The 81,392-nt window shown below is 39.0% G+C and carries 76 protein-coding genes and 2 tRNA genes; 51 read left to right on the top strand and 27 right to left on the bottom strand.

Annotated features, from left to right (window positions below; translation table 11 throughout):
* Positions 1–20 precede the first annotated feature (20 nt).
* Positions 21–97, top strand: a tRNA-Asp gene (locus PVK63_RS19000).
* 36 nt (positions 98–133) lie between these two features.
* Positions 134–210: transfer RNA gene (locus PVK63_RS18995), tRNA-Trp, on the top strand.
* Positions 211–344: 134 nt separating this feature from the next.
* Here PVK63_RS18995 and PVK63_RS18990 read toward each other — a convergent pair.
* Genes PVK63_RS18990 through PVK63_RS18975 form a run of 4 tightly spaced genes read right to left on the bottom strand, consistent with a single transcriptional unit; the run spans position 345 to position 3,099 of the window.
* The gene (locus PVK63_RS18990) at positions 345–752 is read right to left on the bottom strand and encodes a type IV pilus modification PilV family protein (protein WP_130088089.1); all 408 of its coding nucleotides are present in this window, start codon (positions 750–752) and stop codon (positions 345–347) included.
* A complete protein-coding gene (locus PVK63_RS18985) occupies positions 742–1,986 on the bottom strand; it encodes a hypothetical protein (protein WP_130088088.1) in 1,245 nt (414 codons plus the stop codon). The genes PVK63_RS18990 and PVK63_RS18985 overlap by 11 nt, the downstream gene beginning before the upstream one ends.
* Positions 1,986–2,606, bottom strand: coding sequence for a PilW family protein (locus PVK63_RS18980; protein WP_130088087.1), 621 nt, complete (start codon positions 2,604–2,606; stop codon positions 1,986–1,988). Before PVK63_RS18980 ends, PVK63_RS18985 begins: the two co-directional genes overlap by 1 nt.
* Positions 2,584–3,099 (bottom strand): GspH/FimT family pseudopilin, encoded by a 516-nt coding sequence (locus tag PVK63_RS18975; RefSeq protein ID WP_130088086.1) that lies wholly within the window; start codon positions 3,097–3,099, stop codon positions 2,584–2,586. The genes PVK63_RS18980 and PVK63_RS18975 overlap by 23 nt, the downstream gene beginning before the upstream one ends.
* Positions 3,100–3,196: 97 nt before the next feature.
* Here PVK63_RS18975 and PVK63_RS18970 point away from each other — a divergent pair, with 97 nt between their 5' ends.
* On the top strand, positions 3,197–3,634 hold the full coding sequence (locus PVK63_RS18970) for a type IV pilin protein (RefSeq protein WP_130088085.1): 438 nt from the start codon (positions 3,197–3,199) through the stop codon (positions 3,632–3,634).
* Between the two features lie 43 nt (positions 3,635–3,677).
* On the opposite strand, the gene chrA is transcribed toward PVK63_RS18970, so the two are convergent.
* Complete coding sequence (gene chrA, locus PVK63_RS18965) at positions 3,678–4,829, bottom strand: chromate efflux transporter (protein WP_130088084.1); 1,152 nt, start codon at positions 4,827–4,829, stop codon at positions 3,678–3,680.
* 49 nt (positions 4,830–4,878) lie between these two features.
* Between chrA and PVK63_RS18960 the strand changes: the two genes are divergently transcribed.
* On the top strand, positions 4,879–5,871 hold the full coding sequence (locus tag PVK63_RS18960) for a LysR family transcriptional regulator (RefSeq protein ID WP_130088083.1): 993 nt from the start codon (positions 4,879–4,881) through the stop codon (positions 5,869–5,871).
* A gap of 25 nt (positions 5,872–5,896) precedes the next feature.
* On the opposite strand, the gene PVK63_RS18955 is transcribed toward PVK63_RS18960, so the two are convergent.
* The 4 genes from PVK63_RS18955 to PVK63_RS18940 form a co-directional block, all read right to left on the bottom strand.
* Positions 5,897–6,085, bottom strand: coding sequence for a YqaE/Pmp3 family membrane protein (locus tag PVK63_RS18955; protein WP_005417846.1), 189 nt, complete (start codon positions 6,083–6,085; stop codon positions 5,897–5,899).
* Positions 6,086–6,197: 112 nt separating this feature from the next.
* A complete protein-coding gene (dapD, locus tag PVK63_RS18950; protein ID WP_130047290.1) occupies positions 6,198–7,229 on the bottom strand; it encodes a 2,3,4,5-tetrahydropyridine-2,6-dicarboxylate N-succinyltransferase in 1,032 nt (343 codons plus the stop codon).
* 219 nt (positions 7,230–7,448) lie between these two features.
* Entirely contained in the window at positions 7,449–7,739 is a 291-nt protein-coding gene (locus PVK63_RS18945) for a YebG family protein (protein WP_130088082.1), read from the bottom strand.
* A gap of 85 nt (positions 7,740–7,824) precedes the next feature.
* The gene (locus tag PVK63_RS18940; RefSeq protein ID WP_130088081.1) at positions 7,825–8,703 is read right to left on the bottom strand and encodes a LysR substrate-binding domain-containing protein; all 879 of its coding nucleotides are present in this window, start codon (positions 8,701–8,703) and stop codon (positions 7,825–7,827) included.
* Between the two features lie 133 nt (positions 8,704–8,836).
* Between PVK63_RS18940 and PVK63_RS18935 the strand changes: the two genes are divergently transcribed.
* The 5 genes from PVK63_RS18935 to PVK63_RS18915 all read left to right on the top strand — a co-directional run bounded on the left by PVK63_RS18935 (position 8,837) and on the right by PVK63_RS18915 (position 19,837).
* Positions 8,837–9,826: a TDT family transporter gene (locus tag PVK63_RS18935; protein WP_130088080.1), complete on the top strand. Its 990-nt coding sequence runs from the start codon at positions 8,837–8,839 to the stop codon at positions 9,824–9,826.
* 81 nt (positions 9,827–9,907) lie between these two features.
* The gene (gene recC, locus PVK63_RS18930; RefSeq protein ID WP_130088079.1) at positions 9,908–13,342 is read left to right on the top strand and encodes an exodeoxyribonuclease V subunit gamma; all 3,435 of its coding nucleotides are present in this window, start codon (positions 9,908–9,910) and stop codon (positions 13,340–13,342) included.
* 299 nt (positions 13,343–13,641) lie between these two features.
* Positions 13,642–17,268, top strand: coding sequence for an exodeoxyribonuclease V subunit beta (gene recB, locus PVK63_RS18925; protein ID WP_130088078.1), 3,627 nt, complete (start codon positions 13,642–13,644; stop codon positions 17,266–17,268).
* The gene (gene recD / locus PVK63_RS18920) at positions 17,261–19,279 is read left to right on the top strand and encodes an exodeoxyribonuclease V subunit alpha (protein ID WP_130088077.1); all 2,019 of its coding nucleotides are present in this window, start codon (positions 17,261–17,263) and stop codon (positions 19,277–19,279) included. The genes recB and recD overlap by 8 nt, the downstream gene beginning before the upstream one ends.
* 225 nt (positions 19,280–19,504) lie before the next feature.
* Positions 19,505–19,837 (top strand): DMT family transporter, encoded by a 333-nt coding sequence (locus tag PVK63_RS18915; RefSeq protein WP_207215688.1) that lies wholly within the window; start codon positions 19,505–19,507, stop codon positions 19,835–19,837.
* Positions 19,838–19,902: 65 nt separating this feature from the next.
* Here the strand turns inward: PVK63_RS18915 and argA are convergent, their stop codons facing one another.
* Positions 19,903–21,243: an amino-acid N-acetyltransferase gene (gene argA, locus PVK63_RS18910; protein WP_130088075.1), complete on the bottom strand. Its 1,341-nt coding sequence runs from the start codon at positions 21,241–21,243 to the stop codon at positions 19,903–19,905.
* Positions 21,244–21,397: 154 nt separating this feature from the next.
* On the opposite strand from argA, the gene PVK63_RS18905 reads away from it, so the two are divergent.
* The 3 genes from PVK63_RS18905 (at position 21,398) to tcdA (ending at position 23,969) form a co-directional block, all read left to right on the top strand.
* The gene (locus PVK63_RS18905) at positions 21,398–21,781 is read left to right on the top strand and encodes a DUF2850 domain-containing protein (RefSeq protein ID WP_130088074.1); all 384 of its coding nucleotides are present in this window, start codon (positions 21,398–21,400) and stop codon (positions 21,779–21,781) included.
* A 184-nt stretch (positions 21,782–21,965) separates the two neighbouring features.
* Complete coding sequence (gene mltA / locus PVK63_RS18900; RefSeq protein WP_130088073.1) at positions 21,966–23,066, top strand: murein transglycosylase A; 1,101 nt, start codon at positions 21,966–21,968, stop codon at positions 23,064–23,066.
* A gap of 93 nt (positions 23,067–23,159) precedes the next feature.
* On the top strand, positions 23,160–23,969 hold the full coding sequence (tcdA, locus tag PVK63_RS18895; RefSeq protein ID WP_130088072.1) for a tRNA cyclic N6-threonylcarbamoyladenosine(37) synthase TcdA: 810 nt from the start codon (positions 23,160–23,162) through the stop codon (positions 23,967–23,969).
* 96 nt (positions 23,970–24,065) lie between these two features.
* On the opposite strand, the gene csdE is transcribed toward tcdA, so the two are convergent.
* Both csdE and csdA read right to left on the bottom strand, forming a co-directional pair.
* Positions 24,066–24,500 carry a cysteine desulfurase sulfur acceptor subunit CsdE gene (csdE, locus tag PVK63_RS18890; RefSeq protein ID WP_130088071.1) on the bottom strand — a complete coding sequence of 145 codons (435 nt, stop codon included), beginning with the start codon at positions 24,498–24,500 and terminating at the stop codon, positions 24,066–24,068.
* Positions 24,501–24,524: 24 nt separating this feature from the next.
* Positions 24,525–25,742 (bottom strand): cysteine desulfurase CsdA, encoded by a 1,218-nt coding sequence (csdA, locus tag PVK63_RS18885; RefSeq protein ID WP_165371237.1) that lies wholly within the window; start codon positions 25,740–25,742, stop codon positions 24,525–24,527.
* A 369-nt stretch (positions 25,743–26,111) separates the two neighbouring features.
* Between csdA and PVK63_RS18880 the strand changes: the two genes are divergently transcribed.
* Genes PVK63_RS18880 through rlmM form a run of 3 tightly spaced genes read left to right on the top strand, consistent with a single transcriptional unit; the run spans position 26,112 to position 28,487 of the window.
* Complete coding sequence (locus PVK63_RS18880; RefSeq protein ID WP_130046295.1) at positions 26,112–27,020, top strand: transcriptional regulator GcvA; 909 nt, start codon at positions 26,112–26,114, stop codon at positions 27,018–27,020.
* The gene (locus tag PVK63_RS18875; RefSeq protein WP_130088091.1) at positions 27,013–27,399 is read left to right on the top strand and encodes a DUF423 domain-containing protein; all 387 of its coding nucleotides are present in this window, start codon (positions 27,013–27,015) and stop codon (positions 27,397–27,399) included. The genes PVK63_RS18880 and PVK63_RS18875 overlap by 8 nt, the downstream gene beginning before the upstream one ends.
* Complete coding sequence (gene rlmM / locus PVK63_RS18870) at positions 27,396–28,487, top strand: 23S rRNA (cytidine(2498)-2'-O)-methyltransferase RlmM (protein ID WP_130046294.1); 1,092 nt, start codon at positions 27,396–27,398, stop codon at positions 28,485–28,487. Before PVK63_RS18875 ends, rlmM begins: the two co-directional genes overlap by 4 nt.
* Before the next feature lie 230 nt (positions 28,488–28,717).
* On the opposite strand, the gene xni is transcribed toward rlmM, so the two are convergent.
* The 5 genes from xni to queF all read right to left on the bottom strand — a co-directional run bounded on the left by xni (position 28,718) and on the right by queF (position 35,986).
* Positions 28,718–29,497 (bottom strand): flap endonuclease Xni, encoded by a 780-nt coding sequence (gene xni / locus PVK63_RS18865; protein WP_130088069.1) that lies wholly within the window; start codon positions 29,495–29,497, stop codon positions 28,718–28,720.
* 93 nt (positions 29,498–29,590) lie between these two features.
* On the bottom strand, positions 29,591–30,949 hold the full coding sequence (gene ppnN, locus PVK63_RS18860) for a nucleotide 5'-monophosphate nucleosidase PpnN (protein ID WP_130047275.1): 1,359 nt from the start codon (positions 30,947–30,949) through the stop codon (positions 29,591–29,593).
* Between the two features lie 136 nt (positions 30,950–31,085).
* Positions 31,086–32,648, bottom strand: a complete 1,563-nt coding sequence (locus tag PVK63_RS18855; RefSeq protein WP_130088068.1) for a GGDEF domain-containing protein — start codon at positions 32,646–32,648, stop codon at positions 31,086–31,088.
* A gap of 176 nt (positions 32,649–32,824) precedes the next feature.
* A complete protein-coding gene (locus tag PVK63_RS18850) occupies positions 32,825–35,044 on the bottom strand; it encodes a tetratricopeptide repeat protein (RefSeq protein WP_130088067.1) in 2,220 nt (739 codons plus the stop codon).
* Positions 35,045–35,140: 96 nt separating this feature from the next.
* The gene (gene queF, locus PVK63_RS18845; RefSeq protein ID WP_130088066.1) at positions 35,141–35,986 is read right to left on the bottom strand and encodes an NADPH-dependent 7-cyano-7-deazaguanine reductase QueF; all 846 of its coding nucleotides are present in this window, start codon (positions 35,984–35,986) and stop codon (positions 35,141–35,143) included.
* A gap of 107 nt (positions 35,987–36,093) precedes the next feature.
* Between queF and syd the strand changes: the two genes are divergently transcribed.
* Both syd and PVK63_RS18835 read left to right on the top strand, forming a co-directional pair.
* On the top strand, positions 36,094–36,642 hold the full coding sequence (gene syd, locus PVK63_RS18840) for a SecY-interacting protein (RefSeq protein ID WP_130046288.1): 549 nt from the start codon (positions 36,094–36,096) through the stop codon (positions 36,640–36,642).
* Between the two features lie 52 nt (positions 36,643–36,694).
* The gene (locus tag PVK63_RS18835; protein WP_130046287.1) at positions 36,695–37,468 is read left to right on the top strand and encodes a Zn-ribbon-containing protein; all 774 of its coding nucleotides are present in this window, start codon (positions 36,695–36,697) and stop codon (positions 37,466–37,468) included.
* A gap of 60 nt (positions 37,469–37,528) precedes the next feature.
* On the opposite strand, the gene PVK63_RS18830 is transcribed toward PVK63_RS18835, so the two are convergent.
* Together PVK63_RS18830 and PVK63_RS18825 are read right to left on the bottom strand one after the other, a co-directional pair.
* A complete protein-coding gene (locus PVK63_RS18830) occupies positions 37,529–37,978 on the bottom strand; it encodes a YaiI/YqxD family protein (RefSeq protein ID WP_130046410.1) in 450 nt (149 codons plus the stop codon).
* Positions 37,978–38,247 (bottom strand): hypothetical protein, encoded by a 270-nt coding sequence (locus PVK63_RS18825; protein WP_130088065.1) that lies wholly within the window; start codon positions 38,245–38,247, stop codon positions 37,978–37,980. Before PVK63_RS18825 ends, PVK63_RS18830 begins: the two co-directional genes overlap by 1 nt.
* A 937-nt stretch (positions 38,248–39,184) precedes the next feature.
* Here PVK63_RS18825 and PVK63_RS18820 point away from each other — a divergent pair.
* The 7 genes from PVK63_RS18820 (at position 39,185) to PVK63_RS18790 (ending at position 46,300) form a co-directional block, all read left to right on the top strand.
* On the top strand, positions 39,185–40,555 hold the full coding sequence (locus PVK63_RS18820) for a PTS sugar transporter subunit IIC (protein ID WP_130088064.1): 1,371 nt from the start codon (positions 39,185–39,187) through the stop codon (positions 40,553–40,555).
* Between the two features lie 32 nt (positions 40,556–40,587).
* Positions 40,588–40,893 (top strand): PTS sugar transporter subunit IIB, encoded by a 306-nt coding sequence (locus tag PVK63_RS18815; RefSeq protein WP_130047270.1) that lies wholly within the window; start codon positions 40,588–40,590, stop codon positions 40,891–40,893.
* 86 nt (positions 40,894–40,979) lie between these two features.
* A complete protein-coding gene (locus PVK63_RS18810; RefSeq protein WP_130088063.1) occupies positions 40,980–42,389 on the top strand; it encodes a glycoside hydrolase family 1 protein in 1,410 nt (469 codons plus the stop codon).
* 26 nt (positions 42,390–42,415) lie between these two features.
* Positions 42,416–43,351, top strand: a complete 936-nt coding sequence (locus tag PVK63_RS18805) for an ROK family protein (RefSeq protein ID WP_130088062.1) — start codon at positions 42,416–42,418, stop codon at positions 43,349–43,351.
* Between the two features lie 11 nt (positions 43,352–43,362).
* Entirely contained in the window at positions 43,363–43,686 is a 324-nt protein-coding gene (locus PVK63_RS18800; RefSeq protein WP_130047267.1) for a PTS lactose/cellobiose transporter subunit IIA, read from the top strand.
* A 69-nt stretch (positions 43,687–43,755) separates the two neighbouring features.
* Entirely contained in the window at positions 43,756–44,763 is a 1,008-nt protein-coding gene (locus PVK63_RS18795; protein WP_130088061.1) for a LacI family DNA-binding transcriptional regulator, read from the top strand.
* 256 nt (positions 44,764–45,019) lie between these two features.
* Complete coding sequence (locus PVK63_RS18790; protein WP_130088060.1) at positions 45,020–46,300, top strand: carbohydrate porin; 1,281 nt, start codon at positions 45,020–45,022, stop codon at positions 46,298–46,300.
* A 69-nt stretch (positions 46,301–46,369) separates the two neighbouring features.
* Here PVK63_RS18790 and PVK63_RS18785 read toward each other — a convergent pair whose 3' ends face one another.
* Positions 46,370–46,678, bottom strand: a complete 309-nt coding sequence (locus PVK63_RS18785; RefSeq protein WP_130046412.1) for a DUF3301 domain-containing protein — start codon at positions 46,676–46,678, stop codon at positions 46,370–46,372.
* Positions 46,679–46,681: 3 nt separating this feature from the next.
* Positions 46,682–47,719, bottom strand: coding sequence for a DUF3549 family protein (locus PVK63_RS18780; protein ID WP_130088059.1), 1,038 nt, complete (start codon positions 47,717–47,719; stop codon positions 46,682–46,684).
* Between the two features lie 102 nt (positions 47,720–47,821).
* On the opposite strand from PVK63_RS18780, the gene PVK63_RS18775 reads away from it, so the two are divergent.
* The gene (locus PVK63_RS18775; RefSeq protein ID WP_130046414.1) at positions 47,822–48,136 is read left to right on the top strand and encodes a YqcC family protein; all 315 of its coding nucleotides are present in this window, start codon (positions 47,822–47,824) and stop codon (positions 48,134–48,136) included.
* 1 nt (position 48,137) lies between these two features.
* Complete coding sequence (gene truC / locus PVK63_RS18770; RefSeq protein WP_130088058.1) at positions 48,138–48,935, top strand: tRNA pseudouridine(65) synthase TruC; 798 nt, start codon at positions 48,138–48,140, stop codon at positions 48,933–48,935.
* A 249-nt stretch (positions 48,936–49,184) separates the two neighbouring features.
* Here the strand turns inward: truC and suhB are convergent, their stop codons facing one another.
* A complete protein-coding gene (suhB, locus tag PVK63_RS18765; protein ID WP_130047261.1) occupies positions 49,185–49,988 on the bottom strand; it encodes an inositol-1-monophosphatase in 804 nt (267 codons plus the stop codon).
* A 209-nt stretch (positions 49,989–50,197) separates the two neighbouring features.
* Here suhB and trmJ point away from each other — a divergent pair, with 209 nt between their 5' ends.
* The 21 genes from trmJ (at position 50,198) to PVK63_RS18660 (ending at position 69,445) form a co-directional block, all read left to right on the top strand.
* Positions 50,198–50,935, top strand: a complete 738-nt coding sequence (trmJ, locus tag PVK63_RS18760) for a tRNA (cytosine(32)/uridine(32)-2'-O)-methyltransferase TrmJ (RefSeq protein ID WP_130046417.1) — start codon at positions 50,198–50,200, stop codon at positions 50,933–50,935.
* A 95-nt stretch (positions 50,936–51,030) separates the two neighbouring features.
* Entirely contained in the window at positions 51,031–51,537 is a 507-nt protein-coding gene (gene iscR, locus PVK63_RS18755; RefSeq protein ID WP_130047260.1) for a Fe-S cluster assembly transcriptional regulator IscR, read from the top strand.
* Between the two features lie 31 nt (positions 51,538–51,568).
* Entirely contained in the window at positions 51,569–52,783 is a 1,215-nt protein-coding gene (locus tag PVK63_RS18750) for an IscS subfamily cysteine desulfurase (RefSeq protein WP_130046419.1), read from the top strand.
* Between the two features lie 32 nt (positions 52,784–52,815).
* Positions 52,816–53,193: a Fe-S cluster assembly scaffold IscU gene (gene iscU, locus PVK63_RS18745; protein WP_045101377.1), complete on the top strand. Its 378-nt coding sequence runs from the start codon at positions 52,816–52,818 to the stop codon at positions 53,191–53,193.
* 128 nt (positions 53,194–53,321) lie between these two features.
* Positions 53,322–53,645: an iron-sulfur cluster assembly protein IscA gene (gene iscA / locus PVK63_RS18740; RefSeq protein WP_130046420.1), complete on the top strand. Its 324-nt coding sequence runs from the start codon at positions 53,322–53,324 to the stop codon at positions 53,643–53,645.
* A 15-nt stretch (positions 53,646–53,660) separates the two neighbouring features.
* Positions 53,661–54,176, top strand: coding sequence for a co-chaperone HscB (gene hscB, locus PVK63_RS18735; protein WP_130088057.1), 516 nt, complete (start codon positions 53,661–53,663; stop codon positions 54,174–54,176).
* A gap of 39 nt (positions 54,177–54,215) precedes the next feature.
* The gene (gene hscA / locus PVK63_RS18730; protein ID WP_130088056.1) at positions 54,216–56,066 is read left to right on the top strand and encodes a Fe-S protein assembly chaperone HscA; all 1,851 of its coding nucleotides are present in this window, start codon (positions 54,216–54,218) and stop codon (positions 56,064–56,066) included.
* A 2-nt stretch (positions 56,067–56,068) separates the two neighbouring features.
* Positions 56,069–56,407 carry an ISC system 2Fe-2S type ferredoxin gene (gene fdx / locus PVK63_RS18725; protein WP_130046423.1) on the top strand — a complete coding sequence of 113 codons (339 nt, stop codon included), beginning with the start codon at positions 56,069–56,071 and terminating at the stop codon, positions 56,405–56,407.
* Positions 56,408–56,515: 108 nt separating this feature from the next.
* On the top strand, positions 56,516–56,716 hold the full coding sequence (gene iscX / locus PVK63_RS18720; protein WP_130088090.1) for a Fe-S cluster assembly protein IscX: 201 nt from the start codon (positions 56,516–56,518) through the stop codon (positions 56,714–56,716).
* A 412-nt stretch (positions 56,717–57,128) separates the two neighbouring features.
* Positions 57,129–58,415, top strand: a complete 1,287-nt coding sequence (pepB, locus tag PVK63_RS18715; RefSeq protein ID WP_130088055.1) for an aminopeptidase PepB — start codon at positions 57,129–57,131, stop codon at positions 58,413–58,415.
* A 126-nt stretch (positions 58,416–58,541) separates the two neighbouring features.
* A complete protein-coding gene (ndk, locus tag PVK63_RS18710) occupies positions 58,542–58,976 on the top strand; it encodes a nucleoside-diphosphate kinase (RefSeq protein ID WP_130044648.1) in 435 nt (144 codons plus the stop codon).
* A 224-nt stretch (positions 58,977–59,200) separates the two neighbouring features.
* Positions 59,201–60,319, top strand: a complete 1,119-nt coding sequence (locus tag PVK63_RS18705) for a bifunctional tRNA (adenosine(37)-C2)-methyltransferase TrmG/ribosomal RNA large subunit methyltransferase RlmN (protein WP_060993652.1) — start codon at positions 59,201–59,203, stop codon at positions 60,317–60,319.
* Positions 60,320–60,349: 30 nt separating this feature from the next.
* On the top strand, positions 60,350–61,111 hold the full coding sequence (gene pilW / locus PVK63_RS18700; protein WP_130047256.1) for a type IV pilus biogenesis/stability protein PilW: 762 nt from the start codon (positions 60,350–60,352) through the stop codon (positions 61,109–61,111).
* On the top strand, positions 61,101–62,036 hold the full coding sequence (gene rodZ, locus PVK63_RS18695) for a cytoskeleton protein RodZ (protein ID WP_130088054.1): 936 nt from the start codon (positions 61,101–61,103) through the stop codon (positions 62,034–62,036). The genes pilW and rodZ overlap by 11 nt, the downstream gene beginning before the upstream one ends.
* 12 nt (positions 62,037–62,048) lie before the next feature.
* Positions 62,049–63,167 (top strand): flavodoxin-dependent (E)-4-hydroxy-3-methylbut-2-enyl-diphosphate synthase, encoded by a 1,119-nt coding sequence (ispG, locus tag PVK63_RS18690; RefSeq protein WP_130044651.1) that lies wholly within the window; start codon positions 62,049–62,051, stop codon positions 63,165–63,167.
* Positions 63,168–63,205: 38 nt separating this feature from the next.
* Complete coding sequence (gene hisS, locus PVK63_RS18685) at positions 63,206–64,474, top strand: histidine--tRNA ligase (RefSeq protein WP_130044652.1); 1,269 nt, start codon at positions 63,206–63,208, stop codon at positions 64,472–64,474.
* A gap of 11 nt (positions 64,475–64,485) precedes the next feature.
* Complete coding sequence (locus tag PVK63_RS18680; RefSeq protein WP_130047253.1) at positions 64,486–65,097, top strand: YfgM family protein; 612 nt, start codon at positions 64,486–64,488, stop codon at positions 65,095–65,097.
* A gap of 10 nt (positions 65,098–65,107) precedes the next feature.
* A complete protein-coding gene (bamB, locus tag PVK63_RS18675; protein ID WP_130047252.1) occupies positions 65,108–66,265 on the top strand; it encodes an outer membrane protein assembly factor BamB in 1,158 nt (385 codons plus the stop codon).
* Between the two features lie 181 nt (positions 66,266–66,446).
* A complete protein-coding gene (gene der / locus PVK63_RS18670; protein ID WP_130047251.1) occupies positions 66,447–67,949 on the top strand; it encodes a ribosome biogenesis GTPase Der in 1,503 nt (500 codons plus the stop codon).
* A 77-nt stretch (positions 67,950–68,026) separates the two neighbouring features.
* Positions 68,027–68,905 (top strand): alanyl-tRNA editing protein, encoded by an 879-nt coding sequence (locus PVK63_RS18665; protein ID WP_130088053.1) that lies wholly within the window; start codon positions 68,027–68,029, stop codon positions 68,903–68,905.
* A 306-nt stretch (positions 68,906–69,211) separates the two neighbouring features.
* Entirely contained in the window at positions 69,212–69,445 is a 234-nt protein-coding gene (locus PVK63_RS18660) for a zinc ribbon domain-containing protein (RefSeq protein WP_130088052.1), read from the top strand.
* 12 nt (positions 69,446–69,457) lie between these two features.
* Here the strand turns inward: PVK63_RS18660 and xseA are convergent, their stop codons facing one another.
* Positions 69,458–70,792: an exodeoxyribonuclease VII large subunit gene (gene xseA / locus PVK63_RS18655; RefSeq protein ID WP_130088051.1), complete on the bottom strand. Its 1,335-nt coding sequence runs from the start codon at positions 70,790–70,792 to the stop codon at positions 69,458–69,460.
* A 209-nt stretch (positions 70,793–71,001) separates the two neighbouring features.
* Here xseA and guaB point away from each other — a divergent pair, with 209 nt between their 5' ends.
* The 3 genes from guaB to PVK63_RS18640 all read left to right on the top strand — a co-directional run bounded on the left by guaB (position 71,002) and on the right by PVK63_RS18640 (position 76,071).
* Entirely contained in the window at positions 71,002–72,465 is a 1,464-nt protein-coding gene (gene guaB / locus PVK63_RS18650) for an IMP dehydrogenase (protein WP_130047247.1), read from the top strand.
* Positions 72,466–72,681: 216 nt separating this feature from the next.
* Positions 72,682–74,235, top strand: a complete 1,554-nt coding sequence (gene guaA, locus PVK63_RS18645; protein WP_130047246.1) for a glutamine-hydrolyzing GMP synthase — start codon at positions 72,682–72,684, stop codon at positions 74,233–74,235.
* A gap of 276 nt (positions 74,236–74,511) precedes the next feature.
* On the top strand, positions 74,512–76,071 hold the full coding sequence (locus tag PVK63_RS18640; RefSeq protein ID WP_130088050.1) for an AbgT family transporter: 1,560 nt from the start codon (positions 74,512–74,514) through the stop codon (positions 76,069–76,071).
* A gap of 80 nt (positions 76,072–76,151) precedes the next feature.
* Here the strand turns inward: PVK63_RS18640 and PVK63_RS18635 are convergent, their stop codons facing one another.
* Genes PVK63_RS18635 through PVK63_RS18625 form a run of 3 tightly spaced genes read right to left on the bottom strand, consistent with a single transcriptional unit; the run spans position 76,152 to position 78,524 of the window.
* Entirely contained in the window at positions 76,152–76,787 is a 636-nt protein-coding gene (locus PVK63_RS18635) for a helix-turn-helix transcriptional regulator (protein WP_130044662.1), read from the bottom strand.
* A gap of 56 nt (positions 76,788–76,843) precedes the next feature.
* Positions 76,844–78,121 (bottom strand): L-cysteine desulfidase family protein, encoded by a 1,278-nt coding sequence (locus PVK63_RS18630; protein WP_130088049.1) that lies wholly within the window; start codon positions 78,119–78,121, stop codon positions 76,844–76,846.
* A gap of 22 nt (positions 78,122–78,143) precedes the next feature.
* Positions 78,144–78,524, bottom strand: a complete 381-nt coding sequence (locus tag PVK63_RS18625; RefSeq protein ID WP_130088048.1) for a Rid family detoxifying hydrolase — start codon at positions 78,522–78,524, stop codon at positions 78,144–78,146.
* A 292-nt stretch (positions 78,525–78,816) separates the two neighbouring features.
* Here PVK63_RS18625 and PVK63_RS18620 point away from each other — a divergent pair, with 292 nt between their 5' ends.
* The gene (locus PVK63_RS18620) at positions 78,817–80,121 is read left to right on the top strand and encodes an amino acid permease (protein ID WP_130047243.1); all 1,305 of its coding nucleotides are present in this window, start codon (positions 78,817–78,819) and stop codon (positions 80,119–80,121) included.
* Between the two features lie 96 nt (positions 80,122–80,217).
* On the opposite strand, the gene fghA is transcribed toward PVK63_RS18620, so the two are convergent.
* Positions 80,218–81,060 (bottom strand): S-formylglutathione hydrolase, encoded by an 843-nt coding sequence (gene fghA, locus PVK63_RS18615; RefSeq protein ID WP_130088047.1) that lies wholly within the window; start codon positions 81,058–81,060, stop codon positions 80,218–80,220.
* Between the last annotated feature and the right edge of the window lie 332 nt (positions 81,061–81,392).

The raw sequence follows: 81,392 nt of genomic DNA, 5'->3' as shown, positions 1-81,392 counted from the left end.
TTATGCTGAATAGACACTGCGGAGTGGTAGTTCAGTTGGTTAGAATACCGGCCTGTCACGCCGGGGGTCGCGGGTTCGAGTCCCGTCCACTCCGCCACTTATTTAGACAGAGTTAAGTCTTTAAAATAACTACAGGGGTGTAGCTCCAACTGGCAGAGCAGCGGATTCCAAATCCGCGTGTTGGGAGTTCGAATCTCTCCACCCCTGCCATATTAAAGAAGGCTCATATCGAAAGATATGAGCCTTTTTGCTATTTGTAGTTTAAGAAAAGAGTAGCGGATTCCCCCGCCATAAGAACGCGCGTGTTGGGAGTTCAAATGTCGAATTACTCTTATGTTTAATTATTAATCAAATTCATTGTATTTAGATATGATGGTTTCTAAGGTTACGAACTCTTTATTTCCATGTCTTGTGTCCCAAGCGCTAGATATTGTGATGTGCTTTGCTGAGGCTGAAATTATGTTATCCACATTCCAAGCTAACGTATATGTAACACCATTGGTTGTGATTTCGTCTGACGATGTATTAATTGAATTATAAGTAATAGTTCCACCAGCGCCAGAGGTTGAGCGACTACGAAACTTTTCTAATTGAGTTTCTGCGTTATAGAGAGCCTCAATGCTTCTTGTTGCGTATTCAGATTTTAGTTCGATAAAGGTTTGTAATTTTAATAACCCTAAAGCACCAATACCAATGATGGTAAATGAAATCATGATTTCAAGAAGACTAAATCCTTTTTGTTTAGAGATCATTCCAAGACCCTTTTTGCCAAATGAAATTATTATATTCTTCTTTACGGGCTGCCCTTTTATATTTAAATACGATAGATCCTCTAAGTAATGTCGAGGAGTTTGGAGTATCTAGAATTAATCCACCCGTTGGAACAAAGGCTCCAGCTTGAAAGTGAGAAACTGTCTTTTTATCATCGCTTGTTAGAGTGTTGGCACTAACCATACCATCCCAATTGGTCGTTAAGTCTAGACCTAGTGCATGGTGATATAGGTGATAGACTGATCCATAAAAATTTACAGCACTGAAAATCCCAAGAACGCCATCTTCAACCACAAGATTTCGAGGTGTTTTTGGTAATGATGTTAGTGAATGTCCATCACCGAGGTCACAATTGCCGATTACCCATACTTTATCGCTGCTAGCAAACGCATTAGCAATTAGATCGTCACAATTTACTTTGCTACCACTAATGACGGTATATTCATTTTTTATTTCTGCTAATTTGGAGCGAGGTTTTTGAAAAAACGCCTCAAATGGGTCATAGTGAGTTTCTTGTATATAATCAGAAAGAAAGTTACTGGAGGTCGTTGGATCATCTGTTTTAGATGATATATTAATATTTGATTTTGTGGACGCATGGCATGTTCCTTTATATCCATCGTATGGGCCATTATCCTCAGGGTTTAGCGTTTTTAATCCAGAACCTGAGAATCGATAATCGATGTATCCAGTATATTTAATCGCAACACATTTATCTTTATCATCAATTTTATCACCTGTAACGTCTGGATAGACATTTAAGGACCCATCTATTATTAGATTACCTCTAGCTTGTATTGCGCCATCCCCATAAGTAATTTTAGGTATAATACTTTTTTTAATTAGCTCTTTATTATGTTGCTCATAGGTTAGTTGATAAGTCATCACTGAGCTTGCTGAAGATACAGCTTTGGCATAAAGGCTCTCAATCGGAGAGTTGATACCGCAGCCGGATTTTAAATTATCATATTCTGTTGAGCTGTTATTTTTTGATAGAAGAGATGGTTCAGTTTTAGTCTCACTAATAAAAGTAAATAAGCATTCGATAGCTCCCTCAGCTTTCCAGTGACCTTGTTTTGCTAAAACTTCATTTTGCGATCTTTTGATTTGATAAAAAGTACTTTTATAAGTGCCTAAAGATAAAATTAAAGCAGCTAGGATAAGCAGTGAAGTCATTATTAGAACAACGGCACCTTTTTCACTATTTATCTTCATTATTGCCAATTCCTTTGTTTTGCACTGAAACTCAAACTTTTTGTCATTGTTGGTATATTCACTAAATTTGCATCAAGTCGAATATCTATAATGGATGACATAGCAGCGCTCGTGACTAGTGGGGTGCTAACTATTGAAAAAGCAGTTACATGTATATTTCTTGAGTCAAAAAGTGAATTGCAATCACCAATTTCAGATACTTCTTTTCGATTATTTATAAGCGTTTTTTCTTCGCAAATTTTTAATTTCTTATCTACTGGAGAGTACTTATATACGATGTTTTGATATGTTTTTTGTGCGCCAGACATTTTTCGATGATATGCAAAACCAACACTGTCTGAGGTTATCTCTATAACATTTACGGCTCCCGATAATTTAATCGATTGTCCATCAGAACCATCGTAGCCAGCTCTTTGGATATCTTCTTTTATTATTTGCATCGTGCTAGTTAAATTTTGTATTAGTAGGAGTTCTAGCCCCCGTTCTTTTGCTACACGTTGACCATTAATAAAAATAGAGCCGACAAGGCTGATAGCAATAACTCCGATAAAGGAGGCAATAAGAAGTTCAATCAGAGAGGCGCCTTGCTGTTTATATTTATGAACAGGAGTTATAGCCATAAAGAGTTCCACTTATATTGTCGTAGCATATTTTAATTCTGCCTGGTGGATTAGACAGAAGAACCTTTAATTCTTTTGTTGTGTCAGCATTTGGATGGAAGCTAAATGAACCTGGAGCTGGTCGTCCTCGTATTCCTTCAAATTTTGTTTTTTGATGTGTATATGTATGTTTTAAGGTTATGCCTTTGAAGTTACTACCATCTAAATAAGCAATCATATTTCCAGAAAGAGCTGATGAATCTCTTAATGTTAAATTCCATGAACCAGCCTTACTTTCTTCTGTTTTAGGAAATGAAATATGAACCCATAAATCTTTATTTTTTAGTACAGCTTCTGATTTAGCTTGAATTAAAAACCCATTGAGTTCTGTTGCTAAACGTTCCATTTTGACACTATTATTTATGGTATTGAAGTTTGGGGCTGAAACAGATAATAGGATTGCTAAAACGGAAACCGTAATTAAAAGCTCTAGTAAGGTAAACCCGCGATTCATCTCTCAATTTCCTTTGTAACTTATTGATAGAGCAGCAATAATGCTTGCGAAAATTATATCAAGTATTAAAAATATAAAGATGCTATATAGAGGATAAATGGAAATGATTCTAATAAATAAATGTAATTATAAACGTAATCATACAAGAGGTATGACATTGGTCGAATTAATGGTTGTAATTGCAGTTATAGGTATTTTGTCTGCCATTGCTTATCCTACATATACACATCATATTTTAAAAACGAATAGAATTGCAGTATTGGCGGACATCGCAAAGATTCAATTAGAAATCGAGGAGAAGTATATAAATAGTTATTCTAGTATTGCATCATCAATAGTCAGCGGGGGAACGTGTTCTTTTTGTAGTACGCAATTAGATAAGTATACGTTAAGTTTCGAGGATTTGACCGCTACGACCTACACAATTAAAGCTGTACCAAAAAATGAACAACGAAATGATACCTGTGCCAGCAATACCTATAATGAAATTACGCTTAATCAGTTTAATGTGGCAAGCCCTAATGAATGTTGGTAAATAAAGGTGAGTATTTATAATAACCCACCTTTTTATTCATTAATCACCCAACAAAAGGCAGTAGAGCACCAGCAGCAATAAAGAAGCTAACCAATCCAATAATAGGAAGTTTCAATACCTTTAACAATGCAAAACCAATGATAACTAAAGCCATATCTAAACCAGAATTTACAGCACTGGTAAAGACAGGATCATATAAAGCAGAGATCAGTAAACCTACTACGGCAGCATTAATCCCAACAATTGCCCCAGAAAGAGCTGGTTTTTTAGCAAGCACTTGCCAGTGGTTAAATACCCCAAGAACCAATAAGAAGCCAGGTAAGAAAATAGCAACAGTTGCTACTAAAGCACCAATAACTGGTTGCTCACTCCATAGCTCGTAACCTAAGAAAGTAGCAAAGGTAAACATAGGGCCAGGAACAGCCTGAGCTGCAGCGTAACCAGTTAAAAAGCTGTCAGTACTGACTTGGTCGCCAACAATATTTTGTAGTAATGGTAGTACAACATGACCGCCACCAAATACTAAACTACCGGCTTGGAAAAAATCTGAAAATAAACCAAGTAGTGGTGAATGGCTGATAACTGCTGGTAATACAAAAAAGCATAAAGCAAAAATAATGAGAGGGAGCCAATTGATGCCTTTTGAGTCTTGTTCAATTTGCTCTTTATCATCTGATTTTAGGTAAAAGCGTCCAATCAGTGCTGCAATCAATAACGCGATTAATTGAGTGGTGATGGATGGCGCAACAAGTAATAATGTTGCTGTCATTATACAAAGTAGGATCGTGAGTTTATCTTTACAGAAGCTTTTATACATCCCCATAATAGCATCAGCTACGACGACGACAGCGAGTAGTTTTAAGCCATGAATAACGCCTTCAAAAACAGCATTACCAAAAAATGAGTGACTGATATTCGCAAGTAATACCATGATAAGAATAGACGGTAATGTAAAGCTAATTGAAGCTAATAAAGCACCTAAAAGACCTTTGCGGTGATAGCCTAACGCGAAACCTACTTGGCTTGAGCCCGGACCTGGTAAAAATTGACTTAATGCGATTAATTGAGCGTATTCTTCTTCACTAATCCATCCACGCTTTTGAACAAATTCATTTCGAAAATAACCAATGTGAGCAGCTGGCCCACCAAAGCTTACCCAACCTAATAAAAAAAATCGTTTAAATATTTCAAACATAATCTACTCAGCTTTTGATGTGTGATCCAATTTTGGATATTCAATTTTGATGAGTTCAAGATTACGAGTTACTATAAAATTATTCAAATCGATTATATTGCTATTAACTATGAATGAAATTAATTGGAAGGCGGTGGACTTAAATTTATTAGTCGCTTTTAGTACTTTAATGGAAACCAAAAGCGTTTCACTAGCTGCAAATAAATTGTTTGTGGGTCAATCAGCGATGAGTCATAGCCTTGCTCGTTTACGTGAACTATTAAATGATCCTTTGTTCGAAAGGCAAGGGCATCAAATGATCCCTACAGCAAAAGCGATTCAATTATATCCTTTAGTTAATAAAGTATTACAAACGATCTCTGGTGATATTTTAAAGGTGGATACGTTTGAAGCGAGTGAGTTTTCCGGCACTTTTAAAATAGGTATGACGGATTACGCAGAGCTTCTTTTTGCCGCTGATATTTTTGATGCCATTCATCGATTAGCACCAAATGCACAACTTTGTTTTACTACGGTAGATAAAGCTAACTATCAAGATCGTTTTGATTCAGAACCATTAGATCTGGTTATCGGAAGTATGAAACCTGAGTTGAAAGAATTTCAATATCAAACGTTATACACAGAAAAACACGTATGTATGTGGGATGGACAGCGGCACCCGTTTAGCACGCCAATCAGTCTTGATGATTATATTTCTTTGCCTCACGCATTAGTCAGCCCTGATGGAGCATTAAAAACAGGGGTAGATAAAGAGTTAAAAGCGTTAGGCGTGAATCGTGCTGTTAGCGTGGCATCTAAACATTTTTTAACCATCAGACATTTAATGAAAAAAAGAGATTTAATTTGTGTGGTGCCTGAGTTGATGGCTCAATTAGCTCTTTTCTCTGAAAAATTAGTGCATTCAGAGCCTCCAATTAATGTGGGGGAGTTTGATATTCAATTGATTTGGCAAACAAGAAATAAAGAAAACAAACGCTATCAATGGCTCAAAGAATTACTTATTCAAACCATTGAAAAAAGCGTGATTACTTATAGGACTTAAATTCTGTGCTTTTGGGATTTAATTGTTATCGCCCAAAAGCGTCTTTAATTTTTTCATCGGTTTTATATTGGCTTAGCGCATAAACCGACCAAATAGCAGCAGGGATCCAACCGATTAAAGTTATTTGTAAGATAAGACAAATGATGCCGCTAAATGGACGACCTATCGTGAAAAACTGTAACCAAGGCAGTAATAAAGCAAGTAATAGTCTCATTGAGTTTCCTATATAAATAAAAAATGGCCAGCAACTATTTAGTTACTGGCCATAATACTATCTTGGTCTTTATGAATAGAGCATGAATATACTCAGGCCATTAGACTAAAAATTAGTTATTGCTGTGCAATTCGCTATTTAGTTCAACCGCAGATTTATTCGTTAAACATTCGATTTGACCAGTGATAGAGTTGCGACGGAATAGAAGGTCTGTTTTACCAGCAAGATCACGAGCTTTCGCAATTTCAACTTCTTTGCCTTGATTATCTAGCATGCTTACTTTTGTGCCAGCAGTAACATATAGGCCTGATTCAATCGTACAACGATCACCCATTGGGAAACCAAGACCGGCATTAGCACCAAGTAGACAGTTCTCACCAATAGAGATAACCATCTTACCGCCACCAGAAAGTGTACCCATGATAGAAGCACCACCGCCGATATCTGAACCATTGCCAACAACAACACCCGCAGAAATACGGCCTTCAACCATGCTAACACCCGTAGTACCAGCGTTAAAGTTGATGAAACCTTCGTGCATAACTGTTGTGCCTTCACCTACATGAGCACCTAGGCGAACACGTGAAGTATCAGCAATACGAACACCAGTAGGAACCACGTAATCCACCATTTTAGGGAATTTATCAACGCAATCTACAGTTAGTGTTTCACCAGCTAGGCGAGCTTCGATTTGACGATCAGCAAGTTCAGGTAAATCGATTGGACCTTGGTTAGTCCATGCGATGTTATGTAGAAGACCAAAGATACCATCAAGTACAGTACCGTGTGGTTTAACTAAACGGTTAGAGATAAGTTGAAGTTTTAAGAAACCTTCAGCAACTGATTGAGGTTGCTCATCAGTCGCTAGCACAACAAGAACAAGAGGTTGTTTAGATTGAACTGCTTTTTCTGCAAATGCTGCGTTTGCAATATCGCCGTTTGCGGCAAATGCATTAGCAAGTTCAGTACAAACTTCAGAAGAAATTTCGATAGCTTGGTTGCCTTCAGCATAACCACTTGCTTGAGCAATAGAGTTAACTAGTGCTTCAGAAGGGTTTAATACTGGGTGTGGGAAAAATGCTTCAATGATTTTATTGTCGCGGTTTTTTGTTGCGGTACCAAAGGCAAGAGCAAAATGAGCCATGTAATGATTCTCCATTTCCATATAATTATGAGTATTTAAAAATAAATCTTACTTCACATCATAAAGAGAGTTGCTGTGATATAGAAGGGCGAAAGTAAGAAATATTTACGATGCAGGGAGAAAAAGTGTAAGAAAAGGGGATTAATCGTTAGGGAGTTGAAAATAAAATAGCAGCTCATTAAGCTGCTATTTATATTTTAAAATGTGTTTTTTGTAGAATTAAGCCGCGTCAGACTCTTCGTCTTTTACTGCTTCAATCTTTGCTTTTTTAGGTGCTGGTTTACGTTTAGCACCAAGAGCAACTAACAGATCTTCTTTATGTTTTGCTAGGTATAAAGACATCTCTTCTTGCTTCGCTTCATCTTCAATCAATTCACTTTCACCAAGAAAAGTAAAAAGTTCATCTGCGATATCAAGCATCTTGTCATAAGCATCGGCTTCCGATTTAGAGGTAAAAGTCATCTTCTCTTCTCCGTTGCGCTCAACTACATATTTGACGATAACAGCCATGGTCGTCTCTCCTATTTAATTAACTGGTGTTTTATACAGTAAGCAGGCTTATGTGTCCACTTAGAGAAACGAAAGTTAGATAGAGTTAACTTTCCTCACAATAAGCGAGGAATTGTTGTAATAAGGGTGTTTGATATTTTTCTTTATGAAGTAGTAACCAGTATTGGCGAGTTAATCGTTTTTCATAAGAAATTTTAACTAGGCGTCCATCATTAATGGCATTTTGTGCTGCGAGTTGAGAAATACATGCTAATCCCATGTTTTCAGAACAACAATTAATGATAGCCTCAGTTGTATGAAGTTGTAATGATTCATGCCAATCATTTAAATTAGCGGCGATATGATTAATAAAATATTCACGGCTACCTGAACCTTCTTCTCGTAGTAACCAAGTTGAATGCTCTAAATCGTTCAAAGTCACTTTATTCTTAGTTGCCAAAGGATGAGAAGGGGCGCACACTATATACATATCGTCAGATTGCCACTCAATCATATTTAGTTTGGGATGATGCGCTTTACCCTCTACCAAACCGATATCAAGCTGAAACTCTAGCAGTCGATTAATAATTTGTGCAGTATTTGAAATAAACAGTTGCTGAATATCGCAAGGGTGTTGCTGCTGAAATTGACTGAGTAATACCGGCGCAATGTGATTACCAATGGTGTCACTAGCGCCAATGTTTAATGAACCCGTCAACTGACTATCTGCCGTAAATTGGTGCTCGATAGCCTCTGCTCGTTCTAGTAATTCGTCTGCTAAAGGAAGAAGTTGGCGGCCTTCACTATTTAACACTAATCGATTATTTACACGATCAAAAACTTTGTAACCAAGGTTTTTTTCAAGCTCAGAAAGCGAAAGGCTCACAGCAGGCTTGGTGATAAAAAGTCGCTCTGCTGCTTTAGTCATTGTTTTTTCTTGAGCAATAGCGGTAAATACATTGAGCTGTTTTAGTGAAATTCTCATGACAGGAAGTCCTAATAAATAAACCTTAAGTCGTTTAGTTAATATTAACGTAACCTTAAGTTTATTCAAATTTTATTAATGCTTAGCAAGAAGTAAAATAGCTTCATCGTTAAATAGTAAAGAGAACAATGTCATGCTTAATTACACAAAACAAAAAGTAGCAGGTGCTCCAACGCCAATGGCAGGGTTAGCTCTTGGGATTGCAAGTCTAGGTTGGTGCTGGGAAAATGCATTGCCGCTCAATGGCTATGCGCAATGGATCTCAGCAGCAATCGCTTCAGTATTATTACTGGTATTAGCGATTAAATTTTTATTACACCCAACGGTATTATGGAGCGAACTTGCTCATCCTGTTGTAGGTAGTGTTGCTCCAACTTTTGCTATGGGCACAATGGTGGTATCTAGTAGCATTGGTCATTTTTATCCAGCGGCTGGGGATGCGTTATGGCTTGCTGCAATCGCACTTCATATTATTTTCTTAGTCTCTTTTATTTATCATCGAGCAAAAGATTTTGAATTGCATCATATGGTGCCTAGTTGGTTTGTTCCACCAGTAGGTTTAGTGGTTGCTGATGTTTCTTTTTCAGGTAATCAAGCATTAGCACCTGTCGCACATTGGGTTCTTATGTTTGGTTTGGTTATCTATGCAATCATGCTACCAATTATGATTTATCGTTTGATTTTTAGTCATGAAGTACCGGATGCAGCAAAACCAACCATCGCAATCATGGCGGCACCAGCAAGTTTATCGTTAGCAGGTTATTTAACGGTGACAGCTTCACCATCACCTGTGATTATTGCACTTCTATTTGGTATTGCTGTGTTAATGACAAGCGTAATTTACATGGCTTTCTTTAAATTAATGAGATTACCATTTAGCCCAGGTTATGCTGCATTTACCTTCCCTATGGTGATTGGTGCAACGGCATTATTTAAAACCGCGAACTGGATGCTATCTCAAGGTGTTGCTACTAATTATGTATATCAAGTAAGAACATTGGCGGTAGTTGAGTTAGTGGTTGCTACTTGTGTCGTGAGTTATGTCGCTGCACATTATTTAGCGCATTATCGTCCAATTACTCGTATGGCAAATCGTTTAGTAAGTCCTAAACATGCACACTAATTAATACGCTTTTTTTCTCTTAAAACACATCCAGTTACGTTAAGCTATAGAGACTTTCATTTCTTTATAAGCGAGCTGGGTGTGTTTACTGTTTATCATTCAAATCAACTTGATGTTCTTAAATCACTTGTCGTTGAATTAATTCGTCTTAACCCTCTAGATAACCCATTTGAGCATGAGCAAATCCTCGTTCAAAGTCCGGGCATGTCACAATGGCTTAAAATCGAACTCGCAAAAGAGTTAGGTATTGCCGCTAACCTTACTTTTCCTCTTCCTGCTACTTTTATTTGGGATCTGTTTACTCAGGTTCTTGATGATGTGCCAAAGCGCAGTGCTTTCCATAAAGAAGCGATGACTTGGAAGATAGTGACATTATTACCTGAGTTATTAAAACAAGATGAATTTGCACCTCTACAGCGCTATTTAGAAAATGATGAAAGCCAACTTAAGTGCTACCAATTAGCTGCAAAAATTGCCGATATCTTTGACCAATATTTAGTATTTCGCCCAGAGTGGATCCAAAAGTGGGAAGCGGGTGAAGAGGTCGTAGATCTCGAAGGTGAACACCCTTGGCAACCTATTTTATGGCGAGCGTTATATGATCAAACCTTAGCGCTTGGTCATTCGCCTTATCATCGTGCCAATATGTTTGAACACTTTATTGAAACGCTAGATAACTATTTGCAAACGGGCACCTTGCCAAAAGGGATGCCTAAGCGTTTGTTTGTGGTGGGCATTACTTCACTTCCTCCTCGTTATTTAGATGCGCTTGCGGCGTTAGGTCAGCATATTGATGTGCATTTAATGTTTACCAATCCTTGCCGTTATTACTGGGGAGAAATTCGAGACAGAAAATACCTTGCTCGTTTAGAAGCCCGTAATCGCCTGCAAGTTAAATGGCTAGATGATCATAGTGAGCATATTGGTGATACAGAACAGCTAAAAGGTTCTATTGAGGCTAATTTTGAAGATGAATTACATACTTCTGAAGTGGGGAATTCCTTGCTTGCCTCATGGGGGAAATTAGGCCGAGATAATTTGTGCTTACTCTCTGAGATGGAAGCACAAGAGATTGATGCCTTTGTTGATGTTGGTAACGACAATCTTTTGCACTCTATTCAATCGGATATTTTAAATCTTGAAGAGCGCAGTCGTGATGATGTGCTTGATAACAGTCAGCATAAACAGCCAATCAGTTCTGATGATCGTTCGATTCTTTTGCATTCGTGCCATAGTCCAATGCGAGAGGTTGAGGTTTTACATGATCAGTTATTGGCTATGTTTGCTAATGACCCAGACTTAAAGCCGCGCGATATTATCGTGATGGTAGCAGACATCAATGTTTACAGTGCGGCGATTCAAGCGGTCTTCGGTAATGCGGCTTTTGATCGTTATATTCCTTTTGCGATTTCAGACCAAAGTGCTGAGCAAGAAAACCCAGTGTTATTGGCTTTTATGAGCTTGATGGCGCTGCCTGAAAACCGTTGTGGTCTTTCTGAATTGCTCACATTATTGGAAGTGCCTGCGGTAATGTCTCGTTTTAAATTCAATGCCGAGCAATTTGACATTGTGAAACGCTGGGCTGAAGAAACCGGTATTCGCTGGGGATTAGATAACAGCACATCTGCACAGTTTGATCTTCCTGAACACAATCAAAACTCTTGGTTATTTGGTATTCAACGCATGTTGCTTGGTTATGCGATGGAGCAAGGTGCTGGGCTATTCGAAGGCATGGCGAGTTACGAACAAGTGCAGGGCATGAATGCGGAAATTGCCGGTAACTTAGCGCAGTTTATTGATCAGCTTTTGACTTATCAGATCATCCTAGGCCAACCGCATACCATTACGACATGGCGAACCACCATCAATCAATTAATGGATGATTTTTTAGATGTTGAATTAGAAGGTGAATTGGTCGTTAAAAGCATTCGTGATCAACTGCAAAAACTGGAAGAAAATCTAGAAGATGCGGGTTTTGATGCGCCAATCTCAGCGCCAATTATTAATAATTACCTAAAAAATAATTTATCTGGCGGTAAAGCGAGTCAACGATTCTTAGCCGGACAAGTTAACTTTTGTACCTTAATGCCAATGCGTTCTATTCCATTTGATGTGGTGTGTTTGCTTGGGATGACGGATGGGTCTTACCCGCGAACCATGCCTGTTGAAGGTTTCGATTTAATGCAAAAACGCATGAAACCGGGTGACCGTTCACGTCGAGATGATGATAGATATCTGTTCTTAGAAGCGCTGCAATCGGCAAATAAAGCGTTTTATTTAAGTTATATTGGGCGTTCAATTCGCGATAACACAGAAAAAGCACCGTCAGTATTAGTCAGTGAGTTACTTGAATATTGCCAGCAAGGTTATTGCCTAGAGGGAGATAATGAGTTAAATCCTGAAGCATCCGCAAAACGCTTGGTTAAGCAATTAACCATAGAACACCCTCTGGTTCCTTATAGCCAACACAGTTTTATTGGTGATAACACAAGCTATGCAAGCGAGTGGTTACCCACAGCTAAATTAGAAGGAGCCGCGGCACCTGAATTTCAGACTGCGCCATTAGTATATGCACCAGAAACAAAAGAGCTAGAGCTTACTGAACTGCAACGTTTTTGGCGTTTACCTGTCGCTTATTTCTTTAATCGTGGCTTAAAAGTCTTTTTTGAAACGGTAGAGAGTCGAGTTGAAGATGATGAGCCATTTACCATCGATGGTCGTACTGGCTATGGTATGAAATCGGATCTACTGGAGGACTTATTGGCCTATGATGATCCTAACCATATATCTCAACTCTCTCGTGATTTTTATCAGCAGCAAAAAGCCCAAGGTAAATTACCGATTGGTAGCTTTGGCGAGATAGCCGCCGACAAAGAAGTGAACACCGTTAAAGATTTGGTTACTCATATTCAACCATTAACGAGCTCACCATTAGACGATCAAGAAGTGCGTTTACGCTTTAGTTTCCCTCATGGTGAAATGGAACTGCAAGGTTGGTTAAAACAGCGTTATCAGGCAGGAATGCTGCGTTATCGTGGCGGTAAAATTCGTTCACATGAAGTTTTAGCAACTTGGATTGATCACCTGTGTCTGTGTGCTATGGGCCAGCAGCAATTTACTCACCTATTTGGTACAGATGCGATTTATCATTTTGAAGCTATTGAGAAAGAAAAAGCGTACCAAGAATTAGAGACTATATTAAGCCTTTATATTTCGGGTAACTGTGCACCATTGCCTTATTTACCAAAAGCGGCATTAGCAGGGCTCGAAGCGCATTTTGATAAAAAAGGTGTGTGGAGTGATGACGAAGAAACGCATCAAAAAGCCCTGAAAAAAATGGCAGATGAATACAATGGAACGTCTTATGGTGGGCGGCTTTTTGCTGGTGAAAGTAGCAATGATTATGTCATGCGTATGTGGCCAGAATGGAATGATGATTTTGGTCAGGCTATTTTTGATAATGCTCAAAAGGTATTACGCAATGCATTGTTGCATAGCGAGAAAGAAAAGTTATAAAGGGTAACGGTGGGTCATCAGTAGAAAGTAGGGTGGCCGCCAGTAAATCATTTTTAGTGTAGGGCGTTCGCTGTACGGCCACAGGTCAGAGGTTGACCGAATCCTGATTACAAATGCACATTTAATGAGCTCTTTGTAAGTGGCGCTGAGTGTAACAAAGCATAAAAAGTGAACCGTGAGAAAGATCTCACATTGATAGCTTTATTAATTTTATTATCGTTGTTCCCAATGAATTACGATATGGATCACACAGATATCTTGTAAAAACAGGATGTTGATGTTTAAAACGGTGATGTTCGATGACGACAATCGCAGCTCCAAATCAATTGAATGCAATGACGTTTCCTTTGCATGGGACACGTTTAATTGAAGCTTCAGCCGGTACTGGTAAAACATTTACCATTGCCAGCTTGTATTTACGTTTATTGCTGGGACATGGCGAGGAAAATAGCCGTCATAGTGAAGAATTAACCGTAGATAGAATATTGGTAGTAACTTTTACAGAAGCGGCAACGGCTGAGTTGAGAGAGCGTATCCGAGCAAAAATACATGATGCTCGTTTAGCGTTTGCTCGTGCTGTTCATAATAATGATTATAAGAGCGGTGATCCGGTTATTGATCCACTGTTGGCTTCTATTGGTGACCATAAATCAGCTGCGCAGATCCTTTTGAATGCCGAACGCAGCATGGATGAAGCCTCTATCTTCACCATTCATGGTTTTTGTCAACGTATGCTAACTCAAAATGCCTTTGAATCGGGTGCGCAGTTTGAGAGTGAATTTGTTACTGACCAAGCCAAATTAATGCATCAAGTGGCTGCAGATTTTTGGCGTCGCAGTTTTTATCATCTGCCAAAAATGGTGGCTGAAAGTGTTTATGGTTGTTGGTCAAGTCCATCTGCTTTATTGGGTGATATGGGCAATAGTCTTACCGGTGTCCCAAAGCATTTAACCGTAGAGCCGTTAGAGAGTTCATTAGAAGAATTTTGCCAGCAAGGCATTGCTCGTATTGATGAATTAAAAAAACAGTGGTCAGCACATTGTGCAGATTTTGAAGCCTTGATCTCAGGTTCGGGTGTAGATAAACGCAGCTACACCAAAAAGAATTTACCTAATTGGTTAGAGCAAGTGTCATCGTGGGCCAATAATCCAACCACCTCATTGCAAGTACACGATAAGCTAGAAAAGTTTTCTCAAGAATTATTAATTGAAAAAACCAAAAAGGGCGAAGCCCCAGAACACTCGGTATTTAAACTCATTGATGACTTTCTGGCTCAGCCATTAGAGATCAAACAGCCACTACTATCATTGGCGATTCATCAATGTCGTAAAACTTTACAGCAAGCCAAAGAGCAAAAAAATTGGTTATCGTTTGATGATTTGCTTACTCAATTATCTCAAGCGACAGAAAATCAAGATAACGCCTTATTGCTAGAAAAAATCCGCGCGCAATATCCAGTCGCTTTGATCGATGAATTCCAAGATACCGATCCGCTGCAATATTCGATTTTTAGTACGCTTTACCAAGATCAGCCACAGTGTGGTTTATTCATGATTGGTGATCCAAAACAAGCGATTTATGCTTTCCGTGGTGCGGATATTTTTACCTATATTCAAGCGCGCCGCCAAGTTGCAGATCATTACACCTTGGATACTAACTGGCGCTCAACTGCAGATATGGTGTCGTCAGTGAACCGTATCTTTGAACATGGCAAACAGCCTTTTTTGTACGATGACGATATTCCATTTTATCCGGTTAAATATAACCCTGTTAATGCCGAGCAAAAATCATGGGCGTTAGAGAATCAAACTCAGCCCGCGATGACTTTTTGGTTGCAAGAGAGTAAAGATGGTAATCCGGTAAATAAAACCAGTTATCAGCGTGTTATGGCAGAATCAACTGCGGCACAAATTCAAACTATTTTGACTGGTGCGCAGCAAGGCTCAGCGTATTTACAAAACGGAGAGAAAAAACAAGCGATCAAAGCGGGTGATATTGCGGTTCTAGTTCGTACTGGTAAAGAAGGTAAATTAGTTCGTGAAGCTTTATCAAAACAAGGTATCGCCAGTGTCTATTTATCTAACCGTGATAGCGTATTTTCTTCTCCATTAGCTAAAGATGTATTGCGTTTATTGCAAGCGGCCATGACGCCGACAGATGCGCGAGCAGTGCGTTCAGCATTAGCATCGTCATTATTTGCTTATACTGCCGATCAATTGCATCAATTTAATGTCGATGAAATGCAGTGGGAGCAAGCAGTTAATGAGTTTCGCGCCTATCGTAAGCATTGGTTACAGCGCGGTATCATGCCGATGTTGCATCAAATCATTACCCAACAAGGTATTTCAGAGCGTTTATTAGCTGAAAATGGCGGTGAGCGTCAACTGACTGATTTATTGCATATTGGCGAATTACTGCAACAAACCAGTCAAACTTTAGACAGTGATTATGGTTTATTACGTTGGTTGTCTGAGTCTATTTCAGAACCTAATGGTGATTCAGAAGAGCAGACGGTACGTTTAGAATCAGAGCGTAACTTGGTGCAAATTGTCACGATCCATAAATCGAAAGGATTGGAATATGACTTAGTCTTTTTGCCTTTTATTTGCTCATATCGTGCGATAGACAAAAAAGGTGAAGTCAGTTTTTATGATGAAGCCAACCGTTACTCGGTATTGGATTTATTAAAAGAAGACGATTCTGTCGAGAAGGCAGAGAAAGAGCGTTTAGCTGAAGATTTACGTTTGATTTATGTAGCACTAACTCGTGCGGTTTATGCTTGTTATATCGGCATCGCGCCTATCACCAAAGGCATCTCGAAAAAGCCACCAACGGGTGTGCATCTATCGGGTTTAGGTTATCTAATCCAGCAAGCCGATGAATGTAATGTTGAAGAACTACAAGCGTGTCTTGAAAAGTTGATTGCAGGCAATTCGCCTATGGTGATCCAATCACCTCAAACCATCACCGATGAGTTGTATCAAGAGGTTCAAGATGATCACATTGAGCTGCATGCTAATAAATTAATTGAGCCTGTGAAAAGTAATTGGTGGATGACCAGTTATTCTGGATTGGTAAAGCAAGGCAATCACCATAATGATGCTTCATTAGAGCTCATTAATTTAGATATCGATTCAGCAGAAGATAAAGACGATAAAGAGTTGGATTTAGAGCCTGAACGCACCATATTTACTTTCCCTCGTGGAGCGAGAGCGGGTACGTTTTTACACTCATTGTTTGAAGAGGTTGAATTTACTCAACCAATTAACAGTGAAGAAAATACGCAAATCATCATTAAGCTACTAGAGAAAGAAAATTACGATGCAGAATGGTTAGAAGTCGTTCAAAACATGATGCAACGAGTGTTAGATTGTCCACTCGATGGTGAGAACTTACGTTTAGCAAGCAAAGGTCCAACTCAACGTTTAGTCGAAATGGAGTTTTTACTTCCTATTAAATTACTGAACTCAAGTTTAGTAAATAAAACCATAGCGAAGCATGATGAAGTGTCTGCGAGAGCGGGGGAATTGGGTTTCTCTACCGTTAGTGGCATGCTCAAAGGCTTTATCGATTTAGTGTTTGAACATGAAGGTAAATATTACGTTCTCGATTGGAAATCTAATCATTTGGGAGATGCCCCTGAGTGTTACGGTGGAGAAGCCTTAGTTGAGGCAATGCGAGATCATCGTTATGACTTCCAATACCAGTTATATGCTTTAGCGCTTCATCGATTCTTAAAAAGCCGTATTTCTGATTATGATTACGATACCCACTTTGGTGGTGCGTATTATATTTTCTTGCGTGGTGTTGAAGATACACATGAAGGACATGATGCAAATTCTAATGGGGTATTTTATTCAAAACCGAGCAAAGCTTTGTTAGAAGAGTTAGAGAAATTGGTAGATGGAGAAACAGTCGATGCTTAAGCAATTACAACACTTAATGGATCATGGCGTACTTCGCCCATTGGATCTTCAATTTGCTAAATTTATCGCTCAACAAGAAAAAAATAGCGATAAAAATCTCATCATGCTGTTGTCTGCGATTACAAGTCATGAGTTAGGAAAAGGTCACGTCTGTATTGATTTTGAACAGATAGAACAGGGCGATCTTTTTACTCTCCCAGCAAAGTATCGTGATGCGTTATTAGAATTAGTTCCAGAAAAAAGCCTCTGGATTTCGGAGTTAACCACTGCTTCTACAGTATCAAATGGTACAGAAGCCAAGCCTTTAGCTTTTGATGGTACTCGCTTGTATTTACAACGCTACTGGGCATTTGAGCAACGTGTGTCTAACCGTATTACTAAAGCGGCGCAAAGTGTGGCGGTAAACCTTCAGTTATCGAATACATTGGATGAGTTGTTTGCTCGTCAGTATCATTTTTTATTTTCAGCATTAAAAAAATTAGAGAATAACAATCAAGTTTCTCGCCAACAATTAGTGTGCGATATGCTTGATGTTGTTCAATCAGATGATCTTGATTGGCAGGCGATTGATGCGGTGTTATTAGTCGCGACCAAATCTTCAGAACTCGAAACGTTAGATCAATTAATTCCAAATAGCCACTGTGTTAATTGGCAAAAAGTAGCAGCAGCTGTGGCGTTAACTCGTCGATTTTCTGTTATTTCTGGTGGTCCAGGTACGGGTAAAACAACCACAGTAACCAAGCTTTTGGCCTCCTTAGTTACGCAAGCTCAGCAGGATAATAAAAACATAGCGATTAAACTGGTTGCGCCAACCGGTAAAGCCGCAGCGCGTTTGACTGAGTCCATTGGTCAGGCGGTACAATCCATTGGTTTAGCACCAGAAGTGAAAGAAGCGATCCCGACTGATGCGAGTACACTGCATCGACTGCTTGGCTATATTCCCAATCAAGTGGATTTTCGTCATAACAAATCCAATCCGTTACATCTTGATGTATTGGTGGTGGATGAAGCGTCTATGGTCGATTTGCCTATGATGGCTCGATTGCTCGATGCGGTACCTGAACACGCACGTGTTATTTTATTGGGCGATAAAGATCAACTAGCTTCGGTTGAAGCGGGAGCGGTGTTAGGTGATATTTGTCAGTTTACCAAAATGGGTTACAGCCAGAATCAAGCGCAGCAATTATCTCAACTAACTGGCTTTAATCTACCGGCACAATCACATAATAATACCGTTGCAGATAGCTTATGTATGCTGCAAAAGAGTTACCGTTTTGATGCGCGTTCAGGTATTGGGCAACTTGCCAAAGCTATTAATGAAGGCAGTAAATTTAAAGTAGAAGCAGTATGGGCTAAAGGGTTCTCAGATATTCGTTTTCATGATTTAAGTAATGATAGCTACAACGCAATGATCACCATGATGGTGAATGGTTACCGCAGTTATTTAGGTCATATTCACGCAGGTGATAAAGCAGAAGTTGCATTAAAAGCCTTTAACCAAATTCAATTATTGTGTGCAATGCGAGAAGGGGATTTTGGTGTGGTTGGATTAAATCAACGTATTGAAAAAGCGTTGAAAAAGTCTGATTTAATCCCTCATGGTGATGAAATTTGGTATTCGGGTCGCCCTGTTATGGTAACGCAAAATGATTATGGTGTTGGTTTGTATAATGGCGATATTGGTATTGCTATGCCAGATCCTGTTGATCAGCGTTTACGTGTTTATTTTGAGATGCCAGATGGTTCGATTCGTGGTGTATTACCAAGCCAGTTACCTGAGCATGAAACCGTTTATGCCATGACGATCCATAAATCTCAAGGCTCTGAATTTGAACATACAGTATTGGCGCTACCCGCAGAGTTTAGCCCAATCTTAACGCGTGAGTTAATTTATACAGGTGTGACTCGAGCAAAGAAAAAGCTCGATTTATTTGCTACAGAAAAAGTGGTGGCACGAGGGGTAATGATTAAAACTCAGAGAAATAGTGGCTTAACGTCATTGATGAGTTAAGCAAATGACAGTGGTTGATAACGTAAATATCAACCGCTGTATTATTTCATATACGTAATAATGATTTTCTTCTTTAGCTCTAGTAAAGAATAAATAAATGCTTATAATTACGCCAATAAAATTCGGAAGGAATGTCGGATATTCTATTTTTACCAACCATATTAATTAGATGATTAGTGGTTGGAACTAGAGTTTTACTGCTATATGTTTAAATTGCTTGTTTCAATGCCGCCTGCTATGGCGCTTATTATTGCTATTATTTCAGAAGTGATAGCTACCTCTTATATTCCTAAAACAGAACAATTTACCAAATTAACGCCAAGCTTAATTGTTGGTGTTGGTTATACTATTGCATTCTTTTTGCTTTCAATTACTGTCAAAAGTATGCCTGTTGGAATTGTTTACGCGATATGGAGTGGCGCTGGGATTGTCTTAGTTGCGGGTATCGGATATTTCGCTTATGGGCAAAAACTGGATTTACCAGCAATAGCAGGAATAGCTCTTATTCTATCTGGTGTACTCGTTGTTAATTTATTTTCTAACACTGCTGGTCACTAGAGTTTAAGCTTACTCGTTTTATAATAAAGGCCGTAACGGAATCACTCCATTGCGGCCTTTGTTTATTATTGAGTCTTTAATACTAAAATTTTCGATTTACGCTGAAAGTTGTACAGTTTCTGCTTTGTCATTGGTAAGTGTGACACATCTACCTCAATAAAACCTTGTTCTCTAAACCAATGGAGACTGCGAGTAGTAAGAACAAAGAGCTGCGACAATTTGAACTGTTTTGCTTTAGTGCGTAAACGGTTAAGTAAGGTTACACCACGGTCACCATCTCTATAATCAGGATGAACAGCAACACAGCCCATTTCTGCCATTCCTTCTTCAGGGAAAGGATATAAAGCGGCACATGCTATGACCAACCCATCTTTTTCAATAATCGTAAATTGTGCAATTTCTTGCTCTAACTGTTCACGAGATCGGCGAACTAAAATACCTTCTTCTTCTAATGGACGAATTAAGTCTAATATGCCACCAATGTCATCAATTTCAGCATCCCGAACTTGCTCAGAGCTTGCCATTACCACTTGAGTACCAATACCATCAAAAGAAAATAACTCTTGAATTAACGCCCCATCTTCTTTGTAGCTAATTAAATGACTACGAGGAACCCCAGCTTTACATGCAGAAATCGCCCCTTTTAAAAAGCGCATTGTGCCCGTGAGTTTTCCATTTTCTGGTGTTAATTCTTTTTCAAGACGTTGAAGGATCTCTTCAGCTTCACTTGGAAATAACTCCGCTAAAATTTGTCCTTTTTCATTGAGAACCCCTTGTTCTGAACAGAAACCAATGAGCTTGTCGGCATTTAAACGGATAGCTAACTGAGTGGCGACATCTTCTGATAAAAGATTAAAACATTCGCCGGTGACAGAACTCGCAACCGGGCCAAGTAGAACAATAGATTGTTGGTCTAACATTCGATTGATCCCTTGGGTATCGATTCGACGAACACGGCCACTGTGGCAATAATCAATACCATCATCAACACCTAGAGGCTGAGCAATAACAAAATTGCCGCTGATAACGTTAATTTGTGCTCCTGCCATTGGCGTATTATTTAAGCTCATTGAGAGGCGAGCGGTAATGTCGAGCTGTAATTGTCCTGCTATCTGCTTTACAAGCTCTAGCGTTTGCTCATCGGTAATGCGTATTCCTTTATGGAAAGGGGCGTGATGTTCTGTTTGCTTTAGTAATGAACGCATTTGTGGGCGAGTGCCATAGACGATGACAATTCGTAACCCTAATGAGTTAAGGAGGGCGATATCATTAACTATATTCGCAAAATTAGGATCGGCAATGGCTTCCCCACCAAGCATGATGACAATGGTTTTTCCTCTATGAGCATTGACATAGGGAGCTGACTGGCGGAAGCCTTTTACTAAAGCAGTACTACGAAATTTCACTATACATCATCCATGAGTGATTTTTTATGTTGATATAATGACTAATTATTTTGTTATCTACAAGCGTTTAGTACAAGGTCACATAAGTTTCGCTTAATATTTTTCAGATTTGCCGATATGCTTATTACATACGTTGTTTTTATTAGGCCACATCATGAGTCAAGCTCAAGAAAAAGAGTTAAAGAAAAGAAAAATTCGGCTATTAGTGTTAATTAGTTTTGTTGCTATTGGATTAGTTGCTTCAGTTATTGCTGGTATGTACAAATCGGGTGCTTTTGCTCAAATGCCAGCATCTCAATTATATGGTAAGTGGGTTGAGCAGGGGGTTCCAAGCTACGCTCAAGACAGTTTTACTATTAGTGCTGGTGGTGTTTATACCCATGGTCGTTTAATCAATACTAAATTTGACTTTGATGGAAGTGAGTTAAGCTATACCCATGGTGAAATGACTTATGTGTATCAAGTTGAAGATGATGACGGCGCTCAATTACTTCGTATTAAACCTACGCATTATAAATCGACTTTCCGTAAATTATGATTCTGTAAGTTCAAGGTGATGTTATTCGTCACCTTGAATTTCTTCTTTCATCTGCACTTTCCTTCTATATCGTGTCAAGTTTTGTCAAAATTATCCTTTTCTTACATTTATTGCAGTGTAAGCAATTGCTCTCTCCTTATTTGTTTGTCATTCTTCTCGCATTATTTATCAATAAGGTTTTATTGTGTTTCGTAAATTATCTTTTGTGTGTGTTCTTCTGGCTTTAGCGGGTTGTGCTGATCGTCCTACTGAACGAGCTCAGCAATATTTAGATGGTGGATTCAGTAGTAATTTAAATGAAGTAAGTGAAATTCATTCTGATAAGCCTTCTGATTTTAGTACCTTTAAAAAACAAAGTGCAGAGGTAATTAAGCGCTCAGAGTCAATGTCATTACGTTATGAAGAGTTGTACGTACAATTACAAAAGTGGATTGATGAAAGCTCAAATCCTGCTGAACTTTCAGCTTATGGTATTCAATTTGCTCAAATGGGCGGTGGTGACAAAAAAGGTAATGTGATGTTCACTGGTTATTTTTCACCTGTGATTGAAATGCGTCATACGCCAAACGAAACGTTTAAATATCCTGTTTATGATAAACCTGATTGTGGTTCTGATTGTCCAACCCGCGCCGAAATTAATGCAGGTGCATTATCTGGTTTAGGTTTAGAGCTTGGTTATTCTGACAATATGATTGACCCGTTTATTATGGAAGTTCAAGGCAGTGGTTTTATTCATTTTGGTGATGATGACAAACTAGAGTATTTTGCCTACGGTGGTAAAAATAACCATCCGTACGTAAGTATTGGTAAAGTATTGATTGAACGTGGCGAAGTTGAACGCAAAGATATGTCGCTAAAAGCAATTAAAGAGTGGGTTGCTAAGAATGATGAAGCTACCGTTCGTGAATTGTTAGAAACCAATCCATCTTATGTGTTCTTTTCACCACGAGATGCGCACCATGTTCTAGGAACCGCAGGTATTCCTTTACTTGCTGGCGCTGCTGTTGCTGCTGATCGTACTTTATTGCCTATGGGAACCCCAATACTTGCTGAGGTACCTCAATTAGATAAAGACGGCAAGTGGACGGGTAAACATGTGCTTAAAGTATTATTGTCGTTAGATACTGGTGGTGCAGTTAAAGAAAACCATTTGGACCAATATTACGGCATGGGAACAGAAGCTGGCATCGCTGCTGGTCACTTTAAGCATTTTGGCCGCGTGTGGAAGTTAGGTTTAAAAGATTCTGAAACTGAAAATCCATGGGAAATGCCTAAAGCAAAATAATGTGTTAGTCACTTGTATTGCTTAACACTTGATCTTCTAAAAAAGAGTGCGTATAAATCGTGCTCTTTTTTTGTTTTTGAGTAAGGTAACCCCATGCGCGAATTAACCACTCCTGCTTCTGAAAGTTATGACCAACGTTTTGGTGGCACTCGCCGTTTGTATGGTAATAGTGAAGTAGAAATCATGCGTGCAGCTCATGTATGTGTCGTTGGTATTGGTGGTGTGGGCTCTTGGGCTGTAGAGGCGCTAGTGCGTACTGGCCTGGGTGAAATTACGTTAATCGATATGGATGACGTATGTGTTACTAATATTAACCGTCAAATCCATGCGATGACGGGTACGATTGGCCAAAGTAAAATTGAAGTCATGGCGGAGCGCATTAAATTAATTAACCCTGAGTGTAAGATTAATTTAATCGATGATTTTATTACCCCTGAAAATCTATCTGAATATATTTCTAAAGACTTTGATTACGTGCTTGATGCTATCGACAGTATGAAGCCTAAAGCGGCATTACTGGCGTATTGTAAGAGTAATAAGATTAAAGTCATTACGACTGGTGGTGCGGGTGGTCAAACAGATCCGACTCAAATTCAAATCACAGACTTAACTAAGACGATTCAAGATCCATTAGCTAAGAAGCTACGTGATACGCTGCGTCGTCACCATAATTTTACTAAGAACCCTAAACGTAAATTTGGTATTGATTGTGTGTACTCAACTGAGCATTTGAAATACCCACAAACGGATGGCTCGGTATGTGCGACTAAAGCAACTGCTGAAGGACCTAAGCGTATGGATTGTGCGAGTGGTTTTGGTGCAGCTACGGTGGTAACTGCGACCTTTGGTTTTGTTGCGGTGTCGAGAATTGTAGAGAAGTTGATTGAGAAGCACGGTAAATAGGAACTAGGTTTCAGGACGGTCGCAAGCTCCCTCAAGGTTTCAGGTATAAGCGCTATTATTCCAATGACCTCCCTGAATCCTTCAAGCGAAGCGGCCTTAGGCCTGCTCTATTAGTTCATTTATCGTTTCAATGATCGCCTTAAGTCCATTACCACGTGATGGGCTTAAATGTTCAATTAACCCTAATTGAGCAAAATACCCATCCATATCAAACGCCTTAATCTCTTCTGCGGTTTTATTATTAACCGCCGCCATTACTAATGCGATAAGCCCACGAACAATTCTTGCATCAGAATCAGCACAGAAGAAATAAACGCCATCAATGACTTGATGTTGTAACCATACTTTACTTTCACAACCAGAGATCGTTACGTTTTCCTGTTGTAGCTCTTCAGGCATTTTAGGCAGTTTTTTACCTAATTGAATTACGTTACGGTAACGGTCTTCCCAACCTTTAGCGTTACTCATTAAATCAAGTACTGTTGAGTGAGTAATGTCAAAACCAAAAGGCGATGATGGGAATGTAGACATAAATAAAATACCTTAAATTTGAGCTTATAGCATATCTGCGGCTTTATTTAGCGCGTCGATAAAGCGTTGAACATCTTGTTTTGTATTATACAAGGCAAATGAAACGCGTACAGTACCCGTTAACCCTAATGCATCTAACATAGGATGAGCGCAGTGATTACCAGAGCGAACGGCAATGCCTTGTTGATCAAGTAGAGTCGCTATATCTTGGTGGTGGACGCCATCAATAACAAAAGAAAATAGACTCGCGTTATCTTGTAAACCGATGAAGCGTAAGTCCTCAATATCTTTTATTCCATCGATCGCCATCTGGCGAAGTTCATTAATATGAGCATTAAGATCATCATGAGCGAATTGCTTAATCCAGTTAATTGCTGTAGCAAAAGCAATCGCACCAGCAACGTTTGGTGTACCAGCTTCAAATTTCCCTGGGAGCTCTGCAAACGTAGTTTTTTCAAATGAGACTTTCTCAACCATTTTACCGCCCCCGTGCCATACAGGCATAGATTCCAGTAAATGCTGTTTGCCATAGAGAGCACCAATGCCAGCTGGAGCAAATAATTTATGGCCAGAGAAGACATAAAAATCGGCATCCATTGCTTGAACATCAATATCATGATGAACAATTCCTTGAGCGCCATCAATAACCACAATAGCACCTACTAAATGTGCAGCTGTAATAATGTCATCAATTGGATTTAATGTACCCGTTACGTTAGTTACTTGAGCCACAGCAACAATTTTGGTGCGTTTGCTTACCAATGACTCAAATGCATCCATATCTAATGTGCAATCTGGCTTCATGGGGATTTTTATGACTTTGGCACCGGTTTGCTCAGCAACGATTTGCCAAGGAACAATATTGGCGTGATGTTCTAATTCGCTAACTAAAATTTCATCATCAACTTGCAGCGTGCTGCGAGCGTAAGTTTGAGCGATTAAATTAATGGCTTCTGTTGCCCCTCGGGTCCAAATTATTTCTTTACTGCTTTTTGCATTAATGAAGTGTTGAATGGTTTCTCTTGCTTGCTCAAATTGAAGCGTCGCAGAGGCAGTTAGGCTATGGCTACCACGATGCACATTGGCATTACTTTTTTGATAATAATCTTGGATTGCACTTAATACAGCTAATGGTTTTTGTGTGGTTGCCGCACTATCAAAATACGCAATAGGTTGCTCATTTATTTCTTGTAATAGAGCTGGGAATTGAGAGCGAACAAGTTCAACATTAAATGCAGTCATAAGGATTTTCTTCATTGGAGTTAGCAAACAGAGGAATGATGCGGATTTCTGCCTCGTAAGTCAAAATTACAGACAAAAAAAAGCACCGTATTAAACGGTGCTAATATTTTCTTAACCAAAAGGTCAAAAATACAGGAAATAATTGGGTATTGTTTACAAATACTTTGGAACCAATACTCGGGCTCTAATCGTCGAGCCAATATGCAAACACAACATGCAGTTTAGAGGCATGAAAAAAATACTCAGGGAGGAATATATGTCTTTGCTCTAAACTACGGGGCTAATAGTAGGTTTTATCTGGTAGTTCGGCAATGGACAATTTATAATACGAGGCATTAAAAAAACTAATGGTTCAGAATGTGAGTTTTTATGTCTCGAAGATTACCACCTTTAAATTCTTTACGTGTGTTTGAAGCGGCAGCTAGACACTTAAGCTTTACTCGTGCAGCGGAAGAATTGTTTGTTACTCAAGCGGCAGTTAGCCACCAAATCAAAGCGTTAGAAGAATTTCTTGGCTTAAAGTTATTCCGCCGTCGTAATCGTTCTTTGCTTCTTACTGAAGAAGGTCAAAGTTACTTTCTAGATATTAAAGAAATATTTTCTTCGTTATCAGAAGCAACAGATAAAGTATTGGAAAGAAGTGCCAAAGGCGCATTAACCATTAGTTTGCCACCAAGTTTTGCTATTCAATGGTTAGTACCAAGATTATCGGATTTTAATAATCAAGAACCAGATATTGATGTGCGCATTAAAGCGGTTGATATGGATGAGGGATCATTAACAGAAGATGTTGATGTTGCTATCTATTATGGACGTGGAAATTGGCCGGGTCTTCGTGTGGAACTCTTGTATCAAGAGCAGCTTTTACCACTGTGTTCACCTCAAGTGCTACTGAACGAAAAGCCATTAGCGACCATTGATGATTTACGATTCCATACATTATTACACGATACTTCTCGTAAAGACTGGAAGCTGTTTGTAAAGCAATTCGAATTAGCCGGAATGAATGTAAATCAAGGTCCTATTTTTAGTCATTCAACGATGGTGTTACAAGCTGCTGCACATGGTCAAGGTATTGCGTTAGGTAATAACGTACTGGCTCAACCTGAACTGGATGCAGGTCGCTTAGTCGCTCCATTTGAAGAAGTGCTAATCAGCAAAAATGCATTTTATTTAGTATGCAGTGAAAAGCAGGCAGATACAGGCCGAATTGCTACTTTTAGAGAGTGGATTTTAAGTAAAGCTCGTAGTGAGCAGGAAATTGTCGATGATGAATAGTCGTCAATGTTTACTTCTTTCTAGTCTTAGTGGAGCGCTAGCCGTTGGCTTAGGCGCTTTTGGTGCTCATGGTTTAAAGTCAGTTTTATCACCTTATCTTCTTGATGTGTATGAAACTGCAGTGCAATATCAGATGTGGCATACCCTTGCGTTGTTTGGATGTGGAATTTTGTTGAGAAATTCATTTTCAAAAGGGGTATCATACGCCGCCTTGCTATTTACCATTGGAATGCTATTTTTCAGTGGAAGTTTATATGCGTTAGTATTCACTGGAATAAAATGGTTTGGTCCAATTACTCCATTAGGTGGATTCTGTTTTATTATCGGTTGGTTAACGCTGGCTGTTTCAACTTATCGTTTGACTGAGGTTTCAAAGTGAAACAAGTAATGTTCTATTGTCGCTCTGGTTTTGAAAAAGAGTGTGCAGGTGAGATCCAAGATAAAGCCACTCAACTAGAAGTGTTTGGTTTTCCTCGCCTAAAAAATAATACAGGCTATGTGCTATTTGAATGCTACCAGGAAGGCGATGCAGACCGTTTAATTCGTGAGATTAAATTTAATGAGCTAATCTTTGCTCGTCAAATGTTTGCGGTTGCTACAGAAGTAAGCGATCTACCAAAAGATGATCGTATTTCTCCAATTCTTGAAGCGTTAGTTGATGTTGAAGGAATGCCTTGTTGTGGTGATATTCGTATTGAAACACCTGATACGAATGAAGCAAAAGAGCTATTGAAGTTCTGCCGTAAATTTACGGTTCCAATGCGCCAAGCTTTACGTGGCAAAGAGATGCTTACAGCACGAGATTCAAATCGAATCCCTGTATTGCATGTTTGCTTTATTGCTCCTGGTCACTGCTACATTGGTTATTCTTATACTAATAATAACTCTCAGTTCTTTATGGGTATTCCGCGTCTTAAATTCCCTGCTGATGCACCAAGCCGTTCTACATTGAAACTGGAAGAAGCGTTCCACGTATTTATTCCACGTGATGAGTGGGATACTCGTTTGGCTTCTGGTATGTGGGGCGTAGATTTAGGCGCGTGTCCTGGTGGTTGGACTTACCAACTGGTTAAGCGTTCTATGTTTGTTCATGCTATTGATAACGGCATGATGGCTCAAAGCCTAATGGATACAGGCCAAGTGAAACACCACATGGTTGATGGTTTTAAATTTGAGCCACAAAGAAAGAACGTAACATGGCTAATTTGTGACATGGTTGAGAAACCAGCTCGTGTTGCGCACCTTATGGGTGAATGGCTAATTAAAGGTTGGGCGAAAGAAGCGCTATTTAACCTTAAATTACCAATGAAAGGTCGTTACGATGAGGTTCTTCAAGATATTGAAAACCTAAAAGATTTCTTGAAGAAAAACGGTTTCCAATACAAGCTTCAAGCTAAGCATTTGTATCATGACCGTGAAGAAATCACAGTTCATATCCAAGCGATTTCAAATATTTCTCCACATTAATATTTCGTTATACAAATATTGATGTAATCCAAATTATTGAGAAATAAAAAACGCCCGCTGATGTTGATCATCAGCGGGCGTTTTTATTTAAGATTAACTGAGTATATAGAAGTTAATATGCTTTTCCTCAAAAGAAGGATGGCTATATTTGGTGTTGATAGCTCAGCGATGACAAACAGCTTTTTTGTTCCAAAGCACATTAGCTTCTATAGATTGTGAGAGCTATAATTCTAGTCCCTAATCCCTTTCTCATATCGTATATCTTGCAAATTAAACCCAAGTTCAATATCCGTTCTTAATCCCGCAACCTGACGACATAAAATAGCGGTTTCATAATGCTCATCAAATTTCTTACGGTATTTTTTAGGAAGATCTTCAGACTCGTTTGCGGCCTCAATTGTTGGGAATTGAGTTAGAATTTCTAACGCTGCTTTTGGGCCAACTCCCGGAATACCTGTGATTTTACTGGAACTGATCCCAGCTAACCCCCAGTAATCAGCCAATTGTTCAGGCTTTAAACCAAACTCTTTTTCTACAAAAGGAGCATCTAACCAGCGATGTTGGAAATAATCTCGAATACGTAAAGTAGGAGAGAGCAACTGACAGTAGCCTTTATCGGTAGAAATGATCGTAACTTGTTCATTATGCGCAGCAACTTTATTGGCTAGGGTGGCAACCAAATCATCGGCTTCATCACCGTCAGATAACAGCGAATCAATCCCTAATTTCCACCAGGCTTCTTGAATTTCATCCATGCCTTTTTGTAATGCTTCAGGCATGGGTTTTCTATCTTCTTTATATTTAGGGAGGATCTCTGCACGCCAGCCTCGATCTTGGAGATGATGATCAAACACAGCAATGATATGAGTGGGTTCTGTTTCTTTTAAGATGCGGTTGATAGTGCGAGTAGTGGTGGTAATAACCGCTTGAATGTCATCTTGATTCGGTTGAGCGGAATGAACGCGACGAATGAGGTTTAATGCGTCAATAATAACCAGATGAATTGCCATAACGTATTCATTCCTATATATAAAAAAAGAAAAAGCCTACGCAATGTGCATAGGCTTATTATTGTACGTTAGTGAAGGTGAAATATTCCAGCCCTAATCAACAACGATTTTATAGCAAGGTTCATATTTAGAACCAGGTAGCTTCATTCGGCCCTGTTTTACAAAGTCTTGCAGTAGACGATCCATCTTTTTCATTAAGTCAGGATCACCGTGAAGTTTAAACACACCGTGCTTTTCTATTTCAGCAATACCTTCTGCTTTTACATTTCCAGAGACAATACCAGAGAACGCTTGGCGGAGATTGGCAGTAAGACTTTCAGTCGGTTGGTTTAGATGCAAATCAAGACCAGCCATTGCTTCATGAGTTGGTTCAAAAGGTAATTGGAATTCAGGCTCAATTTTCAGTGCCCAGTTGAAGCTGTAGGAATCATCCGTTGCTTTACGGTACTCTTTTACTTTCTTGATACCATGATTAATAATAATTGCCGCTTTCTCTGGATCACCAACAACGATCTCATAATATTGAGTCGCTTCTTCACCTAAAGTATCACGGATAAAGGTGTCAATAGAGCGGAAATAATCTTCGCTCTCTTTTGGACCAGTAAGAACGATAGGCATCGGTTGCTGACGGTTTGCTGGGTTCATCATGATCCCTAAGATATAAAGCAACTCTTCAGCTGTTCCCGGACCACCAGGAAAAATAACAATACCATGAGCCATACGTACAAACGCTTCTAAACGTTTTTCGATATCAGGCATGATAATAAGTTCATTGACTATTGGGTTTGGTGGCTCAGCGGCAATAATCGAAGGTTCTGTTAATCCAACAAAGCGGCTATCAGAATAACGTTGCTTAGCATGACCAATTGCAGCGCCTTTCATTGGGCCTTCCATTGCACCAGGGCCACAGCCAGTACAAATATTTAATTCTCGTAAACCAAGTTCATGGCCCACTTCACGAGTGTATTGATATTCGACAGGATTAATTGAATGTCCACCCCAACATACCACTAAGTTAGGCTCAATACCGGTATGTAGCGCTTTTGCATTACGTAAAATACTGAATACTAAGTTGGTTAGGTGAGTGGCTTTAGTGAGATTTAATCGATTGTGATCCGCAATTTGCATGTTCACATACACCATGTCGCGTAACACAGAAAATAAGTGCTCTTGAATGCCTTTGATTATAGTCCCATCAACGAATGCGTGTTCTGGTGGGTTATTTAGCTCAAGTTTAATTCCGCGATCTCGACGTGTAACAGAGACATCAAATGACTTATATTTATCTAATAATTCTTTTGAGCTGTCAGTATGACTGCCTGAGTTTAATACCGCTAACGTACAGTTCCGATACATACGATAAAGTTCACTAGAAGCGGTTTTTTTTAATTGGTCAACTTCTAATTGTGATAGCAAATCCATGCTACCTGCAGGACTAATATGAGTAATCATATTGCGCCTCCCTAGCTGTTTTTATTATTGTTTAGTTATTAAACTTACACAGCAATGGAAGGATTAGCGAGGAAAATAAAATAAAAATGAGAGGTTTTTGAAAGTATTACACTAAAAATAACAAGAATTTGGCTAATTACAAATAAATGAATTGCTCTTTTCCTTTTGATTTTTGCTTATAAAGAGCATCAATGGTTCGTTTAATTACTTTTTCAGGAATATCACTGTTGGTAAACTCAGAGGAGCATACTGACACCGTGACTTGAACGTGGTCATTTTTAAATTTAAATGGCAATTTTGAAATGGCTAATTGAATCGCCTTAAGCTTCTTCTCTCGTTCTTCTTTATTGGTTTCGGTAAATAAAATTAAGAATTCTTCACCGCTAAATCGAGCAACAAAATCGGTATCTGTTACTTGATTTTCGATGGTTTTTGCAATAATAGTAAGTGCTTTATCGCCTGCTAAATGGCCAAAACGTTCATTGATGCGTTTAAATTGGTCGATATCGATCATTGTTAAAACAAGAGAATGTTGATGACGGACCCAACGTTTATATTCTAGATCTAAACGTTCATGCATTGCTGCACGGTTATATACTTTAGTTAGGGGGTCTCTAAATACACGTTGCTGTTGATCACTTAACTGGCGACGGTACTCAAGAGTTTCTTCATATAAATTATTGAGTTTTTTTGTTGTATATTCATGACGTTCAAGCAGTGCTGCCTCACGCTCTTGCATTGCGCTATTTCGTTCTGCTAAGTCATTCATTTCATTAAGTAACATTGCCATCTTAGCTTTGTGTTCTTGTTCACTTGCTTTCTTATCTAATAGGTTTTCAGCTTGTTTAATTAGAAGTGAGTACTCTTCATTAAGTAAAGAACGCTGCTCTAAGTAAGATTGGCCTTGGCTTTGATTTTGTTCGCTCGTTTTGATGATTTGTGCGACTTGAGTATTCATTTCACCAACGAATACCTGTGATGCTTTACGCTCGTTGTTTGTACCCTCAAGAACCAATTGCAGTGTTTGTAGTGCTAAATCAATCAGTGAGACGGCATCGGTACCGGTAAGAAGTTTACTGCGGATTTCTAATAATTTAGTACCAGAGGTATTATTAAAATCCAGTTCAGAAATAAGATGTTGTAACTCATTACTTAATTGTTCTTGGGTATCACTATCAATCACTTCATTATTATTAATTTCAGAAGAGAGTTTCCCAACAGAAATAAATTTAATCGCTCGCTCATAAAGTTCAACTAATCGGACAATACGTTGAATGTGCTTACTACCATCGTGAGAAGGGTACTGTAAAAGAGAGCGAAGATCGCGTTTAAGCCCTGCAGGCAGTCCAACTACTCGTTGTAGTGTTTCGCCACAATAAGAGATATGGTCTTCCATTACCGAGTGCTCTTTTTGAACATTCATCTTGTAGCGATTAATGAGTCTTTCGAAGGTAGCGATTTGAATAGTTAAATCTGATGTATTTTCAACTTGTTCTATACGAGTTGCTAGATCAACGATTTCTTTATCTAGCTCACTGTCATGATGTTTGCAGGCAGCACAGAAACGTAAAATAATACGTTTTAGAAGCAGTATTTCGCGGCGTGATTTCAGCGTAGTATCACGGTGTGATAGACGTGTTTGATTCAGCTGCTGTTTTAACTGATTTAATTCTGAGGCAACAATGGAAACTTCAATCATAATAACCTAGGGGATAACTCAATATTTATGTAATGTGTCAAAGTATTGATATTGTCAATAAAGCGATAATAACAAATTTATAATTAGCAAGCTAAAAAAAGTATAACATTTTCTTATCTTTTAAACATTTACGTCTGTTTATTGTTAAATCTGTGAGGTGTTATCCAGATTTATCTTTAATGTATTGAAGTCGTTACTTTTATTAGACCTTGATTAATGGCTTGTTCACAAGCTAATTGTATGTTGTTACTAGCAAAGCTAGCAGCTGGCGCATTATCTATTGCTCGGTAATGTACCCAATGGCAGTTGCTTTCTTTCGTACTCATTTTACAAGCTGTATTGGTTGCCATTAATAGGATATCAATAAGTTCACGGTCATTGATGGCGGTGTACGCTCTTGGTAAGAAAGGGTACTCAACCATACCTATGTTAACTGTTTTATCTGTCATTACTTTAGAATCAAAACGATTAATCCACTCTTGAATGGTTTCAGCCATTTCTTGAGAGTTTGATGTTGAATCAGATTTATGTTCAATATAAAGAAAACTAGCGTCAGAAAAATGATAGATACGGCTTGGCAAACTTACGACAGTCGACAAGTAATCTCCGAATTCCTTTTCAATCGATAAACCTTCTTGATACCCATGAGTAAAATATAAATTTTGTAGCATTGGTATATGAAATAAGGTAAATCGAAGTCTATCGCTTAGTGGTTCATTAATCAGTTCACCTAAATGCCATTGCTCTATGTTTGAGCTACTTTGTTGTAATGATGATGGCAGTCTTTCCGTTAATAAGCGGAAGTTTCGTAAACCACTTCTTGGGTGGGTATAGTATTTATTTAATAGAAGATGCAAACGCTTCTTCAAGAAACGATTAACTTGCTGTTTTCTAAAAGCGTAGATCGAAATAACGGTTAATAAAACGAGTAAAAAACCTGCAATCTTTTGTATTTTACGGGTTTGCAAATTATTCTCTTTTAATTTTAGCTCTAATCCTTGGTAATGCAGTGATTGCTCAATGATGCTTTTTTGTTGTCTAAATACGTCTTCATTTATTTCATTTTGAACCGCCTGAATAGAAGAGTTCAGTGTTTCGAATTCACGTTGCGCCTTCAATGCTAATTGGTATTTCCCCATTTTTTCATAGGTTTTGGAGAGCAATTTTTGAGACTGCAGTTTTAATAAAATATTGTTGTCTTTTTGGCTGTATTTGATGGCGCTATGAATTTGCTCAATTGCCATCTCTGTTTTATTTTGGACAAGATATAACTTCGCTTGTAATAGTGCAGCGTTTGCTTTTTCTTTGGGCAAATTTACATATTCATTAAGATTATTTGCTTGTTTTAAGTAATGCTCACTGAGTGCGTAGTTGTATAATAGAAAGTAAGTATTGGCGATATCTAAACGTAATGAGATTAATTTATTTACGTTATTTTTCTCTTTCTCTTGGTCAAGTGCATTGAAGTATTGAACTAAGGCTAAGTTAAATCGCCCTTGCTTTAAATGTATTTTCGCGATCAATATTAAAACATTGGAAAGCTGTTTACTGTTGTTATAACGTCCATAAAATTCAGCCGATTGTGAGGCGTGTTCTAACGCTTTATCAAGTACCTTTCTCTCAAAGAATAATTGACCAAGTAAATAGTTAGTGGTTGCTAACTGACCACTTCTGTCGGCCTCAATGGATTGCCAATAAGCACTTAATAGTTCAGTTAGAGCTTGATCAAATTGTTTGTTTTTTAAAAAATATTTCCCATAAGAAATATGATAAAAAATCATACTGCTTGGGTCTTTAAGCGCAATACCGTGAGACATAGCTTGCTTGTAATATTGCTGTGCTTTGCTGTTATTTCCTTGCATCGATTCAACTTCTGCATGGATTAATGCCAGTGCAAAGTAAAGCTTTTGGTGAATCGCTATTTGCTTATCGTGTTGAGTTAACTCTTGTGCGATATCTTCTAAAATCGCATTTGTTTCATCAACATCTTGAGTTAAGTTCCACCATAAACCTGCATAAATAAGTTTTGACTCAAGATAACCTGATTTTAAATTGAATTCTTTCGCTAACGAAATAGCTTGTTTGATCGCTTTAATTGACTTTCTATTGCGGTCAAGGCGTTTATTAGCAAGTGCTTTAATTTGAAATGCTTCTACGGTACTAATGGGAGTTCTAATGGTTCGTTCAGAATCATTATTAATGTGAATTCTATTTGGATCTTGTCCTGGGGATATTTGACGTTGCTCTAGGTATTGCTCAGCAATTGTTCGCGATTGCTCTGGGTTCGTATCTAGCAATTGATACGCGTCATTCAATATAGGCGCAGAGAAAAATTTAGCCCAAGATGAAAGCGGGAAAAAAAGAAAAATAACAAGAAGGCATTGGCGCAGAGACATGTAAATATTCCATTAAAAAGCAACCGTTACATACTAGCGATGTAGCGGAATTTGTCTACTAAGAATAGACTTAGTAGACAAAATTGAATGCTTTTTTTATTGACGAGCTAAACGGAGGTTGTGCTCTGGTTTTTCTAAATGCGAACTACGGAATGGGTTAATATCCAAACCGCCACGACGAGTATAACGGGCAAATACCGTTAACGAATTTGGCTTACAGAATTTCATTATATCAGTATAGATACGCTCAACACATTGTTCATGGAACTCGTTATGCTGACGGAACGAAATCAAATAACGAAGCAGTTTTTCACGGTCTATTTTATTTCCGGTATAACTGATCTCAACACTGCCCCAATCCGGTTGATTGGTGATTAAACAGTTAGACTTCAATAAATGACTATGCAGTGTTTCTTCTACAACGTCATCAGATGTACTTGATTCTAAATATTCAGCATCAAATTCATAGTTATCAATAACGATATCTTGGTTATCTATACATTCACCAGTCATATCAACAATAGGCTGTTGAGAGTAAGCTTGAACGGGATGGATCTCAACCGTTACCTCACCGCCGGCACAGGCACTTAAGTCTTTAATTAAGGTGCTTGTAACGTCATCCCATGATGCAAATTTAGTTTGATTAAAGCTATTTAAATACAGCTTAAACGACTTTGACTCAACAAGGTTAGGGCTGGTCGCGGGCAGAGTGACATCACCAACCGCTACTTGAGGTAAACCGTTTTGGTTTAGCCAAGATAGTTCATAAAGCGTCCATACGTCACAACCCTGAAATGGCAGCTCATTACCTAAATCAAGATCATCTCGGTTTAAACTACGAGGAACGGCTTGCAATAATTCAGGTTCATAGTTGTGTTTGTATTCGGTTTTTTGGCCAAGAGTCAGAGATTTTAGCTCATCAGCGTTGGTGTATTTAGTCATATTGAAAATGCCAAAAGTAGATTAGAATAAGAATAACGGAGTAAATCATCATTATTCATTTAATATCGCTTAGTTTACTTTAATTTTTACATTATTAGGAGAATCGAATGCCACTTTCGGTAGAGCAAGCGCTTGCTAACTTTAGTCAACGTTATGTCGAAGCATGGAAATCAAAACATAATAGCCTTCCGATGAACGAAGAATTAGTGGGATTAGCTTCTCCTTGTATTGATGAAACTCGTGATTTAGAAGTGTCATGGCAACCTGTTAATCGTGATGAAAGTATTCGCTTAGTTAATATCGAACAAGGTATTGAGCTTGATCTACATGATGATTTTCATGCCTTTTATGGTGCCCAATTCAGTGCTGATATGATGGCTAAATTTGGTGATATAAATATTGAATTACTTCAAGTATGGAGTGATGAAGATTTAGAGCGCTTACAAGGAAATATGCTAGGTCACCTTGTGATGCAACGCCGATTAAAATTAGTCCCAACATTATTTATTGCCGTCACCGATGATGAAATGGAAGTGATCTCTATTTGCAATCAAACGGGTGAGATTATTCTAGATACGGTAGGAACGAAAAAGAGAACCGTATTGGCAGCAACGATGGTTGAGTTTTTAGAAAAACTAGAACCTGTCGTTGAGTAAACTGATTTAAGCAAATCGATAAAACCCCCAAGATGTTAGGAAAGAAGCGTTAATGTTTGTAACTGAATTAGATTTTGAAGTCTATTGCGATACCTCTATGGCGGCAGTAGAAAAGGCCATCAATTATTGTTTAGATTGTCTGCGTTATAATGGACAAGTGATTGGTCGTGAGTTGCCCGTTGTTATGAAAGGAACAAACTTTGTTGCTCGAGTGGTTTGCCCTGAAGAAGATTCACTCCATCCTGATAATCATAGTCCACAAGTAAAACTGGCATTTAAACAATTAAGTGAATTTGGGTTGCTGCAACCTAAAGTTAAGATTGTTGGTCAAGATATGAATTCTGATCCGAGTGATGAGAGTGAAAAAGTAAGTTGGCAAATTCTTTATACCAGCCATTTACATACTTGTTCTCCGATCCGTCATGGTGAGACATTTCAGCCAATCCCTCTTTACCGTTTACCTGCTGTTGCTAATGGCGATCAAAAACAGTTTATTAAATGGCAGGAAGATTGGAGTGCTTGTGATCAATTGCAAATGAATGGGTCTGTTGTTGAGCATCCGTCTTTACATGAAATTAGTTCAAGTAAAAGTCATTTATTTAAGCGTGGTTGGGATCTATGTCGTCGTATGGCTGTGGTTAGTGGCATCCCAACTTACTTATATATTTATCGTGTTGCTGGTGAAAGCAAAGAAAAAGAGCAAGCGCGTAAATGTCCAGTATGTGATGGTGATTGGGCGTTAGCAGAGCCTATCCATGAAGTCTTTGATTTTAAATGCGATGAATGTCGATTGGTTAGTAATCTGTCTTGGGATTTTAAAGACTGATTATATAGATAAACTAATGGGAGCTCACAATGAGCTCCCATTTTTTATTTTAATAGCGATTTATTTTTTAAATTTAGCAAGAATGCGATCTAGTTGATTGGCAAATTCACGTCGGTCGGTTTGCGATAGAGCAGCAGGACCACCTGTTTGAATGCCACTGGCACGCATGGTCTCCATAAAGTCACGAATGTTCAATCGTGCTTTAATAGTTGCTTCTGTATAAAGCTCACCACGAGGGTTTAATACTTGCACTTTCTTAGCGATTAACTCTGCTGCCAGGGGAATATCACCACTGATCACTAAGTCACCTGCTTCCGAGCGTCTTACAATTTCATCATCAGCCACATCAAAACCCGATTCAACTTGGATTGATTTAATATTTAAAGCAGTTGGTACAGGGATGTAATGGTTAGCAACAAAAGTCAGTTGAATACCAGTACGTGTAGCGGCGCGACAAAGTACTTCTTTGACGACTTTTGGACATGCATCAGCATCTACCCAAATTTGCATTATTTATTCTCCAGAGCGGCTAAACGTTGTGATAACTCTTTTACTTGAAGTTCAAGTTGAGCAATACGTTCATCTGCTGTTAATGGGGTGTCTTTGACTTCAATCTTAGGAATGCTTGAAGTGGATTTAAAAGATTTAACTGCAGCAATAATGGCTGGCATTGGTACTTGAGTAGTCAATCGTGAGCGAACAAGAGCCGTTGTCGGCTTTTTTCCTTCATCAGTTAAATCTTGCAATATCTTTTGCAGTTCATCCGTTACGTTTTTCATTGTGACGTCCTATATTTCATCTGAGTCCATAATAACTAAAGATGTACACTTCTACTATAAGAATAAATACGTGATCTAGATCTCTCTATTTAAATAGTGGATCTTAAAGGTGAATAGAAAAATGGGAATGAGAGTGTGCGAGATCTCTCACTTAAAGGATGAGAAATATCGTTTTCTTTATCGTAAATATGTCCTTTTATTTATTTAAGCTTATGTTTTTATAGATAATTGATATTTTCTTTGCATATTGTAATGAGAAACAGATAAAAAAAGTGCTGCTAGACCATTGTTCAAAAAAGTCAAAAGCGTAATCTTATTGGTGTCGGAAGGATGCTGACACGGAACAGGAACTCGCCAAGGATTTGGTATGCTTTAGGATAAGGCACTCGGTTACTTAGGATGAGTAATCGGCATGGAAAGCAAAATTGGACATTGAATGGATTCAATAGTAGCTAGGATAGTTACTACTAAGGAAAGACAATGGATACCTCTAGGATAGAGGAAGGATAAACATCAGGATGATGTAAAGGACACCGCTAGGATAGCGATGAAAGGATAAGCTGACGGATTTCAGCATACTATCAAGGATTTGATACACGGAGCACCATAAGTAGCCGGACTGCTGCGAGTAGAGTTATGACCCCATTAGACGAGAGTTTAATGGGGTTTTTCTTTTTTACCTCAACTATCTAAGTTTCCATCCCAAATACGAAGAATTATCGGATTCTCTATTCGTTAGATTTGTATTATTTCAAGCAAGCCCTTTCGTATAAAAAAACATCAAATCATCGAGATCACATTTTTAACCTGTAAATTATTAATATTCGTGAGTTGAATCATATTTGCTCAAATATGCAATGTAACCGGTTACTGAAACCGGTTACATTGCTTTCAGTTTATGATTTCGCATGTTTAAAATTCAATTCAGGGGTGAAAAATGAGTACGCAAGCGGCAACGATGCAAAGCACAATAATGGAGAAGGTAAATAAAATCCTTCCTAAGCTTTTAAAGGTAGTTAACTCAAAACCAATTGTAGCTATTAAAGAAGGCTTCATGTTAACCATGCCATTGACCATCATTGGTTCAGTATTTTTATTACTGGCTTTTGTTCCTATTGATGGGTATGACCAATTTATGGCAGGTATTTTTGGTGCAGAATGGTCAACACCATTATTTCAAGTAGTAGGTGCAACGTTTGATATTTTGGCATTAATTGGTGCTTTTGGTATTGCGTATACTTACGTAAAGTACGAAGGACACAATGGCGTAAATGCGGGGGTGTTAGCCATTGTTTCTCTTCTTATAGTAATGAACGCTTTTGTTGTAGCACCTGATGGTGTTACGCATATAGGCGGTGTGATACCAAAAGCCTTCCTTGGCGGTAAGGGGATGATTGCAGCTATCGTAATTGGTCTAGTTGTTGGCATGATTTATTCAATGGCCTTTAATCGTAATTGGGTCATCAAGTTACCTGACAGTGTGCCTGAAGGGGTTTCTAATGCCTTTAAATCGCTTATTCCGGGTTTCATCATTATTACACTTGCTTTCTTAACCTATATTTTCTTTGAAGTTGTATTTGAAAGAACCTTTATTGAAACTATCTACCATATTATTCAAACGCCGCTACAAAGTATGTCTGATTCTTTCTTTGGGGCTGTCGGCATTGCTCTACTTATTTCTCTGCTTTGGTGGTGTGGTGTCCATGGTCCAGTCATTGTTATGGGTATTATGGGACCAATCGTTACTGCCAATGCACTTCATAACCAATCGATAGTAAATGCTGGTGAAGTGCTGATTGCTGGTGAGAATGGAAAGATAGTAACAAACCAATTTGTTGACCAATTTATTACCGTTGGTGGTTCAGGTTTAACGTTTGGCTTAGTGTGCTGTATGGTGCTATTTGCCCGTTCTATTCAGTTTAAACAACTTGGTCGCCTTTCTTTTATCCCAGGTATTTTCAATATCAATGAACCTGTAATTTTTGCTACACCAATTATCTTTAACCCAATCATGTTTATCCCATTTGTAACCGCTCCAGTTCTATCTGCAATTATGGTTTATACCTCAATTAATATGGGATTTGTTGGACCATTCACAGCCGTTCAAGTGCCATGGACAACACCAATAGTATTGAGTGGATTTATTGTAGGAGGTTGGAGTGCCGCAGTACTACAGATTGCAGTTTTCTGTATGACACTATGCGTTTACTTCCCATTCTTTAAGTATTTAGACAAATTAACGGCGCAAGAAGAAGCAAAATCAGCAGCGCCAGAAACAGAATCTGTAACAACGACAGCAACAGCTTAATTGAAATTTATTAGATTATTATCGAGGTTATTATGAAAAAGATTTTACTACTATGCGCAGCGGGCATGTCTACATCAATGGTTGTAAAAAAAATGCGTGAATCAGCAGCTCAACAAGGACTAGATATTCATATCGAAGCACATGGCGTTGAAACGATTCAAGACTATTTAGCAGAATACGATTTGTTTTTATTAGGACCGCAAATTCGTTTCAAAAAAGATGAACTTCAAAAACTGGCTGATGAAGTTAATAAGAAAGTTGAAGTCATCGATATGATGGATTACGGCATGATGAAGGGAGATAAAATCCTTAAAGATGCATTGGTGCTTTTAGGTTAATCACATTCTAGGCCTGGGTTAACTTAGGCCAAAACAAACATCAGTTGGCTACTGATTTATTAGCAGCAGTAAAGTAGGGATTCGAGATGAAATTTGCAAATGATTTTTTATTAGGCGCAGCGACCGCTTCTTACCAAATAGAAGGCGCATGGGATCAAGATGGAAAAGGCCCAACAAACTGGGATGAGTTTACTAAAATTCCAGGAAAAACGTTCGAAGGTACTAATGGTGATGTCGCTATTGACCACTATAATCGCTATAAAGAAGACATCGCATTAATGGCTGAAATGGGATTGGAATCTTATCGTTTTTCAATCTCTTGGGCTCGTATTTTCCCAAATGGCACGGGTGAAATTAACCAAAAAGGCATCGATTTTTACAATAATGTCATTGATGAATGTTTGAAATATGGCATTGTTCCTTTTGTTACTTTATATCACTGGGATTTACCTCTTACGTTAGAAAAAGAAGGTTCATGGTTAAATAAAGCCACCTGCGATGCGTATGTTGAATTTGCAAAGTTATGTTTTAACGAATTCGGTGACCGTGTTAAGCATTTCATTACCTTTAATGAAACCGTAGTGTTCTGTGCACTAGGCTATATGGCTGGCGCACATCCACCGGGGATCCAAAATGATCCTAAGAAGTACTTCCAGGCGACACACAATGTATTTTATGCGCATGCTAAAGCGGTTATTGAATATAAAAAATTAAATCAATTTGGTGAAATTGGTTTGAGTCATGTATTTAGCCCAGCGTTTGGAGTGGATGATTCAGAGGCGAGTCATTTTGCTGCAATGCATGCCAATCAATTTAGTATGAACTGGTTCTATGATCCTATTCTGCTTGGTAAATACCCTGAATACGTAGTTAAACAACTACAAGAAGAAGGCAACTTACCTGATTGGACAGATGAAGAGCTACAAACTATTTTTGAAGCGGCGCCTTTGAATGACTTTATGGGGCTGAATTACTATCAACCACAACGTGTTGAAAAAATTGAAGGTAGTGTGGCGTCTCGAACGATTACTCGTGAAAACTCAACGGGTTCACCGGGTAATCCAAGCTACGATAATGTGTACCGCACTGTAAAAATGGACGATAAAAAATACACAAAATGGGATTGGGAAATTTCACCAGAAGGTTTTGTTGCTGGGCTTGAAATGATCAAAGAGCACTATGGTCAGATCAAACTGTACATTACGGAAAATGGTTTGGGAGATGAAGACCCGATTATTGATGGTGAAGTGTGTGATATCCCACGTATCAACTTCATAAAAGATCATTTAGGCGCAGTAAAAGAAGCCGTTCGTCGAGGTGTTCATATAAAAGGGTATTACGCTTGGTCTGCGATTGACTTATTGAGCTGGTTAAATGGCTATAAAAAACAATATGGTTTTATTTATGTCGATCATCAAAATGGATTAGAGCGAAAGAAAAAAGCGTCGTTCCATTGGTTTAAAGACGTTATCGCTACCCGTGGTGAAAACATTTAACGAAAATAAAGGGAGAGGCTCGTATTATGGCAACGTATATTTCATTTGATATTGGTGGTACAGACATAAAGTTTGGCGTGTTAAATGAGCAAGGACAAGTTCTTGAGCAAGGTAAGGTAACCACTGAAACTTGCGGAGAAAAAATCATTGCCACTCTTGTCGATATAAAAGATCAGTGGTCAAAAAAGTATACGTTTGATGGTGCGGCTTTCTCTCTTCCTGGATTTGTTGATGTCAATACAGGGTATTTAAAAACGGGTGGAGCAATTGATGATTTCTACGGTTTTCAGTTTAAAAATGAATTAACTAAGAGATTATCATTACCAGTTGAACTAGAGAATGATGTTAACTGCGTGGCATTGGCTGAAAAATGGCGTGGTAAAGCGAAGAATGTTGAGAATTTTATCTGTATTACGATAGGCACAGGAATTGGTGGCGCTATTTATATCAATAATCAAATGGTTCGAGGTCATGGCTTTATGGCCGGAGAATTTGGTTATATGTTTACGAAAAATGTATTTGATATTGAAGATAAAGCAACAGCAAGTATGAGTTTTACTGCCTCAGTCAGAGAGGGGCTAAGACGTCGTTATTCTAATTTAAAAAACATTAATAGTATTGATAATATATCAGGAAAGGATGTTTTTGATCTCGCATCAACAGGTGATAAAGTTGCAATAAGAGTAATTGATGACTTTTATAATAATATTGCTATCGGTTTATATAATCTTACGTTTATTTTAAATCCAGAGAAAATAATTATTGGCGGAGCAATTAGTAGTCGAGAAGATTTAATCTTTAATATTGAAGATAAATTTAATCAAATAATTAAAAGCCAAGGTTCAATTAATGATTTTAATGTTAAAGAGTTAGTTTCGATTGAAAAAAGTACTTTCAATAATGACAGTGGTTTAATCGGTGCAGTATATCACTTTTTAATAATGCAAAATAAATTTAAATAGGAATAGATACTATGTTAGTTGGTGAAGAGTTAGAAACCACAGTAATGGAACTTATTATTAATGCGGGTGAATCTAAGTCATGCGCAATGGAAGCATTACGAGCGGCTAAAACCGGTGAGTGGGATAAAGTTGATGATCTTTTAAAGCAGTCGGCAGAGGCATCAAAAAGAGCACATGACGTACAAACACAACTTATCGGTATGGATGAGGGAGAAGGAAAAGTACCGGTTAATTTAATTATGGTGCATGCCCAAGACCACATTATGACCTCAATGCTTGCCAAAGAGATGATTCAAGAGTTAATTGAGATCCATCGCGCATTGCAGAATAAATAATAACGTGTATTTAGCGTAATAACTTAGCTATTATTACGCTAATTTCAAATACCTATTTTTGAGGGAACAATGGCAACAATCAATGACGTATGTAAGCTTGCTGGTGTTTCTAAAGCAACCGTTTCTCGAGTAATGAATGGGAAAGGGCCAGTAAAAGAAGAAACAAAAAAACTGATTTTTGATGCAATGGAAACATTGAACTATAAACCGAGTCTAGTGGCTCAAGCATTGGCAACAAATAGTTCGAATAGTATTGGTCTTATTGTGTCGTTCTTTGATGGTTATTATTTTGGTATTTTACTCAAAGAAGCGACAAGAATTGCAGAAGAATCGGGAAAGCAATTAATCGTCACTGATGGTCATAACCAACTTGAAACTGAAATTGAAGCCATTAATTCATTAGTCGCAAGAAAATGCGATGCTATTTTAATTTATAGTCGTACTATGACGGCTGATGATTATTGCGAAATTCAGAAAAAATTGCCTATCCCACTTGTTGTTATTAATCGAACGCTACCTGATGGGTTAGGGCATGCAGTGGCTTTTGACCAATATGATGCAAGCCAAATGGCTATTGAGCATCTTGTTGAATCAGGGCATAAAAATATTGCAATTATCACTCTTAATATGGGTTCAAGTACCGGTCAAATTCGTTTGAAAGGTGCGAAAGAAACGCTCGAAAAGTATGGTATTGCTTACGATGATAACTTAACTATTATAAAAGATGGTAAGTTAGAAGATGGGTATCAAGCGTGTAAAGAGTTACTTAAGCGCTCGCAAGATATTACTGCTATTTTTTGTTTTAATGATCATTTAGCTTTAGGGGCAATTAAAGCATTAAAAGAGTTAAATATTCGTGTTCCTGAGGATATTTCAATTGTTGGAATAGATAATGATGAGATCTCTGCATTTTTATCTCCTGCATTAACAACGATTAATATTCCAATTCAAAAAATCACACAGTTAGCAATGGATAAAGCATTAAGATTAATTTCTGATAAAGAAGTAAAAGCAACCACTGAGATCTTAAAAGGTAATTTAATCATTCGTGAGTCTACAAAAAATATAATTAAATAATTTATCATTTTTAAAAGCATCAATAATTTGATGCTTTTAATTTTATCCATTGAAAATAAACTCATTTAAAACCTAAAAATAAAATATATATAAATATAAAACGTGCGTGATCAGCTTAATATTTAATGCTTATAAGTATTGAATGAGTGCAATATAAAGGTCAATAATTTAATTAGTTCATGAGTAAGTCGTAAATATAATTCGATAATATTCGTGAGTAATTTAATTTGCTGTTTTACTATTTTAAGGAATTATAATGAAATTATTACCTGTTGCTCTGGCTGTTACGGCGACTCTATCTTCATTTTCTATTTTTGCGGAAACAGATCCACTGGATAATATCCAATTAGATGATCAACAACCACTCGTTATTTCTCCTCAAACTGATATTCCTGATGGGATTGTTTTTTCTGGATATGCTCGTTATGGCTTTCATTTTTCAGATGATGTTGAAAAGTATGTATCTGCCGATGGCCAATTGATTGGTAATGCTGCTGGTCGTTTAGGTAATGAAGGCAATGGCGGTGAGTTTCAGTTTGCGAAAGGATTCGTCTCTAATAATGGCACTATTTGGGATGTTGTTGTCATGTTAGAGCATTGGGGTGATGAGGTTGGTTTGAAGAAATTCTATGCGGGGGCGACGAATGTCTTTGAATCTCAACCTAATGCCTATATTTGGGCTGGTCGAGATTTCCATAACCGACCACAAACGGGCTTGAACGATTATTTCTGGATGATGAATGATTCTCAAGGTGCAGGTATTAAAAACCTTGAATTTGGTAATGTGAAATTTGATATGGCTGCGGTAGCACAAGTCGTTGATGGTGGTGGCACTGGTGACAGTGGTAATTATGCAATTACATCTAAATTACATGGAATTAATTTAACGGATGCATTAGATCTTTCTTTCTATGCTAACTATGGTTTTTCCTCTAAAAATACTGAAAAAAATCGAGAAGATGATACAACCTGTAAAGGTGTAGATAGAAATGGCACTTGTTATGTAGATGATATTGACTCGTACCAACTGGCGCTTGAGTTAAACCATAGTGTTGGAATGATGAGTAATAAGTTTGTGACTCGCTATGGTAATAACGCTGATAACAATATTTTTAATAAAACAGAAGACTTATCGACGTTGTTAGTGCAGTTAGAAGGTAAGTTAGTAATGAGCAATCAAACTAATATTGAATATCTAGTTGGTTATCAATCATTAGAAGATAAAAATGCGAGTCAAGATGACCGAGCTAACTACAGTGCCATTGTGCGTCCTACTTATGCATGGAACAATATTCATTCTACATGGTTAGAGGCAGGTTATTCATTGGTTGATTTTGATAACCAAAGCGGACAAAACGATGCTTGGAAAGTGACGTTATCTCAAAATATTAGTTTCGATATGGACTCTGGTGCACGCCCAATGCTGAGATTTTATGCAACGGTTGGAGATTCGAACACCGAAGTGGATTTAACTCGTGGAGAAACGGGTAAACAAGATACCTTTGCTGTTGGTGCTATGTGGGAAGCGTGGTGGTAAGAATACCGATATTTTAAAATAAGGGGGGAATTGAGCAGGCTGCAATACTGAGGGCCTGCTCAGTTTTCGTTAATATTCTTCAGCCATTCGATAAGGAGGTAAATTAAACTTTGCAGCCTTAAAGCCTACCATGATCAATTTGCCTGTGTAGTGATCATCACCAATAGAAGAAAATTCAAATTCATACATGGTATATAACTGTTTCTTACCACTTGGTAAGCGAAATCCATACGATCCTCTTGCGACACTTAGTAGCTGCAATTCCATTTTTTTACAGTAATGCTGAATGGCTTGATGCGCGTATTCTGATTGTCTTCTTTGTTGCCAAAAAAGAAAACAGAAAAGCGTTAATGCCAATATCGCAAGTAGATTATCCATATCTTAACTCTTCGTGGTTTGCTGTAATTTTAATAAAGCGTCTGCAAGTTTAGGGTCCGCTTCTCCATGAAGGATCTGAAGCATGCACATACGAAGCTTCGGTTGCATTACTAAGTCAGCAAACAATTGATTAAACAGTTGTTGATCACCTGTTTGAGCTAATCGCAATAAGAAAAGATTAGCAATAGAAAGCTCCTCTAATCCACTCCAGCAACGACCAGCAATGGCGACGAGCACTTCAGGGTGGCTCAAGCGTTCACTAGATAAAATCAAAGTCAGTGCTTCAGTTAAGGTATTTTTATCTGCACCAGAAAGCGCACGAATATGTGCAGATAGTAGAAACAGATCAGATTCTTTGTTATTACATAGATCTTGGATTATCTCTAATTGCTTTCGTGCTAATTTTTCAGGTAAATTAATGTGTTCTAAGCAGCCTAATGTAGCGTATAAAACCGTGGTCGGTAAATGAGACAGTGCTTTGCGCAGTGCGGTACTGTTATTGTCTTTATCTACATTAGCACATACATCAGCTAACCCTTGCATTCCCACAAATTGCCAGTTATCCCAACCATTATTACCGGAAAGGTAGGTTTTAGCATGTTCATAATACTGACTCATTGGCTGTGATAATTCAGTGCGTAATACACTATGAAACATCGCCATTTTGTCGTCTTTTGGTTTGAATGTATAAGGGTTATTTGACAGTTTTTGTTGTTGCTCTTCGTTTAAATCGCCACTTAGTGAAACCCCAATCGCTTCGATGACGTATTTAATGAAATTACCGATATCTGCTTGCTGCAGTAAGCTTCGCTCATCTAAAGGAAGTTTTAAAAACCAAATCCAAGGTTGTTTAGCCTCATTCCAATAAGCAATAGCTAAATGAGCATGACGCTGTAGCGGAAAAGGATAAGGTTGCTGCCCAGCTTCTATAGATTCAAATTGTTTATTTGATATAGGTTGAACACGGCGACCTAAGTCATAAATCGTGTATTCACAATTTGATTGTTGTATAAGTTGGCTAAGCGTATAAATCTGATCCATGATATGTCTTATTCTATGGGTAATGTCGTGATTATACCCAAGCCTTGATAAGATGGTATCCTTTGTCATTAAAAGTATCAGAGAGTGCGAGTTTTATCGGATATGACGACATCGTTAGAATTATCAACATTATTAGAGCGGTTAGCTCAGCAATTAGAGCATTATGGGCATTGGCAACTTACGTCACCATCCATAGCCGATTTATCAAGTACTGAGCCATTTGCTATTGATACTTTGTCTGCATCAGAGTGGTTACAGTGGATTTTTATCCCTAAAATGAATTATCTAATTGAGAATGGACAACCAACACCAAAAGGATTCTCAATTGCGCCTTATATTGAAGAAGCATTAAAAGAGATAGAAGGGTATAACGAGATTGTACGCTTATGTCATGCCATTGATGCATTAGGTAAATGAAGTGAATACAGAAGAAAATATCGCAGTGAATGGCGAATTATTAGAAGAACATGTCGAGCCAATAGAGCTTGAAATTGTGTATCGTGATGAACATTTAATTGCGATTAATAAACCTGCAGGAATGTTAGTACACCGTTCGTGGCTGGATAAACATGAAACGGTATTTGCGATGCAGACATTACGCGATCAGATTGGTCAGCATGTCTTTCCGTTACATCGTTTAGATAGACCAACATCAGGAATATTATTCTTTGCTTTATCAAGTGAGATTGCGGCACAAGTATCTCCGCTTTTTGCAAGCAGAGAAATAAAGAAAACCTATCATGCGATTGTTCGTGGCTGGATAGAAGAAGCAGATACGCTTGATTATCCTCTTAAAAAAGAGTTGGATAAAATTGCCGATAAAAAAGCCTCAAAAGAAGTGGAAGCGAAGGAAGCTGTAACGGAATACAAACCATTAGCTAAAGTAGAGCTGCCTTATTCAACGGGTAAATTTCCAACCAGCCGTTATTGTTTAATGGAGCTTAAGCCTCATACGGGGAGAAAGCATCAGCTTCGTCGTCATATGGCTCATTTACGTCATCCTATCGTAGGTGACACGAGTCATGGTGATGGCAAGCATAATCGATTGTTCAAAGAGAATTTGGATAGCCACCGTTTGTTATTACATGCATCAGAGCTGAGTTTTACTCATCCAATTACTAGTGAAAATATAGTAATAAAAGCAAACGTTGATGAAACGTGGCAGAGATTAATGGCCGAGTTTGGTTGGGATGTTGAGTTATACCAATCTACATAAATATTTGATCATTCTTGCTTGTTAAAATCGATTATATCTGCGTTATAAATTTTGTAATTAGATCCACTAGTTACTGTAATTTATGCCTTGCTATAATCGATTTTTCCTACGCAATTATCTGAACAACTACTTATCCAGAATGGTATTATAGCTAATTACGTTACAGGCAATAAAAAAGGGAAGTGAGATAAACTCACTTCCCTTTTTTTAATTAAGATTTTTAATTCAAATCTTGATAATCAATTAAGATTATTTAGCCATTGCTTCGCTGCCGTTTTCACGGATTTTCTTAAGCATAGACTTAACAACACGTGGGCTACCAGCAACTAGGCCGCCAGTCTTCATGTATTCAGTGTTGCCAGAGAAGTCAGTACAGATAACGCCAGATTCACGAGCGATTAGATCTGCTGCAGCCATCTCCCAAGGCTTAAGGCCAAGAGCGAAGAAACCGTCAATGCGAGCTGCCGCTAGGTAACATAAATCTAGAGAAGGACAGCCAGAGCTACGGATATCAGAACATTCAACAAACATCGCGCCTAGTACTTTTGAGTAGCTTTCAACGTGTTGTTTTTGACGGTAAGGAAGACCCGTTGCAAGAATTGTCTCGTTCATGTCTTTTAATTCTTTAACACGAATACGTTGGTTGTTGCGTTGAGCACCAGCACCACGTTGAGCAGTGAATAATTCATTACGGATTGGATCGTATACACAAGCCACTTCTGTACGGCCTTTAATGCGAACTGCCATAGAGATAGAGAAGTGTGGAATACCTTTTACGAAGTTAGTCGTGCCATCTAATGGGTCAATGATCCATTGAACGTCAGCGTCTTTGCCTTCGATTAGGCCAGACTCTTCAGAAATGATGCTGTGATCAGGGTAAGATTTCTTGATCATATCAACAAGCATATATTGAGCATCGTTTTCGATGTTCGTAATAAACTCGTTATTGCCTTTTTTTGTTGTTTCAATTTTGTCAGCTTGCTCAAAAGATTTAGCAACAAAGTCACCGGCTTTACGCGCAGTACGTATAGCAATATTTAGCATTGGATGCATAGTTATATCCCAAAAGATGTTAAAGAACAGAAATCGGCCGCGAGTATACACAAACTAATTATTAAAAGGAAGCGTTTATTTTTTGTTCAGTTGATGTCTTTATTATAAAAAAAGCGAGTTAAGGTTAAAAATCTCGGACATATAAAGAAGCAAGGTAGATTGCTTTATGGTAGTATCCGGCGGCTCTTTTCATCAGATGGAAAAATAACATGTTAGATAAAATTCGTATTGTCCTTGTTGGCACTAGTCACTCAGGAAACATTGGTTCAGCAGCTCGTGCAATGAAAGTGATGGGCTTAACTAATATGGTATTAGTGGCTCCTGAATGTGAAGTTGACGGCCAAGCTATTGCATTAGCAGCAGGCGCAAGTGATATTGCGAATAACGCACGCATAGTTAATACATTAGATGAGGCGATTTCTGATTGCGGTTTAGTGATTGGTTCAAGTGCGCGTTCAAGAACACTTGAGTGGCCAATGCTTGAGCCAAGAGAAGCTGGTGTAAAAGCTATTGAGGAAGCGCCATCGCACCCAATTGCCTTTATTTTTGGCCGAGAAAGAGTAGGGCTGACTAACGAAGAGCTACAGAAATGTCATTTCCATGTATGCATTCCAGCGAATCCTGAATACAGTTCATTAAATTTAGCAATGGCTGTTCAAACTATCAGTTATGAAGCTCGCGTGGCTTGGTTAGATAGCCAGGCTTACAAAGGTGAATCACAAGAATCGGAATACCCTTTAAACTTCGAACTAGAATTATTTTATGAGCACCTTGAAAAAGTGATGACGGATACCGACTTTATTAATAAGGCGCATCCGGGTCAGGTGATGAATAAAATGCGTCGAATGTTTAACCGTTGCCGACCTGAAACGCATGAATTGCGTACCTTACGTGGGATTTTAACCGCGGTAGAAAGAAGCATAAAAGACGAAAATATAAGCAAATAATAATACCTGACCAAAATAGTCGGATAAATACTTGACCAAAACAGTCAGGTATGGGAGACTCATTCCATACGAATAGTGTGGATATGAGGTGACGTATGAAATTAACTTCGAAAGGAAGATATGCAGTAACAGCAATGCTAGACGTTGCACTGCATGCGCAAGAAGGGCCTGTGCCACTTGCAGATATCTCGGAGCGACAAGGGATTTCATTATCTTACCTTGAGCAGTTATTCTCTCGATTACGTAAAGCCGGTTTAGTTGCCAGCGTAAGAGGTCCAGGCGGTGGCTATCGCTTAGGATTAAAACCTGAAGAAATTGCGGTTGGAATGGTTATTTCAGCAGTTGATGAATCGGTTGATGCAACTAAATGCCATGGTAAAGAAGGCTGTCAAGGTGGGACGCGTTGTTTAACGCACACACTATGGCGTGACTTAAGCTCACGCATCAGTAGCTTTTTAGATGGAATAACACTTGGTGAACTCATGATAGATAATGAAGTTCAACAAGTATCAGATAGACAAAACATCGATGCAGCCTTAAATCATGGGCTAGTAACGAGTTCAAAATTAACAAATTCTGTGGGTGTTAATGTCCGCCTTTGACGGTCAAACGTCTGTATTATCGGAGATGAAAATGAAACTGCCAATTTACTTTGATTATTCGGCTACGTGTCCTGTTGATGAGCGTGTAGCGAATAAAATGGTTCAACATATGACAATGGATGGATGCTTTGGTAACCCAGCATCACGTTCACACCGTTACGGCTGGCAGGCTGAAGAAGCGGTAGATACAGCTCGTGATAATATTGCGGCTTTATTGAATGCCGATCCACGTGAGATCGTATTTACATCTGGCGCTACAGAATCAGATAACCTTGCAATTAAAGGCGCTGCGCATTTCTATAACAAGAAAGGCAAACATGTCATTACTTGTAAGACAGAGCATAAAGCGGTTCTTGATCCATGCCGTCAGCTTGAGCGTGAAGGTTATGAGGTGACTTACCTTGAGCCAGAATCAAACGGTATTGTTGATTTAGCAAAATTAGAAGCTGCGATGCGTGAAGATACCGTGCTTGTTTCTATCATGCATGTAAACAATGAAATCGGTGTGATTCAAGACATCACTGCGATTGGTGAACTGTGTCGTTCACGTAAGATTATTTTCCATGTTGATGCGGCGCAATCAGCGGGTAAAATCCCTCTTGATGTACAAGAAATGAAAGTGGATTTAATCTCACTGTCAGCACATAAAGTATATGGTCCTAAAGGTATTGGTGCATTATACGTACGTCGTAAACCACGCATTCGTTTAGAAGCGCAAATGCATGGTGGTGGTCATGAACGTGGTTTCCGTTCTGGTACATTAGCAACGCATCAAATTGTGGGTATGGGTGAAGCATTCCGTATCGCAAAAGAAGATATGCAAAAAGATTATGACCATTGTTTAGCGATGCGCGATCGTCTGCTTGATGGCGTTAAAGATATGGAAGCGGTACACATTAATGGTGATTTAGACCAGCGTGTACCACATAACTTAAATATCAGTTTCGAGTTTGTTGAAGGTGAATCACTGTTAATGGCACTGAAAGACTTAGCGGTTTCTTCAGGTTCAGCGTGTACATCAGCAAGCCTTGAGCCATCGTATGTATTACGTGCGTTAGGTTTAAATGATGAATTAGCACACAGCTCGATTCGTTTCTCATTTGGTCGTTATACGACAGAAGAAGAAATTGATCACGCTATTGCACAAATCAGCCAAGCAGTAAACAAACTGCGTGATATGTCTCCATTATGGGATATGTACAAAGAAGGCATCGACTTAAACACGGTTGAGTGGGCACACCACTAACACGGACGTTCCAGAATTTAGAGGTATTTATCATGGCTTATAGCGAAAAAGTAATCGATCACTACGAAAATCCACGTAACGTAGGTTCATTTGAAAAAGATGATCCGTCAGTAGGTAGCGGTATGGTTGGTGCTCCTGCTTGTGGTGACGTAATGAAGTTGCAAATCAAAGTGTCTCCTGAAGGCATCATTGAAGATGCAAAATTCAAGACATATGGTTGTGGTTCAGCAATCGCGTCAAGCTCACTGGTTACCGAGTGGGTTAAGGGTAAAACTCTTGACGAAGCTGCAGCACTTAAAAATGCTGAAATTGCAGAAGAACTTGAACTTCCACCTGTAAAAGTTCACTGTTCAATCTTAGCGGAAGATGCGATTAAAGCGGCGGTATCTGATTACCGTAACAAGCACTAAGATTACAGTTGTTTTATAAAGCGTCAATTTGTACTTATAGGTACAAATACGGCGCTTTATTATTAAATTAAGTCATTATTTACTAATGACCTCCATGACCACAAAACAAATATAGTAAAGGTTGTAGTATGGCCATCTCAGTAACCGAATCTGCGGCAAACCGTGTACAAACATTTCTTGAAAGCCGAGGAAAAGGCATTGGTTTACGTTTAGGCGTAAGAACCTCTGGTTGCTCTGGTATGGCATATATTCTTGAATTTGTTGATGAACTAAATGAAGAAGACCAAGTGTTTGAAGAGTTTGGTGTAAAGATCATCATTGATCCTAAAAGCTTAGCTTATATGGATGGCACAGAATTAGACTTTGCAAAAGAAGGTCTAAATGAAGGATTCAAGTTCAACAATCCAAACGTAAAAAGTGAATGTGGATGTGGTGAAAGTTTCAACGTATAGAGCATCACGTTAACTATGAACTATTTTGAATTATTTGGGCTACCAAACCAGTTTCAACTGGATGGTAGCCTTCTTTCTCTTCAATTCCGAGAATTACAAAAGCGTTTTCATCCTGATAACTTCGCGACCGCTTCTGAGCGTGACCGTTTGCTTTCTATTCAAAAAGCAGCGCAAATCAACGATGCTTATCAAACGCTTAAAAACCCCGTCACTCGTGCAGAGTACATGCTATCAGAGCGAGGTCATGATATTCGTGGTGAGCAAACCACAATGCAAGATCCTGTGTTTTTGATGCAACAGATGGAGCTTCGTGAGGAGTTAGAATCGTTACCATCAAGCTCTGATCCTGAAAGTGCATTGTTTGATTTTGCTGAGAACGTATCAGTTATGCGTAAAGAGCAATTAGGGCTATTGCAGCAGCAATTAGAGAGTGAAATTTGGCAAGAAGCCGCTCAAAGTGTACGAAAGCTGAAGTTTATTGATAAACTGAATCACGAAGTCGAACAGTTAGAAGACAAATTATTAGGTTAACCCAATAAAGGTTAATTGAAATAGACGAAGGATATTTTCATGTTACTACAAATTGCTGAACCAGGACAAAGTGCTGCACCACACCAACATAAATTGGCGGTGGGTATTGATTTAGGTACGACTAATTCTCTGGTTGCTTCAGTTCGAAGTGGTGAAGCGAAGACATTACCAGACTTGAAAGGTAATGTGATCCTGCCATCAGTTGTACAGTATCAAGACAATAAGATTTGTGTTGGTGCTAATGCGTATTCATCAGCTGCTTCTGATCCTCAAAATACCATTATTTCAGTAAAACGACTGATGGGCCGTTCATTAAAAGATATTCAAGCTCGCTACCCTGATTTACCTTATCAATTTACTGAAAGTGAAAATGGTTTACCCGTTATTCAAACTGCTCAAGGTGAGGTTAATCCTGTTCAAGTTTCTGCAGAGATCTTAAAGTCTCTTTCTCGTCGAGCAAAAGAGACATTAGGTGATGAGTTGGAAGGTGTGGTTATTACCGTTCCTGCTTACTTTGATGATGCGCAACGTGCGGGTACTAAAGATGCAGCGACATTAGCTGGTTTAAATGTTCTTCGTCTATTAAATGAACCAACAGCTGCAGCAATTGCATATGGTTTAGATTCAGGCCAAGAAGGTGTTATTGCTGTTTATGATCTGGGTGGCGGTACGTTCGATATTTCAATCTTGCGCTTGTCTAAAGGCGTATTTGAAGTATTAGCAACCGGTGGTGATTCTGCACTTGGTGGTGATGACTTTGATCATGCTATTGCGAATTGGATTAAAGATCAGGCCGGAGTAAGTACCCCCCTTTCTAAACAAGAACAGCGTGAGTTATTGACGTTAGCAACAGAAACTAAAGTGGCGCTCTCTGATGCTGAGTCGGCAGATATTTCTTTTAAAGAGTGGTCAGGCACTCTTGTTGTTACTGAATTTAATCAGTTGATTCAGCCTTTAGTTAAGAAAACATTAATGGCGTGTCGTCGTGCATTAAAAGACGCTGATATTACCGCAGAAGATGTTATGGAAGTGGTGATGGTTGGTGGCTCAACGCGGACTCCATTTGTACGTACATCTATTGGTGACTACTTCAATAAAACCCCATTAACCAGTATCGACCCTGATCAAGTAGTAGCCATTGGTGCTGCTATTCAAGCAGATATTTTAGTGGGTAATAAACCAGACGCAGAAATGCTGTTGCTTGATGTGATCCCACTGTCTCTTGGTATCGAAACCATGGGTGGTTTGGTTGAAAAGATCATTCCACGTAATACCACGATCCCAGTAGCGAAAGCACAAGAGTTTACCACCTTTAAAGATGGTCAAACGGGCATGATGGTTCATGTTGTTCAAGGTGAACGTGAGATGGTAGAAGATGGTCGCTCACTTGCTCGCTTCTCATTAAAAGGTATTCCGCCGATGACTGCGGGTGCTGCACATATTCGAGTGACTTATCAAGTTGATGCTGATGGGCTTTTATCTGTTACCGCAATGGAAAAAAGCACTGGCGTTCAATCTCATATCCAAGTTAAACCTTCTTATGGCTTAAGCGATGATGAAGTCGCAAATATGTTGAAAGACTCGATGACATTCGCTAAAGAAGATATGCAAGCGAGAGCATTAGCAGAGCAACAGGTAGAAGCCGATCGTGTTATTGAAGGGTTGGTTGTTGCTTTGAATAGTGATGGTGATGCATTGTTATCAAAAGAAGAACAAACAGAAATTTTAAAAGCAATTGAGGCGTTAATCGTCGTACGTCAAGGTACAGATACGCAAGCAATTGAAGATGGAATAAAACAAGCTGATGCAGCAAGCCAAGAGTTTGCCGCGCGCCGAATGGATGCCTCTATTCGCGCTGCATTGGCCGGTCAATCTATTGATGAGGTATAGAAATGCCAAAGATTATTGTTCTACCACACGATGAGTTATGCCCAGAAGGGGCGGTACTTGAAGCAAATGAAGGGGAAACGGTTTTAGACGTTGCTCTTAAAAATGGCATCGCTATTGAGCACGCATGTGAAAAGTCATGTGCATGTACAACGTGCCATGTTGTGATTCGTGAAGGGTTTGATTCACTTGAAGAGAGTGATGAGCTTGAAGATGACATGCTGGATAAAGCGTGGGGTCTAGAGCCAGAGTCTCGTCTTGGTTGCCAAGCAAGAATGGCTAAGCAAGACTTAGTGGTAGAAATTCCAAAATACACACTAAACTTAGCATCAGAAGATCATTAATCTTTCGATTCTAAAATAGATTAAGAGGGCAAGTGTTGAGACGTAAGTAATTACCTCCTCAAACTTGCCCTTTTTATTGCTTATAGCCGCATAAAAAAGGAGTTTATGATGAGTTTAAAATGGATAGATTCAAGAGACATCGCAATTGAGTTATCAGAGAAGTTCCCTGATACTGATCCCAAAACCGTGCGATTTACTGATTTGTGCCAGTGGGTATTGGATTTGGAAGACTTCGATGACGACCCTAAGCACTCAGGTGAAAAGGTATTGGAAGCGATTATCCTGTGCTGGATGGATGAGTGGGATTAATACCAATCTACATAAGTATTTGATCATTCTTGCTTGTTAAAATCGATTATATCAGCGTTATACCTTTCTATTGCAAAAATTAGGTGTAATTAGATCCACTAGTTACTGTAATTTATGCCTTGCTCTAATCGATTTTTCCTAAGCAATTATCTGAACAACTACTTATCCAGAATGGTATAAGTTATTCGAAGTTACATCGGTATTTCATTAATAAGGTTTAAATTCCCATCGAGTGGTTGGATCGATCTCTTAGATTTTAGTGAAATGCCTTGTATCGCCTGTATAAAGTAGGCAAATTAGATAAAAAGAACATTTTGTTCGAGTATACCCATAGTATTAGCGCAATATAAGTAATCAGTAGAATTCACCTACTGATTGTATGGAGTTATTGCGTGCTTAAAGGAGATTCATCATGTCACAAAAGATGACGGTACAACTTTCATCAATCGCTGCTCTTGCTCATTGGGGTGAAAATGCACCGCTTTCGTTTACTGCAGAGGGCGCAGTGATCCACTGTACTGATAGTGATGTTTATAGCGCAATTCAGCGTGCTGCTCGAAAGCTAGCAATTCAAGGTCTTGTTGCTGTTGAGCTGCAAGGTCCAGAGTGGGATTTAGAGTCTATTTGGTCTTTTGTTCAGGGTTTTCGTGATTCAAAAAGCAATAATGACGTTACTTGGGCCGCACTTGTTGAGGCGGATGAAAAAGAGCTGAATGATCGCATATTAACAACTAACTGGACTCGTGAACTTATTAATAAGACGGCGGAAGAAGTCGCTCCTCGTCAACTTACCACAATGGCTGCTGAGTTTATTAAATCAGTTGCACCAGCCGGAACTGTAACGGCTAAAATAATTAAAGATAAAGACTTACTAACGGAAGGTTGGACAGGTATTTACGCGGTAGGTCGTGGTTCTGAGCGTACTTCAGCGATGCTGCAGCTAGATTACAACCCAACTGGCGATGCTGATGCTCCTGTTTTTGCGTGTCTTGTAGGTAAAGGTATTACCTTTGACTCTGGTGGTTACAGCATTAAACCTTCTGGCGGCATGGCGTCAATGAAAGCCGACATGGGAGGCTCTGCGCTAGCAACAGCTGGTCTTGCAATGTCGATTCTTCGTGGTTTAGATAAGCGCGTTAAATTGATTTTATGCTGTGCTGAAAATATGATTTCAGGCCGAGCATTAAAGCTAGGCGATATCATTACCTATAAAAATGGTAAAACAGTAGAGATCTTAAATACTGATGCAGAAGGTCGCTTAGTATTAGCTGATGGTCTTCAGTTTGCCTCAGCACAAAACCCAGAACTTATTATTGACTGTGCAACATTAACAGGTGCAGCAAAAATGGCGGTGGGTAATGACTTCCATTCTTTATTAAGCTTTGATGATGAGTTGAGCCAAAAAGCATTAACGTCAGCTCAAGAAGAAAATGAAGGACTATGGCGTTTACCGTTAATGGAATTTCACCGTACTATGTTACCGTCAAACTTTGCAGATTTAGCTAATATTGGCTCAGGAGCATATTCTCCAGGAGCAAGTACAGCAGCCGGCTTCTTATCTTACTTTGTTGAAGATTATCAGAAGGGATGGATGCATATGGACTGTTCGGCAACGTATCGTACCGCGCCATCAGATAAATGGTCAGCAGGGGCAACAGGCGTTGGTGTTAGAACACTTGCTAATATATTAACTAAGTAATTAAAATGAAGATCGAGCTCGCTCGGTCTTCTTTTTTAATGGGTAATTTCTATCAGCATTTTATATGATAAATGAGAGCTGATAGAAATTAATATAAGAAGTAAAAGAAACCTAAAGGAAAGTAGAATGACAATAGAACGTACTTTTTCAATTGTAAAACCGGATGCCGTTAAGCGTAACTTAATTGGTGCTATTTACCGTCGTATTGAAAAAACAGGTATGCAAATCGTTGCTGCTAAAATGCTTCGTTTAACTAAAGAACAAGCAGAAGGCTTTTATGCAGAGCATGAAGGTAAAGAGTTTTTTAATGATCTAGTCGCTTACATGATGTCTGGCCCAGTAATGGTACAGGTATTAGAAGGGGAAAATGCGGTGGCTCGCTACCGTGAGCTAATGGGTAAGACTAACCCAGAAGACGCTGCCTGTGGCTCATTGCGTGCCGATTATGCAATCAGCATGCGTCATAACTCAGTTCATGGTGCAGACAGTCCTGAATCTGCAGCACGCGAGATTGCTTACTTCTTTGCTGAAGATGAAATCTGTCCACGTCCAGCAGAATAAAGGATTAAGGATTCAGATCGGTCGCAAGCTCCCTTGAAGGTTTCAGAGGAGCTTGCTGTTAGTCTGGTATTTAAAATAATATAGTCAATACAGTAAATTTTTCTTTTCTATAACAGATTAATCATACACCCGCTTTAAACCTCGACCCTCTAGTAATATTCTCTCAAAACTTGTACAATTCTGCGCCCGATATTCGCGGTGATGTTATTTATCAGAGAGGCAACATGACTACAGCTAAAATCAATCTACTGGACTTTGATCGTAAAGGACTTCGAGCATTTTTTTCTGAGGAATTAGGAGAGAAAGCATTCAGAGCCGATCAAATCATGAAGTGGATGTATCACTTTGGTTGTGATGACTTCGATCAAATGAACAACATCAACAAAAAACTTCGTGAAAAACTAAAGCACAAGTGTGAGATCCGCGCCCCTTATGTTTCAGAAGCTCAGCATTCGGTTGATGGCACCATCAAATGGGCGATGAAAGTCGGCGATCAAGATGTTGAAACGGTTTATATCCCTGATGGTGACCGTGCTACATTATGCGTATCTTCTCAAGTAGGTTGTGCATTGGAATGTAAATTCTGTTCAACTGCTCAACAAGGCTTTAACCGTAACCTTAAAGTGTCTGAAATTGTAGGCCAAATTTGGCGTGCAGCTCGTGAAATTGGTTTAGAAAAAGAAACTGGTCGTCGTCCAATTACAAATATTGTAATGATGGGCATGGGCGAACCGTTGCTTAATATGAAAAACTTAATTCCATCATTAGAAATTATGCTTGATGATCTAGGCTTTGGTTTATCTAAGCGTCGTGTAACGGTATCGACCTCAGGTGTTGTATCTGGCTTAGAGCAAATGATTGGGAAAATCGATGTAGCATTAGCGATCTCTCTTCATGCGCCAACGGATGAACTACGTAGCGAAATCATGCCAATCAATGATCGTTGGAATATTGATGCATTTTTATCGTGCGTTCGCGAATACATTGCATCATCAAATGCTAACCGTGGTCGTGTAACGGTAGAGTATGTCCTTTTAGATCATGTTAATGATGATATGAATCATGCAAGACAACTCGCAGAATTACTAAAAGATACCCCTGCAAAGATTAATTTGATTCCATTTAACCCATATCCTGGGTCACCATACAAAAAGCCAAGTAATTCACGTATCGATCGATTCATGAAGACACTAATGGAATACGATTTTACGGTAACCGTTCGTAAAACTCGTGGCGATGATATTGATGCTGCTTGTGGTCAATTAGTGGGTGATGTAATCGATAGAACTAAACGTACTCAAGTTAAACAGCAAGGTGAGGCTATCCCTGTTAAAACTGTTTAACCTTGATGTATAACAGCAAGGGAAGGCAGTATGAGAAAATGGAGTGCGGCACTATTAACAATTGGAGTGTTAATCAGTGCTGGTTGTGTCACGGTAAATGAAGCCGATGACATGACCCAAGAAGAGATAATTCGAGCTGCTGAAGCTCGAATTACCCTTGGATTAAGCTATTTAAATGCGGGCAATATGATCAAAGCCCGTGAAAATTTGGAACTGGCTGTACAATACGCTCCCGACTATTACCGCTCTCAAACTTCCCTCGCTTATTATTACCAACAAGTAGATGAAGATGCATTAGCTGAAAAGGCTTACAAACGAGCATTACGTTCTTCATCAAAAAATGGTAATGTATTAAATAACTACGGCGTTTTTCTTTGTAAAAATGGCCGTTATGAGGAAGCTCAACAGAAGTTTGCTCAAGCAATAGACCAACCTTACTATTACCTTGTTTCGGCAAGTTATGAAAATGCAGCCATGTGCGCATTAAGTAGTGGGGATAAAGTGACAGCAAAAACGTATTTTGAGCGCTCACTGGCTCATGATCCGAATCGAGTTCGTTCCACCCTTCAATTGGCTAAATTGAATATTGATGAAGGTAACTATTCAGAACCGAGAATTGCGCTGTTTAAATTTACTAAGAAGTATGGATACAAACCCGTTAGCCTAAGCTTACTCATAGAATTAGAAAAAAAAGCAGGCAATACGCATTTGGTTAAAAAATACGTAAATATTCTCGGGAAAGAGTATCCAGACTCAACAGAATATCAGAATTATATAAATTATGACGATTGAACATATTGAAGAAAAAGTAGAAACATTGGTAGCTCCAGGCTTGTTACTTAAAGAAGCGCGTGAGGAGCAAGGGTTATCACTTGAAGATATCTCATCACGTTTACGTTTACGCGTTGAAGTTTTACAGCAAATTGAAGCTGATCAATTTGATATGGGTAAATTAGCGACGTTTACTCGTGGCTACTATCGTTCTTATGCCAAAATTGTCAATGTGCCTGAAATCAAAGTATTAAATGCTTTAGACCAATTAGGTAAAGCATTGATAGAAGAGCATGATATGCAGAGTTTTTCTCGTAAAACGAAAAGAGAAAAACACGATAACCGCATAATGAAACTGACATGGGTTATTTTTGCGTTAATTCTTAGTATGTCTGTTTTGTGGTGGTGGCAAGAGCAAGCTCAATTAGAGAGCAAACAAGACGCAGAATTAATTACAGAAGTGACATCTGAAGCACCAACTCAAGTGACAGAAAGCACGACTGGTGAAGATGGCGCTACAGATGAACATTCAGTGCTTAATGAGACGAATGCTCTTGAGGTTGATACTAAACTTTCAGAATTAGAAACAGCTCCTGAAGAACTTGAAGCACCTATTGCAGAAGACGTAAGTACCAATGAAGCAGTAGATGCAACTTCAGAAACAAAAGCTGAAGAAAAAGTCGCAGTAGTAGAGCCAGTAGCAATTGCTGAAGATGTACTAATGACCTTTAATAATGATTGTTGGCTACAAGTTCAGGACGCAGCAAATAACCGTCTATACTCAGGCGTGAAAAAAGCAAATCAAACACTAAAACTGACAGGTAAAGCGCCTTATAAACTAGTTATTGGTGCTCCAAGTGCCGTAACATTAACTTATAAAGGTAAACCTGTTGATTTATCTGCATATCCTGCCGGTAAAGTTGCACGATTAACCCTACCTCAATAATGAGTTGATTCCATGCATACAGAATCCCCAATTAAACGCCGTCAATCTACTCGCATTTATGTGGGTAATGTTCCTATTGGAGATGGCGCTCCGATCGCAGTTCAGTCAATGACAAACACGTTAACGACTGATGTTGCTGCGACAGTTGCTCAAATTAAAGCACTTGAGAAAGTCGGTGCCGACATTGTTCGTGTTTCAGTACCCACAATGGATGCTGCTGAGGCGTTTAAGCTAATTAAACAACAAGTCTCAGTCCCTTTAGTTGCTGATATTCATTTTGATTATCGTATTGCACTAAAAGTTGCCGAGTATGGCGTAGATTGCTTACGTATTAATCCGGGTAATATCGGTAATGAGCAACGTATTCGCTCTGTTGTTGATTGTGCTCGTGATAAAAATATTCCAATTCGTATTGGTGTTAACGGCGGCTCATTAGAAAAAGACATTCAAGCTAAATATAAAGAGCCAACAGCAGAAGCGTTACTTGAGTCAGCAATGCGACATGTTGATATATTGGACAAAATGAACTTTGACCAGTTTAAAGTCAGCGTTAAAGCATCCGATGTATTTCTCGCAGTTGATTCATACCGCTTGTTAGCAAAACAAATCGCTCAACCACTGCATTTAGGTATTACTGAGGCTGGTGGTGCGCGCGCAGGCTCTGTAAAGTCAGCTGTTGGTTTAGGGTTACTATTATCTGAAGGTATTGGTGACACACTACGTATTTCTTTGGCAGCAGATCCTGTTGAAGAGATCAAAGTTGGTTTTGATATCTTAAAATCATTGCGTATTCGCTCTCGCGGCATTAACTTTATTGCTTGCCCTACATGTTCTCGTCAAGAGTTTGATGTGATCGCAACGGTTAATGAGCTTGAGCAGCGTTTAGAAGACTTAATCACACCAATGGATGTATCTCTTATTGGTTGTGTTGTAAATGGCCCTGGTGAAGCTGAAGTTTCGCATATGGGAATTGCGGGAAGTAACCGCAAAAGTGCGTTCTATGAAGATGGCATACGTCAGAAAGAGCGTTTTGATAATGATAATATTGTGGATAAATTAGAAGCAAAAATTCGTGCTAAAGCAGCAACGTTATCAAAAGAAAACCAAATTGATATTAATCAGATAGACTGATTAATTGTAGATATAAATAAACCCATTGGGAAGTGAACGTGGCTAAAGCAATCCAAGCAATTCGAGGCATGAATGACTGCCTTCCAACACAATCGCCATTGTGGCACAAAGTTGAAAATAGCGTAAAACGCGTTATCAGTGCATACGGTTATAACGAAGTTCGTATGCCTATCGTTGAGCAAACGAATCTTTTTAAACGAGCTATCGGTGAAGTTACTGATGTTGTTGAAAAAGAGATGTATACGTTTGAAGACCGTAATGGTGATAGCTTAACGCTTCGTCCTGAAGGGACTGCGGGTTGTGTTCGTGCAGGAATTGAAAATGGTCTACTGTACAACCAAGAGCAACGTTTATGGTACATGGGCCCAATGTTCCGTCACGAGCGCCCTCAAAAAGGTCGTTACCGTCAATTCCACCAAGTTGGTGTTGAAGTATTTGGTTTGAACGGCCCTGATGTTGATGCTGAATTGATCATGATGACAGCGCGTTTATGGCGTGAATTAGGCATCGATCAACACGTTCGCTTAGAGTTAAACTCGATTGGTTCATTAGAAGCGCGTGCTAACTATCGTGTTGCACTTATTGCTTTTCTAGAACAACACCTAGATGTATTAGACGAAGATTGTAAGCGTCGTATGCACACTAATCCAATGCGTGTTTTAGATACAAAGAACCCAGATGTTCAAGCAATTTTAGGTGATGCACCTAAGTTATCTGAGTACTTAGATGATGATTCAAAAGCACATTTTTCTGGATTATGTGAACTACTTGACGCTGCTGGTATCCAATATCAAGTTAATGAACGTTTAGTTCGTGGATTAGATTATTATAACCGTACTGTTTTTGAGTGGATTACTGAAAGTTTAGGCGCTCAAGGCACGGTATGTGGCGGTGGTCGTTATGATGGTCTAGTTGAACAACTAGGCGGTAAAGCAACGCCAGCGGTTGGTTTTGCTATGGGCCTAGAGCGTTTAGTATTACTAATGGAAACATTAGAATTAACTGACGTTCGTCGTTCAGTTGATGTGTACATGGTGACGTCTGGCGAAGGTACATTAATGGCTGGTATGAAACTGGCTGAGTCCCTACGTGAACAAGTACCAGGCTTACGCGTAATGTGCCACTTTGGTGGCGGTAACTTTAAAAAACAATTTAAACGTGCTGATAATGCCGGTGCCGCAGTTGCTCTTATCTTAGGTGAGAGTGAAGTCGCTGAGCAGACAGTTAACGTAAAAGATTTACGAACTGGCGAGCAAGAAACTTTAGCTCAAACAGACGTATTCGCAAAATTAGCTGATTTGATTTAAGAGGATAGGACGTGGAAGCCTACGAAACTGAAGAACAACAAGTTGAAGCCATTAAAAGTTGGTGGAAAGAAAATGGCAAGGCAGTCGTTGTTGGTGGCGTTGTTGGCATTGGTGCCATTTTAGGTTGGAAATATTACCAATCGGCGCAAATTGAAGCAAAAGATACAGCGTCAATGTCTTATGAGAAAACATTAACGACATTGCAAGCATCTGGTGCAGAAGCCGCTGAGTCAACTCAAGCGTTTATTAATGCAAATGCAAAAAGCGAATACGCAACTTTAGCGGCTCTTCAGCTAGCAAAGGTACAAGTAGAAGCTGGCCAACTTGATAATGCAATAACGCAGTTAAATTGGATTGCAAGTAACAGCAAAGATGAGTCTTTGATTGCTACGGCACAAATTCGAATTGCTCGTATTCAAGCACAACAAGAAGAATTTGATGCAGCACTAACAACACTAGAAACAGTGAAACCTGCAAGTTGGGCTGCTCGTGTTGCTGAAGTTAAAGGTGATATTGCACTTCGTCAAGGTGATATAGCAACAGCTCGCTCTGCTTATACAGAGGCACTGCAAGCTGGTATGAACCAAGCGGTTCAAATGAAACTGGATGATTTAGCAGAGTAAGGACAACTGAATGCGTAAGGTGTTAAAAAAAGCGGCATTATGTACCTTTGGTTTCTCGATGCTTTTTGGCTGTGCGAGTGAAGAAGATACAATCGTAATGGCACCGGTTCCTGTTGTTCAAAATCAATTTGAACCAACTACGGAATGGACAAGTTCAATTGGAGATGGCGTTGGGCATTATTTTTCTCGTTTAACGCCAGTTTACGCTTATCAAAAAGTTTATGTTGCAAGTCGAGATGGTTTGGTTAAAGCGCTTGATCCTGAAAATGGTAAAACAATTTGGGAGCAAGACTTAGAGCAAGATGATACCGCTCGATTATCTGGCGGCTTAACACTGACATACGGCAAGGTCTTTATTGGTTCTGAGAATGGTGAGCTTATCACTCTTGATGCAGAGACGGGTGAAGAATTATGGCGTGAGAAAGTGGATGGTGAAGTACTTGCAAAACCATTAGCTGATGAAGGTTATGTTATTATTCATACAAGTCGTGGAGCATTGGTTGCTTTTGATGCTGAAACGGGTGTAGAACAATGGCAAATTAACAGTGAAGTGCCTAACTTAACCCTTCGTGGTGACAGTGCACCAGTGAGTATCTCAGGTGGTGTTTTTTGGGGAATGTCTAATGGTCGTTTAGCAGCCGCTTTGATCTCTAAAGGTCAGCTATTATGGCAACAACCAGTAGGTACACCAAAAGGGGCAACAGAAATTGATCGCCTCGTTGATGTTGATGCATCTCCACTTATTTTAGGTGGGCGCTTATATACCATTGGCTACAATGGTCAGTTAATCGCATTAGATCTTCGTACAGGGCAACCTGTTTGGAAACGTAATTACTCATCAGCGATGAATATGTCATCAGATGGAAAGCGACTTTTCTTAGTGACAGAAAAAGATCATGTTGTAGCTGTTGATGCACGAAGTGGTACCGAGCTTTGGAATAATGAAGAGCTTGAATACCGCCAGTTAACATCGCCAACGATTATTGATAATTACATCGTAGTTGCTGATAGTGAAGGCTACCTACATTGGTTGGATAGAGATACCGGGTTGTTTATGTCTCAGCAAGAGATTGACAGTGACGGTATCGCAGTATCCCCAATTTTGGTGGAAGATAGCTTTGTTATTGTGACTCGCGAAGGCGATATCAAAAAAATGCGAATTAAATAAGTTTTATTTGCTATAATTGTGAATTGGCTCCAAGTCCTTTGGCTTTGGAGCCTTTTATTGTTTTTAGATAGTGAAAGATAATCCAATTTGGTGATGGCTTTACTACTTGATAAATCCGTTAAAACCATCATCAAATTGGTATTAGCTCGCGCTATGCCTATGATTAAATAAAGAGGTATGTATGATTCCTGTTGTTGCTCTGGTAGGGCGTCCAAATGTTGGTAAATCGACGCTGTTTAACCGTGTTACACGCACAAGGGATGCATTAGTTGCTGATTTTCCTGGTTTAACTCGTGATCGTAAATACGGCCGTGCTAAGTTAGAAGAGCAAGAATTCATTCTTATCGATACCGGTGGTATTGATGGAACAGAAGAAGGTGTAGAGACTAAAATGGCAGAACAGTCATTAGCTGCGATTGAAGAAGCTGATGTTGTGTTATTTATGGTTGATGGCCGTGCTGGTTTAACATCATCTGATGAAGCTATCGCAAAACACTTACGTTCACGTGAAAAACCAACCTTCTTAGTAGTAAATAAGATTGATGGTATTGATGCAGATGCAGCAAGTGCTGAATTCTGGCAGCTAGGCATGAACAAGGTTTATCAAATTGCAGCTTCACATGGCCGTGGTGTTACATCACTTTTAGAACTTGCTCTAGCTCCTTTTATGGAAGAGCTTGTTGAAGAGTCTTTGAAAGATGAAAACGGTGAGATGACTGATCTTACTGAGTTTGAAGATTTCGAAGAAGAAGAAAAAGATCTAACTGAAGAAGATGCAGAAAGAGATTTTTCTCGTCTTCAAGATCAACCAATAAAACTTGCAATTATTGGTCGTCCTAACGTAGGCAAATCAACACTAATTAACCGTATTCTTGGTGAAGAGCGTGTGGTTGTTTATGACATGCCTGGCACCACTCGTGACTCTATTTACATTCCTATGGAACGTGAAGGTCAAGAGTATGTATTAATCGATACAGCAGGCGTTCGTCGTCGTGGTCGTATTAATGAAACTGTTGAGAAATTCTCTGTAATCAAAACTCTAAAAGCAGTAGAAGACGCTAACGTTGTGCTTTTAGTTATCGATGCGCGTGAAAATATTTCAGATCAAGATCTAAGCTTACTTGGCTTTGCATTAAATGCAGGTCGTTCATTAGTTATAGCTGTGAACAAGTGGGATGGACTTGATAATGAAGTTAAAGAGAAAGTGAAATCTGAGCTAGATCGTCGTCTTGGCTTTGTTGATTTTGCTCGTCTTCACTTTATTTCAGCTCTACATGGTACTGGTGTTGGTCATTTATATGAATCTGTACAAGAAGCATATGTGTCTGCAACTAAGCGTGTAGGTACGTCTGTTCTTACCCGTATTATGAAAATGGCTCAAGAAGATCACCAACCGCCAATGGTTCGTGGTCGTCGTGTGAAATTGAAATACGCTCACGCAGGTGGTTATAACCCACCGCTTATCGTTATTCACGGTAACCAAGTAAAAGAACTACCTTCTTCTTACAAGCGTTTCTTAATGAACTATTTCCGTAAGTCATTAGAAATTATGGGAACTCCTATTCGTATTCAATTCCAGAATAGTGAAAACCCATTTGAAGATCGCGGTGGTAAATTGACTCTATCTCAAGAGCGTCAACGTAAGCGTCTAGTTGGCGCAGTGAAAAACCGCAATAAGAAGTAACCTAGAGCTACTTTATTAATATTATTCAATAATAAAACGCCCACCTATTTGTTGGGCGTTTTTTTTAGGTAAAAATCATGATTCAGCTATCAGCAACAGAGATTTTATTTTGTCATAACACGTGGCAATCTAATTCCATTGTGAAACTTATTAAAGAAACAGAGCAAGGAAAGTGGGTTGTTACTAAAGAAACTCCGTTTCATCCTGTTAGCCATATTTGGCCAGATCACCCAGAAGACAAAGGTGTACTTCAAATCAACAATGTTGAATACCCTGTACTTACTTGCCAAACAGGTGCAATCGAACTATCTACAGGTGAGCTTTATATTGGTAAAGATATTCCAATTAAACGTGGAGAAGCGGGCTGGATTTTTGTTGTTTCGCATTTAATATCTAAAGATACCGATATAGCAGTAGAAAACACTGTTGAGCTAAAGGTTGATAAAGAATACCAAGACTCATTGAGTCGCGGACACAGTGCTGGTCATATCGCTTATTTAGCATTAAACAAAGTGCTTCATGCTAATTATTGGCGTAAAGATGCAGATAGAAAAGATGAACTGGGTCATTACAATTTCAATAGCTACGCTCAAGAAACCAGCTTTGTTACAGAAGATCATTGCGAAGATGTATACCGTTTAGGTAAAACATTACGTAAGCGAGGATTGAATAGTGCAGAGATGATGTCGGATCTTGAGAGTATTGCAGCGCAAGTGAATCAGCAGATTTGTGTGTGGCTTGCCTTAGAAAATGAAGTTTCTATTGAATGTGAAGGTAAAGCGTTAACTGATTCACGTTACTGGATAGCAGACTTTGGTATAGATGGTGTTGCTAAGCTTCCTTGTGGTGGAACGCATGTCTCTTCTTTTAAAGAATATCAAGAGATTAACGTTCAGCTTAACGCACAAGGTGAGCAAGAATTATTAATGTTAACTCGCTCTACTAAGCGAGTATAAAGTCGAAATTACATGAGATGTAACTCTTCTTCTGTATTTGGTATTATTTCCATGTTTTCGACTGAAATAGAAAGGTTAATACTGATTGATGTGCTGGATCTTCTGTTTTGAATGAATTGTTTTGATATTTTATATCGTTTAAAATTGAAAAACAGGATATGTAACTAATGCTTTCGGGGTGTGGTTATATAAATGTTCTTAAAGGGCATGATCGCTGATCAGATCCCTATAAGCATAAAGATCCACACTTTTAAATGCGTACAGAGACACTGTGTTTATTTGAAATTGATTAAGAAGGAAACAGCGATGCAAACAAACGAATGTCCTAAATGCCAGTCTGAATTGCGTTGGCAGCGAGAAGGATATCATTGTGATTTTTGTCAGGTTGATTTTACAAAAGTAGCTTATTGTCCAGATTGCAATAAGGAGATGGAAAAGCTTAATGCGTGTGGTGCAGCAAGCTATTTTTGTCATGATTGCAATGAGTTGAAATCTAAGTCTCGTGCGAAAACCGACTTTGTAGAGATGAGATCTAACTAGCCTAAGTTCAGGCTAGTTAATTATTGTTGAGGTAATTTCGCCATCAGCAAAACGAGTGGTTATGCTTTCACCAGTCACAACTTGTTTTGTTGAAGTGACAACCGCTCCTTTGTTATTACGAGTAATGGAATAGCCGCGTTGTAATGTCGCTAATGGACTAACGGTATCGAGCTTCTCTGCTGCTAATGCTAAGTGATGACGCTGCATTAATAGATTTCTGTCCATTGAATCGAGTAAACGGCGCTTTAGTTCCTCTATTCGTAATCTATCTTGAGATACTTTTTTGGCAGGAGATAGATTACTTAAGCGTAAAGTTAGGTTCTCAACCTTATATTGGTGACGTTGCAAACGTTGCTGCATATACGCCATCAAACGTTGATTCAAATCATCAAGCTTTTGGCTTTGATTGTTTAACTGCATTTGTGGGTGCTGTTTTTCAAGACGATGCTGAAGAGTCGATAGTTGACGCTGCTGTTTTGATAAATAGCGATCCATTGCACTGTTTAATCGTCGTTTCTGATGACTAACTGTTTGCAGTTGAGAAGACAAATCACGACTTACTAATTCAGCCGCAGCAGAAGGCGTTGGTGCTCGCACATCTGCGACAAAATCGGCAATGGTTACGTCGATCTCATGGCCCACTGCACTCACTATTGGGATCTCACTTGCCGCAATGGTTCTTGCCACGATCTCTTCATTGAAGCACCAAAGATCTTCCAATGAGCCTCCGCCTCGACCCACGATCAAAATATCACACTCATTACGAGTATTAGCACGTCCAATCGCTTGTGCAATTTGAATTGCTGCACCAGCACCTTGAACCATGGTTGGGTAAATGACTACGGGTAGGTTAGGATCACGTCGTTTCAATACGTTTAAAATATCAAATAAAGCAGCGCCTGTTTGTGAGGTAATGATACCGACACGTTTTGGCTGTTCTGGTAAAGGCTGTTTAGCCGTTTGTGCAAAGAGGCCCTCTGCAGCAAGTGACATTTTAAGCTGGTCAAACTCTTGTTGAAGGCGGCCATCGCCTTCGGGCTGCATACTTTCAATAATTAATTGATAGTCGCCGCGGGGTTCGTATAAAGAAAGGCGAGCTTTAACAAGAACTTGTTTACCGTTTTGAGGCTTAAAAGTAACCCGACGATTATTGCCTTTGAACATCGCACATTTGACTTGTGCTTGGCTGTCTTTAAGCGTGAGATACCAATGCCCAGAGACGGGAACAGTAAGGTTTGATATTTCCCCAACAAGCCAAACAATGCCCATTTCATTTTCTAATAATAGGCGAACTTCAGAGTTAAGACGTGAGACTGTAAAGATGCGAGGATTAGAATCGAGAGACATGATAATGCCTTAGACATGGCTATAGGAATTAGCGGCAATATAATACATAGCAAGGGGGATAATGCAAATTAAAAATAAATAAATGTGTAGCCAAGCGATTGCGCCGTGCGTATAATCCGTCTGCAATATCAAATCCAAAACACTTTATTATGCGAAACGATAAAGTGGGATTTATTCCTTTAAACACTTATTGTTGTGAGATATTGCAAATGCTACGAATCGCAAAAGAAGCTTTAACCTTCGATGACGTTTTACTCGTCCCAGCACACTCCACAGTTCTTCCTAACACCGCTGATCTTCGCACTCAGTTAACGAAGACTATCTCTCTAAATATCCCTATGATTTCAGCATCAATGGATACAGTGACAGAAGCGCGCCTTGCTATTGCATTAGCGCAAGAGGGTGGCATCGGTTTTATCCACAAGAACATGTCTATTGAACAGCAAGCTGAACAAGTTCGCTTAGTAAAAATCTTTGAGGCAGGCGTTGTATCTGCTCCAGTAACCGTTCGTCCTGACGCAACTATCCAAGATGTGAAAGATCTGACTGAAAAACACGGTTTTGCTGGCTTCCCTGTAGTAACTGAAACTAACGAACTTGTTGGTATCATTACTGGTCGTGATGTTCGTTTTGTAACAGACTTATCTAAGAAAGTTGACGTTGTTATGACGCCAAAGGCACGCTTAGCTTCTGTTAAAGAAGGTGCAACTCGTGAAGAAGTTCAAGAGAAAATGCATGAAGCGCGTGTTGAGAAAGTATTGGTAGTGAACGATGAGTTCCAACTAACCGGTATGATTACAGCAAAAGATTTCCACAAAGCAGAACGTAAACCAAATGCATGTAAAGACGAACGTGGTCGTCTACGTGTAGGTGCTGCTGTTGGCGCCGGCGCTGGTAATGAAGAGCGTGTTGCTGCTCTTGTTGAAGCGGGCGTTGATGTTCTGCTTATCGATTCATCTCACGGTCATTCAGAAGGCGTTTTACAACGTATTCGTGAAACTCGTGCATCTTTCCCAGACCTACAAATTATTGGTGGTAACGTTGCTACTGGTGCGGGCGCTAAAGCATTAATCGATGCTGGTGTAAGTGCTGTAAAAGTAGGCATCGGCCCAGGTTCAATCTGTACTACTCGTATCGTTACGGGTGTGGGTGTTCCTCAAATTACGGCTATTTCAGATGCAGCAGAAGTTGCAACGGCTCACGATATTCCAGTTATTGCAGATGGCGGCATCCGTTACTCTGGTGATATCTGTAAAGCAATTGCAGCTGGTGCATCATGTGTAATGGTTGGCTCAATGTTTGCGGGTACAGAAGAAGCACCGGGTGAAGTGATTCTTTATCAAGGTCGTTCATACAAATCTTACCGTGGCATGGGCTCTCTTGGTGCGATGTCTCAAGGTTCTTCAGACCGTTACTTCCAATCTGATAATGCAGCGGACAAGCTTGTGCCTGAAGGTATCGAAGGTCGTATCGCATACAAAGGTCGTCTAAAAGAGATCGTTCACCAACAAATGGGTGGTTTACGTTCAAGCATGGGCCTAACAGGTTCAGCAACAATTGAAGACATGCGTACTAAAGCTGAATTTGTTCGTATTTCAGGTGCAGGGATGAAAGAGTCTCACGTACATGATGTTCAGATCACGAAAGAAGCACCTAATTATCGTTTGGGTTAAAAGAAGCGCCTAGGCTAATTTTTCTTAATTTTCTTTGCAGAATCTTCCGATTTCGTTGTCAAAGGTACTCATTTACACTTGTAAACTCCGTGCCTTTTCCTAGAACTCGAATGATTCTGCTGTGAAATATAAAGAAAAAACTTTGTACCAAATTCAATTTTAAGCGTGTGATTTATATGAAATCACACTAAATAAATGACTTTTTGAGAAAGACTAATGACGACTAATATCCACGATCAACGCATTCTTATTTTAGATTTTGGTTCTCAATACACGCAGCTTGTTGCGCGTCGTATCCGTGAGATTGGTGTTTACTGTGAGCTTTGGAGCTGGGATGTAGAAGAATCTGACATCCGTGATTTTAACCCAGATGGCATCATCTTATCTGGTGGTCCTGAAAGTGTGACTGAAGCAAATTCTCCTCGTGCTCCTCAATATGTATTTGATTCTGGTGTTCCTGTATTTGGTGTGTGTTACGGCATGCAAACAATGGCAGAACAACTTGGCGGTAAAGTAGCAACGTCTACTGAGCGTGAATTTGGTTATGCTGCGGTACAAGTAACAGGTGAATCAGCGCTGTTTAAAGATCTTGAAGCAACTCAAGATGTTTGGATGAGCCACGGTGATAAAGTTGTTGAAATCCCATCTGATTTCGTAAAAATTGCAGAGACAGAAACTTGTCCTTACGCTGCAATGGCGAACGAAGAGAAAAAATACTACGGTGTTCAATTCCACCCAGAAGTAACTCATACTAAAAACGGTCTAAAAATGCTTGAGAACTTTGTTCTTAATGTATGTGGCTGTGAAGGTCTGTGGACTTCAGCATCAATCATTGAAGATGCCGTTGCTCGAATTAAAGAGCAAGTAGGCGATGATGAAGTGATTCTTGGTTTATCTGGTGGTGTAGATTCATCAGTAGTCGCTATGCTTGCTCACCGTGCAATCGGTGACAAACTAACGTGCGTATTTGTTGATAATGGTCTACTTCGTTTAAATGAAGCAGAGCAGGTAATGGAAATGTTCGGTAACAAGTTTGGTCTTAAGATCATTCATGTTGAAGCTGAAAAGCGTTTCCTAGATGCACTTGAAGGTGAATCAGATCCTGAAGCGAAACGTAAGATCATTGGTCACGTATTTGTAGATATCTTCGATGAAGAGTCGAAGAAACTATCAAATGCAAAATGGTTAGCTCAAGGTACTATCTACCCAGATGTTATCGAATCAGCAGCATCGAAAACAGGTAAAGCGCACGTTATCAAATCTCACCACAATGTTGGTGGTCTTCCTGATGACATGGAGATGGGTCTTGTTGAGCCATTACGTGAGCTATTTAAAGATGAAGTGCGTAAGATTGGCTTAGAATTAGGTCTTCCATACAATATGCTTTATCGCCACCCGTTCCCTGGGCCTGGTTTAGGTGTTCGTGTTCTTGGTGAGATTAAGAAAGAGTACTGTGACTTATTGCGTCGTGCTGATGCTATCTTCATTGAAGAGCTGCACAATGCGGATCTTTACCACAAAGTATCTCAAGCGTTCACGGTATTCTTACCAGTACGTTCTGTAGGTGTAATGGGGGATGGTCGTAAATACGATTGGGTTGTTTCTTTACGTGCAGTAGAAACTATCGACTTTATGACAGCGCATTGGGCACATTTACCATACGATTTCTTAGGTAAAGTATCTAACCGCATTATCAATGAAGTAAGTGGCATTTCTCGTGTTGTTTACGATATTTCTGGTAAGCCACCAGCAACAATCGAATGGGAATAATCTCTGATTCAATGAATCTGATTTAATTTAAGAAAGCGCCGAAAGGCGCTTTTTTTGTTTCAGTTGTAAAGTATAATAATTTATATTGTTAGTTATATGTTTCAATGAAAACTTATCTTACAAAATATATGTTTGCACTTCTAAATTATTCAACTAAATGCTCTATTTCTTTCTTAAGTGGTTTACACTGTTTCAGCAAAAGAAAAGTTAAGAGAAGTCACATAATTTCCAAATTCTTTTCTGAAAATACAACATTAATAATAGATGGAGTTACGGATGAGTAACCAAGCAGCAGAGAAAGCATCTAAGCCAAGTGGTATGGATCGTTTTCTAAATACAATCGAACGAGTAGGTAACAAGATCCCAGATCCTGCACTACTGTTTTTCTGGGGCCTTTTAATTGTTTGGGGTCTTTCAGCGCTATTATCACAAGTACAATTTGACTTGATTCATCCTGTTACTCAAGATGCAGTTCAAGTGAAAAACCTTTTAACTGGTGATTCTTTAGCAAACTTTTTAGCAACAATGGTGAAAAACTTCACCGGTTTTGCTCCACTAGGTATCGTATTAGTAGCGATGCTAGGTGTTGGTGTTGCTGACTCTTCAGGCTTTATTCAAACTGGCCTAAAGAAAATGCTTAACTTCACTCCAGCGAAACTATTAACGCCAATGCTTATTCTTGTTGCTATCGTGTCACACACAGCAGCAGATGCGGGTTACGTTTTAGTTATCCCACTAGGTGGTATCATTTTCCACGCGGCAGGTCGTCACCCATTAGCGGGTATCGCAGCTGCATTTGCGGGTGTATCTGGTGGTTTCTCTGCAAACTTTATCCCATCGGGAATCGATCCATTACTGGCTGGCTTTACACAAACAGCAGCACAAGTACTCGATACGACTTACATTGTTAACCCATTAGCAAATATTTACTTTACAGGTCTTTCTTCAATTCTAATTGTTGCGATTGGTTGGTATGTAACTGATAAAATTATCGAACCACGTTTAGCAAATACTCCTGTTGATGAAGATGCAGAAACAGCACCGGATTTAGGCTCTTTTACAGAGATTGAATCGAAAGCATTTAAGTTCGCTGGTTGGGCAATGGTTGCTGGTATCGCACTGTTAATTGCACTTATTTACCCTGAAGATTCAGCACTGCGCTCTCCTGATGGCCAAATTACGTCATTCTCAGCGCCTTTAATGCAGTCAATTGTACCGCTTATTTTCATTCTGTTTATTATTCCAGGCATCGTTTATGGACGTGTATCAGGTACATTTAAAAGCAGTAATGATGTAATTAAAGCAATGTCAGAAACGATGGGCACGATGGGGGCATACATGGTTATGTCATTCTTCTGTGCACAATTCTTAGTTGCTTTCAGTCAATCAAACATCGGTACAATTTTAGCAATGTACGGTGCTGATTTCTTAAAAGCATTAGATCTTCCTGGTCAATTAACGATTATTGGTATGATCTTACTAACGGCATTCGTTAACTTGCTTATCGGTTCGGCATCAGCGAAATGGGCTCTAATTGGTCCTGTATTAGTTCCAATGTTAATGGGTGTTGGTATCTCTCCTGAGCTTTCTCAAGCGGCATACCGTGTAGGTGATTCTGTTTCAAACATCATCTCACCATTAATGGTATTCTTCCCGTTAGTTGTGGTTTACTGCCAACGCTATGTTAAATCAACGGGTATCGGTACATTGGCTTCTCTAATGATGCCTTTCTCTATCGCAATGCTAATTGGTTGGACAGTATTCCTACTTGCTTACTGGGCTCTAGGTATTCCACTAGGTATCCAAGCGCCATACACATATAACCTTCCTGGTTAATTTGTATTAGTAAAAATAAAAGCCCTGAGAATGGTAAGTTCTCAGGGCTTTTTTATGAAAGTGAAGAAGAGGAGGGGAGATTACTTAAATTTTCTTAGATAACGATACACAGAGTCTTTCGACACATTAAGAATATTGGCGGTGATCTGAGTAGCGTCTTTGATATTGAATGCACCTTGGTGGTGTAAACGTTCAACAATGGTTCTGACTCTTCGAGAGACGGCTATACTTTCATCTTCTAACACTTCACTCTGTATTCTTGAAATCGAATCCGTTAGCATTTCTATACTGTCCTTTGCAAAGGTTTCTGGTGACGCTGCTAACTGAGCTGATTGTGGAAATAAATCCATAAAAAAGCTGTTCATTGGTACATCAAGGTTTGAGTTAATGCAAAGTAAAGCAATAGGTATACCTGCCTCATTTCGAATCATCGAAGTAACAGAACGCATTAATTCGCCTTTATCTGTTCGTGTGAAATAAGGGGTTGATACATCAGAACCCGCTTTTAACTTTTCTAATGCTAAGTTGGTTATAGGCGCACCAATACCACGACCCGTGACATGCCCATTAGCAATTTTAATGATTGATGGATTGTCTGAATCTAAAGAGTGCAATACGACTTCGACATGTTTTCCAAACATAGCAGCAATGCCATCAACGATACTAAAGGTTGATTGAAGAATTAGCTTATCGGCGGTAGATAGTTTATGTAGCATAGATACTCTTATGTTAGTGGAAGGTGATGTCACTAGCTAATAGTGACATCTTTTCATTATGATGCCATTATTTCAATGATTTCATGGTCAATATTCGGCATGCCCGTTGTTATCATTCTACCTATATTTTTAATGGTTTTTTCTACATCTTCTGCGATAACACCTTGCTTCGTTACACAATGGTCATTCAAAGCAAGAAGAGATGATTTCATGGCTGATTGAGCACTACTGCCGACTTTCATTGCACAGGTTGATTTCGCGCCATCACAGATCATTCCACTCGTATCACTAATGGTATTTTGAATCGCAGAGCAAGATTGTTCGAATGTCCCACCAGCTAAATAAACCATTGCCATAGCGGCGGCGGCTGAGGTTACAGCATTGCCACAAAATGCCGATAGTGGTGGGTAATGAGATTTAATGTAAATAGCACCAAGATGACTCATGATAAAGGCTCTTGCTAATGCTTCGTCATCGGCATTATAAAAATCAGCCATTTTTACCACAGGGATTGTTGCTGCGATACCTTGGTTACCACTGCCATAATTAGACATCGCCGGTAAGGTCGCACCGCCCATTCGTGCATCAGATGCTGCTGAGGTATAAATTAAAATATCACTATCTAAACTTTTTGATAGCAAGCCAGTTTCAATATTTTTTTGATAGGTACGGCCAACTTCTAAGCCGTATGGATTCTTTAATCCTTCTTGAGCGAGTGCAATATTGAGTTCTTTAGCTTCAAGAATAAATTTAATGTCATCAAATTCAGCCTGAGTAGCGAAGTTATAAATTGATGATATTGTGATATCTACGCCATCACAAATAGAAGCAGTAGAAGCTTTTGGTAATAAAGAATCAAGGGAAAAAATGATATTACCATTTAGACGTTTTTCAACAATGAGCGTATGACCTCCGCTGATCGTTACTTCTGCTCGCTGTTGTGAGCTTTTAACGATAACGCGACAATAGATAAATTCATCTGTGGCTTCTCGTTTTACTTGAACGTGTCCTGCATCAATCAGTTGCTGAGCTTCGTTGAGTTGAGATTCGTTTAATTTTGCTAGTACTTCCAACCCGGCTTCTGGATCTCCGCCAGTAGCTCCTGTAGCTGCAGCAATGGCAAGCCCAACTCTACCTGTTCTTGGAACAAAAACACCCATACTATTTTTATACAAATTATCAGAGACAAAAACATCAATAGTTTCTGGTTTTTCTCCAAGCATCTGTGTTGCTACGCTTGTCGCATAGGCTGCACAAATAGGTTCAGTACACCCAAGGGCTGGTTTCACAACATTTTTTAAAATAGTGATGTATTGTTTCCAGGTAGAGTTCATTTTGTTCGCCTTTATCTAATTATTATTTTTGATGCGCAATTGCTTCTACTTCAACAAGTACACCAAGCGGAAGATCTTTTACCGCAAAGCAAGAGCGTGCAGGGCAGTCTGTATGGAAAACGGTTTTATATACTTCATTAAATGCAGCAAAATCAGTGATATTAGCAAGGTAACAGGTTGTTTTTAAAACGGTATTAACATTACCATTGGCGGCTTCGATTACTGAAATTAAGTTTTTAAGAGACATTTCAGATTGAGCTGTAATCCCTCCTTCTACAACTGAGCCTGTTGAACCATCTACCGGTAATTGACCCGATGTAAAAATAAGCCCATTAAATGCGGTGCCGTGAGAGTAAGGGCCGATTGCTTCTGGTGCTGATTTTGCCACGATAATTTGCTTCATATGTATTGTCCTTTTCTTGCAACTATTTTTGATTTTAAGTTTTAACTCAAAATGTGCAAAAATAATTGCATTTAGTTTGTGTGAGTTGAATTTATGCTTATTTATAAGGGATTGCAATTACTTTGTAGCAATTTTTTGTTTATTTTACGAACTGAGATCTCGTTATCATTTCAAATAAAATTGCATTGTTATTTTTAGATTAGAGAGTAAATTCTTCAAAAGTTGCAAGTTGGCGGCAATTTGTCGCTTTAAAATTATAAGAATAGTGATCCCTACAAAGATGGAGTTTTATATGAACACAGCTACATTAGCAGGACTTGGTCGTGATCAAAGTAATATGACTGATTCTGAATGGAAAAAAGCCACTAAATTTGACAGCACTGATATTGGTTGGATAGTGATTAGTATTGGTATGGCTATTGGTGCAGGTATTGTTTTTCTACCTGTTCAAGTAGGTATTATGGGACTTTGGGTTTTCCTTCTATCTTCAATTATTGGCTATCCAGCCATGTATTTGTTTCAAAAACTTTTTATTAATACTCTTGCCGAAGCAAAAACATGTACGGATTATCCAGGTGTCATTACTGGTTATTTAGGTAAGAACTGGGGAGTGGCCTTAGGTGTCCTTTATTTCATTATGTTGGTTATTTGGGTATTGGTTTACTCATTAGCGGTAACCAATGACAGTTCTTCATACTTACACTCGTTTGGTGTAACGGAAGGGCATTTAAATGACAATGTTTTTTATGGTTTAGGGCTGATCTGTGTTCTTGCTTTTATTGGATCTAAAGGTGAGAAAGTACTATTTAAACTATCTGGCTTTATGGCTGTAACGGTACTTTCATTAGTTGCAGTTATGGGGTTATTACTGGTTTCTCGTTGGGATTTTTCTAATATTCCAGCAATGGGATCGTTTGGTCCAATGCTAAAAGATGCGATTATTACGCTTCCATTTACCCTAACGTCTATTCTTTTTATTCAATCTCTTAGCCCTATGGTTATCTCGTATCGTTCACGTGAGAAATCAATTGAAGTTGCGCGTTATAAATCATTAAGAGCGATGAATATTGCTTTTGCTATCTTATTTGTTGTTGTGTTCTTTTTTGCAGTGTCATTTACCTTTGCAATAAGCCAAGAACAAGCGGTTGAAGCAATGAATAAAAACATCTCTGCATTAGCGATTATTGCTCATTACTTCCCAGGAAGTTGGGCAACGGTTACCGGCATTGTGATTAATATTTTTGCTGTCGTAACTTCATTCTTTGGTGTGTTTATGGCATTTCAAGAAGCGTGTCGTGGTATTGCAATGAACTTATTGTTAAGACGTATGGATGAGTCTGTAATTAATAAAGAGTTAGTAAATAAACTAATTACGGTGTTTATTATTTTGCTTGCGTGGTCTGCTGTTGCGTTAAATGCGCCTATCTTATCTTTTACTTCGATTTGTAGCCCTGTTTTTGGTCTAGTAGGTTGTTTAATTCCAGCTTACCTTGTGCATAAAGTGCCAACACTTCATAAGTACAAAGGCTTATCTACTAATCTAATTATTGTTACAGGTATTCTTCTTTGTATCTCTCCAGTGTTAGCGTTTATCTAATTATAGAAAATTAATATATAGACATAAAAAATCCCAGAGGAAGGAGAACCTACTCTGGGATTTTTCTATTTATACTTTGCTTATTTTAAATCAGTATTATTTATTTAAATAAGCAGCATGAAACTCTAAATGCTCATCAATAAAAGTAGAAATGAAGAAGTAGCTGTGGTCGTAACCTGGTTGCATTCTTACTTCTACATCGGCACCAGATTGCTCTGCTGAAGAAAGTAGGTATTCCGGTTTTAACTGTTCTTCCAAAAAGCCGTCCGCTTCACCTTGGTCAACTAAGATCGGAAGTTTTGAGCCTTTTTTAAGAAGTTCAGCACTGTCGTATTCTAACCAAGCTTCTTTATTATCACCTAGGTATAAACCTAACGCTTTTTGTCCCCAAGGGCAGTTAATTGGACTAGTAATAGGACTAAATGCAGAAATTGATTGGTACATATCTTGGTTTTTTAAACCGATAGTAATAGCACCATGACCACCCATACTATGACCAGAAATCGATTTTTTATCTGATACAGGAAAGTGTTCTTCGATTAATGATGGTAGCTCTTTTGTCACATAGTCATACATATGGTAATGACGATTCCAAGGGGCTTGAGTTGCATTTAAGTAGAATCCAGCACCTAGGCCAAAATCGTATGCGCCTTCTGCATCATCAGCAACGTCTTCACCACGAGGGCTTGTATCCATAGCAACAATCGCAATGCCTAATTCAGCCGCTTTTTTGAATGCGCCCGCTTTTTGCATGAAGTTTTCATCGGTGCAGGTCAAGCCTGATAACCAGTATAAAACAGGAACTGGGTTTGTCTCAGAAGCGTTTGCAGGAAGAAAAATAGCAAAGCGCATATCGCAATTTAATGCTGATGATGTATGTGTGTATTGTTTGTGCCAACCACCCGCAACTTTTGCTTGGCTGATATTTTCGATTGTCATGATGAGCCCTTTTATATTTGATTCGTATCAGCGAGATCACTGTATTGAATAGGTATCTACTGGTTGATTTTGAAGTGCTTTAAAATAAAGAATGGAACACTCAGTAAGCTTATCTATAAATTGCGCCACCCACGCAGATAAGCATACTGTGTTTATATAAAGCACTTAGAGATCAAAAGTAGAATAGGGGCTAGAGTATCTACCCCCTCACTTTTACTTATTTATCCATATGTAGAACAGTACGGATAGATTTACCTTCGTGCATTAGATCGAACGCTGCGTTTACATCCGCAAGACCCATAGTGTGAGTGATGAAATCATCAAGAGCGAAT

This window comes from Aliivibrio sp. S2TY2, assembly GCF_028765525.1.
GTDB classification, from domain to species: domain Bacteria; phylum Pseudomonadota; class Gammaproteobacteria; order Enterobacterales; family Vibrionaceae; genus Aliivibrio; species Aliivibrio finisterrensis_A.
Note: the sequence above shows the minus strand (reverse complement) of the source record. Positions and strands in the feature narration are given on the sequence as shown.

Bases quoted from the DNA above. Each gene is read 5' to 3' on its own strand.
- PVK63_RS18665 (WP_130088053.1), top strand. From the start codon at position 68,027: ATGATTCAGCTATCAGCAACAGAGATTTTATTTTGTCATAACACGTGG.
- csdA (WP_165371237.1), bottom strand. From the start codon at position 25,742: ATGACTGCATTTAATGTTGAACTTGTTCGCTCTCAATTCCCAGCTCTA.
- recD (WP_130088077.1), top strand. From the start codon at position 17,261: ATGCTTAAGCAATTACAACACTTAATGGATCATGGCGTACTTCGCCCA.
- PVK63_RS18980 (WP_130088087.1), bottom strand. From the start codon at position 2,606: ATGGCTATAACTCCTGTTCATAAATATAAACAGCAAGGCGCCTCTCTG.
- trmJ (WP_130046417.1), top strand. From the start codon at position 50,198: ATGTTAGATAAAATTCGTATTGTCCTTGTTGGCACTAGTCACTCAGGA.
- recB (WP_130088078.1), top strand. From the start codon at position 13,642: ATGACGACAATCGCAGCTCCAAATCAATTGAATGCAATGACGTTTCCT.
- queF (WP_130088066.1), bottom strand. From the start codon at position 35,986: ATGACTAAATACACCAACGCTGATGAGCTAAAATCTCTGACTCTTGGC.
- xni (WP_130088069.1), bottom strand. From the start codon at position 29,497: ATGGCAATTCATCTGGTTATTATTGACGCATTAAACCTCATTCGTCGC.
- PVK63_RS18750 (WP_130046419.1), top strand. From the start codon at position 51,569: ATGAAACTGCCAATTTACTTTGATTATTCGGCTACGTGTCCTGTTGAT.
- PVK63_RS18640 (WP_130088050.1), top strand. From the start codon at position 74,512: ATGAGTAACCAAGCAGCAGAGAAAGCATCTAAGCCAAGTGGTATGGAT.
- PVK63_RS18915 (WP_207215688.1), top strand. From the start codon at position 19,505: ATGCCGCCTGCTATGGCGCTTATTATTGCTATTATTTCAGAAGTGATA.
- PVK63_RS18790 (WP_130088060.1), top strand. From the start codon at position 45,020: ATGAAATTATTACCTGTTGCTCTGGCTGTTACGGCGACTCTATCTTCA.
- chrA (WP_130088084.1), bottom strand. From the start codon at position 4,829: ATGTTTGAAATATTTAAACGATTTTTTTTATTAGGTTGGGTAAGCTTT.
- PVK63_RS18810 (WP_130088063.1), top strand. From the start codon at position 40,980: ATGAAATTTGCAAATGATTTTTTATTAGGCGCAGCGACCGCTTCTTAC.
- PVK63_RS18835 (WP_130046287.1), top strand. From the start codon at position 36,695: ATGTTTGTAACTGAATTAGATTTTGAAGTCTATTGCGATACCTCTATG.
- dapD (WP_130047290.1), bottom strand. From the start codon at position 7,229: ATGGCTCATTTTGCTCTTGCCTTTGGTACCGCAACAAAAAACCGCGAC.
- ndk (WP_130044648.1), top strand. From the start codon at position 58,542: ATGACAATAGAACGTACTTTTTCAATTGTAAAACCGGATGCCGTTAAG.
- PVK63_RS18850 (WP_130088067.1), bottom strand. From the start codon at position 35,044: ATGTCTCTGCGCCAATGCCTTCTTGTTATTTTTCTTTTTTTCCCGCTT.
- PVK63_RS18785 (WP_130046412.1), bottom strand. From the start codon at position 46,678: ATGGATAATCTACTTGCGATATTGGCATTAACGCTTTTCTGTTTTCTT.
- xseA (WP_130088051.1), bottom strand. From the start codon at position 70,792: ATGTCTCTCGATTCTAATCCTCGCATCTTTACAGTCTCACGTCTTAAC.
- PVK63_RS18960 (WP_130088083.1), top strand. From the start codon at position 4,879: ATGAGTTCAAGATTACGAGTTACTATAAAATTATTCAAATCGATTATA.
- guaB (WP_130047247.1), top strand. From the start codon at position 71,002: ATGCTACGAATCGCAAAAGAAGCTTTAACCTTCGATGACGTTTTACTC.
- PVK63_RS18975 (WP_130088086.1), bottom strand. From the start codon at position 3,099: ATGAATCGCGGGTTTACCTTACTAGAGCTTTTAATTACGGTTTCCGTT.
- csdE (WP_130088071.1), bottom strand. From the start codon at position 24,500: ATGTCTACATTCCCATCATCGCCTTTTGGTTTTGACATTACTCACTCA.
- PVK63_RS18825 (WP_130088065.1), bottom strand. From the start codon at position 38,247: ATGAAAAACGTAACGGATGAACTGCAAAAGATATTGCAAGATTTAACT.
- PVK63_RS18800 (WP_130047267.1), top strand. From the start codon at position 43,363: ATGTTAGTTGGTGAAGAGTTAGAAACCACAGTAATGGAACTTATTATT.
- PVK63_RS18970 (WP_130088085.1), top strand. From the start codon at position 3,197: ATGGAAATGATTCTAATAAATAAATGTAATTATAAACGTAATCATACA.
- PVK63_RS18780 (WP_130088059.1), bottom strand. From the start codon at position 47,719: ATGGATCAGATTTATACGCTTAGCCAACTTATACAACAATCAAATTGT.
- PVK63_RS18635 (WP_130044662.1), bottom strand. From the start codon at position 76,787: ATGCTACATAAACTATCTACCGCCGATAAGCTAATTCTTCAATCAACC.
- PVK63_RS18705 (WP_060993652.1), top strand. From the start codon at position 59,201: ATGACTACAGCTAAAATCAATCTACTGGACTTTGATCGTAAAGGACTT.
- iscX (WP_130088090.1), top strand. From the start codon at position 56,516: ATGAGTTTAAAATGGATAGATTCAAGAGACATCGCAATTGAGTTATCA.
- bamB (WP_130047252.1), top strand. From the start codon at position 65,108: ATGCGTAAGGTGTTAAAAAAAGCGGCATTATGTACCTTTGGTTTCTCG.
- PVK63_RS18985 (WP_130088088.1), bottom strand. From the start codon at position 1,986: ATGAAGATAAATAGTGAAAAAGGTGCCGTTGTTCTAATAATGACTTCA.
- guaA (WP_130047246.1), top strand. From the start codon at position 72,682: ATGACGACTAATATCCACGATCAACGCATTCTTATTTTAGATTTTGGT.
- PVK63_RS18990 (WP_130088089.1), bottom strand. From the start codon at position 752: ATGATCTCTAAACAAAAAGGATTTAGTCTTCTTGAAATCATGATTTCA.
- rodZ (WP_130088054.1), top strand. From the start codon at position 61,101: ATGACGATTGAACATATTGAAGAAAAAGTAGAAACATTGGTAGCTCCA.
- PVK63_RS18820 (WP_130088064.1), top strand. From the start codon at position 39,185: ATGAGTACGCAAGCGGCAACGATGCAAAGCACAATAATGGAGAAGGTA.
- PVK63_RS18625 (WP_130088048.1), bottom strand. From the start codon at position 78,524: ATGAAGCAAATTATCGTGGCAAAATCAGCACCAGAAGCAATCGGCCCT.
- PVK63_RS18955 (WP_005417846.1), bottom strand. From the start codon at position 6,085: ATGAGACTATTACTTGCTTTATTACTGCCTTGGTTACAGTTTTTCACG.
- fghA (WP_130088047.1), bottom strand. From the start codon at position 81,060: ATGACAATCGAAAATATCAGCCAAGCAAAAGTTGCGGGTGGTTGGCAC.
- iscA (WP_130046420.1), top strand. From the start codon at position 53,322: ATGGCCATCTCAGTAACCGAATCTGCGGCAAACCGTGTACAAACATTT.
- iscR (WP_130047260.1), top strand. From the start codon at position 51,031: ATGAAATTAACTTCGAAAGGAAGATATGCAGTAACAGCAATGCTAGAC.
- PVK63_RS18620 (WP_130047243.1), top strand. From the start codon at position 78,817: ATGAACACAGCTACATTAGCAGGACTTGGTCGTGATCAAAGTAATATG.
- PVK63_RS18880 (WP_130046295.1), top strand. From the start codon at position 26,112: ATGTCTCGAAGATTACCACCTTTAAATTCTTTACGTGTGTTTGAAGCG.
- PVK63_RS18945 (WP_130088082.1), bottom strand. From the start codon at position 7,739: ATGGCTGTTATCGTCAAATATGTAGTTGAGCGCAACGGAGAAGAGAAG.
- PVK63_RS18805 (WP_130088062.1), top strand. From the start codon at position 42,416: ATGGCAACGTATATTTCATTTGATATTGGTGGTACAGACATAAAGTTT.
- PVK63_RS18660 (WP_130088052.1), top strand. From the start codon at position 69,212: ATGCAAACAAACGAATGTCCTAAATGCCAGTCTGAATTGCGTTGGCAG.
- syd (WP_130046288.1), top strand. From the start codon at position 36,094: ATGCCACTTTCGGTAGAGCAAGCGCTTGCTAACTTTAGTCAACGTTAT.
- fdx (WP_130046423.1), top strand. From the start codon at position 56,069: ATGCCAAAGATTATTGTTCTACCACACGATGAGTTATGCCCAGAAGGG.
- PVK63_RS18630 (WP_130088049.1), bottom strand. From the start codon at position 78,121: ATGAACTCTACCTGGAAACAATACATCACTATTTTAAAAAATGTTGTG.
- PVK63_RS18775 (WP_130046414.1), top strand. From the start codon at position 47,822: ATGACGACATCGTTAGAATTATCAACATTATTAGAGCGGTTAGCTCAG.
- PVK63_RS18815 (WP_130047270.1), top strand. From the start codon at position 40,588: ATGAAAAAGATTTTACTACTATGCGCAGCGGGCATGTCTACATCAATG.
- ispG (WP_130044651.1), top strand. From the start codon at position 62,049: ATGCATACAGAATCCCCAATTAAACGCCGTCAATCTACTCGCATTTAT.
- ppnN (WP_130047275.1), bottom strand. From the start codon at position 30,949: ATGATTACTCATATTAGTCCTGCAGGTAGCATGGATTTGCTATCACAA.
- pilW (WP_130047256.1), top strand. From the start codon at position 60,350: ATGAGAAAATGGAGTGCGGCACTATTAACAATTGGAGTGTTAATCAGT.
- suhB (WP_130047261.1), bottom strand. From the start codon at position 49,988: ATGCATCCAATGCTAAATATTGCTATACGTACTGCGCGTAAAGCCGGT.
- PVK63_RS18905 (WP_130088074.1), top strand. From the start codon at position 21,398: ATGAGTCAAGCTCAAGAAAAAGAGTTAAAGAAAAGAAAAATTCGGCTA.
- PVK63_RS18875 (WP_130088091.1), top strand. From the start codon at position 27,013: ATGAATAGTCGTCAATGTTTACTTCTTTCTAGTCTTAGTGGAGCGCTA.
- PVK63_RS18795 (WP_130088061.1), top strand. From the start codon at position 43,756: ATGGCAACAATCAATGACGTATGTAAGCTTGCTGGTGTTTCTAAAGCA.
- hscA (WP_130088056.1), top strand. From the start codon at position 54,216: ATGTTACTACAAATTGCTGAACCAGGACAAAGTGCTGCACCACACCAA.
- hscB (WP_130088057.1), top strand. From the start codon at position 53,661: ATGAACTATTTTGAATTATTTGGGCTACCAAACCAGTTTCAACTGGAT.
- PVK63_RS18855 (WP_130088068.1), bottom strand. From the start codon at position 32,648: ATGATTGAAGTTTCCATTGTTGCCTCAGAATTAAATCAGTTAAAACAG.
- PVK63_RS18940 (WP_130088081.1), bottom strand. From the start codon at position 8,703: ATGAGAATTTCACTAAAACAGCTCAATGTATTTACCGCTATTGCTCAA.
- PVK63_RS18830 (WP_130046410.1), bottom strand. From the start codon at position 37,978: ATGCAAATTTGGGTAGATGCTGATGCATGTCCAAAAGTCGTCAAAGAA.
- PVK63_RS18935 (WP_130088080.1), top strand. From the start codon at position 8,837: ATGCTTAATTACACAAAACAAAAAGTAGCAGGTGCTCCAACGCCAATG.
- der (WP_130047251.1), top strand. From the start codon at position 66,447: ATGATTCCTGTTGTTGCTCTGGTAGGGCGTCCAAATGTTGGTAAATCG.
- tcdA (WP_130088072.1), top strand. From the start codon at position 23,160: ATGCGCGAATTAACCACTCCTGCTTCTGAAAGTTATGACCAACGTTTT.
- iscU (WP_045101377.1), top strand. From the start codon at position 52,816: ATGGCTTATAGCGAAAAAGTAATCGATCACTACGAAAATCCACGTAAC.
- pepB (WP_130088055.1), top strand. From the start codon at position 57,129: ATGTCACAAAAGATGACGGTACAACTTTCATCAATCGCTGCTCTTGCT.